Raw genomic sequence first — 115,343 nt, forward strand, 5'->3', positions numbered from 1 at the left:
ATAATATAAACCTCTATCTTCCTTCCTAATAATAAGTGGTGGCAAGCCATTCTCTATCAATGAATAATTCATTACCATTCTTCCAGTTCTACCATTCCCATCAGGCAATACCACATTGAGACCCTGATAGAAATCTATAGTTAATTTCTACTCGTTGCTTTCGTTCTCTACCTATTCCCTCCACTTGATACACATAAATGGAATCAATGAGTTCACAAAGCATAGAACGATTTAATTCAGTAACTGTCTCGTACTTGCGGATAGTCTCCATAAATTTGTTGGTACTTGCTGTTTTCTTTTCTTCGGTATTTACCTTAGATTGCAATTCCTTATACCTTTGAGTTACTTCTTTTTGTTCGGATTCATAGGTCAACGACATCTTGGAAAAGCGTTCATCTGTAACTTTTCCTAATGCATTTTGCTCAAAGAGTTTCATAATGATACGATCAATTTCTTCAATACGCTTTTCCAACGTTACCAGCTCTTGCTTAAATTGATGTATTTTCTTATTTCCACTCATTTCGCTTAGCTCACGCATTTCTTCCACAAACTGATTTCCTAACGCTTCCATGTTCCTTACATGCTTTTGAATATCATTCAGAATAATTTCATATAGTGCTTTATATGACATGGAATGAGTCGTACAAAGGTTAGTGTTTCTTACATACGTTCGACAACGGAATCTAGCTTCTTAGCAAAAGGGGCTCTCTGAAACCGTTTCGTTTTTCGTACCGACAGCCGTACTCAGCAAAAGCAAAAACTGGCACGCTGTCGGCATACAAGTTTAACGGACAAAACCACTTATTTTTCTGTTATATGTAATACCCTCTATTCATTTTACGAATACTGATTTACACAACTAATATAAATCACACTAAGTGAGCCAGCTATTGCTATAGCTCCCCCTCTCGCTCCTGCTTTAACTAGTTTTTTGCACCACTTTTCCATCTTTTACTCAAAATATCATCAATAGCTTGGCTTATTAATGTTGCGCCTGTTATACTTTTCCACTGGCTTTTTACTTTCTTATTTATACAAGTTTATACAAGCTCTTATTTTTGTTACATTTCCAGTAGGGTCTGGGTTGATCATTATACCTACTTCTGTATCGTCATAATCTCCATACACATTTTGAACATCTTCATTCTCAATACTAACATTCGTTGCCGCCGAAGAATTAAGTGGTAGCATGCTAACAAAAAGCGCCAAAACTAAAACAAATACAAAAACTTTTTTCATATTAAATATTCCCCTCCAGTTTATTTTTTAGTTAATTTAAAACTATTATATTATCTAGCATTATACCGACTCGTTCACAATACTACTGTTATAGGATTCTCCAATACAAAAAGGACTACATTTTTTCTTTATAGCATTAACCGTTCACTAATATAATTACATATTCAAAATGAAAAAGACTACCAACCGCGCAAGAAGGTAGCCTTTTTCATGGTGTGTTGCCATCTAATAATTATTGAGGACGTACACCAAACGCCCGAGATGGCTTTCTTTTTTTATTGTATCATAGTTCCTGATAAACAGAATAGCTAAAGTAGCAGACAAAAACACTTAATAATTTACTAGAAAAAAAAGAGCGAATTAAAAGTAAATACAGCACTAGAGAAAAAATATCAAGATACTTCCAGATACAAAAAAATCTTATATTCTAAAAAGTATTTCTATCTTTAAAACTCACCACCAATCATTATTTACTTCTCCTCTTGCTTGTTTTTTTTGTTTATTTTTTCTGTCATAAAAAAACAATAGAACTGATGTAACTAATAAGATTATAGGGTAAATGAAAAGCCAAGAAAACCTAGGGGTCGCTGATAAATATAATATATAAGGTAATGATAAAAAAAAGCTTGTTAACATAAACTGCCAAGAGAATACAAGTAATGAAAGGACTACTCCTATTGTAGAAGCTATTAAGGATGCATAAAAAATAAATGTATATATCATTATTTTCCTCCTTCCGCTATATTATATCTAATATTTCTATTATTCTGTAATTATATGTTGTACAATCAATAATACAAATAATTACAGAAAAGGTGATTAAATGTATAAATTAAAAGTTCTTTTTGGCCCATTATTAATATTGCTAAGCTTAAGTGTATTTGCTCCAACAGGTTTTGCTTCAGAAAAGGTTTTTTTAGACGCCACCAGCACTAGTGTGAAGGAATTCTAAGAAATTTATGTAGAGAAGTTTGTAGATTACGAAGGAGAAGAAGGATATGAAGTGACAATAGAAGATGGAGTAGATGAAGACGGGATAAAGGGTTATTCAATCGTAATTGATATTGAAAAAGGAACCTATGAAACTAGTCAATTAAGTCAAGAAGAGATTATTAGAGATTACCAAGAAGATATGATAGAAAACGATGATGAACCTATTGATGTTGAGGAAGAAAAACTATTTCTTCATGATTACCAAACTAATAATAAATCAGCATCTACAGGTATACTAACTGCATTTGAGGTTAAAGCATTTACTAGAGACCCCCCCTAATGCAAATTTAAACAGAACAACGAATAAATTAACATGGAGAGTAGGCAGTTGTGCCGGATTTGATCTTACTATTTAACAGCAAAAAGCAGTAGGTAAAGAACTTTCATTAGCTTCCCTCATTCAATTTATATCATCATATATTTTTTAAAAAAATATATATTAAACAAATTAGTAATTTTCGACCTAAAAATAGGGATTTTCTTCCCTGTACTTAAATAGGACATCCCCGTTCTCATCAAAAAAGGTTATACTAGTTTGTATACTGAATAACTAATGAACGGGGTGATAAATGCTACGAAAAATGAATTTGGATACTTCTCAAAAGATGTCGCAATTGAGTTAGAAATCACCACATCAACACTAAGAAGATGGTCTATTGAATTAGAAAAAGAAGGCTATAATTTTAATAGAAATGAGAAAGAACAACTCATTTATTATGAACGCGATTTTAAGGCGTTAAGAGAATTAAAAAAATTACTTTCAAACAATGTACCCTTTTCAGACGCTATAAAAGCAATTGCTTCAACGGATTTTGAAAACAAAAACGCTAAACAAACGCCAAGCGTTTATATCAGATACAATACGTTTATCAAAACGTGAACTACAAGAAATTATAAAAAGCGCAATCGAGGAAGAAAGAGAAATAATATTGAATGCCTTCCAGGAGAAATTAAACGATACAATTGAAAAGCTTGATCGGCTATTAACACAACAACAACTAAAAAACTCATTTGAACAAAATAAAAAATTAATTGAATCTACTAAAGAAGAAAAATCAAAATCTTGGTGGCAAAAATTATTTAAAGGTTAAGGTTTTCTTGTCATCCCTTTTATAAATAAATGACATTGCCTTTAAGGCAACTGTATAGAATTTAGACAAATGTTAGAGAAAAAGTTGGTTCTGAAAAATGCCACGACTGGATTCATCTTCGAAATTCTGGACTCCCTCTTTTCGGGATTCCTTGTTATGACTGGCTGGATACTTCTCTTCATTTTTTTGTCTTTACAATGGAACACTACGATTCCGCCAAAGATGTGCCGATTCCGCCAAAGATGTGCCGATTTCAACCAAGGATGTGCCGATTCAACCAAGGATGTGCCGATTTCGCCAAAGATGTGCCGATCCCGCCAAAGATGTGCCGATTTCGCCAAAGATGTGCCGATTCCGCCAAAGATGTGCCGTTTCAACCAAAGATGTGCCGATTCCGCCAAAGATGTGCCGATTCCGCCAAAGATGTGCCGATTCCGCCAAAGATGTGCCGATTTCGTCAAAGATGTGCCGTTTCAACCAAAGATGTGCCGATTTCGTCAAAGATGTGCCGTTTCAACCAAAGATGTGCCGATTTCGTCAAAGATGTGCCGTTTCAACCAAAGATGTGCCGATTCCAACCAAGGATGTGCCGTTTCAACCAAGGATGTGCCGTTTCAACCAAGGATGTGCCGATCCCGACAAAGATGTGCCGTTTTCACCAAAGATGTTGCAGGAACGTTTGCTCATGTAGCTAAATTCATAATTCCGCTGCTCGAAACTACGCCGCTTCGAACCCTTTCTATCCTCATTAAATTAAGTAAAGAATTTTTTGTATATTTATCAATTATCATTTAAGCGACATAAATTCTTATTGAACTAATGAAACATCTCCACTATCAGTAATAATCGAAAGAGTCGGGCTATTCGCTTTAGGCTTTCCAATCGTTCCTTTTAATACGTTTTCATCACCGTTTTCTGATTTGACAACTGAAAAATCAGAATGTATCTCTCCGAAATTCGTTTTAAGATCAAGAGAGAGTCCTTCAGGTTCCCTCGGTAGTTTTATTTTCACATCTCCAAACTTGGCATTGATTTGGTTCTGACCTTTCAGTTCAGCAGTAGGAGAGATATTTACATTTCCCTCATCCGATTTGAGATTAACCGAAGCATCAAGTTGTTGAAGTGTAATATTTCCAAAATTAATGGTACCTTTAATAAGTTCACCATGATACCCATTTAGAACTACATCCCCTTCATCAGCACTGACATTTATTCTTTTGGCTAATAGCTCTTTTTCTGACATGATATCCCCAAAGCTTGTCTTCAGAGTCAATGCTTCATACGTTTTATCTGGGATATACACATTTAATTCAGGAATCAGTTCAGACGAATCATAAGAAATTGGGAATTTTTGATCCTGAGAAAATTTGATGGTTGCCGATTCTCCACTGGTATCAGCTTGAAAGTCGGCAACCAAGTTTTTGCTGACACTTCCCGTTACTTCTGCTTTAATCTTATTTTGATTATGCGTATGAATGTGTATTTCTACCAATTCGCCATCAATTGTAATTTCATTAATCCCTTCAGCATCGAGTGACTTTTTCATATCTATTTTTTCGGACTTATTCCCAAAAAAGTTACCAAAACATCCTGATACCGATACCGAAAATATACCAATGACTACAACAGTTAGAGATATTCTTATAAACCTTTTCATTGTATTATCTCCTCGTATAATATATTTAAAATCAAAAAATGTTCCTTAAAAATTGAATATGTGTTGAAAATTCTTGATTGACTTGATCAGGTTCTCAACTGACTCTCTTTAACGCTCTGAGCCACAGCTTGCTGCTTGCCATTTACTGTAGCGCCCGATTCTTAGTAGGCGATGGAAAGGGTACGGAGCCCCAGCCAGCGAATACTTAGAATCGGTTGTCCGTGTTACCATTGATTGCAGGTGAGCCTCTAGGCTTTATTTTGACCGAGCCTGCGTTCAAAACACAACACGGACAAAAGCAAAGTCAATGGTGGCGGTTAAAAGCACATGAGCCAGCATTTAAATGGTATGCAATATTTACCTACACTCTTTTACAAGATTTCTTGCTTGGATATTGCGTGATGTCCTTAGATAATAAAATTGGAATGGATCCAACTGGGATTATGCCTTTTCCTCCTGCAGTTCAACTACGATTTAAGACTGTGACCCAGACAATTGTTGTACTGCAAACCACACAAGCTGTATCGGTGCATCCCTAAACCAATATTAATAGGTATTGGGTAGCTTTTAGGGGTGTGCCACGGAATACTCATAAGCGAGGCTGTTGTCATACAATTGTTTCTAGGGATATCCCGCAGTATCCAAGCTTATTCCAAAATCAACTGAAAGGAGATCCTTTCCGTGAAATTATTCGTAGGTATTGACGTTAGCTCGAAAAAACTTGATGTATGTTTCCTTGATAGCGAGGATAACCGCTTGAAAGAAACCACATTTCTAAATGATATACAGGGTGCCAAACAGATTATGGAACTGTTTACCGATTCTTTTCATTGGATGATATTGCCAATATGGAGTTGGAAGAACTAGCACTTTTCTTACAAAAGAAGGGTAAAGGTCGATTTAGTGATCCTGAACAATTGGTAAAAAACATTCAAAAAGCAACCCGTGATTCCTATCGTCTAGGAAAAGTAATGCAGGAATCGGTTTTATACTGTCCTGGCGACATATGCTCGATTAATCCAAACTTTAAAAAATCAAATTAAGGAACTGGAAAAAGGAATTAAAGCCTTGTTTGAAATTATACCGGAAGTCCAATGTTTAAAAAGCATTCCAGGCATTGGCGATGTTTATGCAGCAGGCATTACTGTCGAGCTCGCACAAATTGATCGCTTTGATGATCAAACCAAAATAGCCAAGTATGCCGGACTGTATTGGAAGAAATTGCAATCCGGTGAGTTTGAATCGGAACGTACACCACAGGTAAGAACGGGAAATCAGTATCTTCGTTATTACTTAGTTGAAGCTGCCAACTCTGTGCAACGAAATGAACCTGTTTACCGTGAATTTCACCTGAAAAAATACAATGAGGTTCCGGAATACAAGCATAAAAGAGCACTCGTTATGACTGCGAGAAAACTTGTGCGTTTGGTGGATGTGCTGCTACGCAATCACCAACTCTACACGCCAGAAAGGAGCGTATAAATCAAAAGTAAAAAATACTTTTGAATCCTAACAAGAAAACCAAAACAATTATTCCTGTTTTGGCGCGGGTTTAGTTAAGTGCGCTCTTTTTCAAAAAATTACCGGTTTAAATCTTTAGCTTTTATCATTTTTCCCTTGACTTATTACCACAAGTCTTTATTTTGAAATTAACTTGAAAGTGATTTGATCAATTGTTGAGAAAATCATCTGTGAATTTGTCGCTTTCTCCCAATCATTGCCGCTATGGCTAAACCAGCTGTCAATAATAGATAGGCGTAAGTGAGGTGGTTTCCTTGAATTCCCGTAAAGTCCAAATAGGGTGCATTTTGCACTGGTCCCATGATCCACCAAACTACAAATATCGCCTCATAAAGCTTCCGTGTCCCTGCCCATATACCGGCTGCTAATGCTAAAGTGGGAGAAAACAAGACAGCTGTTATCCAAGCGCTTAACCAACCCCAATCACCTCCCACTATCATTTGAACTGTCCCACCACTTGTTATTAGGAACGAAATGAATACTCCTGAAAGCCAGACAGCAAATAATTGCATATAGGGAGGAACATTGGAAAACAACAGTTGCTCCGTTCGATACATTTTTTCTTTCGCTCCTATAGGAGCCAACAATGGGATCAACCATAACCAAATAAAGTATAGAAATATTTTCGTTGAACTTAGTGGAACAAACATGGTAAGCAGTAACAAAATCATCCCTACGCCATACCACCAAATAGGGACATCTCTAAACATAAGCCTCAGTTCAGAACGAACGATGTAATAAAATGAATATTTCCTTACTCCCTCGACTGGTTGTAAATGGATAGCTTCTATTCCTTCAGGCTGATGCCTTATCCGGTCCTGTGCAAGACCAGCATTCGTTTTCCGGGCAGATATTCTATTTTCCAAAGGTAAAAGAGAGTCTCTCTGGAAAATCAGTACCGAGATCAGAAATAAGAAGGTACCAATCAACAACCAAAATAGTCGTGCTGTGACGTGGTCTTTTGTCCATGTAATCCCTGTCCAATCAAAAATTAAAAGAGATTGTGCTGTTTGATATCCGAAATTCATGTTAGTTGCGCTTAATGTAGGAAATTCCTGTTGTACTCCATTTAAAATTTCAATAAAAATGAATTGGGAACCAAAAATATCTATTGTTCCAACCCCTGAAAAACTCAAAGCACTAATCGCTGTCCACATACTGAAAAAAACGATATTGCCAATGACACCTTTCATAAAAGGGATAATATCAAACAAAATCGTAAGTGTAGCCAAAACACATAGTGAGGGAAGAACGATCCATACATAAGGTAAAAGGTAATCACTTAACACAAATTGTGTTTCTTCCCACCGAATATACTGCATAGCAATAAAAGCCAACTCTAATACACCGGCCATGACAGCAAGCGTTAAAAAGTTACTGATCATTTTTGAAAGCAAATAATGGAAGTTGTTCATCGGACTGGATGCCAAAATCGAACCGACACCTCGCTCTCTGTCTTCGGAAATCTTACCCCTTAAAAGGTAAAAACCAAAAGGCCAAAGAAACAGGGAGCTACTAAGTGCCGCAACAGCACCTATCCATGCAGAATTGTAAATGCTGCGTGCCTCACCCACATACATGGTTTGGTAACCTGCATCAGCAGGAGGGACAAGGAAATACCCAAGAGTAATTACTATTCCAAGCATGATGAGGAATCCATAAGTTCTCGTTATTCGGATAAGATTATAATGGGTAGTTGTCATACAACGATTGATGACACTAATCATTCCTCGTCCCCTCCGTTCTCGGTTCTCACGGAGATATAGTAAAGATAGGCATCTTCTAACGTTGGTGCGATCATTTCCGCATCGGGGAACGGGCGACGATTAGAAATGATTCGCACATGCATGCCATCACTACGTTGAAATGCCCGGCTGACCACATGGGATTGTTGAAGTTCTGGCAGTTTCCTGCTTGGAACCGTGCACTCCCATACTTTTCCCTCCATTTCAACGAGAAGATCCTCAGGTAGAGTATGTTGCAACAATCTGCCTTCAGACATAATAGCAATTTGAGAAGCAAGGGATTCAATGTCAGACACGATATGTGTGGACAGGATAATAATTCGCCCAGATGCCATATTCGCTAGGAGGTTGCGGAATCGAATACGTTCTTCGGGATCAAGGCCGACAGTCGGTTCATCGACAATGAGAACTTTGGGATCATTCAAAAGGGCCTGCGCGATACCAACACGCTGTTTCATACCTCCCGAATAACCACCTATCTTCCGTTTGGCGTCCTGAGCAAGGTTCAACGCTTCCAGAAGATCTTGAATGCGTAGTTTTGCTAACTTCATAGGCAAGCCTTTAACAGCAGCCATATATTCTAAAAATTCAATCGCATTCAAATTCGGGTAAACCCCAAAGTCTTGAGGTAAATAACCAAGGTTCTTTCTTAATTCTTTGGGATTATTTACAATGTTAATTCCATCTAGAGTAACCTTACCTTCCGTTGGGTGCATTAATGTGGCAAGAATTTTCATAAGTGTAGATTTTCCCGCACCATTGGGTCCAAGTAAACCTAGGACACCCGAGCCCAAACGCAAGCTAAAATCACCCAGTGCCTGCTTACTCCCGTATTTTTTACTTACTTGATCAATCAACAGTTCCATTACAATCATTCTCTCCTTCCACTCAATTACATATGTGGCTTTAAGAGTATTGTAATCAATGAAAGTAAAATCTAGGTAAACAGCAAGCAAAATCGATATTATTTCGGCAGTGGCATCAAAATTTGCATTGTGGTTCCTTCATTAACACGGCTATTTACGTAGATGTGTCCATTATGGGCAGAAATTAACTGTTGAGCAACAGCCATTCCTAGACCGGTTCCTTCCGATATTGCATCTGTAGATGTCCCCCGATAATATTTTTGAAATAAATGTTCAACTGTTTCCTCGTCCATTCCTTTTCCGTTATCCTCGATGGTGATTTTGACATCTGTAAATTTTTGAAGAGTTACCCGGATTCGTGTCCCTTTAGGATTATGAGTAACCGAATTGACCAGTAAATTTCGAAGAGCCCGTTGAAAAAGTATGGAATCCATACGCATATTAAGATGAGAATCAACCGTTTCAAGAGAAAGGTGATAGCCATTTGCCCACGGGGCACTGGCTACATCGGCAACTGTACGGCGAACAAGTTCAACCACATCCGTGTTTTCCATTTTCAAAGGAAAGTTTGACCCTTCCAGTCGGAATGACAAATTTAAATCTTGAATGAGTTCATTCATATGTTCAGATTTTCCTTGGATTTCCAACAAGAATTCCTTTTGCTTTTCTTCACTCCATTGAAACCGGCTAGTCAATAGCATTGTTGAATACCCTGTGATGTAGGTGAGTGGGGTTTTTAAGTCATGAGAAACGCCGGCCATCCATTCTTTTCTCATTCGATCCATCTTTTCCCGTTCTCTGTGGTTGTTTTCTAAAGTTTGTGTTAAGGTCTCCAGGTGATCGATCAGTTCTTTATATACTCGATAAGAGCCCTTTAATTTATGCGTTTTCTGGGAGTAGATTTCATTGCGTTGAACAGGTGGATGATAGTCACCGTTGGCTAAATGATGAATCCATCGAATCATATAGTATACAGGTTTTCCTACGTACCACCCATAAGCAATAAGAGATATGAAATACATAGAACCTAAAATCACGAGAGGCGTAACACCCTTTTCCATCATTTCCGGCAAAAGTATACTTACTGCTGCAAGAACGACACTAGTAAAAATAAACATTAACACAAAAGTCATAATTAAATAAACCACGATACGAAACATTACTTTCATAGTCATCAACCTTTACATGGAGGAACGAATTTATAGCCGATCCCTCTAATATTAACAAGAATACAAGAATTGGAGGGGTTCTTCTCGATCTTTTTTCGAAGTTTAGAGATATGAATGACCACTGTTTTTTCGTCACCTTGAAGCGGGGATCCCCAAACCTGTTCATATAATTGTTGAGCCGTATAAATTCGATTCGGACGCTCACATAAAAAAACAAGAAGTTCAAACTCTTTAGCCGTGCAATGTGTATCAATGCCATTCACAATCAATTGTCCCGCGCTTTTATGAACTGCAAAAATACCAAAATCGAGAATTTCCTCCTGCCTTATATTGGAGGACTTAATCAAGTTCTGTCTCCGAAGTTGGGCTCGTATTCTTGCTGCCACCTCAAGAGGATTAAATGGTTTGGTGATATAATCATCACCACCGATTCCAAGCCCCATTAATATGTCAAGATCTCCCGTGCGTGCTGTTAAAAACAAGATTGGCACCGAGGTTATTTTTCTAATTTGTTGGCACAACTCAAATCCATCTATATCCGGCAGCATAACATCAAGAACAATTAAATCAAAAGCCACAGTCTCAACCAAATTTAAGGCTTCATTCCCGGATGATGCCGTTGAGATTTGAGTATAGCCCTCCTGATGCAAAAGATTTTTCAGCATCTTCAATATTCCTTTTTCATCATCTACTAATAATAACTTTTCATCCAAAACATGCTCCTCCTTCGACAAGGCGGATTCGACCTTAGTCGGTGTAGAAAAGTCTGCACCAGAGATTTCTCCATACACCCATACATAGCCAGTTTATAACTATCTGGTAATGCAGAATGCAGAAGCTCAAGTTTAAATAAACTTTCTCGTTTGTCTTCCACACGATAATCCTATTACCCTTTTTAATTAGCTTTACGAACCTTCATAAATCCAGCAACAATATTCCAAATTAAGCTATCCACAATAGTGCCCTTAATGGACAATGTTTCTTATTATAATATTAATATACCAAATTGCATTCCCTAGTTACACGGATTTCTGTGTACATATAACAAATTCATTTTAAAATTACTCCCAAACACTAGAACTAAAATTATGCTTACATCATTTCCAATATTAATAAATCTCGATATGGTTCTATCATGCATTTCCTCTCCCTTCGCAACTGCAAAGGTGGGAGATGATTTCCCCTTTCATAACCTTCAACAAGAATGTTTATGAAATGCCAATATATAAACAAAATTTTTATAAAATATTTATAGGACACAAAAAAACCCAACTAAAATAAGTAGGGTATGACGATCAATATAGGTATAAGATATTTAATATTGTGTATGAATAAATAACAGTAAAATAATTTCATAACACTTTAATTTTATTGTCTTGCCAAGCTGTATCTAATTAACCAAAATAATACGCAATTTCGGTTATTTTCAACGGTGACTTTAATATATACCGTTATGTCACGTAAGGGTCAAGGCATTTATAGCATTTAAAATGAATAAAGGAGGGCAATCCAATTTCAGGATTATCACATATATCTAAAGAGAAATTCTTTTCGATTTCTCAATATAAAATGAGAGTAAATGAGCGTACCTTATTCAATAATGCCAGCTAATAAGAGGTCAAACTTTTATGCGACATGACAACCAGCCTTCTTTGTGGGAAGGCTGATTAACCATTACAGACATAACCCTTTGTTAACAACGCCTAAGTAGTCTAAAGCATCGAATAACATAATAGATGTTAGCTTTGATCATTTTCTTGTGCTATTTCAACATCCCTTACATTGGTTGATATATCTGAAGGATCGCTCCTTTTTCATATGCTTTTGTGCTTAACAGTTTTAGGTTGATCGCATCGGGCAAGTCTTTAAATAAAGGAACTCCATTTCCAAACACAATAGGATTAACAATTAATCGATATTCATCAATAAGACCTAACCTTGAAAGGGATTGCGCAAACCTCCCACCTCCATGTGCCATGATATCCTTGCCTGGTTGTTGTTTCAAATGATAAATTTCTTCAGCTATATCACCTTCCACCACCTGTGAATTATTCCAATTGGTTTCCTTTAGTGTTTTGGAGAATATAACTTTGGGTATTTCGTTCATAGGAGGGGCTAATTTAGCAGTCGAAAATGGCCAATGCTCTGCCATTTCGTGATAAGTCACCCTTCCCATAATATGGATTCCCACTTGCCAAAACTGATTGACAGTATCCATTTCCAACTCTTCATCAAAACTGCGAAAGACCCAGTCATGCGCACCACTTGCTGGCGCGACAAATCCATCAAGAGAGATGTTCATTCTTAAAACTACTTTTCTCATATGCTGTTACCTCCTTTGTATTTACCAAATGCTTACTGTCCGGTTGAGCTTTTAGCGGGTTCGTAGGTTATCAAGAGGGATCCATCCGTAAGTGTTTTGACGTCCAGAAGTTGGAAGTCCTTCCGCTCCTTAAGATTGTCAAATAAATGCTCGCCTACGTTGACCACCACCGGGTGCACTAGGACCTGATATTCGTCAATAAGATTTGCGTTTGCAAGTGATCGTACGAGCGTTGGACTACCAAAAATAACAATATCGCCACCGTCTCCATTTTTTAGATCCTTAATTTGCTCCTCTATATTACTACCGGTCAATTGTTTTGGAGCTTTAAATTCCCCCCATTTTAGCTCGTCGAGCGGACGGTCCCCAGTTACAACTAGTTTGTGGGCGTTGTTTATCTTATCACCTAGGCGTGAATCTACATCGCTGGCGTTTGGCCAATCATTAACAAACGGCCACTTTCTAGAGAGGTCTTCATAGGTTCCTCTGCCAAGTAAAATAGTATCAACTGTATCGAACCTATTTAATAAATACTCAGAACCTTCCCCCTTCGTGCTGACGTCAGTTGTCCAGACCGAGAAGTTGGTTTTGTCTTCACATGGATCGTCAGTGACAACTCCATTAAAAGTACTGTGAATGAATAGTATTTTTACGCATTCACTACACCCTTTCAATTTGAATGCTTAACCCTTCCTTACTATGACAACGAACGGAGAACTCTATAATCGACAAAGCGTCGATAAAAGTTTCTTCGATGCCTTCAGGGCTCACATTCTTTTGCCCGCTTTAGTAAAAACTCCTTCTCACGGTCATTCCGGCTCATCGACGCTGCAAGTTTAAATTCTGTACGGGCTTCATCGAACCGTCCCAGCTTGACCAGAAGATCACCGCGAACGCTAGGCAGTAAATGGTATCCCTTTAGAGAAGATTCTTCACTTAGCTTATCGACAATCTGTAGTGCGTAAGAGGGCCCAAATGCCATGGATACAGCAACTGCCCGGTTGAGTTCGACAATCGGTGATGGTGTTACTCTAGAAAGTGCTTCGTAAAGGGCAGCGATACGAATCCAATCGGTCTGGGCTGCAGTGAGAGCTTCAGCATGACAGGCAGAAATCGCAGCCTGTAACGTGTATGGACCGAGAGTGTTTTCAAGCTTCTGACTACGATTAAGCGCTGCTTGCCCACGACGGATTAACAATCTATCCCAATTGCCCCTATTTTGCTCCAACAGTACTATGGGTTCACCCGTAGCACTAACCCGAGTTTTTAGCCGGGAAGCTTGAAACTCCATAAGCGAAACTAGCCCGTGAACTTCCGCTTCATAAGGGACAATCTCGGCAAGTATACGTCCCAATCTTAGTCCTTCCTGACACAGTAAAGGACGGATCCAGTCTTTACCGCTTGTTGCCGAATAGCCTTCATTGAACAGCAGATAAATCACCTCAAGTACAGCAGACAGGCGATCTTTGAGTGCTTTCCCTGTTGGAACTTCAAAGGGGACATTTTTGCTCCTAAGGGTTCTTTTAGCACGTACGATTCGCTGGGCAATCGTTGATTTGGAAGTTAGGAAAGAGCGTGAGATTTCATCTGTAGTAAGTCCGCATAACAGGCGAAGTGTTAGGGCAACTCTGGATTCTTGTGATAAAACTGGATGGCAGGTCATAAAAATCAAACGAAGTAGGTCGTCACCAATCTCACCCTCTAAAGTAGGATCTGCATCATTCATTTTATACAAATCAATACCATGCGCAATTTCTTCATACTTCTGATCACGTAGCTTTCTCCTACGAATAAGGTCAATTGCACGCCGTTTCGCCGTTGTCATCAGCCAAGCACCTGGATTGTCTGGAATACCAATTTCCGGCCATCGTTCAAGGGCAATTACCAAAGCATCATGGGCAAGATCCTCTGCAATATCCACATCCCGCATCATTCCGGTTAAAGTTGCAATGAGCTTTGCAGACTCCATCCTCCATATTGCATCAATAGTCCGATGTGCATCGATTAAGCTCACGTTTTTTTCTGTTCCCTTACCCACTTGTCCAAATCGGTATCTTTTATCAGCAATTCTGGATTAATCTTAAGATCCTCCACCTCATATAATGGCCTAAGCTCAATCTCCCCTTGTCCAAATCCATGGGGATCCGGATAACGATGTGCCCATTCAATCGCTTCTTCTTTTGATTTGACCTCTATTAGCGTATATCCCGCAATTAATTCCTTAGCCTCGGTAAATGGTCCATCAATGACTTTAGGTTTTCCTCCAGGTTCCGAATAGGAAATCCGGATTCCACTTGAACTTGGCTGTAGCCCGGACCTATCGAGCAAAACGCCAGCTTTCGCCAATTCTTCATGATACCTTTGCATGGCAGTATAAAGCTCCTCACTAGGCATTATCCCCTCTTCTGAATCTGTTGTAGCTTTGACAATGATCATGAATCGCATATAAGTTTACCTCCCTTTAGTAATGAAAGCCTTTCTTTCGAACACTTAGTTTATCATTGAAGCTACCCTGTATACTATCCCATGAGTAGCTGTATTTGGAAGGATACACCTTCCAAAAGATCTCGAAAATCTGGAAATGCTCCCTATGACCGTGCAGCGTTTTTATACATCCATCTCATGATTACTCCTCCTTTCTCAACGACAGGCTCCAAACATTCCTTCACCTGAAGATTGTCTGTTTTTAAAAACGATTGGGATAATTTCGCTTCTATCTATACGACGAACTAATCTTAACTGGTTCGACAATAAGCATAAAAATTTTCTATCTACTAATACTTTCGTCGTCTGGAAATGAAATTCCTTCCATCTAATAGGAAATCAGACGGAGCCAATTATGCCTGCGAAATTGGTTAAGTACAATAAAAATTGTTGGGGCGAGCTTGGTGAACCATTTGAAAAAATAGTCCAACTGTCGATTTATTTTATTGGTTATTTTTCCGAAGTTTTCCTTAATAACAATAATTAACTACCCAATCTGGCTTTTGTTTATGAAGGATATCGGCTGACAGTTACTAAAAGCTGACCTTACGAATAAATAGCAAATAGTAATCGCGTCTTTATTGTCACAAGGCTAATTACCTCACTATTTCCGTATTGCAGTGGTGTTAAACTTACACTTATATGCTTTCTGTAACCCCACAAGTTAGATTTTTTTCATTTTAAACGTCTCTTGAATAACATGCACAACTTGTTCAGTTGATCCACTTAACATCAACTCGTCCTATTCTTTTAGCTTAATCTTCCATGAATCTCCACCCTTAACTTTCAAAAAAACGGCGATTTAACTCAATAAATTTATGCTCTTCTTCCGGGACATCCTCTTCAAAATATATGGCATCTACAGGACATACCATTGCGCAAGCTTCACAATCAATGCATATGTCAGGATCAATGTAATACATATCTTTTCCTTCTTTAATGCAATCTACCGGGCAAACTTCCACACAGTCTGCTGACTTTTCACCTATACACGGTGAAGTAATGATAAAAGCCAAGATAACACTCCTTTCATTTTCATAAAATATTGACTAAACCCATATTTTCTCCATAAGCTTTGTACTATGCACAGATTGCAGTCTTGACTTGGGGTCTATGTGTACTTTGGCGTTACTAACCGCTATTGGTGCTTCTCCAAATCCTGTTGCAATCAACTTTACTTTTCCTGGATACGTACAAATATCCCCTACTGCATAGATACCATCGATATTTGTTTCCATTTTGGAGTTTACAAGAATATTATTCTTTTTAATGCCAATTCCCCAATTACGAATACTTCCAAGTTCAGACACAACGCCATAATTTACAATCACATCATCTACCTCTATGATTTTTTTCTCGCCAGTTTTAATATCTTCAATAACGACATGTTCTATTTGCTCCTCCCCTATCAAAGTTTGCGCTTTAAATGGTGTCATTACAGCAACACTTGATTTTTTGAGTTTTTCAACACTATATTCATGTGCTCTGAAAGCATTCCGCCTGTGTATGATCGTTACTTTTTTAGCAATTTTTTCAAGCATTAAAGCCCAGTCCACCGCTGAATCTCCTCCACCAAACAAAAGAACATTCTTTTTGGTAAATTCATTTAAATCTTTGACAAAGTAATGAAGATTTTTATGTTGAAACTGTTCCTCTCTCTCAACATGTAACATCCTTGGCTTAAAAGCACCATTTCCCGCTGTAATAATCATCGTTTTCGTATAAAAAATCCCTTTCGTCGTCATCAACTTGAAAATACCATCTTCAGTCTTTTCTACCTTTTCTAGTGTTTGATTTAGCGTAATAACTGGTTTAAATAATTCCATTTGTTGCTGTAAATTCGAAATCAATTCTTTTGCTTTAATTTTAGGAAAGCCGGCTATATCATATATATTTTTTTCTGGGTAGAGAGAAGTAAGTTGACCACCAAGCTCTGGGAGACTTTCAATTAAACGAACCGACATATTTCTCATTCCAGCATAGAAAGCTGTAAATAATCCTACTGGTCCTCCTCCAACAATCGTTACGTCAAATAAATGGTTGTTTCCTAAATAATTCGAATCCACTTTAATGATCCACCTTTCTGTTTTATGAGCTCTTTCTTAGCCTTTGATCGGATTTTCTTTTTCCTTTAGGTTTCAAATAAGAAATAACAACTAAAAAAATTAAAATGCAGAGACAAACTATAATCCCACCAAACATCATGAATCGATTATCTAGATATGCCTGATTTTCCAGCGGATGCAAATCAACGGAAAAAAGCCTCGGAAAGGTATTATGAATTCTTAGACCAATAATAGTAGAACCTAGCAAAATAGCCAATATATTTCCGACCCATTTCATAATGATCCAATAATAATTTGCGAATCCCCAATTTGTTCGTACTGCAATCCATACTCCAGTAATGAGACAGCCAAACCCGCCTGGTATAATGAGAAAATTATCAAAAAACAGGATAAATGTATGGGCAGCATAAATTTGTTCATCACTAAATGACTGAGTAGTACCTATAGCCATCATTAATTCGCCTAACAATCCTGCAAAATATAAAATGACAAAGAAAACATGAGCAATAATCCACCATTTCTTTTCATTGAACTTTAACTTTCCTTCCTTTTTTGTACCGAAAAAAACAAGAAGAAAGACTAAAGCTATAATTGTAAAAGTAATGGCTCCAATAATTATGATTTCTATCATATTTTTTACTCCTTTAACATTCTTGCTTTCAACTTGTTAATTCATTAGTTAACCATTCCAGCCATTCTAATTCCATTTCATAATAAGAGTGCAAAAATTTCACATTCGCCCTTCGTCCAATATATATGTCAGCATCATCTATCTCGCTGCTATCGTATTGTTCAATAATCTCTTTTACAAAACTTTTTCTTTTAGCAATCTTCGCAATCACATCATCTTTTGGTAATACTTCAAGCCATCCAATGGTAACTAAATATTCAAAAGTGACAATGTCCTCCGAAGCAAGGCCTTCTGACACCATTTGTCTTAATGCTTCTTCTCCTTCTTTAGTCAATTGGTAATTTTTCCTGTCCGGCATATTTCCTACCTTTTCTATATGAACCGTTACCCATCCTTTCTTCTCTATTCTTTTTAACGCTTGATAAATCGTTGCTCGATTCGTTTTCGTCCATAATCTTATATTCATTTCCTCCATTGTTTTGTCAATCTCATGTCCATATTCTGCACCAGAATGGATTAATCCTAATACAAGACATTCAGCATATGAAAAAGCCATCGATAATACCTCCATTAAATATTGTACATATTAGTATTTACAATACTAATATAGCAGATATCATTTAATTGTCAATAGGTTTTTTCACTTCTTAAGTATTATGATTATTTATATACAGAAAAATTATCCTCGCAGGAAATTGAATCAATGGTTTGTCTATAGGGGGGAATAGAGTGTAATAAATTAATTGTTATGAGTAAACACAATCTTATTTCTGTTACAGATTCCTACTTATTAGAGATATCCTCTGAGGTTTTGCTTTTCATCCCAACACAACTAGGACATAAAAATACTCCCCTTCAATAGCCGGAAGGTTGATTTTTAATCTGGCCATTAATGAGGAGAAGTTCATCCATAATTTAATAAATAGGAAATAGTGTAGAGATTCAGATTTTCGCTTTGCCACACCACTCCCGAAAGCTTCATTTTATTATCAAACTTTTTTCAAAACTCGTTCCACCTTCGTAATATGTAAACAATAATTTTGAATAACAAGGTTTAATTCACAATTCACTTTCACAGCTGCATTACCTGTCATGACACTTTTTAGCTTGGAAATATAAATAAAGACAACTTGCAGTATATCCTGAAACAGCTAAAATGCTGCATTTATTATCACACCAAATAGTAATAGCGACCTCGCAGCATTGAATGATAGTGTAACTGACATCTATATTTTTTTAAATAAAACATAGTATAAATTTCTGATTATCTTTTGAAATTTTCTTAAATGCTCGTATAACCTTATCCTATGGCGTTTCGAGCATTTTTTCTGTCGGTAGATACTTCATGTTTTTTTGTATATTTCCTTATGGCTTAGCTGTCAAAAGTGGTAAAGAAGTAGTAAATTCATTTGTTACTACTAAGAAGCAATTTGTGCCTGTTGCTTTCCTTTTTCCAAGCGTTTCACTTCTGCCATTGCGGAATCGAATGTAGCGTGTGCGTAATAGTTCAATGTCATGGTTATATTTGCGTGTCCCATGATGTACTGTAATGCTTTCGGGTTCATGCCTTCATTTGCATAGTTGGTACAGAATGTATGTCGCAAAATATGTGGCGTGATGTGTGGTAACTTATGCTCGTTATACTTGTTGTACTTCTTCACAAGATTTTTCAACATAGAGTAATAATCACTTGATGTTTTAGGATAATCCTTTCTATTAAGGAAAAGGAAGTCACTATATCCATCAATCACCACACGTTTACCATTTTTACGCTTTGCTAACACTCGCTGAAATGCTTGATAGACTTCCTCAACCATAGGAACTTGACGCTCACCATTTTTGGTTTTCGGTATTTCAATGTAGTACCCAATTTCTGTATCTCTCAATAGCTGATGGTCTACATGAATAAGACGATTTTCAAAATCTAAATCGGAAAGTGTCAAGCCACCAAACTCTGAAACACGAAGTCCTGTTTTTAAGAGTATCAGAATTTCATCATGATTTTTGCTATAGGTCTTATCAGCTTTCGCAAAGGCTAACAGTTTTTCTTCTTGTTCCTTTGTTAAGGTAATTTTAGGAACCGTATCATCATCAATAACTGTGTTCAGTTGAAAATCAAATGGATTCTTCCGAACATAATCATCTTGTATAGCAATATAGAACGAAGCCTTCAAAGAACGCTTATAGTTATTGATGGTGGAATAAGCAAATCCATTTTCACTCATTCTAATTGCCCATTCCTTAGCGTCAGATGGTTTGATACTGTCAATGCTTCTGACACCTAATTTGTCTTTCTCCAAAATATCCATCAGATATTTACGCCCAGTTTGAGTGGTTTTTCTAACTTTTGGTCTTTGAGCATTCTGTTTAGCATAAAGTTGGCAAAGTGTCATTTTCTTACCCACAACATCAATACCATCATGAATATCTTTCTGTATCTCTGCTATTTTCTCTCGAAGTGAAATACAATCACGTTTTCCTGCTGGTATTCTATCCGTAGGTACAAGTTTCCATGAGTAAACAAATTGTGGCTCTCCGAAGGTATCTACATACTTGTATAAATATCTTCCGTCTTTCCGTTGGCTCTCTCCAGTTTTTAAGATTCGACCTTTGTTGTCCCGTCTTTTTTCTGACATGACAATTGCTCCTTTCCTTATATGGAAAGAGCCTTGATACGACTTAAGACGATCATATCATATACAAGACTCTTAAACGACTAAATAACATCTAATTTATCGATCACTTTTTCAAATTGTTTCCGCTTAATTTGCACACGATTACCATTCATGATGAGCCAGCTTGCATGTTTGTTTTCCTCTGCAAATCGACGCAATTTGTTTTCACCTATCCGAAAATACTTTGCAGCTTCTTCTATCGTTAGGGTATAACGTTCCCAAATGGGTACATCTATTTGTTTCATAGAATCCTCCTTTCCAATTATTTGTAAGACATTGTTTTACAAGCAATCAAACAGCTCTAGCAAAGCTCACGGGAATTTCACCCCTACATGGTTCTCATGTAGCCATACCCATTGCCTGCGACGTTTCTATCACGCTCGGACTGTGGCTGTATGGGAGTATCATTATCACGATAAGAAAGTCATAGCAGTAACCGTTCTAAAGATTACTTACGAAGCACTAACAGGTATCGCTCGCTATCGTTCAAGGTCATGGCGTATTAGTTCGTCGGCTCTTTCCTTATCGAAACGTATTTAATTGCTTTATTCAGTTGTCAAAGAACAGTGGCTTATTCGCCTGTCCAAACATACTGAAAAGCAGTATGCTTGGATAGATAAACAAACCTATTCGGGAAGCGTGGGAACGATTCAACACGCTTCCACGAAAAGAGTTAGAATTATTTAATTTCAAATGCTAAAATTTTAGTAATAAGTTTGGTTTCCATTCTGCCACGAAGGGTTTCATCTACAATCATGTGCGAATTCCCAAATTCATCTGTCATTCGGCGAAGAGAGCGTTTAGAGAGATAACCTCTGTAATGCTTCACAATCTGGTTAATGGCTTCTGTATCGCCATCTGTCGCTTTTACAATAAGGGAGAAGGGAACCACAGGATATTTTGTTTTCATTCTTCATGCTCCTCCATAAAGTTTTTTATAAAAGCTAGTCCACTTGTTCGGTGACGATAAACGGTAGAGCGGTTTAATTTCAATAATTCTGCAATTTCCATATCGCTCATATCCAAAAAGTAATAAAGCAATATGATGTCACGCTTTTTCTCTGATAAATTTCGTAAGGCTTCACTTAGCAAATCACTTTCCACACGAACACCAAAACCGTTTAACGTAAATAGCTGAAAGTCGCTAGCATACGTATCTACAGTAGCAAACTGATTGACAAGGTAATCGCCTGTATCAGAAAAGGAAACTTCTTTTTTTGAAAGTCTTGACAGATGTTTGAAGTAATCTTTACGTTCATCTTCCATAGTCCGCTTACAGATATAGTCAAACTGGTTTTCTATGGTTTCTTGAAAAGAAGATGGCTTCATCATTTTTCACCCCCTTTCTTGTCATGAAAGGAAGTGAGCCTTGCTCTGTTATCTCCTTTCGTACTAAGTCCCGACACGAAAGGGCTGTTTGTTGCATTTCTAATAAAAAGAGTTGAAAAATATCTTTTCGCACACAAAAAAACACATAAGCAGACAGTCTAATCTGTTTATGTGTTTTATTAATTCGCTGTATATGTCTTAAAAAACCACATTGGTAGGCATATGTATCTAGGGAAGATGGAAGCACTTTTTTAATACAGAGGTTAAAAATAAATAGCGTTGAGAAGTGATGAATTTCATGACGGCTACCTCCTATGAGCCGTCAAATTTCTAAAAATGATTGGAAGAGTAACTTGTAAGTGTCTTAAAAGAAAAACGACGGCTTTTTCAAACCGTCATCAATCGAATAGGGGTTATCATGCTAATTTAAAGCATAGAAAAAGAACTGTTAGATAACGGTTTTTTTTATTACCTTTTAACCTAACAGTATTTTTCCATTGTACTGCATAAATAATAGGTACTAATAAACCTTACTATGTGTTTTTCTATACCTGTTTCTAATGAAATAGGAACAGTAAAATGTATAAAGGTGGTTTATTATGCGTAAAAAAGAAGACAAATACGATTTTAGAGCGTTTGGTCTTGCGATAAAAGAAGCTCGAATGAAACAAGGTTTAACACGTGAACAAGTGGGATCAAAAATTGAAATTGACCCACGTTATCTAACAAATATCGAAAACAAAGGACAACACCCTAGTATACAGGTTCTATACGATCTCGTATCATTACTTAATGTGTCTGTTGATGAGTTTTTCTTACCTAATACAAATAACGTCAAAGGGACTAGGCGTAGATGGATTGAGAAACAAATGGACAGCTTCAATGAAAAAGAGCTAATGTTAATGGAATCCTTAGCAAATGGAATTATAGAATCTCATGAAATGGAGGAATGAAAATTTCTCCGTTTTTATACAACAATCGCAACGAATTGTTGTATAACGATAGCTTTTTTAAATATTAGCTAAAAAGATTAATCCAACGAATACCATAAACGCAATCGTTCCAATCAGTGCTATAATGTTGAAAACTTTATTGACCTTTATATTAGCCTTAAATAATTTGTAGACGATTAGGTAAATAACAAGCCCAATAACTCCCCCTAGTGTATTTCCTATAAAATCGGTAATATCAGCTGCACCTATAGCAAAAGTAAATTGCAATATCTCTATTAATAAACTGGTTAACGCTATAGGTGCTACCTTTTTAATAAAATTCCAATTTGGCTTCAACATAGCTATATAAACTCCAAATGGAATAAAAGCTATGATATTCATATAAATTTCTGATAAATAAACCCTATTATTAATGATGACCGAATCACCAAAAGGAATTAAGTTAATTTCTCTCGTACTATACAAATACGTAAAAGAAAACTCCATTTTGAATAATATAATCCATATTAATACAACTAAATAAATCCCAAACAAAATCATAGTTAACATTCTTTGGTTTTTATTTGATTTTTCTTTTATATTTACCATTATGATTTTCCTTTCCATCTTGGGATATAAGAAGCTTTTGAATTTAAAGTGTACAAAAGGAGTCTTATCAGATGATTTGTTAAATTTCTCTTATAGTGTCATTTAAATCGTCTTTAAATATAGTCTGAATACTACTACGAATTGCGAACAATACACCAAGTAAAGTGATTATAAACACTAATATTATTGGAATGTAATTTATATTTGATAGTAATTCTTTCAATCCAAATCCAAAACCATAATTACTTCGATAAACACGTGCAATTACGATTCCAATGAATACTGCAATATAAGCTATGAATGTTTTCGTAAAAAGGAACCTACTTTCGGATAGAATCATTTTCTTTATTTGCTTTTCTGTCATACCAATAGTAGATAAAAGTTGAAATTCTCTTTTTCTTGCTCTAAGATTCCCATGAAAACTATTATACGCATTGGATAATGCAATAATAAGCATAATAATCTGAATACCTGCATTCAAAAGATGTTCATTTCTTATTTGTTCATTGTTCATAGCTTCTGTTAGTAAAATAGTGCTTGTAGAATAATCTGATTCTGGAATGAATGATGATATAATACGTTCGCTTTCATCTGACACTTTAGCTAAATCCTGATTTGCTTTTAACTGTATGGTATAGTAATTTACAGGATCTCCTTCATCAGTTCCATTCTCTTCAAAAAATTCTTCCAACTTATTCATAGTTGTAAAAATATATACACCACTCTCACCATGCACATCTAATTCATAAGGGAAAGTATCAATATATTCACTAATAGGTATATTCATAGTTTTACCCTCTGCATTATATCTAACAACAATTTCATTATCTTCCTCAGTCAAAGGAATATATTCTCTAAAGGTATAAGGAATGAAGTTACTCTGAGGTGTTTTATTCAAAAGAATATATCCTTCATCATTATCCAAAGAATTCTCTTTAAGTATATTTTTATAATCATTATCTGATAATCCGTATATTCTTACATACATATCATCAGCTCTTTTTTCGCCATCTACCAAAGCATTAGATAATTCGTTAGATATAAATTTTTCATTATCCTCCAAAAAGAATTTAAAATCTTTATGCTGATAGACATGTAGTTCATCAATACCTTCTACATCATTAATTTTACTTACCATTTCATCATCTAATTCAGAATCTGTGTAAATACTTGAAGTAAAGTCATAGGGATTGTTGAAATGATCATATTCCATGTTTAATGCTCTATATGATTGTGAAACAAGCGTACTTGTTATAGCCACAGATGAAATAATCATAGCCAAAATAATTGTCCTATAGGTAGATTTATAAGATCTGAAATAATCTTTGGCTAGAGATGTTTCAATTTTTCCACTAATTTGAGAAGTACCATATCTAGTTTTTTTCTCCTTTATACCATTCAATCCTTCGATGATACGCAACTTTGCACTTTCTCTAGCTGGTATCAATGCTGAAAAATAAACTGTAAGTAAAGATAAACCTATAATTAAAAGTATTGAAGGTACAGATATTCCAATCAAATGAAAATCAGAAGCTTGCATTCTTTCTCCAAATAATTCAGATAGTTTTTGATAACTAAAAGAATTATTCAACCAGAATAAATATAATAGGAGATTGGCAACACCATAAGAGATGATTGTACCACCTAGAATTGGTATCATAGATAGCCTTAAAACTTTTAGTCGTACCATTTTTTTTACTTGTTTTTCTGTCATTCCAACACTTTTAAGTAATGCAAGTTCTTTAACATCTCGACTATTCCACACATTAAATGCACCATAAATCACTACGGCAAAAAGAATTGTTAATAAGAAACAAGCTCCATAGGTTTCAATAGCGTCTACCATTACACTTTTAGGTGGAATAATTCCCGATGGATAAATCATTTTATATTCTAAAATATCAGTATTATAGAATAACCTTCCAGAATTCTTCGCTTCATATTCATTAATCTGAAATTCATTTAGTATTTGTTCCGTGAGCGTATACGTATCTCTTGGAGAGTCATACCACAAATATGCTTGCACACCTACATTATTTTGAAACAAATTTTCTTTTGTCGGATTTTCCAAATAACCTAAGAAAATAGATTCCTCAAAACTATATGAATGATCGTCATATTCACCAACAATAACGTACTTTGTATTATCAATATCTAATTCTGATCCAATCGTATATATGTGATTTTTTGCCAATAAACGTGATGGAACTATCACTTCTCCTTCCTTAGATGGTTTTTTTCCTTGTACTATTTCAAAATCTTGCGTATTCCAGTAATCTGGGCTTTTTTCATAAATAATTTCATCCATATCTGTTTCAATAATTTTATCAAATTCAATATGATCTATTTCTTCATAAGCTGTTAGATAATCATATATTTCTTCATCAACTCCTGAAAATGAAACATGATAATCTCCAATCATGGATTTAATATTATTATAGTTATCTGCTTTTACTGACCCGATAATGAATACAATCGTCCCAAGCAATATCACAGCCATAAGAATAGAGATTCTAGTTGCTAATGTATCTTTTTTATTATTTTTAATTGCAGAGTTTGAAAGTTCATTAATAATTTTCATAGCAATCTCATTCCTCCATCACTTGTAATTTGCCGTCAATCATTTTATAAACTTTATCGCAAGAGGTAGCGACTTTTTCATCATGAGTAATAATCATGATGGTTGACATGAAACGTTTGTTTACAAGTCTAAATAAAGCTGTTATTTCTTCTGAATTTTTTCTATCTAAGTTTCCTGTAGGTTCATCAGCCAAAATGATGGCAGGTCTTGTAATCAGACTTCTAGCAATGGCAACTCGTTGTTGTTCTCCCCCCGAGAGTTGTTTGGGATAACGGTTTAATTTATCCTCTATACCCAATGTAGATATAATTTCATTAAAATAATCTTTGTCTTCTCTTCGGGAATCCAGTAGTAATGGAAGTAGAATATTCTTTCTAACGGAAATATTAGGTATTAGATTGAAAAATTGATAGATAACACCAATATTCCTTCTTCTAAAAACAGTTAAATCTTCTTTGCTTAATTTTGTAATATTTTTATCTTGAATAAAGATATCCCCACTTGTTGGTGTATCTACGCCAGCTAATAAATGAAGAAACGTTGATTTTCCTGAACCGCTATCACCAATAATTGAAATTAATTCCCCTTTTTCCATTTGAAAGTTCACATCAGATAAGACAGTAACACTAACTGTAGAATCATAGGTTTTTGTCAAACTCTTTGCTTTTACAAGGCTCATCATAAAACCCTCCTAAAATTATTTCACTTTAAAAATACCATAGCTATGTGACTGCAAAGTGACTCAATATAAATTCTGGAAGGAAATATGTTAAAAACGTTCAAGTCAAAAAAATGACAGACATAAAGTCTGCCAAATATCAATTTAGTCTAATAGCTATTTTTAACATCAGTAAATTATAGGATTTCTATTTGTAAAATCTTAATTCAAAATAATTTGATTTCCTTTCCCTAAAATATAATAATTCTCCATTTTGTTTTTCCATAATTGATTTTGCCATAGGAAGTCCAATGCCAAATCCCTTCGTTTTAGGGTTCGGTTTATAAAACCTTGTATAGTTTTTCTGTAACCTTTTGTATGAAAGTCCTTCACTGAAATCTCTCACAAGTATACTATGATAAATAGTTGATATTTTAAATTCTACTTCAACACCTTTTTCGCTCGAAGCCTCTAAACCATTTTTAATGATGTTAAACACTGCCTCATATGTCCATTGCCTATCACGAAATAAAGTAAAATCATCACCTTTTATAATAATTGGTAAATCCTCTTTTGCAAAAAAAGATTCTAAACTTGTTTTAACATCGACAATCAATTCTTTTACACTAAAATTTTCGTTCTTCATTGGTACGATACCAGAATCCAAAGACGCCATTTTAAGAAGAATATCTGTTAATTGATATAATCTATTCACATCATTTCTTATATATAGTGCATATTCTTTTACATTAGCTGGTTCTCCATCTATTAAATCCAACATAAGCAATATTCCTGTAAGGGGTGTTTTGATTTGATGAGCAATATCCTCTGTGTATGTCTTTAAGATATCTCTATTTTTTGTTGCTTCTGTAGCTGATTGTCTTTTTTCAAGAACGGTTTTTATAATTTCATCTCTTAATCGCCCAAATTCATCATCAACAATTTCATAGTTATTTATATCTGAGTCTAGTGTATTTATTAATTCGAAAACACTGTGAATTTTTTTATTTATCATTTGTTTCTGCTTAATGTCATATAATTTGATTAACAAAAATAAAACTATATTCACAATGAGAAGACCAAACGCAGTGACAACATCGAATCTCGGGCTGATAAAAACAACAAACATAGACAGAATAAAATTAGAAACAACAATTCCTAAAAATATTTTATTATTCTTCATGTATCCTCACTTTCCCACATATATCCAATCCCGCGTACAGTCTTAATCATATCTCCGTAAGCTCCTAATTTGTTTCGTAATCGTTTTATTGTTACTGTCAATGTATTGTCGTTGATCTCATACAGATTATATCCCCATACAGAATCAATAAAATGTTCTCTAGTAATATTGAGTCCTTTATTAAGGAGAAATATTTCAAGTACATCAAACTCTTGCCTATTTAATTCAACATTTTTACTATCAATTCTTGCTGTTTTAGACTCAATATCTAGAACTAGTTCTTTATAGGTAAGATTTTCCCCATTTTGAAACTTCCTCTTAAATATATTATCAATTCTTGCCTTTAAAATTGGTAATGAAAATGGTTTTGTGACATATTCATCAGCCCCATAATCAAATCCCTTTAAGATGTTTTCTTCACTATCTCTAACTGTCAGCATTACAACTGGTATATCATAATATTCTCGTATATATTTAAGAAAATCAAAACCTGAACCATCAGGGAGATTTACATCTAAAATTGCTAAATCATAGTCATGAATGTCTACATTAGAAATTGCTTTTAATGAATCAAAGATATCCGTTATTATTTCAAAGCGTTTCATATAAGATTGAATAGCAAAAGCAATCGTATTGTCATCTTCGAGTATTAATATTTTCACATCTTAACAACTCCTTTATTTTCGTTAAAGTTCATTATTTTTGGTTTTTTCTCAAATCATCTTGTTCTTTTAATCTTGCATCTGTAGGTTTTTCAGCATTTTTTGGTATTGCCCATACACGACTAAAACGCATTACTCCAGGAATTCGATTTTCTTGACATAATTTTTGAACCCGACGCTCAGAAATATTCCATTTTTTTGCTGCTTCTTTTATTGAAATATAGTCCATATAATCTCTCCTTATATATTCTATTATATACGTTTAAACGAATAATATCAAAATAGCTAATAATCTCTTGTTTTACTATGAAAATGATATAATTGATAATAACAGGAGGGATTGTAATGAAAAAAACATTGATTAATTATTTGGGATTATTGAGTGTAGTCAGTTTGATTTCATATACGATGGCAGTTTTATTTGCACCACTTGCTTACCCCGACTATAATTGGCAAGCACAAGCTGTCAGTGACTTAAGTGCCAGTGACGCTCCTTCCTTAACTTTATGGAATCAATTAGCTAGCTTGTATGGTATTTGTGGAGTGGTCAGTATTACATTAGTTTGTGTGTATATGCAAGGAAAATTAAATCGAAAACTACGTATAGGGATTTACCTCTTTGCACTGATGTTATGGATTTCCAATGTTGGTTATACAATGTTTCCACTGTCTTCAAGTGGAAATGCTGGGACAATGCAAGATATTATTCACATCTACGTGATTACAGTAGTCGTTGTCTTATTATCCATTATTTCATTGTTATTTATTATTGTTGGCGGAATTAAAACGAGTAACTATAAACGACTTTCAATGTTTGCTCTACTATCGTTACTGCTAATGTTTATCGGAGCTCTTGGGACAGGTCTTGCTCCTGCTGAATATTTTGGGATTCCAGAAAGATTCAGTGTTTTTTCTGTGACTATTTTTAACGCTATTTTAGGTGTATATCTATATCTAGGTTTTGAATAAATCTATTTAATATAATATTCCTGTGAAACGAATGATTACTAGATAAAAGAGCCAATTCAATACGGAAATAGAAAGGCTTGCCATTATGAACAAGCCTTTTCATTTTTATTTGACAATCTTCCAATTTTCCTGCTTTTCTAATATCAGTTCAAATTGTGATATTTGTGTCGCTTTTGTCTCTTGGTCTAAATATTTCACAGCCACATTCACTATAACTTGGTTATCTTTTCTGGTATAGATAGGGTTCACCAATTCTTCAAAAACATATTCTTTATTAATCACAGGTAACGCATGATTACTTACATAGTAAGTCAATTCTTTTTCTGTGGCAGTAGGGTAGAGCTGGAAGAACGTTTCTAAAAAACTATTAAGTTCATCTGTCATTTCCGTATCAATCATACCGTCGATTTCTAGCTGTTTTGGTTGGTAATCCGATTTTTCTGGTTTCTTACTCATTGTTGGATTTTTGATAATGACCATATTCTCTGTCTCATCTACATGGACAACCACATGGAAGCTGGAAGATACAGTCTCCTTGTCTTTGTCTTCGGTAATAACTTGTTCAACGGAAAACAGTACCTCAAAGTCGTTCTCATTGACTTGGGAAACCTGCCACACTTGTATATCGTTTACACTAGAACTAGTGGGAATATCCTTACGAATCATGTCTTCATTTAACATCTGCAATTCTTCGGTCACATAATGGGTCAATTTTTTATTTCGTTTATCAATAGCTTCTTGGGATTGTTGCCATGAAAAGTAATCTTTCGCAAAGGATTTTACAAAACTTTCCACTTGATTGGTATCCACCATTTGTTGTTCAATGATTTTGGTTTCATGGACAGTGTGGGTGTCAATGGCGGTAAAATTTTTATAGATTCCAAACCCGACACTGCCAAGCAATAGTAGCCATAAGACAAAGGTTAGTTTCTTATGCGTGCCAACTTTAATCGTAGGAATCTTTCGTTGCTTTCTAGTTTTTTTAGACTTTTTAGGTTTCTCTGTTTTTTCTTTTCGTTCAATTTTAATAATCATTTGATTCATTCCTTTCTAGTGATGGATAACACGTCCAGCCCCAATAAGGTGGCTTTGCCAATAGCTGTTATTGAGGTCTGCATAACCAATTGGGTCACCTGCATGGAACATTCGGTTATTGCCGACATAAATTCCAACATGGGTCACATACGTACCTGCATTATAGGTCGAGTGAAAGAAGATAAGGTCGCCTGCTTGGGCTTCCTCCATAGAAATTTCTTGCGTAGCGTCATACTGATCTTGGGCGACACGTGGGAGGGTAATGCCTGCTTTGTCATACACCCATTGTATTAAGCCACTGCAATCAAAGGAGGTAGTAGGTGACGCCCCTCCAAAGACGTATGGAAACCCTTCGTATTTCAAGGCTTCGTCCATGATGACTTGTACCATTTCATCATCAAACTCTGTTGGGGAAGTAGTGGTTAGGTACTGCGAAACCAATTGAACATAAAATTGATTCCCATAGCTGTATCGCCAACCACCATTTACAGGAATGGCTATCGGATTGGGATAGTCTGCTTTTTTGCCACCTGACTTCTCTCTGGAAAACTGTTCAGCTAATTCATAGGTATATGTCTTCCCATGATTCCCCACATAATTTAAAAAGCCCCCGCCGTAATTGTATGATTGGATAACGGAGTCGATATCAACGCCTTGTTGTTCCGCACTGGTTAATAATTCACTGAAATATTTAACCCCTTGTTTGATAGATTCTTCTGTACTCAAACTGTTGGGCGGTAAGCCCAAAGACTCGGAACTTTGCATAACATCTTCTGCTGTACCGCCAGATTCCACTTGTATAATGGCTAAGATATAAGAAACATAGTCTTCTATGCCATATTCCTTACAATATTTTTCAACTAGCGGGCGATGTGCCAATACTTCTTGCGAAACGGTCACACCGCCTTGTGGAATAGAAGAATCATTGTTGCTTCCACCACTGTCCGTATCATCTGCGAAGAAAATGACCATAAACAATAAGAGAAAAAAGAAGAGAGAGAAGACCACACTACAAATCACTGTTATTTTTAGCTTCATGTTTGTTGACCTCTCTTATCCGTTCTTTTATTAAACTTCCTCTGGTTCAATTGGTTTTGTACTGGCTTTTTAGTTGGTGGGGTGGGTGTCTTTTCTTTTTGTTCTTTTTTCAATGGTCGTTGGGTACGTATCACAGGTAGTTGTTGCTGATTTTTCGTTTTCTTTGAAGGATTGGTTTGTTTCAACGGTTGCTGATGAGTTTCACGTTCAGAGTTTTGTGATAAAATAGGCGTGACGATTTGCTGACGTTTATTCAAATTTTGCTGTTTTTTCTGAACAGGAGATGATGGTTTTTCTTTTCCTTTTCGTCTTTTTTCTTTTGCTTTATCCAGTTCCAAACGCTTTTGAGCAATGTTCTTTCGTTTTTGCTCCTGCTGATTCATACGCAGTTGTTTGCGTTGAGCTTTGGTATCTGCCATCGATTGTTTAAAGTCTGTTACATTATGAGTGACATTCTCTTTTCCTTGATGAAGGGCATATCTGACATGGGTTGGTGTCGCCTGTATCTGTTGTTTTGCCTGCTTCCCTTTATCGACAATGCGATTTTTCGTGTCCAATACATGGGCTGTCTTTTCACCTAATCGTTGCCCGATACCGCCTTGTTGCTTTTTCTCATTGGAAAGTGCTATTTCTTTCTTTGGTGTAGTCCGTTCATTTTGACGAGTATGGTTGGCTTTATTGGTTTGATTCTGCTTTGTTGTCATTGTTTTTTGTTTCGTTGACCCTGCTTTTCCACGGAAAATCTTACTCATACTGCGTTGAAATCTTCTGGTTTGCCGATTCATCATTTGACGAGGTCTGCGAAAGACTTGTCTGCCCATGTTTTGAGAATCGTTGCTTTGTAAAGAGAACAGGCTCATTAAATCGCCCAGTTTAAAATAAATCCCTGCAAAGGTCACAATTTGTAAAAACATAATCATGAAGAAGGGAGAACTGGCTGACAGGGAATAAAGCATAGTGGAAATACTAAAGGCAACGGTAATAATCAAGGTAATACCTGCCCTTGTCATAATCACATTAAATAACTTGGTAATGGCTCGCCTACCCATGCCATCAAAGTTAGGCAACATACTTAAAAGAAAGCTAATTGGTAAAAACATAGCGAAAATAATAAACAACACTTGCGAAAAGATCATGATTCCTGTTAAGAGAAAGACAAAAATCGAGATACCAATATTAAACACAAACAAAAAGAAGACTGTTCCTAATCTGGAAATGGTCTTCGGCAAGGTTAAATAGGTATTCTCATAGTCTTCAATTTCTTCAATCACTACATTTTCTCTATCTTCGCCATTGTTGGCGTCTGGGCTAGTAGATAACAGTTTTTCCACTCGGTCTTCCCCTAACGCTTCTACATCCGTTGAACCATATTGAAGCAACAGCCACGGTTGCTTGACTTGAACGGAAAATAAGCTGTCACGAATCATGTCCACACTGTCTTTGCCTTGACTATCCGTGTTGGGAAGTACAATTTTTGTACCAATATCCAAGCTGGCAGTGCTGACGTCTTTAGAAAAATCATTAATTTTCCCAATATAATCGGGAGCATAGGCAATAAAGGAAGCTGATAGGATAAACACCACAACAAAGTTTAAAATAGCTCGTATCGCTTTGGTTGTTTCTCGTTTAATCAGTCCTGTATAAGCAACATAGATTCCAACAATCAGGATAAAAAGAAGCAAGAAGCCCACATAAAATCCTGAACTGGAAAAGCCACTCGGTGTAATGCCTGCAATGGTTTGCATGTTTTCGCCGATAGCTTGGGACGTTTGACTAATGAAATCTAAGGCATAAGCTTCTTTCACCAAATAACCTGTAGCATTGGAGAGATACAGTGAGATTGTCCAAATGAAATTGGTAATGGCATACAGTCCATACATGACCGATTGCCCAATCCCATCACTCCAATTCCACGGAAGCCATCCCCAGCTATTATCCACATAATAATCAAGCTGATAATGATTTAAACTGTACTTGGAGTATTCATTGCTAGTATTAATGGTTTCATCCACTAACCCTGTGGCTTGTACTGCATTGCCAATTATGCCTAACAACAGAAAAATAACGCTCACACAAAGGAGTGTTATCCAACTATAGCGAAGGACTTTCTTTTGTTTCTGTGTCATGCTTCCACCTCATTTCGCACAGGTGGTCTGGTATCAAAGGCATGTAACAATTCCTCGAAAATCGGGTGGAATTGCATAACGCCTACACGACCATAAATATCTGACATTAAGCATTGTCCATTTTCTAATTCACGCAAGCATTTCTGATTGTTTTCATCTTCCTTATCCACACCGAAAAATTCTAATGTCTTTTTGATTTCTACTAAGTCAGTAGAACGAAAGGCAAATTTTAAGCCAATGTTATTCTTCATCTTTTCATCTAGTAAATCGTCGGCGTTTTGGGTAACAAAATAGACTCCTGCATTCATGGCACGTCCAGCACGCACCAGCTTCATAGATAACGTCTTTCCTTGTGCCACTTGCAAAAATAGCGATAGGTAATCCTTTGAAGTTATCTCTAGATTTTCCCCCGCTCCACACCGTACGTGAGACTATTCACCTCATACGGCGCTCCATCATTTATTTATTGAATTCATTTTTCTTAATCTATCATTCGTTAGAAGAATACTATTTGTTCTATTGGTGGTTCTGTTGTTGATATTGGTATTTCATCGTTTTTAACCAATTTACGAAGTTTATTTAATTTCTCCAGTTTTTCACTTGATAAAGAAAGTTGTTTTAATAATCGTTGAATGGTTTCAGGTTTTGTCGCATGAATAAGTGTATGCACTTCTTTTTGAACAAGGACAAGATTCCGATAGGAATCGTTCTGTGTCAGTATCCAAGGTTCTTTATGGTGACAATGGAAGTCATTTAAGAAAAGTTCTTCCCCTGTTATGGCACATCTGCCTTTTTGTGCGACAAATAAAGAAATTCGATTATCATTGTATTCAATACTTGCTCTTTCATTTATAACTGGATGTTGTCGTAACCATTGTACTTTCCATTCTGGAACGGATTGTTGTTTTCGATGAATCGCCAGTCTGCCTTCAGGTGTATATTTGTTATATGCATGTTTCTTTAACATTGGTTTTCTCATCTGAACATAACCTAAGGGTAAGATAGGGTAATCAAGTAAATAGCGCATTTGTTTTGATTTCAAATACTTCTTGATTCCTTTGTCGTGACCTTTGTATTCACCTTTTTTAGTCAATCCATGTTTCCGAAGTAAATTATACATAGTAGTTAATAGTTGATAATTAAGTGGTTCAAAATCTAAGTTTACATGTGTGGCTAGGGAATAGTATTGATGTATTCCAATAATCTTGGAATTATATTTTCTTATTTCCCGTACAACATATCTGCGCTTGTCCATTTTCTTTATTTGCTTTACTTGTGTCTTAAGATCATGTTTAATGCGTTTAAGAGCTTTTGGCGCAACATGTGAATGACAAACTTTCTTGCCACTTTTTGAAACTAACCGCAATGTGAATCCTAGAAATTCACTAGAATCTTTGTCTAAATTGGTTATCTGAGATTTTTCCTCTGAAATTGGAAGCTTTAACCTATCTTTCAACCATAGTTTGACTGCATGGTATATTTTGTGAGCATCTGATTTTGTACGACAAAATATTTTGAAATCATCGCAATACCTCACAATATACATTTCTTTCAAAGACGTAGTCTTTCGTAACTTTCCAAAACTATGCCCTTTATCCAAGTAGCCTTTTTTATTGTAGTGAGGTTTTAATTCCCGACAAGTACGTTCCTCCCATTGATTGGCAATCCACCAATCAAACTCATTCAAATTAATATTTGCAAGTAAGGGACTTAAAATGCCGCCTTGAGGAGTTCCTTTTGTTGGGATTTCAGTCTCACCATTTGGAAGAATAATAGGTGCTTTTAACATCTTTCTTAAAATAACCAATAGTTGTTTATCACGAATCCCCATAGTCCAAATTTGGCGCATAAGTTTTCCGTGATGAACATTATCAAAGAATCCTTTAATATCTACATCAACTACATAGTTTAATCGACTTTGATTCATTCGGTACATACACATAGCTATTGCGTTTTCTGTAGACCGTTGAGGTCTAAAACCATAACTGTGTTTGTAGAATTTACCTTCGCAAATTGGTTCAAGCACTTGTAGAATACATTGTTGCGTAATTCTATCCCACATAGAGGGGATACCTAAAGGTCTCTTTTTTCCGTTTGCTTTAGGAATTTCAACTCTACGCACTTTTCTTGGTGTGTAATATTGAAATCTTTTCTTTACTATTTCCAGAAAAGTATTATAAGGGAGTTTTTCAATATCTTTGATAGAAACTCCGTCCACACCTTCTGTTTTACTCCCGCCATTTCTCTTGATTGTACGATAAGCTAACTGAATATTTTCATCTGATATGATAATATTCATTAGACTTTTAAATGAAGCACCTTGGGTGCTTTTCTCATACAATTCATCGAAAATTTCAGTCATTCCATAGTATTCTGCATAGCGCAATTTGTTATCTTTTAGAACAATTTCTTCTCTAACGGTTTGTTTCATGGTCTATCACTCCTCTCATCAGATTCGTGACCTTTTTAGTCCTACTAGAATCCATGAGTAGTGATTAAGTTTTATTCAATAAATAAATGACTTGTGGCTATTCCTCCGATTCCATTACAGAATCATCTACGGTCATGCCACTACTCTCACTAAAGATTAAGAAAAGTTATGCTTTCCTTTTCAATGCTTCACTGGTTATGCTTACCTCCACGTCTTTAGCTTTCAACGTTCCCTTAACTTTATCAATACAGAGGTTAGGTGCTGACTTTACCCCACAGACTTATCATGTGCCTGTAACACATCAAGGACTTTCATAGGAGCGTATTTTTACTTATCCTCAAGCCTGTCATGCATACATTTCTATATGCTAGTCTTCAGAGCGTACATTCGCCAGTTCGTCAGTTCCTTATGGAACATTCTCACCATATTCTGTTTTTAATGACTCCCGGCATATCAACCACATATCCTACCTCTAGGACACTTTCGTTAAATGACGAGCCATTTAATTCGGTAGTTTTCTGCCGACTTCACCGAGCTTCATACAGTGTTCTTTGCACAAGACAACTGCATGTCGGAGGATTAGAGGAAGCGTTTCAGGGCGTTACTCCTTCATTCCACTTCTCAAGTTAAGAGTTCTCCATTCTTCTTTTTGATTAACTGCTTTTAAGCAGCTATCTTCGAGAATGTGCGCAATCTTTTCAATTGCGAACGTTTCGCACAGCTCCAAGCCTCATCCAAATCAACAATTTTAAAGATGGAGCGGTCAGAGTGGATAAAGTCTAAAGCAAAGGTGCTAATGACAATCAGCATAGCCACACTTAATAACTCCATTGTCGTATATTCTTCAAAAGAACTATTGGAATCAGGTAACACCAAATCTGCCACCTGAATAATATTGAGTTGTTTTTCCAAGCTAATAGATTGTGAGACATGTCCATCACTAAATAAAAGATGGGCAAAATCATAATCGACAAAACTTTCGATATGGTCAGCAATGCTATTACTGATTGGCGTATTTTCTTTTCGTAATTCCTCTATGACTAATAACAATCCTCGTTGTTCATTTTGGGTCACACTCCGAATCGCTTTACGGAGAACAGGGAATTTTTCGCTATCACGACTCGAAATCCCTGTTAAGAAGGTGAGAATATCAATAGCCAGACTTTCTGAATCTTTGGCTCGTTTTAAGATAACGTAAGGGTCAAGTAGTCCTTTGTTTTCTTCCTCACTGCTCAGATTAACGATATTGATTTCATGAGCAATTTCTGGCAAGGTTTCTTTCCATTTTCCACGTTCAGCTTTTGGATCAACAATGACTGCCTGTCCGCCAAAGAGTACCGCATAATAAACTAACATATTGTTAGCGAATGATTTTCCTCCACCTAATGAACCGATAAAGGCAGACGCTAACGCATTCGTTACAGAACCTTTCACGCCTTGACTGGCAAGGCTCGGTTTGAGATAAATATTTCTGCCAGTATCGAGATTATAACCAACATAAATGCCCGAATGTTCGCCAAGCATTTGCGTTGCTCCAAAACCCAATCCAGCCAAAAAGTCCGACGTGACATATTGAATGTAGTCATTGATATATCGCTTGCTGGAAGGGATAAATTCATTATGCAAGCCTAGCATATCACCAAAAGGTCGTACTAATTTGATAGACAGATCGTCATAAAAATCTTTTACTTCATCACAACGTTGTTTCAGCTCGTCCAAGTTCTTTGCTGATACCCGTACCACATAGCTTAGTTTGTACATGGATTCTTTGGTTTGGTCTAAGTTGGTTTCTAATTCATCAACAGATTCTAAAGCGTCTACCACATTGGTACTGGTTTCGTTGTCGCTTTCCCATGCGTGGCTATCTAAATCTTTCAATTCTTTCTTTTTATTGCGAACGGTAGACAAGGCTTTTTTATTGGCGACAATTTCAACATTCATACTGGTATCAATGGGGAAAGTAAATTGCTGTTGCTGATAGTAGAAAATTTCACTGTTAGGAAAATCTAATTCGCCGACAATAGAATTAATTGTAAAGTAGGCAACGTAGGTCGTATGTTCTTCCTGTTCAATCCGCAAGTAGCGTTGATTTTCTTCTATCAAGCAACGTGTGGGTTTGAGAATATCATACTTTTTTAGCAAAACGTTTTTGCCTTCATATCGTTTGGGCAAATGATACGTATATTCTTCATAAGGTATTCCTGCCTGCCCATAAAGGTGTTCAAGAATATAGCCAAAATCGTGTGGATTCAATTTGCGAATTTGAAAGCGTCTGGATAATTTACTTTCCAATAGCTGTTCCATTTTAGAAAAACGTTCGATTTCTGCCATAGGCATAGAAACAAAATCACCCATCAATTTGTGATTCACGCCATGAAAGAATTCTGCAAAAGCTTTTTGAATTTCTTTCCCAACATTTTTAACCGATACTTCCTGTTCATTCAGCAAGAGTTTAAAACCAATAAAAAAGCGATAGTCTACTTGATTGTCGCCAATCATAGAAACTAACGCTTCGGTTTGTTCATCTATTTTTTGGTAAGCCACCTCTTTTAATCGTCCTGTGACTTCTTTTTTGGATTGTTCTTGGGTGGCTCGAATACTAGATTCCGTTGCCAGTTGCAGAGCATGAATCTTGCCATCCCGATTTTGGGCAATCAGTTGGCGAAAATTATCATGGACTTGTCCTTTTTCTTCTGAACTTAAAAAACTGTAATTATAGGGGATTAATTCATAATAGGCGAATACTTCGCCATCATGATTAAATACGAGATTATCTTCTATATATTTAATGGGATATGCCATTGAATCGTTCACTCCTTACCATCGTAATAGATTCATTGAGCGTTTCTTTTTGCAAACGCACTTGTTTACCAGCATAGGTGACTTTTGGGCGTAGGACATAGGTAATCAAGGACTTTAAAAATCCATAAGGTTTCTTTCCATCAAAAGTTTTTTGGCACATAAACCAAGTTAGAGCAACAGGAATCCCCACATATTTGAGTAAAGCACCGTCAATCAAAGAAAGAGGTGGCAGATTACCAAAGAGAATGACGACAAACAGAGAGACAATAAACCATGTCATTTGCGTAAAGGTAATGGGGAAAGGGAGTTGTAAATCATTAATCGCATAAATGACTTTCTCTACCGACCAAATGCTGGTGTAACTTCTTATTTTTTTCATGACTTCACGTCCTTTCTGTAAAAATAGAAAAGAGCAATCATCTAAAAAAGTGGATTGCTCTTTACATGGATGGATTCACTCATTTATTAGACATACTCAAAGACGCCATGAGAGGTGACAAGAAAATTCCCCTCGATTTCCATATCACGTCCTAGAGCTTGATAGTCAATATAATTTTGTAAGTTAGAAGGAACTTCTCCGAGCTGTCCTGTTTCTTCCACATAGTGACGTGCGACATCTTCCATCGAATTACAATCGCTATAACAGTGAATATCATCTACATTTTCCAGCAATTCTTCTAAGCTACTAAACCACATGCTTTGAATTTCTTTGAGTTCATCATAAATAGGTGTTCCCTCAATTTCTTGAATCGCTTCACATAAACGGTTAATTTCACTAATGGGCGTGTACTCGTCCACATCAAAAGGAAGTTCATAATCGTGTATGGCGTATTCTTCGTAGTTCTCATTTAAACCGATTCGTTCTGCCATTTCTTCCTCATCAATAGGTGGTGTAAACCATGCAGCAACCAATTCGCCTTCATTATAGCGTCCTAAATTTGCCACATAGACTTTCATTTCCAACGTTCATCATGTCCCTTCTTTGTAAAAGTTCAAAAATCCTACCGCACTTCGTTTGGTGCACCATTCTTTTGCAAAAGATAAGAAATTCACTTATCTTTCACAAAAGAACGGTATAATTTTTTAAGCCCCAATAATTCGATTGAATAAGTTTAATAACACGTCTTTCACGCCAGCAGCATTGAACACAAGACCAACAGCGATTAAAGCAATAATCAAAAAGCCAATCAGTTTTGAAAATTCTCGTTTAAAGCCTAAAAATAGCCCAATGACGACAATCGCTAACAGTACCAACGATTGGGCGTTATTTAAAAACCAGTTGTACAAATTCTGCCCAAAATTCATGTGGTTGTCCTCCTTTGCTTTAGATATTTTTCTCGATAATAGATATAATTCTTTACACGTTTTAACAATTGAAAGGGGGTTAAATGCTCCCCATAAATGGTTACTCGATTGGTATAATTCGGATAAAACGTCACTTTGTAAAAATCATAGGTATAGATGGCTTGACCAGCCTGTCTGTTTCCTTCAATAATGAGTGACGTATATTTACCTGTATCTTGCGTGTACACTTGAAACTCAATGCCACAATGAAACCCTAATTTCTTTAATTCTTCTGTTAAAAGGCTCATGTAATCAGTTCCTTCATTGCCAGATGTTGTTGTTCAATTAATTTCTCATGCTTCTCCGTCAACTCGGCTTCATGAATCATGGTGGAAATAATCGTTGTTCCGTTTAAAGCGTCTAAAATATTGACGACTTTTAACGTAGGGGCGACTTGATGGTGTAACCAGTTCAATGTCCGTTCAAAAGAGTACGGTTCTGGCTTTGTCGTTAGGCGTAAAGCTCCTCGATTCTTGCCGATAAACCATTCCCAGCGTTCATTGGTTTTCCATTGACTACGACGTTTTGTTTCGTCTTTATCTGCAAAGCGGATATAGCGATTAATAATCTCAAAGGCTGTCTTTTCCGCATGTTGATGTTCCAATAAATCTTTCATGGCTTGGGTGGCTCGGTCATTTTTCAACCGAATTTCAAACCGATTCTTTACTTCTGCGTCTTCTAAGGGAACATCATTTTTCACGTATTGCTCGTAATCTTTCTCATATATACAGAAATAGACTTCACTTTTTAGTGAGCCAATATAAAGGGTGTTTCCCATGTCTGGTTTTTCCTCACGGTGAACCAATTCGCCACTGCGGTAATTTTTAAAGCTGCGAAAGACGGAAATACATTCTTCCTGTTTACATTTCTTTGCCAACTCTGGAATATCCAAAATCCCTGTTTTATCGTTGATGGCTAAATCCAAGCGTTTGAAAATACCTTTATGTTCCATGCAATCTTGAAAGAAGTCATACCAGCTACGGTGTTGAGCCAATAGAAAGTTTTCAAACTGCCGACAGCCTTTTCCTTTCAGTTCCAATAAAACACCTTTACTTAAATCGTGAGAGACCATGACGATAATGTCACCGAAACGATAATGCTCTGGGTAAGAATAGTAGCCAAAGTCTTCATGTAGCATATAGTCCATATTCAAACGTAAAACTGTACCGATAATATGAGCTACATCATTGGTAGGAAATCGAATCCGAACATAGTCAAATAACATTTCCAATGGGTTATCGGGATTGAAGCGTTCCAAAGCGTTGAACAAATCTTCTTTAAGCTGTTGGGTAGGTACGGCTTTACCTGTTTCAATATCCGATAAATAAGGTCTGGTAATATGAGCAGCGACCGCCAATTTATTTTGAGAAACGCCATAAGCCAATCGCTTTTCTTTCAATTCCTCCATCCAAGTCTTTTCCTTTTTCACTCGCAACCCTCCAATCAAAAAAGATGTAAACTAGGAAGCCCCAGTTTACATCTGTCTCATTTTCTACAATCCCTTGTGCCATCAACATTTGTTGATAAGAATTGTCTGTTTCCAGTTGTATTTGTGCCCCCCTGTTAGAAACGGGGGGTTAATACGGGGCAGGGCAAGCCCTGCCCGACAAAGACGGAACTTACGGTTGGAGACCGTAAAACCCGTCTTTGTCGTCTGCTTTTGATCCCCCTTGTATTCCAATATAAATAACTACAAAATCAACCTCTGGCTCTAAATGCTCATGGACAATCACTTCAGATAGAATATCGCTTTTGAGTGAGTCTCTATCAAAAAGTTGAAATTGGTAATAAATATTACTATTAGTAATACTGTGGCGGCTATCTAAACGCATTCTAAATTGGAAAGGCGGCTTTTTTACTTCACGAATAATCTCATCAATCAGCTTATCTATTTTTGAGTAAAATCGTGCTTTGGGATTGACAGTAAAGTCTTTGTATCGGTCAATAATATATTGGTCACAATCTATTGTGAATTGATCTGTATGCAAACAAAGGCAAAGGGTACACTTTTCCGTTGGTGTATGACAGACTTCCAATTTCTTAATATCCATTCTTCTTATTTCTCCATTTCTTTTTCTTATGATGATGTTTGTTTTACTTTTGCAAGTGTTTCAATCGTCTGTAAAAAGTCATGTTCTTTTGGTACCAGGGGTGTATAAAATTCAGAAATGACACTATCCCCTTTATCCACATAACCTCGTCCTTTGATGGGCTTTAAGAAAAACTGTTTTTGTACATCTGATCCGAAAACCATGCCAAATCCGAGTTCACTCATGCGTCCTAAAGCAACCCGAAAATTAAAATTATCCCGAATCCCATCCCCAAGATATTTTGCGTCTGGTCGTTGACAGGCAAGGATAAGGAAGAAGCCAGATTGTCTGCCAAGCATAACAATTTGTTTCAGCTTACTCATGACTTTGACGCTCTCTTTCCCAATCATTTCCATAAACGAGGTATACTCGTCAAAAATTAAAAAGCGAGCAGGCAAGCCTAAATAAGCATAATTTTCTCCTGTCTTATAGTTAGGCATTGTTTTCATTTCTTCATTTCGTGTCATCATGTCCTCATAGAATTGGTCAATACAAGCGGTCATATCTTCCTTTTTATAGTACACATCAGGCATGACAGCAGATAAGTCCGCTAAATCGGCATTTTTAGGATCTAGTATATATAGCTTTGCGTCTGTCTTTAATAGGGCTTCAATCAGTGTAAGAATAAAATAACTTTTTCCGCCACCTGTGCCGCCAGCGATCAGCATATGCGGCAGCTTGTCATATTCCCAATAGAAAGATTCCATGAGTTTTAAGCTACCATCTTGTGCCACCACTTCATCAATGGAAATGCGGTTGGCAATCATGTCATAGAAAAGTACATACTCCACATAAGAATCGTGTAATTCCTTTGAAACCAATTCACAATACAAACCGCTTTCTAACTTTGTTTCCAAGTTTAAGAGCGGTTCTTGAAACTTTCCGAGCGTAATTTCCGCTTGAATATACAACAATCCCTTTTCAAACCGATAATACATTTTGGGAAAATGACTGATTTTCTCTTTTGCTTTATCAGAAGGGATGTCTTTAAAAAAGCTCTCTTTGGCGACTTGTTTTGTTTCATACCAACCGTTTTCCAGTATCATTTTAGAGAGTTTTTGACGGTGAATAATCTGTTTGAGGTGGTCATAGCGATAATGGTAATAGACAAAAGCACAACCGCCTGTCAATACAAGACTGATAAGCAGCGTCATTAATCCATACGTACTAATAAAGTGAGCTTGAAATGTATCAAGCTGCCATTCAGTAGATACCAAAAAGGATAGATGAAAGGGTGTAAATAAGAGAAGCCATGTTCCAAATAACCGAGTAAATACAAATTGAAAAACGAGGGAAGCGTCTTTTTTTTTAATTCGTTTCCCTCGTTTTTTTAAAAGGCTCATATTTATTTATCCTTATCTGGTGGGGTTTTTACGGACTTATCATTAATTGGTGCAGCCTTTCCTTTTAACACCAAATCATCTGCCTTTATGAACCAATCGACATCTGCACCACGAAAAGTGGCGTTTGCAACGGTATCAGCTACAGGATTGACCATTTCGACCTGTGCGTTATAATCAAATTCTTTTAATGGAATAGAAGCTGGGATACTTACTTGAATCATACGCCCTTGTTCTCTGGATTTTAAATCATAGGTACGTTCTTTTACTTCAGTTGATACCGTCCCATCCTCATTTTGAAGAAAGACTTCCCTTCGTAATGCCGAAAACTTCAATATTCCAAAAGTCTTTTCCTTATCAATAATTATGCCTTGTGCTAATCGCATGTGTGAATCCTCCTTATGCCTTGACGATATCGTCAGCATGTAATTTATAGTTTGTAAAACCTCGATCCCCAATTTTATAACCTTCTGCGGTAATACGTGCATTGACTAATTTTACGCTGTCCTCATGTTCAAAGAATTTTTCCCCAGCTTCATTGGGAAGGATGACTTCAATATCATCTGCCCGTTGAACATCTGAATAGAGATTATAACTACGAGATAGAGTGGTCATTCGTCCATTAATCCGTCGCTGTTCGACGTTTCCTTCTCCTGCATATTCTAAGTTACCAAATGTTTTTTCCATGTTCGGGATTACATATTTTAGTTCCATGATACAGACCTCTTTTCTTGTTTTAGTTTTTGATTCATAATTCAAAGTAAGACTTAAAGGGAGCGGGTGGGGAACGAGAGTTAAACATCTGCATGATTCATCACTCCTTATGCGTCTTGAAAACGATAATCTACTCGTCCATAAATCACACACCAAAATACAACCATTGTTTCTCCTTGTTTATCACGTACCAGTTTTCCATGAAGAAAAAACGGATAATCTTCAATTTCTATCTCATTTAATACAAAATTGTCGTCAATCCATTCCATGACCTTATCTTCATATATTTCTTGCTCTTTTAAAGACATCATGGTCATTCTCCTTTTCATTTAGTTTGGTCAAAACAATTGTCTGTTTCTAAACAGTTCGCACAAAAAATAGACACCTCAATTTGAAGTGCCTATCTATTTCATATTTAATTTTCATAATGGAAGTATCTTTTATTGATCTTCACTTTTCTAGGATATATAGTCGTATCAAGACTCATCCAAAAGTAGTAAATTAGTGGTAAAATGGATTACTTAATCCTTTAAACGGATTGATAAATCCAATGTTTATGCGGATAATCTGATTTCTACACTATTTTTAACAGAAAAAAAGTAAAAAATACCACCAATCATCCAAAACGGTTCCCAAAAAAGTAACCTCCACAATACTGCATATAATTCTAAATCAAAATCTAAAATATGAAACTGACTTAATGTAATAGTGGTGAAATTAAGAAATCCATAAAAGAACAGGATAATACCCACTATTTTAGTCACATAAAAAAGTACGCTGCTTATTATTGGCTTCCTCCATTGAAGAAGTAGCAATGACAATAATAGCAAGCCAAACAATTTAATTATCCCTGTAAGCCATAAAATGATGACAAAAGATCTTGGAGGATTTAAAGCCATCTCATAAATTGAGCCGCCAAGGGATCTCGCGCCAATGAGGCCACCCATTGCCCAGTAAAAGCTCATGGCTGCGAAGACAACAGTCCAAACCATACCGAATGTGATCATCCAATAATTTTTCTTCAAAAAAATACTCCTCTGAATCTAATTTGTCATTTATTTTACTATTTTTCAACATGAAATAAATGTTATTAATCTTAATTCAAATGATAGACTATTAGAACAACTTCGTAAGAAAAAGTTCTTGTATCAATCAGCCTCTGTTTTATATCCATAATCAATGGACTACCTCTCTAAACAGATAGCCTAAATTCATCTACAAGCCTTAAGTCGATAAAACCTAAATAAGAGCGCTCGACCTTCTAACCAGATGTCCTTACATGTCAGATTCTAGATCCAAGGCTGATAGATTTTGCTGCTTCTTCTCCAACCTTTTAAGATTTATAGATTAAAATGAAACTGACGTGTTTTAAGAGATTCGCCACCCAATTTCTGATAAAATTGAACGGCATGGGCATCAGCTTCCTCCGCTTGGACAAATAGTTCCTTTATTCCTTTTTGCCTGCAATCCGCTAATAACTCAGAAAACAATCTGCTGCCAATCCCACTTCGCTGATAGATAGTTTGAACTGCTACATCATAAACATACATCACAGATCCAACCTTATCATACGACATGAGCTCATAAGCAGTTATTCCGCCAATTATTACTTCAGATTGACGAATAGCAACAACACATACAAAACTTGGATTGTTCAGCAATTGCCTAATATTCTCCTTATTTACGTCATTTTCAGTCTCAAATACATCATTGAATAATAAGACTAAATCATGAAAATCCTTCTCATTGCCGGACTGTAACTTTTTGTAGGCAACATAATTATTATTCATTTGTTTCTCCTCATCCCTTATTTTTAAATAGAGTTTTGAGAAATTGTACCGATTTTTATAGGGAAATAAAAAAAATATTAATTGATTATTGGAAATATTCTTTTCGTACGTTCAAGATGCAGAACGTTTTCCGTCCATTTTATTTGTATAATAGGTAGTGAATCCAATAATAAGCGGAACAAATACAAGGATTGGGATAACCCATACAACCAAACTTACCGATTCAATCTGAAGAAGTCTCGGTGCACCAAATACAGTAAATGCAGTAACGGTAGCAATACAGCACGTCATCATACCTATAATATGTTCTACTATCCAATGCGATCTTCTAGTCGGTGCTGACAACCAGTATTGTAGTTGAGCTCCTCCCAAAAACACACCTACAATAGGGAAAAATTTCAATAATGGAAAATCAATTTTCCAGCCATATATGCTAATGGCAATACCAGAGACAAGTAATAGTATCGGCAGCAATAGATCAATCACTTTTCTATGTGCTATTCTGCGCGTTTTATAACGAAGAACTCGTAATCCATACCATACAGCCCCACCACTTAAAATAGCAATAAAAATCAGAAACCAAGAAAATGGAACATCCTCTGCATCAAATGATGAATCCCACGCGAGACGATAAACTCCCATATATAATGCTGAAATGGACACAATGCTCATGGCAACCACATATACCCAGCCACTGCGACGATGAATCTTACTTCCCTTTCTCGTAATGATTGGAATCCAAAATACAAATAATGCCAAGAAGCCCCCGATAATATGAGCCCACCGAGCAGCCATAACAATATATTCCACAAGTACCCACCCCCTTGCACAAAGTTTTTTTAAATCTAAAACTGTTCCAATAAGTGATAAGAAAAATTATAAAAAATAACATACCTCCATTTTGCCTCCATTTTGTAGATGTTCTTCATTTCTTTAATGAAATCTTATTCAGAACGAAGATGTAGTATCATTTTAAAAAATTCCCGCTCTCCACTGTGCTCGAGAATTGCTTTATTTGTTTATTGTATCATAAAATAGGCACTGAAATACGTTAGGTTTATTATAACTTTTTCAACCAAAATTCAAAATAAAATTAAGAAAATCGTTCACTTTCTTTTGGGACATACAGAAGATTCCTTCCCATTCAGGTCTTTACATTGGGGCGGCTTAGTACAAAACGACAAAGCGGCAAAATCTCTGCAATACCTTTTAGGAACACAGCAATGCAATGTTGCAGACCACTGTAAAAAGTAATAGTCGATAGTACTGTGCTAATCGACATTACAATTAGTCCAATTTGTATAACTGGTTTCCTTCCCTTTATAGCACTAATTTTTCCCCATACTAGAGCCATAACAGCTGTCATAATGGAGCCGGAAGAAATCAAAATTCCAGAATGAATTTCTTTTAATCCCAATTCCCGTATTAGTGACGGAGTGATTGGGGCAAGCAGCATTACCCCCAACATTGCAACAAAAACACTAATAAAAACTGTGATTTTAACTCTGTTCAATCCTTTCAACTCCCTGCTAATTCATATGTTTTATCGTTATGACAAGCTGTTAAATAGCTTGTGTGGACGAGAACTTTAAATAATGGTTGAGTGAATGAATATAACTAAATTCATTCACTCAACCATAATAAAAACCACGCATCACTTTTGATGGTTGGTTAATCCCTGTATAATAAATTCGATTAAATATTGCATAAGTTGTGGAAAATGTTGAATGCCAATTTCATCCTTATGCGTGTCAATACAGGTTATAGAATCAAAAAAAGCTGGCAGAAGTTCTTCATCAATATCATCCCTTATTTTCCCTTGAGCTTTCCAGTCTTTAAGTAAGTCCAAATAAAAACTGCGAACAGAATCAATAGTCCGGTTGTTACCATCTTTATAATGTTGTTCGAGTTCCTTATAAAAATCTTGATTATGCCATTCTTTCAATATAGGATTTGCATGAATGGCCTCGTAATTTTCTATTAGTAATTGACTAATCAATGTCACAGGCTCTAGAGTCAAATCCAACGATTCAATAAGTTGGTTTTTCAGCTTCTCATTCTCCTGTGCATAAATTTCTATAAATAGTTGTTCTTTAGATTTATAGTAATTATAAAATGTACCAACACCTATACCCGCCATTTCAGCTATTTCTTTAACATTCGTTTTTTTGAATCCTTTTGTACTGAACAAATCTTTACCACATATAAATATATTTGTTTTTATATCCATAAATCCTCAACCTTTTATAATGAATGTTTTTATATTCATTCATATTAAACCACACTATTTAACAAGCTGTCAACTTTACCCCTCTTGTACTAATACCCAGTCCCCTGCTTACCACGGTTTAAAAATCATCGGAAAAAATATAAGTATGATTATCACATTTTTAACCCAATCATGGAGGGTCTTTTGTTTTAATAACTCCATGTACTGCTGTGGAATATCGTCTCCATTATTGTCTCTGTCATATGCAGCATCGTTTTCATTTTACGCTCTGTAGTTAAAGCACTGTATATGGCTAAAACGATAAATAAAACGATTGCCGTCACATACCAAAAAGTGATAAGCAATGCTTTGTATTATCTCAATTCCCCCTATCTAATGTTTATTTTTCAAACATTGTGCTCATCAGCGTCAAAACATGGTGTGAATGAAATAAAATTCATTCACACCATGTTTTGAAGTGACATACAATTACATTTAATAAATATGGTTATCATGTAAAATTTGAGAAACAATCTCTGCTCCTATCCCCATTTGTTTGCCACTATTTATCTTGAAAAAGGAGTAAAATCACGTTTACTCCTTTTCTCCATTTATTTATAATTGTTTTTTCGTTAATACTGTTTTAGCAATTGTCTGATCAAGATTTTCAAAATCATCGTAGGAAATTGTTTCGTACAATTCCTTTCTCGTTTGCATATCCAGAATAGCGTCTTTCTGTGTTCCTGCTGTTTTGATTAGATTAAATACCTGTTCATATGCTTTAGCGGCTACACGTAAAGAAGTAACAGGATAAATGACCATTGCATAACCCAAGCTTTCGAACTGCTTCGCTGTTAAGTAAGGGGTTTGACCGAACTCTGTCATATTAGCCAGTAAAGGAACATTCACATATTTAGAAAAGCGTTTGAATTCTTCATTTGATTCCAATGCCTCAGGGAAAATCGCATCTGCTCCTGCTTCTACGTACATTTGTGCTCGTTCAATTGCTCGTTCAATCCCTTCATTCGCTCGAGCATCGGTACGGGCAACGACGATTAAAGAAGAAGCAACTTCTTTAATCGTTTTTATTTTTTGAACCATTTCCTTTATTGTAACAAGTTGTTTTCCATTCAAATGGCCACATTTCTTTGGCAATTGCTGATCTTCTATTTGAACAGCTGCCACCCTTGCTTCTAGCATTTCCGTTGCAGTACGAGCTACATTTAATACACCACCAAATCCCGTATCAATATCGACAAGTACTGGTAAATCTGTTGCCCGAATTAATTCTCTTGCACGCTCCGCTACTTCTGTGGATGTGAGGATACCTAGATCAGGCAACCCCATACTCGCCGTAAACGCCCCGCCTGATAAATAAAGCGACTTAAACCCTGCTTTTTTGGCAATCAGAGCTGCCATTGCGTCATGTGCACCAGGTATTTGTAAAATTTCTTTTTTAGAAATAAGTGTCTTAAACTGTTCTGCTAACTTTGTCTGTGGTGTTTGGTTATTCACAATCCATGCCATGATTTAGCCTCCTAGTTGCATAAAAGAACAAATTGTTCTGTAACTTACTTATTTAACAAACAGATCCATAAATTCGTTTACAGTCATTTGAGGAAGATCATCCATATTTAGACAAGCTTCTTCAATATTCTCTTTTTGTTTATTCGCAAACTGTGTTGCTATATTTTCCTTAAACTTATCGATGATTAGTGGAAATGCTTCTTCTCGTCGAAAACGATGTCCTAATGGATATTCAAACTCAATTTTCTCCGTCATTGTTCCATCTGTAAAAGTAACTTGAACAGCATTAGCAATAGAACGTTTTTCTGGATCTAAGTAGTCTTTCGTATATTGTTCATCTTCAACAATAGTCATTTTCTCACGTAGTGTATCAATTAGCGGATCTTTTGCTGCTTCATCTTCATAATCTTCGGCAACAATATTTCCTTTCATCAAGGCTATCGCTGTAATATATTGCAGACTATGATCCCGATCAGCCGGGTTATGCAATGGTCCGGTCTTATCGATAATTCTAATTGCAGATTCATGAGTGTTAATTATAATTTCTTTAATTTCATTCAGTTGATCTTTTACTTCTGGATGTAGGACTACGCCCGCTTCTGCAGCTGTTTGAGCATGGAATTCAGCTGGAAAAGATACTTTAAACAATATATTCTTCATGACATACGAATCTAGTGCACGTTGTAAAGTGATTGTTTCCCCCTTAAACATGACATCTTGAAATCCCCATCCTGGCGTTGTTAAAGCACTTGGATAACCCATTTCTCCTTTTATTGCCATTTGAGCTAAAAAGACGGCTCGGCTTGTAGCATCTCCTGCAGCCCATGACTTCCGTGATCCTGTATTGGGCGCATGACGATACGTTCGTAAAGATGCATTATCAACCCAAGCATTAGATAATGCATTATTGATTTCTTCCCGTCCACCACCTAACATTTTCGTGACAACTGCTGTCGATGCAATCTTAACGAAAAAGACATGATCAAGTCCGACACGATTTAAGCTGTTATCCAGAGCTAGAATCCCTTGAATTTCATGTGCTTTAATCATCATTTCTAATACTTCTTTAACTAGTAACGGAGATTTACCATTTGCAATTCGAGTCCGACTCACATAATCTGCTACAGCTAAAATACCACCTAAGTTATCAGATGGATGTCCCCATTCTTTCGCTAACCATGTATCATTAAAGTCTAGCCATCTTACTAAAACCCCTATATCAAATGCACCTTTTACAGGATCAAGTACATTACTTGTCCCTGGTACTTTCACTCCGTTTGGCACAACAGTTCCAGGCACATGAGGCCCGAGAAGTTTCGTACATTCTGGATAATTTAAAGCTAAAATTCCGCAGCCAATTGTATCTAATAAAACATATTTAGCTGTATTATAAGCTTCCTCACTTGTAATTTCTTTATTTAATACATAATTTGTTATTTCTTCAATAATTTCATCTGTCCCAGTTCGTTCATTCATTTTTAACAAATAAAATCTTTCCTTTCTGTGATGTAGTTGTTATAATGACTAATGGAATTACCAATTATAAGGGGAGTAGTCATACAACCTGCCAGTTGCATTACTTGTACTGCTTCCCAATATAATTTACTCTCGGTCTGAAAATACGATTATTATCGTGTTGTTCTATAACATGTGCCGAAAGACCAGCTGTTCTAGAGCAAAAGAAAATTGGTGTATAAAGCGGAATTGGAATATTTAATTTCCAATACACAGGTGCTGCATAATAATCTAAATTAGGGTATAAGCCTTTTTCTTCCCTCATGATTGTTTCTCCAGCCTCACACATTTCCAAAAGTGTGTAATCGCCATCATGACGACAAAGGCTTGCTAGCGATTGCTTCATGATCTCAGCACGAGGATCCATTTTTTTCATATATACACGGTGGCCAAATCCCATTATTTTTTCTTTGTTTTGTAATTTTTTATACAAAATTGTTTCAAAATTCTTTACATCTCCAGCTTCATTTAGCAAATGCATTACCGCTTCATTAGCTCCGCCATGAAGATTTCCTTTTAAAGAGCCAACTGCACCTGTCAAAGAACTATATAAGTCAGAATTAGTTGAAGCGATTACACGGGCTGCAAAAGTTGAATTAGGCATTTCATGTTCGCTATATAACAGTAACGATTTATCAAATATTTTCTCTTCTTCTTCAGATGGAATATTACCAGTAATCATATATAGAAAATTAGCACTGTAAGATAATTCTTTCAAAGGAGAGATAACTTCCTGATTATTTAATATCCGATAACTAGTAGCAGTCAATGTAGGAAGTTGTGCAAGTAATTGATAAGCACGCTGTTTATTTGTTGCTACTGAGTTATCATCCAATTGATCGTCATAATTAGCTAATATAGAAACCCCCGTACGTTGGGCATCCATAGGGTGATAATCTGGCGAGAATATCGAAAAGACTTGTAGTAATTCTTCAGGGATTGATTGTTTCTCTGATAACTCTTTTTGTAATATTAGTCGTTCCGTCTCATTTGGCAATTCTCCTTCAAGCAAAAGATGCACAATGTCCAGATATGAATAGGTAGAGGAAAGCTCAATTAAATCCAACCCTCTAATTACAATTTTTTCTATCTCTGTGTCTAAAAAGGATATTTCTGTTTCGCTTACAACAACATTTTCAAGTCCATGAACAAATGAAACACTCACAATAAAAAACCTCCCTATTTTCTTATAGTCTATTTCAAAAATACAAAATAGCCTCTCTATTTCACTATATGGTTGATTTTAGCTTTTTTGAAGTATATATTAATAATCACTAGACATCGATAAAATCAATGGCTGAAAAAAAGGAGGAAGCGCCGGTGCATATTCGAGACTGGGAATTGTTACATACATTATATGAAACTCAGAATATTACACATGCTTCTGAACAATTATATCTTTCACAATCTACTTTATCTTCTCGATTAAAAAAGTTAGAAGAAGATTTTGGACTGCAAATTGTAATCCGAAAAAGAAGAGGAATTTCCTTCACGCCTGAAGGGATAGTTATCGTAAAACATGCCCAAAAGATGTTAAATGAACAGGAAAAACTGAAGGAAAAATTAAATAATATGAAGAATATGGTAACTGGAACATTGAAAGTAGGAGTATCAAATTTTTTTGCACGATATAAAATGCCAAAACTACTAAGCTTATTCCAGCGCGAACATCCGGGAATTGAATGCAAAGTCGTTACTGGTTGGAGTAGTGAAATGTATCGAATGGTATTAAATCGTGAAGTTCATATAGGATTTATAAAGGGAGACTATCCTTGGAAAGAAAGTAGAGAAATACTTTATGAAGAAAATGTTTGTGTAGCAGCTCCTTGGCCGTTTGAATGGGATCAACTCCCATCTTTGCCTAGAATCGATTATCATACTGACCGCATAATGAAAAACACGATTAATAATTGGTGGTATACACATTATAAAGAAGATCCATATACAAATATTTATGTCAATCAAGTAGAAACATGTAAAGAAATGATATTAAATAAATTAGGATACGGTATTTTAGCACAGTTAGTAGTAGATCCTTATAAGGAACTAACGATAAAGCCATTGTTTGACTCAGCTGGAAAACCTTTAACTCGCAACACATCAATGTATTATTATACAGATGCATTACAACTCAATATTGTAGAGGCTTTTATTTCATTTGTATTAACACTTAATATGAAGCAATTATGAGTATAGCTTATTAGTTTAGAATGAAGATGAAAAGTGTAAAAGAATAAGGAGCTGAGTTCTTTATAAAAGGGCTTCGGCTCTCTTTCTCCTACTCTCACTCCTAATTTGCAGATGACGCCAAAACAATGCTATAGCAACGTTTTCCACACCTTCCTTTTTCCTTGGCGGGGATTCTAGCGGGCGACTGATCAATGACTTGCTTATTATGCCTTCCGAGCCATCGTTAAAAACTATACGTTTTCTGAGCATGTCAATCCTGTTTATCAAGAACAAGATAGTCGGATTAAGGCATGAGCTACGGTGAAGTATTTGGATGGAACGACGAAAGCAACACAGATTTCACAATATATACTCTCGCTAGAAAGAGATACGAACTGGATGATTGTTACATAGTGAGGTGATCTGTCTAATACGGAAATTCCATGATTTAAAAACAAAAATGGAAGGCGGATATTTCCATAAGTTGACTTGACAATAAATATTTCATATACTAAACTTTATACTAAGTAAGCGCTTAGTAAGTATAATTGGTTAGAAATGAGTGAATAAGATGAAACAATCCGATCGATCGGCACAAAGCAAGGAAAAATTAATTGATACAGCTTTAGAGTTGTTTTCCTTAAAAGGATATACTGGTACAACAGTGAAAGACATCGCAAAGGAAGCTGGTGTAACCGATGGGCTAATATATCACTATTTTTCATCAAAAGAGGAACTTTTGCATGCGGTTTTAGCAAAACATAATTTCTTAGAAGATGTGCAGCATATTCTTCAATTTCATGATGAACTCCCAGTCGACCAAACTCTTTATAGACTAGGTAAAAGGTTATTGGAACTCATGGTTAATAAATCTTCATTTGTTATTTTGGTTTTTGGCGAAGCGCAAAGAAACGAAATGATGGCGGGAAAGTTAGAAAAACTCATTAATGAAGGGGTTGTAGCACTTAGCAGATTTTTGGAAAAGAGGGCTCAAAACGGAGAAATTAAGCAGATTGATCAACAATCGCTCTCCAGACATTTCATAGGTTCATTATTCATTTACTTTATGACTTATGGAAAATCACGTACAGAAATAGAACATAAGTTATATTTAGAAACGACTATTCAGGCATTATGTGAAGGTATCAAAACAAGTTGATACTTTTCTTTTCCCATAATACTAAGTAAGTACTTAATAAATTGGAGGTAATATGTATGGTAGCTATTGAAACGAAAGAACTTGAGCAGGCTTATAAAAATAAAGGGGGTACATTTTATGCATTGAAGGATTTGAACCTTAATGTCAGCAAGGGAAAAATATTTTGTTTGTTGGGACCAAATGGTTCGGGCAAGACAACAACTATCAATTTGGTCAATGGGTTAAATCGACCAACTGCTGGAAATATTAAGGTGCTTGGACTCGACCCGGTAAAAGATATGAAAAAGGTTAGGCGTTTGATTTCGGTTGTACCGCAAGAAACAGCTCTCTATAATGATCTTTCTGCTAAGGAAAATTTGTTATTTCATGCCGGGTACTATGGGCTGGAAAAAAGTAAGTGGCATGATTATACAGATAAGGTATTAAATCTTGTAGGGTTGACAAAGCGGCAACATGATCGCGTTGGAACTTATTCCGGTGGCATGCAACGGCGTTTAGCCCTTGCACGTGCTTTAATAACGGAGCCTGAGATTATCCTTCTTGACGAGCCGACCCTTGGTGTTGATGTACAATCCAGAAACTCAATCTGGAACCATATACGTGAATTCGCTTCTGAAGGAAAAACGGTACTTTTGACAACAAATAACATGGAAGAGGCGGAATATCTGGCTGACGAGATTATGATTATTGACCATGGAGAAGAGGTTGTACGTGGAACACCACAGTCACTTAAGGAAAAGATTCACCAAAATCTGTTGATATTTCAATTTGACTCAGAACAATCGGCAGAGAAGGCATACGATTATTTACATTCTCATTATGAAACAAAAGTAGATCAAACGACTGTTCAGGTTTCCATACCTGACAAGGATTCTCATTTTGACATTATGAAAAAAGTTGAACCACTTTCAGATGTAATGGGGAGATTTGAAATGCGAGAGCCGACTTTAAATGATGTATTTTTACACTTTACAGGAAAACAGTTAAGAAATTAGGGGTGATTGATATGTTGACAGCTATCCGATCGATTGTTGAAAAGGACTTGAAAATTTCCTCCCGTAATCCAGCTATGCTTATCCTAAGCATTCTTGTTCCAGTTGTGTTTATTTTCTTGTATTCGCTTGTAGCGCAGCTCTCATTTACCAACCCCGTTGCCATTTCTAAAGGTTCTGACGGTGTATATAGTGATCAGTTCGTTGAGATGATGGAAGAAATGAAGTCGGTTGATGGATCTTATTTTGAAATACTTACGACGGATCCCGAAAAGGCGTCCAAGCAATACAATTCCGGAAAGGTTGCAGGCCTAATAGAAATTCCGCCGTCTTTTGATGAAAGTATCGAAAATGGTGAGGTTCCAAAGTTAACTCTAAGCATTCATAACATGAATGCAGATACGACCAAGAATTTACAACTTCGTTTGTCGCATGCAATATACCTTTTCCAGGAAAAGCTTGCTCCAGACCAAAACATTTCGGTGGATAAAGGTTTTTCAAAATTTGAGCAGGATGTTTCTTTTAAATGGTACACAGGCATTGGATTATTGGTGTTTGCCGTATTATATGCTGCCATGGTAAATACCGGGATGTTATTGGCTAGAGAATGGGAAGATCGAACGGCTAAAGAATTAATTTTGACATCTGTAAGCTTTTCAGCCTTGATTTTAGGCAAGTGGATAACATCATTTATTCAGACGTTCGTATCTACACTGTTAGTTTTGGCTGTTTTATTATTCATACTAGATTTTCCACTAACCCGTATGAATATGACGTTTGTGTTTTGGTTATTTATTTTATTTTTGCTTGGTGCTTCTATCGGTGCTTTAGCAGCATCAACGATTAAAAAAACATTACCGATCGTCACACTGTCTGCCCTTATTGGGATATCTATATATTTGATTTCTGGTAACGAATCTTCTATTCGGGGATTTGCTCATGGAGGAGTGATTGAGTCCATATGGAAGATCGCAATATATATTCCAGTAACTGATATCACAAACCAGCTTCGTTTATTAATTATTACAGGTAGTAGTTCGTTTAATATGATGAGTTTGGTCATGACGACAGGTCTTATTTTAGTGTTTGGTGTAGCATCCGTTTATACGCTGCGTAAAGGGTTACGTCTTTCCGGTGGACAATAAAATTGAAATTGGAGGAATGAAAATGGGAATGAAGGCGTGGCTTTACGCCATGATTGCAGTATATAAAAGAAACTTAAAAATATTAAGACGGCAAAAACAGTTGCTTGTGACGCCATTTATATTGCCAATTGTAGTTTTAATTTTAGTATCCACTATCATGGGTGGAAGTGATAGCTGGCCAATTGGTTTAATTGATAAATCAGATACTGGAGCTTCTCATGAGCTTATAAATAGTCTTGAAAGTGTGCATTCCGAGTTAGCACCTTATTTCAACGTTATAGAAACTGACTCTGAGAAAGCGCAAGATGGTGTCAAAGAAGGACGCCTCCACATGGTCATTACAATACCTGAGGATTTTCAAAATACGAACAAAGTTTATACTGACACCTATAATATCAATACAGATATGATGAAAAACGTTAAACTTAGATTGGAACATGGATTGTTAAAAGAAATGGATCATCGTGGCGATTTACAAATAGAAACAAATCTATTGACAGAAAAACCTTATGCTGTACCACGTTCTGCTTTTTTCGCAGGTAGTGCATTTTTGTTGTCACTAATGTTAAGTGCCACGATCGTTGCTGCCAATTTATTTAGTTTTGATCGAGAAAACAGAACAAGAAAGGAAATTTTGTTAACTCCTGTGGGTATACATGCAGCAGGGTATGGCATTATGCTTGCGTCTGGAACGGTTGCCATACTAGCTTCATTACCAACCTTATTGCTAGGAATCTTTGCCTTTCAACTGGATCTGCATCATCTCATACAGGTTTATTTGATTATGATACCAGTAATGATCATGTGTGCTACCATAGGCATGATTATAGCTCACTTCTTGAAACGATTTCATATTCTTCAGCCGATTATTATCATTACATTTATCGGAACATTTTTTGCTGCAGGAGGGTTCGCAGGTGTATCGATGTTGCCACCGATAGCACGTGGTTTTTCTACCTTCTGGTTGTTTTCCTATATATTTGAATGGTTAAATCCACTTCTCCATGGGTTTAGTACTAATTTGAGTTCAATGCAATACTTGTTATTAACACTTTCAGGTGTGCTAGGAATATTTTTAGTACCATTTATATATAGACGCGAACTACGCGGGGATATCAATGGGGGGCAGTAATTGATTGTGCAAGGAAAAATTCATGAACTAATATCCTAACCTCCCAAAATAGATGGTGGATTGGTAAGTGTTGTGTTTTAAAGAGTATGAGGATTGGACCATTTATACACCAATTGATCCAGTCAGCACAAGCTCATAGATTTATTAAAAATTATTTTGTGAGGAAATGATAGATATTCAACATTCAAAAGAACTTGTTCGTCTATACTGAACAACTGCAAAGGTAGATGATGACTGCCCCTCTCATATTCTTCACAACTTCAACAAGATTTTTAAGAAATGCCAAATACCAAGGGAAAAATTTTTAAAATAAATAAGAAAAACAAAGCCCAACTGAATATAAACCAGTTGGGCGTAATGCGTTTATGCATTTTATTAATTATGTGGATGGCATGAGTATTTTATCATATATTTTGATACAAACTTTACGCAGTTCCGTATATGAAACTAACTTTGTAAAATAACTTACACACGGTTTTTACCCGTGATACCAATTAATAGCGAAACGAAATTCTGCAATGGTAAATTCCCAAAATTACCAGTATAAAGAAAGATGAAACAGTCGTGAACGTTCCACTATTTCTTTTAAAACTATTACAGTGCGTGTTCAAAAATGGAGGATAAAAAGGACCAAGAAGTTCGAGGCGGCGCAGCTCCCGTCAGCGGAATGTATGCATTTAGATACATGAGTAGCGGAGAAACAAGCATTCGTGCGAAATTCACAGTGTCATTTTTACCGGGCTTTTTGAACATCCTCTTACAGTGATATAAAAATTTTTATTAAAATGTTCTATTCTTTAAACACGGATATTGGAATAGAGAAATAAGAAAAAGCAAAACTCCCAAAAGTATAAAGATGAGCGCACTTGGCAGAACAAGAGTTAATCCGGTGAACATTCCACCAATCGCCATACCAAAATAACGGATAAAATTAAACAGTCCTAAGGCAGCTCCTCTATGTTCACAATATTCGTTACTGATAACTGTTGAAAATAGCGGCGGTGCAAACCCAACTGTTATACCGTACGCAAACAGCAAAACCCCTAATCCGATGATTGATTTCGTATGCAGAAAACCAAAAGCTATAATTAACAAAGGCATGAAAAATAAAACAATGATAAACAGCTTCCTCAACGCCAATGTCTTCTGTATCTTTTTAAAGATAACACTGCCCAAAATCATACTAACAGTTAAAGGTAAGTATAATAAACCAATGTTTTGCAATGATATATGATAATGATCGTTGAGTAATATCGGTAAAAATACAAGAATGGCAAAGTAGATAAAAAAGACAAAAAAGCTTACTGTCATCGTAACAAAACCTACACGATTCGAAAAAATAGCACGATAGACTTCAGGCAAGCTACTAGACTTACCTTGACTGTCTTTTCTTTTAATATTGTTAGGAAGTGCATACATAATAAACGTAAGCAATAAAACGGCAACAAGAAAAAGAAATAGAAAAATCCCTTGATAGCCATAATGTTCGCCTACTATTCCTCCTAATATTGGAGAAACCGCTGGGGCAAGGGTAAGTAATATTTGATACGTACCCATTGCGCTCCCTCTTGCCTCTCCTTCAAATAAGTGCGAAATCATATTTATCGTAACCAAGGGAATAATACCAGCACCAATCGCTTGAACAATCCTAAATACCATAAAGAGCATGAAGTTGATTGTGAACGCACAGACGATGCTCGAGAGACTAATTAAAATGAAACTAAAGACTAACAACCGTTTTTGATTCTTAGTATCTATCACCGTTCCTAGAAAGATTTGAACCATCGCTATAATAAAGATAAAACTGCTGACAGTAAAATTCACCCAATTAACAGATACGCTAAAAGAATCTCGAATAAGTGGAATTACCGGTGTATAAATATTTTGATTTAAAGAAGCAAAAAAACTACTTATACTTAATAAATACAACGCAAGTATTTTTGTCTGACTTCGTTGCCGAGACATATCTATTCTCCTTTTACACATTAATGTGACTTAATATTTTCAGTAACAGCGTATAAAAATCGAATAATCGTCTCTAATTCCGTCGTATTAAACTCATCAAAGATACGTAAATAACGTTTTTTTGCCTGCTCATGTAATTGATCGTGGATAAGCGCAAGCATCTCTCCTGATTTAGTTAGAAGATAATATACTTCCTTTTTATTATCTTCTTGTTGTGTTTTTACAAGGACATTATGTTCTAATAGCTTTCTTACTGCTTTTGTAATCGCTGGCTTAGATACATTTAAACTTTCAGAGAGCATGGTGTTATTCGCCTTTCCTTTTTCTTTAATTGTTGCAACGATGTGTAATTGTGTCAATGTCCAATCTGAAATAATTGCATCTTCCTGACTTACTTTCATTCCTTTTCTTCTTCTGTCAGCTGCTTCTCTTTCTTTAATTAATTGTTGCAAAGCTTCTATAGCTTCTACTTTTTTATCCATTTTTTCACCTATGCTTATTGTGATTATATTATAGTTAACCGGTTAACTATTTTTAGTATATAATGTACAGCAATACATGTCAACCTACAACAATATTTTTCAGGATAAATTTTATTTCATTTTTTTAATAGTTAACTAGATAATAATATGGTTGGATTGGCTGAGGATGAGCGTTTATATCCCCACAGCCAGCAACTTAACTAAAGAGAGGGAGGAAAAAGCAAAGTCCGGCGAAAAATATGTTAGATCGCCTTTAGGAATATTGTGCCGCAGCTCTTGGATTTATACGATAACCCACATACCCTATCGACAATAATCAGGCAGAAAGAAACGTGTGTATGGTAAAGGTTCAGCAAAAGACCTCCGGAACGTTCCGGGATTCCAAGGCAGCCGAACGATTCTGCCCAATACGAGGCAATATTTCCACAATGAAAAAGCAATCCCATGCCATTTTGGAAGACTTGCATTCAGTGATAACAGCGGAGCCTATTCTTCCCACAAAAAATTAACCAGATTTTAGATTTAAGGGGTGCCGGTGAGCCCCTTATTTGTGCTGCTTATTTTCTGACAGTTACCATCTTTCAAATTAAATTTGCGTACAAGTCACAGACGTTTTTGAAAAGACATATCAAATCGGAAATGCAACCTTCATTGTTTTTAATCGTGTTATGGCTAAGTAAGCAGAATTTTCAGCTAACTTTTTATATCCTTCTTCGCCTGATAAATACGCTTTAATAACTGATAGTTTATATGCTATATCATATTTGACCATACAAAATACCCCTAAAGTTATATTTTTGGTCTAACTCTAGGGGTGTACATCACACTATTGCTCTTTTTTATCATTATTCTTTTTTCTTCGCTCTATCTCTTCTTTTAACAGCTTAATAAATGCTTTGTCTAACCTTGATTGTATCGCCTTATTGTATGCGTCGATAAGTAATTCATCACTTATTTCAAAAGAGTTATCATTGTATGGCTTCATCTTTATATCAGAAGTCTTTTTTCACCTGTCCGTCAGTTATTTTCTAACTATTCTACCGTTTCAACATTCTTTTAGATCGCCCAAAAATTTTTAATGTCCTACACATTAAAAACTATAAACTTATTACAAACAACGCTCTACCCTTTCAACTTGCATAAACTCCCCCTCCCCCTCACATTAGACTCTATTTTTAATAAAAGTTCTGACTCACCTTGCATTTATTTCTAGCGATTCTAATTACATACCATATTATGATTATTATTACTATTTGTCAAGATAATTATAACTATTAGTTCTAAAACAATAATATTTTATGCGTTTAATTTTAATAAGGATAGACTAGTATATAAGAACAAATAACGTTAAAGGGGTCTATGTGATGGATAACAATATTGGTGCAAAGTTAAGAATTCTACGAAAAGCAAAGGGACTCACAACCCAAGAAGTCGCCAATAAGGTAAATGTTTCACAGTCCTATATTAGTAGATTTGAAAATGGACGTGCTATTCCCGATATAGATATGTTAGAAAAAGTATTGACCGCACTTGAAACAAATCTAGCAACCTTTTTTTCAGAAGACTTCGATGATCCTTCAGAAGACTTTATTCAATTAATGGATACCGTTAAAACATTAAGCCCAAAGGCAAGAATTAAATTAAATGAGTTTTTAAAACTGATGAAGGATGAAAGTGTTTGAATGTTAGCACTTTACAATGTTCGTAACTATTATTGTATTAATAACAATGCTTTTTGCTATAAACCCAAAATAACCTTGCGAATAGGCCTTTACCCTATGTGCAAGGTTATTGAATATGGGATCACTATAGATGTTCACCGAGATTAGATAGGGGGTGGCACTAGACTATCCTAATCTTAGATATAATCGTTTTATACTTAACTTTAACTTTTTCTGAGCTCTGCCTAGTTGGTGGTGGAGCGCTGCGGACAATTGAAAAAGTGTAAGAAGAGGAACACAGCCAATATCAACCAACAGTTAGTTGCAATTTAGCCATATTGTACAAAACAACCTTATCATTACCAAGATTATCAAGGTAATAACTTGAAAAATTTCCCATCTTATCTGAGTATATGTTTGACCCCATTTTTTGGTGCGAAAGTTGAGGTAATACTATAAAAACGCCAAAGCTTGACTTATTTCATAAAAATTTATTGTTGTAAACTTCGATGTAAAAAAAGTTTTGTTCGCTCTTTTTTTGGATGTAATAAGACATCATGTGGAGAACCAGACTCGATAATTTTCCCTTCATCCATAAATAAAACATGATCTGCTACATCTCTGGCAAAAGCCATTTCATGTGTCACAATAATCATCGTCATATCATCTTCGGCAAGCTGCTTCATGACTGCCAATACTTCTTCCGTGAGTTCAGGATCCAGTGCCGAAGTCGGTTCATCAAATAATAATAATTTCGGATTCAGCATAAGCGCCCGGGCGATTGCTACCCTTTGCTTCTGCCCACCAGACAATCTGGAAGGTAAATCATTGACTTTTGATTCTAAACCAACTTTTTCCAATAAGCTTTTCGTCTGCTTTTCAATTTCTATATTTATATCCTTCTTCAGCATCCGTGGTGCCAGCTCTAAATTTTGTTTTACTGTTAAATGTGGAAACAAATTAAAATGTTGGAACACCATTCCCATTTTAGCAGTAATTTTCTTTATTTCATGTTGTTTAGCATACACACCTTCCTGCACTAAATAAGCTCCATCAACAGCAATGCTTCCACCATTGATTTCTTCAAGATAAATCAAACTACGTAGCATCGTACTTTTCCCAGAACCGGAAGGGCCAATAACGGCGACTACATCATTTTTATTCATTGAAAAAGAAAAATCCGTTAACACTTCTACGTCTCTAAAGGATTTTTTCAAATGTTTTACTTCTAAAATTGACATGTAAGTCATCCCTTCTTATTCATAACTAAATCGTCGTTCTAAGTACTTAAAGAATACCGTTAAGACGAGTGTCATACATAAATAAATAACCCCTGCGAAGAAAAATGGTACAATGGTAAAATCACGGTTTACAGCTGTTTGAGCAAAATGCAGTAGTTCAGGAACGGCTACAGCGTACAGTAATGCCGTGTCTTTTACTAAAGTTACAGACTCGTTCGCTACAGCTGGTAATGCGGTTCGAATCATTTGTGGTAAAATGACACGAGTCGTCGTTTGAAATTTATTTAATCCTAATACTTGAGCCGCTTCATACTGTCCTTTATCAATCGCAATTAAACCCCCACGAAAAATTTCCGCAAAATAGGCGGTATAATTAAAAATAAATGCTAAACTAGCTGCAACGAAACGGTCAAGCACTAAGTACTCCCCGATTACAGGTAGTAATGGTAAGCCAAATACAAAAAACAATAATTGGAGTAGTAATGGAGTCCCACGCATCAAATAAATAAAAATATTCGCCAGCCAAGAGACCATTTTAAATCTGCTGCGAACGGCTAATGTTACTAAAAAACCGAGGGGAATGGATAAGAGAATCGCGATAAAAAACAAAAGAATTGTCGCTTGTGCTCCTTCAAGCATCGGCTTTAAAATAGAAACTAAATATTCTGCTGACATAGTGGCCTCCTTCTAAAAAAAATTGGTACTCACGAAAAAACATGCCGCTTCATGGAGGATACTGATTGATAGCATAACGCCTTCTCTTAGTTGAGCTGCCATATCGGACAAGTTGACAGATGCTCACAGAGGTATTATTGCACTTTTATCAAATCTTTACGCAAATACCTTAGTTACACTTGTGCAGAGGGGCTGTCTAATAAGGATAGAATCCGTCATTCTAATAACTGTTATTCCTTACTTTAATAGGACAGTTCCTATCTGCCAATAGAAAAAGTGAGCTCATTGACACCCCAATTGTTTGACGATAGCCCTACTCAACTAAATTGTTTATTTTTCGTTTAAACCTAATTCTCAACTAATTGCTTTCTCTTACTTTAATACTTTATCCTCACCAAACCATTGTGTCGAAATTTCTGCTGCTCTTCCATCTTCATTCATTTCATCTAATGCCGCTTGCAGCTTATTCAATAACTCTTCGTTTCCTTTTTTCACACCGACACCATATTGCTCTGGTGCAAGGGATTCTTCCACAACTTTAAATACGCCATCTTCTTGCGCCATATAATAATCAATGACAACTTCATCAATAATAACCGCATCGACACGACCTGCCTTTAAATCACTTAAAGCTAGCACATTATCGGCAAATTCCGTCACATTTTTAACTTTTTCAGCAATCGGATTCGAATTTAGCGCATCTGCTGCAGAAGAAAGTGCTTGAAGCCCTACTTCTTTTTCTTCTAAATCTGCTAAGCTAGCAATATCTGAATCAACTAACGTAGCAACAACTTGTGCATTTTCTAAATATGGTTCTGTAAAGAGAACTTTTTCTTTTCGTTCATCTGTAATCGTATACCCATTCCAAATTAAATCGATACGATCACTTGATAATTCAGTTTCTTTCGTTTTCCAATCAATTGGTTGAAATTTCACTTCTACACCCATATACTCTGCTGCCGCCTTCGCATAATCGATATCGAATCCAGTCAATTCATTGTTTTCATCACGAAAACCCATCGGCGCAAATTTATCATCAACTCCAATAACGAGTACTTCCTTCTCACCGTCATGAGCATTCTCTGCTTCTTCCGGATTATTTTCATTATTGCTTTCATTAGAATTTGAACTACCACATGCTGTAAGTACAACAATAATTGCCAGCATTGAAAATAAATATAGTAATCTTTTCATATTTAATATTTCCCCCTCATTCGTCCCGTTTAATGTTCATTTTTTTCAACACTACTAATAATATCATAGAAGTAGAAATTTGTCGCTTTAATGAGTTAGAGTGAAAAACAAATAATTATCTACTTAGTTTTCATTTCATGACTGAAAGCTCTTGTTCGTATCATCACCCTTAAAGCTTACATTTTTTTAAAGAATGCTTGAAGATGTTACGTGAACAACTAATTATGTTAACCATTATATTTTATAGTTGACGTAATAGATCTGTTTCGATTATTCTATTAGTATCACAAAAGAAAGAAGGAGTAACATTGACCTTAAAAGATATGATGTATGTTTCATTATTTGCAGCAATCATGGGTGTATTAGCTTTCTTCCCTCCTATCCCAATTCCATTTATTCCGGTGCCAATTACTACACAAACACTTGGAGTAATGCTAGCGGGGGGAATATTAGGGGCACGTCGAGGTGGACTTAGTTTATTACTTTTTATCATACTCGTTGCGATTGGAGCACCGCTACTTGCTGGTGGACGTGGTGGTCTAGGTGTACTCATTGGACCATCAGGCGGGTATATTTTAGCATGGCCTATTGCAGCTTGGCTCATTGGCTATTTGACGGAAAAAAATATCCGCACACTTCATTTTTGGAAAGTCGCTCTTTTTAATATCATCGGCGGAATTTTAGTCGTTTATGTAATCGGAGTGACGTATTTATCAATTCTTTCGGATCTTCCATGGTGGCCAACTGCAATCTCAGGGCTCGTCTTTTTACCGGGGGATCTAGTGAAAGTATTTATTGCAAGTTTTATCATTGTGAAAATCCACTGCGCTTATCCAATGATTGATAAAACACGAGAAGCGGCGTAAAATAGTGAGCTGTATTATGAAAAAGGTAGGTGAACTAGATGAGCATCGGACAATATTTAGAAAAATACGCTCAAGAGCAGCCTGAAAAAATTGCTATTTATTTTGCTGAAAGATCAATTACCTATCGTGAATTTTATTACAATATAACAATGTATCAGCATAAATTACGACAATATAGTAACAATAATCAACCTCAAAAAGTAGCACTTCTTATCGGCAATGAACCAGCATTTTTAGAGATGTTTTTTGCAACAATAACATTAGGCTGGATTGCCATTCCATTTAACCCAAAATGGAGCAAACGAGAAAGTATGAAAGTAGTAGAAATGGCAAATCCAGACATCGTTGTCACGAGCGAACAATTTAAAAAAGAAGCAAGCTATACATTTAAAGCAACATTTAGTGTAGAAAATATTGCAGTGCCTAAACTTTCAAATATAAATGTTCATGTTCAAGCAGATACACCTTTCTATCTCGGTTTTACCTCTGGTTCGACCGGAGATCCGAAAGGGTTTATCCGTAATCACCGTTCATGGTTAGCAAGTTTTACCGCTGGAGAAGAAGTATTTCATTACGGGAAAGATGATATAATCATGGCACCAGGTCCATTATGCCATTCGTTATCATTGTTTGGTGCAGTTCACGCACTTCATATCGGCGCAACTTTTTATTTAACGTCATCCTTTTCAGCAAAGATGATTTTTAACACCATTAAAGCGCAGCAAGCGACTGTCGTCTTTGCTGTACCGACAATGTTACATAACTTAGCAAAATTACCTGAGTCCATTCAGACAAATGTTACATTTTTATCATCCGGTGCAAAATTACAGCCACAAATAAAACAGGACTTAAAACAAGTTTTTCCAAATAACAATATATATGAATACTACGGAGCCTCTGAATTGAGTTATGTAACCTATATAGATGAAACAATGTCAACACATTATCCAAACAGTGTCGGCACACCTTTTCCAGCTGTTGATATTTCAATCCGAAATAACGCCGGAAATGTCCTGACACAAGGTGAGATTGGACATATTTATATTAAAAGCAACTTTTTATTTACCGGATATGTCAATGAGGAAGCTGCTACAAAAAGCGTATTAACAAAGCATGGAGCAACAATAGGTGATATCGGATTTATCAATGAAGCTGGACTGCTCACAATCGTTGGACGTAAAAATAATATGATCATTAGTGGTGCACATAATATTTATCCCGAAGAAATTGAAAAAATAATGAAAGATGTTCCTTTTGTAAAAGAAGCAGTAGTTATTGGCGTTTCAGATGCACGTTGGGGACAAAAAGTAATTGCTTTAATTCAATGGAAAGAAAACGGACAACATAATTTATCATTATTAAAAGCACATTGTCGTAAAAATCTCGCCATCTATAAACGTCCACGAAAATATTATATTGCCGAAACATTTCCGTACACGACAACAGGAAAAATAGCTCGTAATGAAATCGAAGCAAATATATCGAGGTGGATGATATGAATAAAGCCGTCATTGTGCTAGCAAAAAGAACTGCCATTGGAAAAGTAGGTGGAATATTTAAAAGTACTCCTCCAGAAAAACTGGCCGCACACGTCATTCAAACTCTTGTACACGAAACCAAAATCAACCCGAAGCAAATCGATGAAGTCATTTTAGGAAACGCAATTGGACCAGGTGGAAATATCGCACGGCTCTCTGCCTTAACAGTGGGATTACCTATGGAAGTTCCCGCTGTTACTGTTGACCGTCAATGTGGCTCAGGTCTTGAAGCGATTAATATCGCCTGTCGCAATATTCAAGCTGGAGCAGGTGATATTTATATTGCTGGTGGCGTCGAAAGCAGTAGTCTTGCACCTTGGAAATTAGAAAAACCAACGACCCTTTACGGAACACCGACACTTTTTACACGTGCCCGTTTTTCACCAGAAAAAATTGGTGATCCAGATATGGGAGTTGCTGCCGATAATGTCGCAAAAGCATTTGGTATTTCACGTGAGCAACAAGATGAATTTGCTTACGAAAGTCATCAAAAAGCAGTCCATGCGCAACGAGAAGGAAGATTTTCCGACGAAATTGCTGTTTTTCAAAATCAAGGAATGGATGAAGAACCACGCAATACTTTATCCATGCGAACATTAAAACGATTACAACCTGCATTTACAGAAAAAGGTACTGTGACAGCTGGAAATGCATGTACTATTAATGATGGTGCGGCAGCAGTACTCATTATGTCGGAAGCAAAATGTCATCAATTAGGACTTACACCTATCATGACATTTACAGATGCAACAAGTGCTGGAGTCAATCCCAATCTCCTCGGTATCGGGCCAATTCCAGCAGTAAAAAAACTGTTGCATCGAACGAAGATAACGATTGATGAAATTGATATTTTTGAATTTAATGAAGCTTTTGCCTCACAAGTATTAGCATCTGTAACCGAACTAGGCATCCCACAAGATCGACTTAATCTCGGTGGAGGTGCAATCGCCTTCGGTCATCCTTATGGTGCATCAGGAGCAATTCTTGTCACAAGACTTGTGACGGAAATGCAATGGAGCAAAGCAAAATTCGCAGTTGCTACACTTGGAATTGGTGGCGGGTTAGGGTTAGCGACTTTATTTCAGAGGTATGACAAATGATTGATACAACATTAATTGGTGCAGAGACGGAAATCGTGTCCATTACAATTACACGTGAGGAAGTTCAGAAATATTGTCGTGTCATTTCTGAAGAAAATCCTATTTATCATCAAGTGCAAGCTGCTCGAAAAGCAGGGTATAAAGATATTCCGATTCCACCGACTTTTCCGACATTATTTTGGCAAGCGCTAAAGACTCCGTGGCTTGATAGTGATGCTGTTGTCATCCATAGTGAACAAACTTTTTCATATGAAGTTCCTTTAATTTCGAACATGACATATCAATGTAAAATTATCTTAGGAAATATACGCACCCGGGGAAATAAGCAATTTTTAAAGCATCGTTTACTTATTTTCGATAATAATATAGAAATAGCAACAAGTGAGACAACACTTGTCCTTATTTTTCATCAGGAGTGATTCAATGGAGTCTTTCCCCAAAACAATGGAAATCGTAATAACGAATAAAATGATCCGCCAATATGCAGCCATTTCTGGTGATGTCAATCCGATTCACTTTTCCAAAACAGCGGCAAAGAAAGCTGGTTTCCCCAACCAAGTAGCTCATGGCATGTTAACGATGGCACTTAGTACAATCTTCATTTCACCCTTGTTACAACGTCAATGGCGAGTAGTGTATTTTCGTATAAAGTTCTCCTCTCCCCTTTTCATCGACGATCGTTTAACAATCCAAGCAACTATGATGAATCATTCAGAAGAGGAATTATCGTTTAAGATAAGTGGAAATAACCAACACAATGCCCCTATCATACAGGGACAGATTAAATTGAAAAAATGCACTGAATCAAAACCACCAGTGTGAACTGGTGATTTGCTCTGCGGCTGAAAGCTGATCGCTCATATAGTCATCTTTAAGCTGATTTCGTATATATTCATGAAATTGATTTTTATTTCTTCCTAAAGTATCTACAAAGTAGCCTCGACACCAAAATTTACGATTGCCATATTTATACTTTAAAAATAAATGAATATCTGACTCTGGCTTTGTTATTAATCCTTTCGTTTCCTTTACATTATAATCATATAAATGATTACCTACCGTATCATAGAACGAGCACTCCCTATCCGCCGATTTAGATACGTACACCAAACAGTAGCCATATACAGCATTTATACATTCCTCGGTTCTTTCGCTAATTCTGGCAACGGTGGAACCATGAAATATACAATATGCTTTAGTCATTTCAACTCTCTCATTACCGATTAATCCGTCTTACCAATTCAAAGCACACTTTTTATACTAAAAAAGTAATGCCTCTAAATCATCTACCGCCTCGGAAGCACTTTTTCCAGCGATACGATATTGATAGTTTGACCGATTATATGTTCTTCCGAAGTATTCTATATCAAGAGATATTTCTTTTAAATAATACCTTTCTCTTTCTTTGGATAGTTCCACTTCAATTGGATTTGAATTATCATCATAAAACCTTGTACGCTGCAATATGTTTTTTGCCCTGTCTTTTAAAACGACCGTTAACAAACTGTCATCCTGCTTAATAATCCTCCAATAAAAATCCATCAATCCGCTTGGTGGCATGGCTACAATAAAGTTATCTTCATTCTCTTCAAGAATTTTGGATAGAACAACTCTTACCTCCTTTCTATAGCTATATTCTGTTAAAAATTCTCTTTTTAGAAATGAAATTGAAATCGGTCGGTTAAAATAATTCTCAATTTCATAATCAAAATCAAAAAACGTATAGCCCACTTTGTTGGCAAGCATTTTTCCTATAGTCGATTTTCCTACACAGGATACACCAGTAAGCACAATTTTCATCCACTTTTACCTCCAGACAATTCTTGATACCGTTATTTGCTTAAAGAAGATGTTCAAAGAGTCACCAAATGATAAGCTTCGAATCTCTTCGTTGGCTTGTTTCTGCGATACTCATGTATGTAAAAGCATACATTCCGGCAATTTTTGAACACATACTTAAAGAAGAAAAATATCATAGTACGAGTCCAGTTTACATTTGTTGATTTTTTGAACTCTTTAGTAACAATTTTATTTTTGGTTAATCTGCAAGACTATGAATCTCACTCATTCTGATATCACCGAAATAACGTTTCAAAAGATCACATTGAAAGCCATACATCTTTAAAGTAAGAGGAGAATAACCTTCAATTTTTTTATCGGATTGGTACTTTTCCCACGCTTCCGACAACAACATATTTCCACACTCCCATACTTTGAATCAATTAATTTGATTTCAGCGTGGGCATATTACACAACCTTTATTCAACAATTGAAATGTATAATAAAATACTCTCCTTTTGTAATAGCGAAAATACGGATAAGGCACCTATCCTTATTCGGTATAAGCGCCCGTTTGTTGAAAGTCCTTGTATGCTTTCAACATTTGCTTACGACTAGCGTTTTTTTCAGTTGCTTGTTTTAATTTGATGAGAGGGAACTAATACATTATCAACAAATATTTTACAGTGAATACTAAAATACCGCCAATTGTCACCTTTATGTTTTTAGATTCATTACTGTCATTTCTTAATTTTCCAGCTAAAGTAGCTCTTAAAGCCAGGCCAAGATTTTCATCCTGCAATTCACCATTTACATATAATTTTTCACCAGCAAACCATCTATTCTCCACTAGTATTTGATGACCGTCATAGGTAGCTTCAAATATCTTCTTCATATCACCACTCCCTCCGCAAGTTTAGCCCTGCCGCTTTTATTAATTGAAAGACACAAAAGTATCATAATGTTCCCACTACTAGAGCTACGTTTCAGAGTACAAAAAATTCGAAATACTTATCCAACAATCTAACCCGTTTGTTCAATATTGGTGTAATCATTTATTCCACAATCGCACCTGATTGCTGAAAGCATTTTTAAGCTATAAATCTTATTCCGTTAAATAGCCTTATTGCGGCACATATTAAGCAATCGCGACCTATTGCGATAAAATTATTTATTAGCGATGGCTTCAAATGTGATTGTCTGGGTTGAATTTGTGGGATAGCTTCCGTGTTTGTAATCCGCTGAGATAATTATATCTTCAAAACCAATCTGTTCAAGAATCGTTTTAAATTCTTCAACCCCATACCAACGAAGTGGAAATCGTTCTAACTCTGTCTGTGTTAATTGGCCATTATTCCATTTTTCATATCGATTATAGGTTATTGTATATTGATTAATAAAGTCAACTTCAACTATTTTACTTTCTAAAGTGATAATCCCATCATTCTGAGATTCCCAAGTTCTTGTCAGTGCATTACCAACCGTTAGATCAGTTTGCAAAAAGATATCTAAAATAAGTTTGCCTCCATCGGAAAGATGGTTATAGAATAATCTTCTTGAAGTTGCATCATACAAATAGTTACCCGAATTTTGGTAAAATAGAAATTAGTAATATCCATTTTACTCTTGACGACTGCTTCGGTGTTACACTCTATTTTGTATATCAATGAACGTAAAAAGAGCTGAGAAAATCAACCCTTTTTACGTTTTTATCTTTTGCGGACACTCCTTATAATTTTTTGTATCACTTTATAAGCTTTGAGGTTTTATGCCTCTTATTATTTCTCTACAGTCATTATATTTTGCCTCTAAAGAAGAATACAAGTACTGAATTGCTAACTTTGGTTGGACATGCCTGCCGCATGTGTATATATCAATGCTTGCATATCCCTGTTCTGGAAAGCTGTGTACACTTAAATGAGACTCTGCTAAGATAACAATTCCACTAATCCCTTGTGGTGAGAACTCGTGAAAAAACACTCCGCATATCGTAGCTCCAGATTTTTCTGCTGCAATCATAAGTTCATTTTCCAAGAGCTTTTTATCTGTAAGTTTGTATACGTTACATCCCCATAAGTCAGATATGATATGGCAACCAAATGTATCCATTCTATCCCTCTTTTCTATAACTTCTGTTTTTTGATTAAGCAAAATTTATTTTGATTGCAATCCGGGCACCCTTGATTTTTCAACACTTCGATCGTAGGATAGTCTCCCTGAATGCCAACAAGGATTGATCTATTGCACGATTTACACTGGTAAGTACGAATTGTTTGCTTTACCTCACCTGTATAGAGCACATCTTCGAATCGATCCGTAATATTAGGCTTTGTTAACTCTGTTGTTTGAAGGACGATCATTTGCCCTTTATTTCCAATCATTTGCGCCCCTTCGTATTCATTAAAATGTAAAATAATCTCTTTAAGTGAGAGATTCATTTGTATTAGCTCACGCTGTAATGCCAGCATAAAGTCAGGTGATTTATGGGCAAATGACAAAAAGATTGGCAATCCTTTTTCGTTCTTCATAGCGCTTATTCCGCGAGAAAGGAACAAGGACATTCCTTGCAGTGTATAAGGTGGGTCTGTGAAAAAGCAATCATATTGTCCGAGAAAATACTCTGGTAGTGATTGCCGTAAATCTATATGAAGGTCATATATAAATAGTCCTTCTCGTTCCTTTATTACACGAATATACTGTAAGAATCGGTCATCATTATCTATGACGGTAATCATGGTTTTTTTACTCCTTTTATTCGGAAATAATCGGTTAAGGAGAAGACCGAGTGACACACTGACAAGATCGTCATCACCAACACACAAGATTTTTTTTCCGATTAACGCATGCTCCCTTAGGCAAAGGATTGCCCGATGTAAACTTGTTTCGGGTGTACATTTTGATTGATCAATTTGCACATTAACTTGTGGTCGTAATTGAAACAACCTTGTAAGTAACGATAATATATCTGCAAGTTCTATCTTCCAATCTGTCTCGTTGGTCATAAGTCTTTGGTATAAGGCTTTATCTAATCCACCATATCCTAATTCATTTTCGATATATGAAATTCCTTTACAGGTACAACGCACCCCACGATCCTGCATTAAAGCACCTGCCTTTATAAGTTCTTTCTTTACTGCAGTAGCCACCGGAACAGGCAGTAGGACTTTTCGTGCTAGTTCTTTTGTGGAAATTCCAGGATGTATAAAACATTCAACCAAAAGTTGCTCGATTACCAAAGAACCCTCTTGAATACGTACGTTTGCATTTACTTGTTCAATATAATTTTTCATGGAATCACTCTCTCTTATCAACGATATTTTTAATGTGCTATTTTCTTTATGGAAAAGCACACACGTCATCCAAACAGTTACTTAATCCCAAATAAAAAAGGACAGAAAATGAACATATAGTCCATCATCTGTCCTTATTAGGACATTGACTAACTTATGACTTCTGCCAGAATAATACAGGTCAAAAAAACCTAATTCTAACATGGGCATAAAAAAATAGAACCGTGCATAAGAGCATGGCTGTTTGCAGTCAATTATATACTAAGGATGGCCGTTGTGTTCTTAACCGATATTGATTCATCTATTTTTGTTCACGTCAAACAAACCACTTCAAAAAGTGGATTGTTGCCAATGTAATAGAATGAACCATATAAAATTGATTAATTAGTTAAGAACAAATACCGACATCAAGACAACCCCTATTTTTAAAGATATATTCAATTGTAACTTGGATATATTAAATAAGCAAGAAAATGGTTATTCCTTTTCTCACTGCATAAGTAGCTTTTCTGTTGTAATAAATTTAATTAATCGCTACCGGGAGGCTTTAAGATGCAGATATAATTGAAATTGAAGAAATGGATATGTGGAATCCCTTCCCCCATTATTATAAGTTAATTCAGCTATCAGCTAACCAACATTATGGTATTTAAACAAGATGATTTTACACATGTTACAATAAGTATAGATTTAGATTTTGTTGAGGATCATTGGTTAGAAAGGGGACTATAAAGCTATGACTAATTGGGATACATTTAACATTCAAATACACGATAAAGTAATAGAAAGAAAAATACGTTATAATACGACAATAGTGGAACATAGCTGTATGCTGCTAGAAGCAAAAAATCAGAACATCGTCCTTTTTCATAAAATAGCTACTTCATTTACGATGATAACAGACCAAAATAAACTAACTATTCCTGAAGGGAGTTATACATTGGCGTATTACTGGAAGGATCAACCATTTAATTTATATATTTGGAGAGATAAAAATGGAAATTATTTAGGATCCTATTTTAATATCGTTAAAAATACATGTTTAGCAGATAATTTGCTCTCCTTTGAGGATCTGATTATTGATGTTGTCGTTTTTCCTAATGGGGACTATTTTATATTAGATGAAGATGAATTACCTAAACCATTAGCTCAATTTGAGAACGGCTTTGTCCTACAATCGTTAAACTCATTAATTGATATTATTGATTCTTTTCTTCCTCAAACTATTTCAGAAGCTAGTACGACCTTTAAACATGAGAAAATACTTCCTTGGTTGGAACCATGTAAAGATTAAGAAACGGGGTTAGTATGAGTACAATGTTTGTAAGGGAAAAAATACCGTTCACCGAAAAGAGTTATAGGCTGAAAAACACACTTTTTCCTGTAAAACAGCAACTTTAATAGAAGGTTCATTATTTAGCCACATGCCTTTGTATTTTTCACTACAACCTTCCACGCATTTTCTATTTATATATGCTGACTGATTAGATTATAAACTACATATAGTAAACTGAGGATTGGCTAATATAAATCATATAGTCCCTACTAGCCAATACGAATGGGGATCTGGAAACCTGGTAAGGTTCAAGTATATTATGGAATTATTTTTCGTTAAAAATAACCAATTTATTCTTCAGACTTTCCCATAACTCCTTACTAACCACTCTTGAACCAGTCCAAGAAAGACGCCATCTTATTCAAGATAAGCACCCTTTAACGGAAGCCCCTTTTAGAGGATGTTCAAAAAGTCCGGTAAAAATGACACTGCGAATTTCGCACGAATGCTTGTTTCTCCGCTACTCATGTATCTAAATGCATACATTCCGTTGCTCGAAACTGCGCCGCCTCGAACTTCTTGGTCCTTTTTATCCTCTTTTTTGAACACGCACTTTTAGTTATTTTAATACTGCTGATAAATTAAAAATTATGATTATATTCCTCTAATCTTTTTCCATTTTCTAATTTTAGTTCTAAACGTTTTAAATGGTGCTACTGTATTTATATGAATCCATTTCCAAATTGGCCATTTAGAAGGTGTTGAAGTCGCCCATTGTCTGCCACCTTGTTCAAATATTTCTTTATCATTATAGCTTTCTACTAATTGAATTATTTTATTAACATCATGATTAAACATCTCAATCAATGTGTCAAGCGAATACGCTGCATACTTATTATAAAAACTCTGATAAAGCCCACCAAGATTATTCCATTTATAATCTGGCGTTGGTGTTATTACATTTTTTCCATCTTTATTATCTTGTTCCCATGATAATATTAAATTTAACCACCCTAATTGGTAAGCAATCATCTGGGATGGCGTTCTATCAACTTCATTTACAAAGACATCTTTATCAAGATCATTGACAGATTGGAATTCATCAATAAATAACTTTGCTCTCTTAGTAATTTCATCAATCAAGGCTTGTTTATTAGCATATTCTTGCAATCATAATCATCCTCTCCAAAAAATTTGACTTATATATTCTAATTCATTCTCACCATATCTGTTCAACCCAAGCACCATGATTTACACCTCCCCATCGGGTAGGCTTTCGTCAGCCGGACTGTTATGGTAAATTCTCACGCCTATTAGCCGAGATTATAACACACAATTTCTTACTAAACAGTGAGCTATTCGACGCAGGTAGAGCCTTTCAGAGCGTTACCTCTTCATTCACCCTTCGATATAACCTCTCAGTAAAAATAAATAAAACTGCCTGACCTTTACCGAGATTATGTTACAACATTTCATTTGAGTCAGGAACATTTCGCATTGCAATATGGCCCGCTTGTTTTGTCAAAGTCCAGCAAATCGGTCATAATGGGTTCTACAGTTTTAAAAACAGATGGAATTTTTAAATATTTGATCATTCTAAAGCCTTGATTTATTAATCAATATATTTATCTTTTAACTGATCCGAACCAATACCACCAATTATCATTAAAGCTAACGGTAAAAAATTAGATATGACTTTTGGTACACCTTCTGGAATCATAATACTTGTACTTACAAAATGGTGTAAACCGAAGAGAATTAGTTTAATCACTAATAGAAAAACCCCTAATAAAAACACACTATCAAAAAATGCTTTCCATTTCGGGTGCGCCAGTTGCTTGCTATCTCGAATTACTTTTTCTTTCAATTCTTTGTCACTCCTTAACAATTCATCTACCGTGATACCGAATAGATCACTTAAATCGATAATTACTTCGATACTGGGATAGTTCTTGCCAGTTTCCCATTTTGAAACTGATTGACGGCTAACATGAATTTTTTCAGCGAGATCGGTTTGTGACCAACCTCTTTTTTCTCGTTCCTTTTTTAATCGTTCACTAAAAATCACGTTCGTCATCACCTTTCCTAATTTCCATTATTGTTCGAGTGTATAGATGAAGTAAAGATAGTTGTAGGTGCATCAAGGCGCAACCTATTGTTGCGAGTCAAAAAACCACCATAATAAATCAATCGTTTTTTATCCATACCTTCTTCCAAGTCATCCACTCGTCTCAGATTTTTTTTCATCGTCTGCCATTCTATTCTTATCATTGTAGTTGTTTTACTGGCGTGCGGCACCAAAATAAGATATTTCGGTTAAGCTTTTTTCAAAACATTGCAACTTTATTTTAAATAACAATTACTTAGTCAACCCTTAATATCTTTATTTGTTTACATTATTATTTTCTATATATTAACAAGTAAGGTGATTTTATTAAACGAACCTGCCCGTTAGTTTAAGTACATACTCACAAATTTCGTATATTTTCTTTCAATTATTTCTATAAATTCAGTTTACATTGAACTACATAATTAAGTAAGTCCTTTTACAATAAAACACCCCTTTAGATAAAAATCCAAAGAGGTAAAACAGTGTAACTTTTTTATAAACGGTATAACTTTATTTTAAATGACATCTTTCTTGTGGACGGTACGACTTTAATTGTAATCCACAGCACGTGTTGTTTGATGATCGAAATAGGCCTATAAAGCCTGATTCAATAAGAGAGCCACATTTTAAAAAAATGCGGCTTTATTTCATCCACATTATCCCCTACAGCTCATTTTGCGTATAAGGCTACTTACTTAAAGTATTTCTTCATAGATTTATCCCCTCGTAATCTTTCAATGAAATCATTTAAAGCCTCATTTTCATCCATATATAATTTTTCACCTATTTTTGTCGCTCTTTCATTATTCGTAAACACCTTCCACCCATCACCTTCCTTTGTTATAACTACTTCTTCTTCACTGGAAGTATCGTTACAAAATAAACAATATCCTTCAAGATTTTCTTCCTCAATAATTCGTTTTGCATCCACAAGATTCATTTTTTCTCCTCCGCCCTACAGACCCTTTCCTTTTTAAAGTATAACAGTTTTCATAAGGTGGGTTAGCCTCATGTATGAATGAATTAGGAAATAATGATTCATGCATTTTTCTTAGCTCTTGTTTTTGTTTATCAATAGTTGATTCATCGATAATATTTTCTTCAATTTATATAGTTCCTTTCCATCATGGGAACCTCATTTAAGTAATAAATAATTTTATTTCAAATTGATCCAAATTGATTGGGAGGGTTCCTATAATTTGAATGAATTAAATCTTTTAACTGGATTCTTACGACTATGGAAACTATCAAATCTATGGTAAACACATTGTGACTACGACGTACTACTTTCTCAATATTTTTTCATCATTATACGCGACCAACCCAGTTTATTCCATTACAGGCGCCAAGCCAGCTGTCACAATCACTAAAACATCTTGCACCATCATTTCCGTCGTTCGATTTTGAGGACTCCGACTCCACTGCACCGCTGACCCAAATATACCCCAACTCATGACAAGAGCCGTGGTTTCTACCATTTCCTGTGAGACAGAAGTATTCGATTCCCCACTTAACCATTTGAACAGAAGTTGATAAAGTTCTTTTTGCATTGCAATTTCAAATAGCGGTTCAAACTTACTATTCCCTGGATTAGCCATGTACTGTCGAAAACGAGCAAGAAAATCGAAAACAGCTTGAATGACGGTTCGTAAGTCACTCACATTGGATATTGACGAATCAGGCAATTTATCCTTTAATATCCTCTGAAACTTTTCCCCCATCCAACTTTCGAGAAAAGCAAATTTATCCTCGAAATGCGCATAAAATGTGGAGCGATTGACTGTCGCTCGATCCGTTATTTCTTGTACGGAAATGGAGTAAACATCCTCCCTCTCCTCAACGAGTTCCATAAAAGACTGCATTAACAACTGATGCGTTCGTTTCACTCGGGGATCGTTTGTATTCACGGGCATGTCCACCTCGATTCTTCATTATAGAAATAACTGGGCTCCCACATACTAATGATTCAAAAACAACAAATCTGCTCAAATGTTGTCTATACAACGGTAGAGCCCATTTGCTGGTTGCCTGGATCGATCAAATCACTTATCATTATAAACTGTAGTATACACGAAAATGACGTTTAAACAACACTGTCGCATTTTAGTGCTTTTCAGTTACGTAATTGAATGTCGACAAATATTTCTTGGAGGTGGTCTTCATGATCGTCGTTACTACTCCTACTGGCCAGATCGGCCATCAGGTTCTTAATAATATTCTTGACAGTGGTGAGGAAATCCGCGTGATTGCACGTGATCCTTCCCGTCTGTCCCCTCACGTTCGTGAGCGCGTGGAGGTCGTGCAGGGATCACATGGCGACATCGATGTTGTTACCGAGGCGTTCGCAGGTGCTGACTGCGTATTCTGGCTAGTGCCTCCGAACCCCCACGTCGACAACATTAAGAGCTACTATCTGGACTTAACCCGACCAATGTGCGAGACAATCAAAAGCCAGGGCGTCAAGCGTGTCGTCGATGTCACAACACTGGGTCACGGGTATGTGAAGGAAGCAGGACATTTATCAGCAGGATTCGCCGTGGACGACCTAATCGAGAGCACTGGCGTGAACTACCGTGCGCTACGAATGCCGTTCTTCATGGATAATCTGCTCCAGCAGGTTGAGACGATCAAGAGCCAAGGTATGTTCTTCCTGCCGAACTTTGCTGATCGCACGCTAGCCACCGTCGCCACCTCTGATATTGCCACGGTTGCTGCGAAATTTCTGCTTGATGACTCATGGAGCGGGCAAGAAAGCGTCCCTGTAATTGGCCCCGACAATCTGACCCCAACCGACATGGCGCAGATCATGTCCAAGGTGCTTCAGCGGCCAATTTGCTTCCATCAGGTATCCTACGCAGACTACAAAGCAACGATGCTGCAGTATGGAGTGTCTAATGCCTGGGCTCAGGGTCTGATCGACATGGCAGCTGCCCAGAATGACGGCATCTATGACGCCGAACAGCGCGCCACACAGTCTACCACTCCCACCAGCTTTCGGCAATGGTGTGAGAACGTACTCAGGCCAGCTGTCCTAGCCTGAAAACGATCATTTGGAGAAAGAATGCCGTTTTGATGGAATTTTATATCATGAAATGACACTATAAATACAAACACCCCGGCTTAAAGCTTAAGCCGGGGGTAATTATCATCAATTTTTCTACAAAATAGGGGCAAAATTTTTTTTCGGTTTATTATAGTGATAGGTAAGCATTTAAAGTTATCACCGACTTTTCCCCCACTTCACATCGTACAGGCGTTTCCCCACATACGGCGTTCCAACTAATCCAACTCAATTTAATCATTGGCACTTATGCGCCTCAATTCTTCCGTTTCAATAAGTCGGTGCTCCCATAGGAGGTGGACCTCTTTTAGTCTTACAAGACCCTTATTGCCTGATAAAGACTTGCTTTACTTACATCAATTCTTCATTAGTCTAGTGGCTATCCCTCACGTTCATTACACGTTTTTTCGACGGTACTGTCCCATCACTTTCACTAATATGAAGAAAAATTATACAGCCGCTATTCTCACGACTATTTTCCTTTCCAACGCTTCATCGAGAGTAAGCTCTCCGCATTATCAAGCTTACAACCAAGAGTTATCCACTGCAAAAAAATGGATAACTTTACATTGAATACTGTAAAGTCATCCATTATGATGGTTAAGATACCGCGTTTTGGCGATACCCTAGTCTTACTCATGGCCCAAACTGATTTTAAATACGTCCCCTACATTACCACCAAAAACGATCAACCCATCTTCTGGCAGTACTACTGAATTGTCATCGCTTGCCTTTGAGAAATTTACAATCGTTCCCTCTTTGTCGTAAACAGCAAAGCCTCCACTTGCTGGAACATCGACCGTCATGATCTGATTAGCTGATTTTGCATCAATTTTATACCATCTAGCATGGCCATCAGGTTTTATTGTCGAAGTCGATGTCTTCTCCCCGGAGATTGGTTTTATCGCATCTTCGCTAATGTAGGAAAAGCCATCAATTTCTAAATACTCCTCCCGTTCTAAATTGTAAAAATTCAAATCAAATACATCTCTTCCGGCCATAATTGGAATTTCGACCGCATTTACTGCTTTATTCTCATCCATAATTTTAGTGCCGTTTGCATACCCATGATCAAGATCAACCGAAATATTCTTTATTAAGATCGATGGATCTAGATAGAAAATGGAAGTGATTTTCTCATCCAGAGCATAGTACTTTTTCCCGTTTCTTTTTTTCCATACTTCTTTAGTTGTATCATTTAAAGGATTGGTATCCAGCTTTTGGTATTCGTAGGTTACCATAGCCATCTGGCCTATTCCTGGAAAATCCGTATATGCGTGAAGCTTTAAATAGGTTTTACCATTTGTTTGGTTGTCAAAGCTTACTACCGCACTGCCATCGCTGCTTGTAAATTCTCCATTGCCGGTATACACATATTGCTGCGCTGGTATAAGTCCTCCAAGCTCAGGTAAATTAAGCTCTCCATTATTAATCTCAATATCTATTGTTGAATCCATTGTTCCATATAATCCAGCATAAGACAGCAAATCGGAGGGCATTTCTACCTGTGTAGGAGGCTCAAATGTTTTGTCAGGCAGAATATCTTTAATAATCCCTTTATCCTTTAAGTATTCTAATAACACATTAGAGGCAAATATCGTATTGTAGATCGAGCTACCGCCGGATGAGAGCACTGCTATAGAGATATCATATTCTGGTATGGCAATCAAGTCAGCATGATACAGAATTGTATCTCCACCTTTAGATAATGCAGTGATTCCATATTCATTAAACGGTGCTAAGTTAACGGCGTCCCAACCAAGACCATAATTCGTGCTATTGGTCTCGTCAGAAACCCACACTCCTTTTTTATATTCAGGACTTTGCATGGACTTTGCTGATTTTTCAGATAAAATTTCTGTGTGTTTGCCTGTTAATACTTCTGAAAACTTACTTAATTCTTCTGCAGTCGAATATAACCCTCCTGCCCCAATGACATTGGCATTCTCAACAGGTAAAGCCTTATCTATCGTAGGAAAGTAAGTTTTTGCCAGCCTTTGTCTATCAAAATTGTCGAGTGGTGTTTTGGTAGAGTTTAAATTTAATGGGTTGCGAATATAGGTTTCAAGAAAATCCGTATAACTTAAACCACTCACTCGTTCAACCAATATTTCAAGTAGTTGGAACCCGTCATTACAATACACAGAATACTCACCTGGTTTGGATTTTAAACGACTTGTTTGTAATTTTTCTAATAATTGATCATGATTTTGGGTATCATTGTCATCAAATAACATACTGTTTCCGTAATGAGTACCGTAAAGTCCTGATGAATGATTCATTAGCATGCGTGGTGTAATTTCTTTATATCTTTCATCTGACATTGAAAAGTCTTTGATATATGTTGTAAGTGGTTTATCCAGATCGACTTTATGAGAATCAACCAGCATCATCGTTGCAGCCGTTACATACATCTTGCTTACCGAGCCGATACCAAACATCGTCTCTTTGGTTATTGGAGCCTTAGTCGCTTTATCATAGACCCCAGCACTATCTGATAAGGTAATGGAACCATTATCGTTGATTGCGTACTGTATACCACTTACATCATACTTAGATACGATCTCCGAAGCCATATTATGAGCCGTTTTTTTGATTTGATCCTTATGATCCTTATGATCTTTATTACCTAGAACATGGGTTATCGGTATTACTAAAAGCATAGAAACAATGATCACAGAAGCAATAATTACAGAAACTCTTCTCTTCATTATTAAATCCCCCCGTATATTATGATTACTAAATGAACTCATACAATCGAGTTCATTCAGTCAGCATTGTTAAAAAACACTGGCTAAATTAACCTTTTTATCATTAATGTCGACTTTCCTGCGCCGTCCGGTTCGAGAAATCCGTATATTTCACCACGTTGAACATTCATATTGACGCTAGACACAACCTCCTCTGTCCCGTAATTTTTACTAAGTAATCGTGTTCGGATCACATTTGTCATTTTCTTCACTCACGACATGTTTTTGATGCTCTTTTAGAATATCGAAGGATTCTTTCTTTTAAATGACGAAAATCTTACTTATTTCTTAAGTTGTCAGTTTCATCTTTTTGATAGAACCCAGATTCGCTGCCCATCTTTCAGCAAATTGCACAAATTATAAGAAATGACATTGTTGAAGGACAATTAATAGAAGGGAAAAGGGTTCCATCTGAAAATGAACTTTCCAACTTTTATAACATCAATAGAGCCATGGTAAGGAAAGGACTGCAAACTTTGGTAGATGAAGAAATCATATACAAAAAGCGTGGAATTGGAATGTTTGTTATCGAAGGAGCCAAAGAAAAATTGTTAAATGAAATATATCTGGCCACTACTAGAAGAAGGAAAGCGGTTGGGATGAGTGTTGATAAAGTAATAGAATTAATAAAAGAGGATAAGAAATGATTCGAGTGGAGAAGATTACCTATGGTTACGGAAACACATCAGTACTTGAGGATATTTTGAAATAAAGTTTTCCTTTTGCAAACGATTCAGTAATAAGGATCAGTGCCTCATTTCATTTTAGGGCAAGAGAGTTGAATAAGAATAAAGTATGGACTAATAGTGCTGTACTTCTTGTGTATGATTGCCACAATCTTTAACAAAAAATGTTAAGAATTGTTGATAGATTTCACCTTAGATCTCCTGTATATTTAAAAATATAAGGAGATGAAAATATGATTCGTATGAACATTCGTCTTTTGCGTAAAAAGAACAAACTTAGTCAGGAACAATTAGCTGAAAAGGTAAACGTATCAAGACAGACCGTAGCAAAGTGGGAAAACGGGGAATCCTTGCCCGATATTTATAAATGCAAGATACTTGCTAATATTTTTCAAATAACGTTGGATCAATTATCCCATAATATGAGTGAAGAAGAGACAAACCAGTTCACTCCTAAGGGAAAGCATTTTTTTGGTGTTTCAAAGGTAGGTGAACGAGGCCAGATTGTGATTCCCAAAAAGGCACGGGAAATGTATCAGATTCATGCTGGTGACAAGCTGGTTATTTTAGGGGAAGATGAGACAAAAGGAATTGCTGTTTTAAAAAGTGAGAGTTTCCTGGAATTAGCAGAGCTAATCAAAAAATCCGATCTAACGGAGGTTGATTCAGAATGAGTAAAATGGTATTTTTTTCGATACCTGCACATGGGCATACCAATCCGACTATTCCGGTGGTAACCGAGTTAATAAACAGAGGTCATCATGTTTGGTATTATTCTTTTCTAGAATTTCAGGAAAAAATAGAAGCCGCTGGTGCCACATTTATTGCTTGTGATGAATTCCTGCCTAAAGTTTCACAAAAAGAATTGGATCGTAAGGTTGGTAAAGATTTTGCAGCATTGATTGAAATGGTTGCCGATACTACCATTGCTTTGGATGAAAAGGTATGTAAGGAATTAAGGCAAATTCAGCCGGATTGCATTGTATCAGACTCTGTATGCTTTTGGGGGGAATTATTTGCCAAGAAACTAGGAATCCCATATATTTGTTCGACTACTACCTTTGCTTTTAATCAGCATACAGCAAAACTGATGAAGCGGAGTATTGTGGAAATATGGAAAATGATTGTGGGCATGCCTCGAATTAACAAAAAAATTCGCTTACTAAGGGGGCATGGCTATGAGGTAGAGAATTTTGTATCAATTGTTCAAAATGATAATGAAACGGACACCATTGTTTACACTTCGAAAGCATTCCAGCCGATGGCGGATACCTTTTCTGAGCGATATGCCTTTGTTGGCCCATCCATCAGACAGTTGCCACCACCACAGAATGACAAAAAGGATAGAAAAGTAGTCTATATTTCCCTTGGAACTGTACTTAATAAAAATCGTGATTTTTACCAAAACTGTATCAAAGCATTTGCACAGAAGGACTATGACGTTGTAATGTCCGTTGGTGAAAAAACTAAGATTTCGTCTCTTGGTAACATACCAGAGGGTTTCACCGTGAAAAACTCTGTAGATCAGATATCGGTATTACAGACAGCAGATGTATTTATTACTCATAGTGGCATGAATAGTGTTAGTGAAAGCCTGTATTTTGGAGTGCCAATGGTTTTATTTCCACAGCATAGTGAACAAAGAATGGTTGCTGATCGGGTTGCTGTATTGGGTGCAGGAGTAAAACTAAAAGGGAATAAGTCACAATATTTAGTAACATCGGTAGCGGAGGTGCTTTCGAATCAGACGTACAAGCAGGGGGCACAGAAGCTGTCAGAAACTCTTAGGAATGCTGGCGGTGGGGTAGAAGCGGCAAATGTGATTCTGACTAAAATTGGAGAGAAATCTTAACGGCTATGCAATTCTGAACCATTTTGGGCTTATCTATAGCAAGAAATAAACATTGTACCCTTGCAGAGAACAGTCAAAATAGGCCAATATTGTGACATTGAGGAACTTTATGGCTTTCTGGTCGGTTAAAAAAGGACAGAATAAAATAGTTGTTTAAAAAGTTTATATACAGATAGGTAAGGGTTTGACGTTATCGCTCGCACTGTACACCATTTGTAACATGAGAATTACGGCCGTCCAGAACCTTAGTGAATAATTCGATCATGATCGTTATTAAATTACAGGAATACCAACTAGTTCTAGTTCAGAGATGAATTGTTCAATTGATATAAACTTATAACGGATATCCCGACCGCATGCTTGGCAAATTTCCTCTGTCACTTCTGTAAAACTAATTGCTCTAGGGCCAGATAGCTTGTAGAGCTGAATGATTTTGGAAAGATGAATAGAATCGTATATTGATAATACCTTGGAAAAACATATCCCCCCCAGCTATTATTAAATGTTATTCTGGGAGCAGTCTTGTTTTTAGCGGGAATAATTTTTTAGTATGGAATGTAAAGAAGAAGAACAGGATATTCAAAATAGTTGGTATCATATGTCTTGGATTGGGCTTCTTTCAATCATCAGTGCATTCCTGCAGCTTCAAAAGGCTCTAGCTGATAATAAATGTTTGGCTTATTATCAGCTTTCGTTTTTCAAGTATACTTCCGTCTCTAGAGCATTCAAGTATCTTTTATCAGGCATTAGAAAATAACGCTTAATATAGCTCCCCTTTTGTCAATATAATTGCTTTCCACCTACTATAACTCTTCGATTATTTTTATTCATTAACTTTATAGTGATGTTAGAAGACCGACCCATACTGTGGTCTTGAACGAACGAGTAACGTTGATTACATTCATTTATTACATGATTATTTAAGAGGTAATATGTTAAAGCGGCTTTCGAGTGGAATAAGGATTACGGAAATGATCAATCTTTTTTCAAAATGGATTCTTTTTGTTAATCACAGAATATGTATTTGTAAGAAGTATTTGATCAAACATTCTTCCAAAGCTACATTTAGGTGTTGTAAAAAGAAAGATATTGGACAAAATGTCCTACCCACTCTAATTAGTGGTTTTGTCCGATATACTAGAAAAACCGAAAGACGATAAAATTTTATTTTTTGCTGAGTACGGCTTTAAAAAGTGACTAATTGTCATAAAAATACAAAATACGACAAAAAAGGACAAATTAATGTTTTAGAATATCTCGTATATCAAAAAATGGTATACGAGATTACATTCAGACGTCTTTTTTTTATTTTTCTTTGTCACAATAGTTTTTATCTATTTCTTGGTAGCTTTCCACAATAATGATAGGAGGGTTGGATTCAAGTATTTGGGTATATCTTAATCTATAACTCTTACCATCAATGAGTTCGTTAATATCGATGGTACTTGAATTCACCAGCATTTCATCATGATTATTAATTAAAAATATAGTTTCTCCACTCTTTTGAATACAACCCTCTTTTGAAGCTGTACCTAGTTTATAATCATTTACGTTATTGTTTATTTCATCATCTATATTTGATTTACAACTAATTAAAGTTAAAAAGGTAATAACTAAGATTAATATTATTCTCATATTAACTCTCCTTTTTTTTTGACAATATAGTAAAAAAAAATGGTTGTCTTATTTTGGGGAATGTCAGGTAATTTACTAGGTCAAAGCGATACTATAGCTTATTATGATATGGATACCTATTATGGACAATCGGGTTCAGCGATTTTGAATAATTCAAATGAGATTGTAGCTGTTCATTCAAGTGGATTTATGTTTGGTGATCATAGTCTTGGAAATGGTTGGACGACCTAAAACGATAAGATCGGTTGTGAATTTCATAAATAATAATGGGAACTAAATGAACATATTTCGTTAAATCTTGCAAGTAGCACTAAAGGTACGAGATTAAATTCTCGTGTCTTTTTTTATTTCAGTGTTTTTGTCCGATACACTAGAAAACCGAAAGACGAAAAGATTTATTTTTTACTGAGTACGGCTTTCGGTGATGAAGCTTAATCGGACAAAATGAAAATTAGCAAGGGTTCAAGGTACCAAAAAGTGGACAAAAGTTACTACTTTTACTTTCTCCATTTCTGTATGTGTTCGTTTAATAAGTTCGGATATTTTTTTGAATTACTGGTTTGGAATAATCGGCCGATGCACTATAGGAGAAGACAGTACAACCAATGTTGTCGATTCACTATATTGACCTAAATCATTAATGGTAATCTCTAAACCCTCAAGTGAGGTGGCAATAATCTTGACTAAAAAATTATATTGCCCACTAATCCGATGAATTTATAATTCTTTTTTTAAAAAAGTTAAGACTGGCCTCCTGTTATTCTCAGCAGTGTCTCTTAATGGAGGAATATCATAAAAGTCGATTATTTTTGCTTCTATCTCAGGAAATTTTTGGATACTATATACCTCATCAACGAGCTTAGGATTTATAATATCAATTTTTCTAATCACAGTTACTCCCCCCTACATTTGTTAAGAGGATTTATTCAATGTATTAATCTTTATATTGCAAATGGGGTTGCTTAAGAATAGCCTCCTTTAATGGAAAAACTGTGATAGAGTCCCAGCAGAAAATCGATCATTGTCCTTCCACTAATGGTGCTTTACCTTAAGTGCAATCTTTCGCAGGATTTGATATATACCATCAGTGTCAATTATTCCACTCCTATTAAAAAAATGGGAGCAGGGCTTATAATAGACGCCTATGTTCAAACAAGTTTAAATTAGCCCAAATCATTAAAATTTTCCAAATTTTCTTGGATCGTCTATATAAAGCGAACTTCACGAACAAAAAAAGCCAACTATTAGAGTCAGCTGTTTTGGAAATTACTTTTAAGCCTAATAGAGGTTGTTCAAAAAGTCCGGTGAAAATGACACATCGAGAGGGGAACTTCGACTAGATACCGACATTCCTTTACCTTTACTTTCCCAGTGGGACAACGAGTGGGGTGTGCGAAATTGGATCATCGATAATGGTGCATTTCATTCCAAAAACCTTTTCCACTAACTGTTCTGTGACAATGTCTGAAGGATTTCCTTGAGCAACGATTTGCCCCTCTTTCATCGCAATCATATGATTGGCATATCTTGCTGCATGATTCAAATCATGCAAAACGGCTACCATAGTATTTCCTTGCGCATTAAGATTTTTAAAAAGCTCCAGTAACTCAATTTGATGTGCAATATCCAAGTATGTCGTCGGTTCATCTAGAAGGAGAATAGGAGTTTGCTGTGCAAGAACCATTGCAATCCAAACTCTTTGTCTTTGTCCGCCTGATAATTCATCTACAAAACGGTCTGAGAGTTCACTCGTATTCGTCACTTCCATTGCAGATAAAACCGCTGCCTCATCTTCACTCGTCCATTGGCTTACAAGGGTTTGATAAGGATATCGGCCATGAGCTATCAAATTTGCAACAGTAATTCCGTTAGGAGCAGTTGATGATTGTGGCAAGAATCCAAGCTTACGTGCCACTTCCTTTGACTTATATTTCATAATATCTTTGCCGTCTAATAATACGTGACCAGCAGATGGGGTAATGAGCTTTGAAAGTGCACGCAATAAGGTAGATTTCCCACATGCATTAGGGCCAACAATTACCGTAAACGATTTATTTGGAATTTTTACAGATAAATTTTGAGAGATGACACGATTATTACCATATTTAATTGTAATATTTTCTGTCCAAAGCTTTGAATCCGGTGAAAAATCCGGTGAAGGCTCTAGTTCATTCATTGGAATGGCAGTTATTTTCGTGTTCATCACATTTTACCTCTTTCAATTGAAATATCGACTAACAGGAGAATGATGGATCCATATAACATAGTTTATTTATTTTTAGCCTTAAAAAGCAGAACGCGCTTGATGGTATAATAACCATACGAGATACAGTCCACCAATAGATAATGTTATGACACCAACCGGCAAAATGATATCTGGAACGATTTGTTGTGCCAAAACATCGGCTGCCAATAATAAAAGAGCACCCATTGCAGCCGATGGAATAAGGCTCTCAGCTGTCTTTGCGAATCTTAGGACGATTTGGGGAGCAGCAAGCGCAACAAAACTAACAGGTCCCATTACCGCTGTTGGAGCAGCAATTAATGCAACAGCAATTAAAATTAAAATGATTTGTGAACGTTCGATTCGTACACCATGGGACTTTGAAACATCATAACCTAGCTCCATTTCACGTAAAGGGCGAGTCATGACCCAAGCACAAAAAAGTAACAAAACAACAAAAATCATAGCAGGAATAATATGTTTCCAACCGATACCATTAAGTGATCCAATCCCCCAAGAGGCTGCGGTTAACGCCACTTCCGCTTCATTCTTAATAAGAAGCATGTTGTTAAAACTTCCCAAAATCGTTGATATGGCAATCCCCACAATAATAAGTCTAAACCCTTGGGTTCCTTGACGAAAGGCAAATAAATAAATGAGGATTGCAGTAATAAATCCTCCCGCCAAAGCACCCGCAGCAACTCCCAAATAAGATACTGGTCCAGTACCAAGCATAACAAGTAATGCCCCTGTATAAGAGCCTGAGCTAAATCCAATAATGTCAGGGGATCCTAATGGATTTCGCGTAATCGATTGGAAGATCGCACCACTTACCGCAAGTCCAGCACCAAAGATGATCGCAGCTACTACTCGGGGTAAACGCCATTCAACTACAATTGTTTTCGTCATCCCTGTAGCCTTCCCGGTTAAAGCACTTAACACATCTTGTCCACTTACATCCAATGATCCCATCATTAATGCCAATGCTCCAATCACCATTGTGATGACAAAAAGAATCGACGTTACAACAAGGCTGCGTATATCAATTCGCCATTTGAATGGTTTCTTTATTCGGATATAGCGCCTTCCAAAATCAATGTGACTCATTCTTTTCACCTCTTTTTCCATTTACAACGATGCTCATAGACCACTTGCCTTTTTTCTCCGAACGAGTATTAATAAAATTGGGGCACCGACAAACCCGGTAATGATACCAACTGGGATTTCAGAAGGAAACATAACAATTCTCCCAATAATATCCGAAAGAATGAGTAATCCAGGGGCTACAGCTAGGGAGTAAAGAAAGATCCAAGGCTGATCTGGACCAACAAACCAACGGACACAATGCGGCACCATTAAGCCGATAAAACCGATTGGGCCAGCTATTGCAGTTGCCCCGCCAGCCAAAAGCGTGATCGCGATTAAACTAATAATGCGGACGATATTAACATTCACGCCTAAAGATAATGCCCGGTCATCCCCAAATGAAATTGCGTTTAGTGGCCGTGCAATAGCTAATGTTAATAAAATACCAACGATGAGAAATGGTAAAATAAGCCACAAATCATCTGTCCCTCTTTTCGCCAAGGAACCAACTGTCCAGTTCAACATACTTGCAAAAGCTCTGCTGTTCATTAATGTGAGTGCCGTAGTGATTCCACTTAATGCGGCGCCAAGTGCCACACCTGCAAGTGTAATTTGTACAGGGGTAGGAGACGTTTTTCCAGCCCCTCCACTAATAATATAGACACCAATTGTTACGATTAACGCACCTGCAAAAGCAAGCCAAATATATCCAGACATCGACGTAATGGAAAATAGTCCAACACCGATAGCGACAGCAAAAGATGCCCCCGCATTGACACCTAATATTCCAGGATCTGCAAGGGGATTTCTCGTTAAAGCCTGAATGAGCGCCCCCGCAAGCCCAAAGGCAGGCCCAACTGCAAGAGCCAAAAGTGTACGGGGCAATCGGGTCTCTTGAACAATGGTATGATCATAACTGTCAGTTGGGGAAAATAAGGCATCCCAAACAGTGTTCAGTGACAGGGGTTTAGCTCCAATCATTAAACTGAGACAGCATATACAAAGCAAAATAAATATCGCTACAATCAATCCGATTATTCGTTGTTTTCGTGAATGTTTAATGATCTTCTTTTTCCTATCAACTGCTTGATTGATTGGCCGCTTTAGCACTGCCAACGTTTTCACTCCTTAATTTTCCAGTAGTTCAGCAAACTTTGGTGTTATATTTTCAATTGCCCATAATAAGGAAGGTATAGAACCAGTTGAAAATGCATTGGCAGAATCTAAATCAAGCACAATGGATCTTCCATCAGCAACAGAGTCGATCTTCTGAAACATTTCATTATTCGTTATTTCACTTTCATCGACCCAAATCGGGAAAACGACAGTGAGATCAGCATCTAATAGTTCTAACTGTTCATCCGCAATCTCAACATAGAAATTCCCATCAGCTAATTCCTCTATCTCTTGTTTCGTCTCAAATCCAAGTCTTTTCACAAAATCGATTCGTGAGTCACCATCCACGTATGCACCAAATCCGTTGGAACTATATGCAGCAACGGCAATCGTTTTTTCAGCAAACTCCGGATTTTCTTCGGCAGTTTGTTCAAAAGCAGCATTGAGTTCTTCAAGTAATTTTTTGCCTTCTTCTTCTTTGTTCAATGCTTTTGCAATCATTTGAACTTGTTCCTCTGTAGAAGTGAGATAATTATCTCCACCTTCAGGAACACCTATTGTCGTTGCAATATCTGAAAGGCGCTCATAACGTTCCTTATCTCCAGATGATTTTACATCAAGTATCAGGTCTGGCGCAAGTGAAGCAATCTGTTCATAGTCTGGTTCCAATGTCCCGATAAGGGTTGGGGACTCCTCATAAGCACCTTCTAGCCATGGTCCAACACCATCTCCACCAAAATCAAGCCAGTCACTGGCACCAACAGGTTCAACTCCTAAGCTAAGAGCCGTTTCTGCATCCCCCCAACCTAGTGCGACAACACGAACTGGTTCTTCGGTAATTTCGACCTCCCCAAACTTCGTATCAATTGTTGTAACATCCGAATTATCGGATGTCGTTGCCTCTGAATTTTCAGTCGAATTCTCTGTTGAGTCTTCACTCTCACCCGAATCTGATGAACAGCCACTAAGGGCAGCTATAAAAAAAACAGAAATAATGACAATTAATACTCTAGAAAACAAATGATGATTCCATATTTTCATATTTTTCTTCCTCTCTTTTTACCGTTCATAATAATGATAATGATTATCAATTTCAATGTCAAATATATTCAGGATGATTTTTTGTGTGGATCTTGCTTCCCTATCGAAGAGAAAAATATGAAGCTATCCGAAAACTAATCCTAATAAACATCACTTACGGTATCTGACTTAGGAAACTTTGCCGTTCGAACGGACTGACAATAATCTGATGCACTTTTATAAATGACCTTTGACACCAAATAGACAAATTTTTTAGCCTAAGCCAAAGAAAAACCCTTTTACGTTTTATCATTCGATTTTCCAAACAAAGAGCAAATACACACTCTGTTATTTAGCAAGCTTCATAGGTTGAAACTCGCCATATGTACATGAACGCCAGACCCACTCTAGTGGGCCAAAACGGAAATGTTTTAACCAAAAGAAACTTAGTACCATTTGTAATGGAAAAACAATAAAACTTATCATAATACCTAAGCCTATATTCGCTTCTCCAAACATCCCCAGCCCAGTAAACAGTCCAACCCCTACTAATGTTTGAATAATATAATTTGTTAATGCCATTCTTCCAACATAACTAAAAGGATGAAGAATTCTCTTCCATTTCTTTCTTTCTAACAACAATAAAATCGTTGATATATAAAAGAAAGAAAGACTCAATCCGCTTATAATCAAAAGGGATTGTATCATTTGTTCATTTAAAATACCAAAATCAAATATGTTTACATGTAATAAAATAATGCCAACGCTAAATGGAATGCTACATAATAAACTAATCAGCCAGACACGCTGTACAAATTGCTTATGAGAAGAAAAGTCCCTAAAAATCCCCCGTTTTATTGCGTATAAGCCTATTAAGAACATAAATAAAGCAGTGAGTATATCAGAGGGAATATTCATTAAAATAGGGATTACTTCATTTGAAAAACGATAAGATAACCATTCAAAGTAACTACCATTTTGATAGACATCAATCGCTTCCTCTACTTTTGGTTCTCCCTCTTTCTGTAAGCTGTTTATTTGTTGTTCGATTGAGTCAGTCGAACCCAAAAAACTTAAGGATAGAAGTCCAATCAGCGCAATCGAAAATGCCATCAACCAAAGAAGAATCGTTTTTCCCTTTCTTTTATAAAAGAAAATTAAAAAAAATCCAGCAAGAGCATAGCCTAACAGAATGTCACCATACCAGAAAAAGCAAAGATGCAAGAACCCAAATATGGCTAATACGATTAACCTGCGCGAATACAAAAGATAGAAGTGTTCTGTTTTATTTTCTGCACGCTCCATAAAAATATAAAAACCGACGCCGAACAAAAAGGAAAATATCGTAAAGAATTTTGCTTCTACCAAAACATCAAGCAACATTCGTAAAAACTGATCATTTGGGCTTAATTCAGGCGACATCATATACAAATCTTTAATGAGTTTAGGAGACTGAAACAATGGCATATTCACGAACAAAATCCCAAACAACGCAAATCCTCTAATGATGTCTAACGATTCAATACGTTCCTTAGTCGAAATTGGAGATGACTTCTGTATCCTATTTTTCAAATTATCCCTCCTCGTTTCCCAAACATGACTAGTCGAATCGATATCTAAGATAGCTATTTTAAAAGATTCGTACAGTCCTATTAAGTGTAGCACTTCACTACTTTTAATAAAACTTCCGGGAAAACTGATTTCACTTTCAGCATGTGAAGCACAAAAAAAGCCGAGAGACCATTAGTAATTGACATCCCAGCTTTGAAGGAAGTAATCATTTTTCTCATTCTCATGATAAAATGCTACCATCGATTCCTTTTTTCTTCAAAAAATAACTCTTAAAAAAATGCAAATGACAAGTAAAAAAATCGCTAATCTTTACTATCAACAAATTGAAATGATGTTTATTGCACTTAAGGGTATCTTCAATAAACTGAATATCTTTCTGTTCCTTTGAAGTGTAAGGTATTTTGATCTCCTTCCTCAAAGTCAAAACCGCTGTCCATCCCGAAATATTCAGAAGCAACTCACGATCTCCCAACACAACTTGAAAACTCATTTTATATCCCCTCCAATTATATTACCAACCGCCCATGGAATATTTAACCAGTAACTCGATTAGAAAAGTCACATAGAAGATAATTCCTTTCGGGATAAATACGACGATGTTCCAAATATTAAGCACGGTGAAGTATTTGGATGAAGCTGTCAAAAGCAACACAGCTTTCACAGTATAAACTTACCTTGGAAATAGATACAAGTTGGAAGATTGTGGAATAAGAAAGTTTTCTGAGTTTGAGATTATAAAACATTATCACTTGATTTACTGGTATTGAACAAGTGATAATGTTTCTACTACTTTTGTACATATATTTTTATTATTAGAAATGGAACCTCCGTACAATTTCATTCTTCATCGTATTTTCTGAAAATAGTATCATCCCAATCAGCGTTAGGAGAGCATATAAGGCGGTTGCAGCACTTGGCCATAACACCGTTGACCAGGAGCTGAAAAAAAGAATGACGGGAAGAAACCCTAAAATAACCATTGTTGTCATATATCCGATGTATTCCCGCCATTTCATTGGTTTTCGCAGTACAATAATGGTTACAAACAGTGTAGCAAGCGTAACGAGAAATGGAATAACGTAATGGATCGACCATTTTGAACTTCCAGATGCAGCATCCAGGATAAACAACATAATAGAAAGTGCAATAACTTGAAAAATGACTTTGGAACCAGTGTGTGCTCTAGAAAGTATTGTATGATTAATCAATAGTAAAGCATATAGTACGGGACCTAACACATACAAGAACCATAGATGATTCGGTTCAGTTAATATATTAATTAATAAGCTTGTACTAATAACGAAAGTCGCAATAAATAAGACGAGTCGCTGTGCAAAACGACGCCGCTGGACTTTGGTTTCATAGACAGGATAATACACGTTATCTTCCAATTTCTCAGATAGCTTGTGTTTACATAACGGACAATATGGTTGTTTTGTATAGATATTGCAATTTGAGCAATAATGTTGCATTGTTTTCACCTGCTATCATTGGAGTATACTTCTATCTCCAAATTATATGTCTTGGAAAGCTCTCTGAAGAAAGTACGGATAATATCCGCTTCTTGTATCATTCTTGCAAATGTGATTACGAGTTCATCTCCCACAGCGATCATCCCTCCGTTGATTGGGCTTTTCTTTGTCGGGTACATAACCATTTCCATATGGGAAATATGTGATTCCATGGAGTCAGGAAGTCGTACTTTCCCCATATTTGTCAAGGTCATCGCTTTGGTACGCTCACTAAAACTCCTGTACCCATAACGAATTGCACGATATTTAAGCGGGAGCGGAATAAATCGTGCTGCCAGTCTCATTTGCCATTTTACACGATCATTAATACTTTGCTGCAAGTTTTCCTTTTGTACTTTCTTACGCAGTTGCTTCGATGTTTCTGTGATGATTTCTTCCAATGTCGTTGTCTCCGTAACAGACATGCCAATATTTACTACACCGAAAAAATTGCGCAGTGTATTGGATGGAAAAAGACTTCGCAAATTGACCGGAACAGCAATTTTTATTTCTTCTTTATATGCCCGGTATTGTAGTCGTTCTTTATAAATAGCTGCAATTAAAATTGCGGTGACAAAAGCGGTAATCGTTGTTCCATGCTCCTTGGCAAGCTGATGCACCTTTTCTGCACTCATTTTTCCATGGACTGCAATGGTTTGATCAATTGGTATACCTCGGATTTGATAGGAAGAAGTTTCTTTGAATTTCTCTGTTTTTTCATCCGTTACATAGTTTTGATAACTATCATCTCGTTCATAATAGCTTGGTTGATTATGAATATCGATTAGTGCACTTTCATAAGCCACGTCTTCTTCAAGATAAGATAGATAATAAAAAATTAGCGCTTTAATAAATTCTAAAGCACCTGTTCCATCTGTCACAGAATGGAAAAATTCCACAGCAATACGCTTTTTATAATAAGTAACACGCAATAAGAATCCATTAGTTTCTAACGGATCAATTGGTGCACATGGATATTGGCTTTCAGGCTGAACAAAAAGCTTTTCGTTATTCTCCACAAGAAAGTCCCAAAAAACACCTTTACGAAGCTTCACTGCAAACATAGGAAGACGTTTGAGAACATCGTCCAGCGCCTGTTGAAGTTTATCCGGCTGTACTATTTTCTTCATAACTGCAGCAATCCGGAAGACCGAAGAATTTGTTTGTTCCGATACGGCGTGAAACATTTTTCCTGCGTTATCTAATTTGTACCATTCATCCATCTGTTGAACACCTCTATACATGCTGATTTTGCCTAAACCTTATTTTACCTTATATTTGGTTTCGATTCATCGTTAAGTCACTAGTTTTACTTTAACAAATAATAAGACTTTATTTTAACTTTCAAGAAGAGGTTATCAATTTACATATTATTTATGATATTTACGATTTTCTCAGTCGCTTTTTTTGCCTCTGGAATAGGGTAAACCATAAAGATATGATTCATTTTCGGATATTCAAAATAATTAATTTTAACTCCCTGTGATGTAACCATATCTCTGAACTTTCTAGCATCAGGTAATAAAACTTCATGTGTTCCTATGAATAAAGTAATTTCCCCCAATCCATTTATCTTTCCATTTATTGGACTGAGTAAATAATTATTTAAATCAGTGTCTCCTGCATATGCTTTCCCCATTTGAATCAAACCATAAATTCCTAACATTGGATCTTTATGCTCCAATGCATGAGCATCTGAATTTTTCATCGTAATATCAAGCCAAGGTGAAAGTAAAATGATTTTTCGGGGTTGTGGTAACCCCTTTTCCAATAACAATTGTGCTAACGCTAATGCAAATCCTCCTCCAGCAGAGTCACCCATCAAGATAATATTTTCCTTATTCGAGGTTTCTAAGATCCATTCATATATTGGAAGAACTTTGTCAAAAGACTCTTTATATTGATGATTAGGTGCTTTAGGATAAATTGGAACGTATATTTTAACATTGGTTTCTTTGGCTACTTTCCAAAGAAAATTCCAGTGGTATACCGATGGTTGTTTTATATATCCTCCTCCATGCAAATAGAGTATTGATTTTTCTGAAGTATTTTTTTCTTGATTAAAGATATAACAATCCATTCCATCAAAATGCTGTTTTTCAATGTCAAATTTTCTCTGAATATATTTTGGTAATATATAAGGTTTTCTATTTTCAATTTGTTTTTCTTTTAAAAATTCAGCGTATAATTTTTCATCGGTAAAGCTATCTTTATTACTCAGTCGTTTGAGTAAACGTTCTACAATCCAGCTTCGAATACTTCTCATTTTAATTTCCCCCTTGTCATTAGCATTTTTTATGTACAGTGACTAACATACCTCCAAAAATAATTAGAATAGTACCATCTTTATAAAGTTTTTTAAGGAGAAAATAAATATCCACAGGCTTCATCTATTGGTTGCTCTATACATATACTAGCAGTAATCATTTTACTTTGTACAAATTTTCACTGGCGTTGTATTAAAGTTCCACACGGACACCCTAGCGTTAGGCTAACTGTTCCTTCTGCCTTCACAGCTTGGGACCGGCGCCCCATAGATTACACCCATGCCAGGCGCATTAGAAAATTGGACTTATCGCCAAGCCTTTATGGCGAGAACTAAAGTTGCACCTATGACAGTCAAGAAAGGATTTATACTTTCTAATCTGCCTCAAAAGAGAGAGAATGCTTTTACACAATATCCATCTTTCTCTCGTTTCTTCTGGCGGAATTTTTCCAAGAACCTATTCATAATTATTTGTTTTATCCATTATCGTACCATCAAAATGCCGTCAAAGAATTTGACGAAGCTTGTTACACCCGCCGATGTTTTTAGATAGTTCCTATTTTTGATACGAAAATTTAAAGATATGCTTTTAGAAGGTCGGATGTCGAATTTTTTATCAGAGCTGGATTATCAATCTGAAGAAGATTTGGTATTTGATTCTAGATGATGAGAATAAACGTGAAAAAGAAATATTTAATCAAAGAATCCACATAGGTTTATTGTAGTTAAGAGCTTAATGATCAAGGAAATAAATCGTGATCACATTTAATCCAACGCTTTGGTATTTACCAAAAAATCATAAGCTAAAAACTAATGATTTTTGCTGCGATCAATACAATGAGTATTAAAGCGATAATAAACAGAATCCAATAACCTTTATAGAAGAACCATTCTCTTCCTTACCACCGATTTGGAAAAATTCAGTTCCATTACCCAGATTAGTCAAAGTACTAAAATACCTTTTGATAACGTATAACCATGGGAATTTTTAGAACATATATTTATATAATAGAATAGAATACTCCAGTTAATTTGTTTTTCAGGCCAAATGAACTGGAGTAAGTCGGTTTATATATAGAAAGTTAAAACAAAAGCTTAATCGCATTATTTTGCTTTTACTTGATTAGTTTTCTTTAATAAATATAGGAGATATGGAGCTCCAATTAAGGAAATAATCATTCCAGCAGGTACTTCTTTTGGAGCCAAAATAAACCTACCAAAAAAATCAGCGCTGATTAACAGAATTCCACCAATGAAAATGGTTGCAGGCAAAAGGCGTACCATCTTGGGACCAACCATTTGTCGAGCAATGTGTGGAGCTAATAAACCAATAAAACCAATTGCTCCTACAATTGCAACGCTAATAGAGGATAAAGTAACTGCTAACAAAATCATTCCTAAGCGCATTTTAGAAGCATTCACTCCTAGCCCAATAGATACTTCATCACCAAACGATAATATATCAAATGTATGTAAATAATATACAATGATTGGAAACAAAATCGCAATTGGAAGAAGTGATAAGATTAAATCTGACCAACTTGTCCCATATGTGCTTCCAGCTAACCAAGCTAAAGCTTGACCTGCATATGTATTGGAACGCACAATTAATATTTGAATAATGGCAGAACCAACTGCGGAAAATGCAACACCCATTAAAACTAAGATTATGGGTTGATATCCACTTTTCGCACTAAAAAAAAGTACAATTCCCATTGTAACAAAACCACCAACTAGAGCTCCAATTGGGACAAAGATATGTGGTGCTTGAGGAATTGCTAAAATGGCAATCATTGCACATACACTTGCTCCAGATGTTACACCTAGTACGGATGCATCTGCTAAGGGATTACGCAATACAGTTTGCATGAGTAATCCACTTACTCCCATCATCATTCCGATTAAAATTGCTACAAAAGTTCTTGGAACACGAAAGTCCCATACAAAACGATTATGCATTAACTCTTGTGGTAATTCTATTAATGAAGTAAAACTGGTCCCTCCAAAGCTTAAACTTAAAACGGTAAGTGCGAAAACAATGGCAATAACAGATAGAATAAAACGAGATAGTTTTTGAATTCGCACTTCACCATCTATCACTCCTGCAGTTGTTTTGGTTGTTCTCCCCATTTTAAAAGCTAGGTAAACTAACCATGGTCCTCCGATAATCGCTGTCATTGCACCTACAGGAAGTTCAGATTTTAGTGATACAAATCGCACTAAAATATCAGCGCCTATTAATAATGCGGCTCCTGTTATAAAATTTGCTATAATCATAGAACGATGCAGATGGAAACCCATTAATCTCACCAAATGCGGAGCAATTATACCTATAAATCCGATGGGTCCAACTACAGTGACTGTTACGGAAGCTAATGTTATCGCTATTGTCCAACCTAAGATTTTACTAATGATTACATTTTGACCTAGACCAATTGCAGTTTCTTCCCCAAGTAATAATAAGTCAAATCTTCTTCCTAAAACAATTGCAATAATGATTGTGGTAATAATCCATGGCCAAGCAAACTGTACTCCACTCCAATCAAGCTGCAGTAGTGTACCAGAGCCCCAGAGAAACAATCCAGATGTCTCGTTTTCAAACAAAAGTTGTAGCGCAGCAGTGAATGATGAGAATAACATTGTAATGATCAAGCCAGTTAATGCAATTCTCACTGGATCAAGAGATTTACCTACTAGAAACGTAACAGTTAATGCTGCAATAATTCCACCTATCATTGTTAATGCAATAGGATAAGAACCAGCGATTGATGGAAAAAATATAGTACAAAAAACAACGAAGAAATAAGCACCTGCATGAATCCCTAAAGTACTCGCACTTGCTAAAGGGTTTTTTGTCATTGATTGTAAAAGCATTCCAGCAATGGCTAATGCAGCACCTGCAAGACAACCAATCACAAAACGAGGTAATCTTGTGTGCAAAAAGAAATTCATTTGCTGTTCATCTTCCCATACAGTTGTCCAAAAAGAAAAAATGCCATCCGATGCTTGACCTTGGCTTAAATGAACAAATCCTAAAACGACAAAAAGCAGTATATAACTAAGTAACTGGAAGCTTTTCTTCATAATGTCACTTCTCTATCACATTTGTCACATGATTAATCAGAGTCTCCATCGAATAAATACTTCCAAATGTCCATACTCCACCACCGATGCCATAGATATCATTATTTTTAACAAATTGAAGTCCATTCCATGCTACATTATCTTTTAAATTGTCAAATAGCGGATCGTCTTCTTGTACCGTATGAATGAATAGGGCATCTTGATATTTCACTAACCCTTCTACATTTGATTCAATAAAGCCTGAAGTAGCCTGTGGATCATCCAAAACTTTATTTTTTAGTCCAATTTTTTCTAACACGTGACTAACAGCTGAATTTGTAGTAAATATACGGAATGTAGGTGCTTGGTTCACCGAGTATGCCTGTGTGAATACAAATTCATTTGAATTTAAATCTAATTGTTCAATGTTATCTTTTGTTTCATTTAGTTTATTTTCAAAATTACTGATTTCAGTTTCTACGTCATCTCCTTTACCGACAATCCTTGCTGTATCTCTTAACGTTTTTAATGTGTATGCATATTGGTCTTCAACTGCAGATGGATCTAAATTATCATATAAAACAACTGGAGCAATCTTTTCTAATTCAGATAAGATTTCTTCTTGATATTTCATACCAATAATAACATCTGGTTGAAGTTTTGCAATTACTTCAATATTTGGTTCTACTCGATTACCAACATCTGCAACTGTATTATCTAATTTGGCATCAATTTTTACCCACTTTTCAAACCCTTCAATATCTGCTATGCCTACTGGTTGTACGCCGGAAATTAACAATTCTTCAACGATACTCCATTCTAATGCAACCACCTTTTCCTTTGGTTTATCAAATGAACTTGTTCCGATAACACCTTCTAATTCAATTTGCGTTTTTGCATTTTCATTGTCATTAGATTTTTCTGATGATTCATCATTTTTTTCCATACATCCAGTTAATCCAACTAGTAAAACAAGTGATAATGCGATTACTTTTTTCATTATGTCAATTCTCCTTATATGAATTGTCTACTTAATTAAGTTGAAATACAAAAAACATACGTCCCAATAAATAACTTGGGACGTAATGAAAAACGATATTCTTCCCTAAGCTTATTTAAATGATGACAGTACTTGATCAAGCAAGGTCTCCATTGATTGTACACTTCCAAATGTCCAAACTCCTCCACCAACATCATACATCTCGTTATTCTTCACAAAATATAATCCATTCCAAGCTTCGTTGTTTTTTAAATTGTCAAATAATGGATCATCTTCTTGGACTGTATGAATTAGCATTGCTTCTTGGTAATTTACTAATCCTTCAACGTTTGTTTCAATAAATCCTGAAGAAGAGTCTGGATCGTCTACAACTTTATTCGTTAATCCGATATTCTCTAACACGTGGCTAACAATTGAATTTGTTGTAAAAATACGGAATGTGGGTGCTTGATTCACAGAATATGCTTGTGTAAATATGAAATCTTTTGTTTCTAAGTTCAATTCTTCTAATTGCTTATTTGCTTCTTTAAATTTAGTTTCTAATGATTGAATTGCTGTTTCAACAGCCTCTTCTTTACCAACCAGTTTTCCAGTTTCCCTTAGTGTTTGAAGCGCATGGTCATACTGATTGCTAATTGCATCATCGCTCAAATTATCATACATTACAACTGGCGCAATCTTTTCTAATTCACTTTTAATCGCTTCATGGCGTCCTTTAATAGCAAGGATTACATCTGGTTTCAATTTTCCAATTTCCTCCATATTCGGCTCTAATCGATCACCTACATCAACTACAGAATCATCTAATTCCGCTTCAATTGTAACCCATTTATTGAAGTTTTCAATATCTGCAACACCTACAGGTTGTACACCTGCAATTAGCAATTCCTCCACTAAACTCCATTCTAAAGCAACCACTCTCTCTTGTGGTCCATCAAATGTTTTCACACCATCTGCATCTTGAATTTCAATTTTTTGTGAAGTTGAAGTTTCATTCTCTTTACTGTTGTTTTCTTTTGAATTTTCCTTCTTCTCCATGCATCCTACTAATAGAATTAATGCAGCTAATATTACAATCCAAAACTTTTTCATTTTTTTCTCTCATCCTATCACTAAATGATTATATAATTCTTTATTTTTATCTTTTAATAAATCGTTGTGTGAAGAAACCATAGCCATTTGATCAGCTTCTGGTTCAATAAACTGCTTTGCTTGATTTACAGCGTGAACCGCGTCTTGGAAAGCTCCCGCTATGAGATGAAGCTTCCCTTCATAATTTAAACTATCTCCTGCTGCAAAAATACCAGGTTCAGAAGTCACACCAAATGGATTTCCTCTTAAACCGTACTTTTCGTGAAGTTTTAAATGTACTTTTGATTGTTCAAATAATGTATTGTCTTTATCATATCCATGATTAATAATCACTTCATCTACATGAATGAATTGTTTTTTTCCTGTTTCAACATGTTCTAAAACTACTTTTTCAATACATGTTACACCTTCAAAACCAACAATATTTGTATAGTAAATGATATCAGCAGAACTGTTTTTTAATTTTGAAATTTCTGCTTCGTGCCCAATAAATTCACCTTTTCTATACGTTACAATAACCTTTTTAGCAATTGGCTCAAGAGTATTTGCCCAATCTACGGCTGAATGACCTCCACCAGAAATAAGTACTGTTTTATTTTTAAAATTCTTTAGGGAATCCACCATATAATGAAGATTTGTGTGAATATATTTTTCTTCATCTTTCAAACCGATTTTTTTAGGTGCTAATATACCACTACCTACTGCCAAAATAAGTGTTTTAGAAAAATGATTTTCACCATCATTTGTTTGAAGAAGGAAAAGCCCGTCTGTTAATTTTTCAATATTTATGACTTTCCTTCTTAAAATAACAGTTGGCTCAAAAGTTGTAGCTTGTTCTGCTAGCTGTTCCATTAATTTTTCCCCTAAAACTGGTGTCAATCCACCGACATCCCAAATCATTTTTTCTGGATATGCGTGTATTTTCCCACCTAACGTATTTTGATTATCTATAATCTTGGTCTTCATTTCTCGAAGTCCACTATAAAAACTTGAGAATAAACCAGCTGGTCCAGCACCAACAATTGTAACATCATATATTTCGCTCATTGTGTATTCTCCTTAGCTTTTCCATAAGATAAACAAATCGGATGGTTACTGAACGGGCAAGTTGTCAGTAAAGGCTCTATTTGAAATATCTTCTGTAAATTTGGTTGAGTCATCACTTCCGTTGGATGACCAGAAGTAATGATGTTCCCATCTCGCATTGCAATTAAATAATGAGAAAACCGTGAAGCATGATTTAAATCATGTAATACCATAATAATAGTTTTATGATGTTTTTGATTTAAATCTTCTAACAATTGTAATACATCTAATTGATGTGACATATCTAAATATGTAGTTGGCTCATCTAAAATAATGACTTCTGTATCTTGGGCTAAAGCCATTGCTATCCATACTCTTTGTCTCTGTCCTCCAGATAAAGCTTCTATTGATCGGTCTTGAAAGGCTGATAATAGAGTTGCCTCAATTGCCCAGTCAATTGCTTCCAAATCTTCTTTTTTTAATCTTCCAAATCTCGATTGATGTGGGAACCTTCCGTAAGTAATCAGTTCCCTCACTGTCAATCCAGCAGGTGCTTCCGCTGTCTGTGGAAGAATTGCCATTTTGCTTGCAATTTCTCTAGAACTGGTTTCGTGTAATATCTTTTTATCTAAATAAACAACGCCCTTTTTCGTTTTTAAAATACGAGCTATTGTTTTTAATAATGTTGATTTTCCACATCCATTTGGTCCTACGATAGTTGTTATTTTTTCTTTTCGTATTTGGACGCTTAATCCGTTAATGACGATTTGATTATCATATCCAACCTGTATATCTTTTACTACAATCATTATCACACCTCCTGAGATTGATAATCGTTATCAATTATACGATAACAGCAACAAGCGATATTTTCAACGTTTATTATTAATTATTTGTGAACTTTTCTACATAATTTATCTTTAAATGTAATAATGAAAAAATAAACTAGGTTCAATTCAATGTTGATAGTCTTATGTAGATTACTTAATCTTTATCAGATAAAATTTGGAGCACAGAATTTTAGGACGATACATTTGATGTAAAGGGAATCATCATTCCTGATGGGAAGTGAACTAAATGAAAAGCAAGATGGTAGTATCGACACACTGAGATAGATATATTAGTAGATATTTGGTATAAATAATTTCTTTAAAAGCACCTTTTTTATTGTTGAAATATATTGGAAATCTCAAATCAAGAAGATGAAAGAAAAATATACTCCAATGTCAGAAACATATGTAATAACTATTGATTCAAAAATTATAGGTTTATTTCAATGCTAGATAATTATTTAGAAGCACTTTTTATTAATATACTTAAGTTTCGCACCTTGATAATTCAATAAAAAAAGCCTCTTTAAAAGAGGAAAATGTAAAAGAAATCGAAAACGTATTTCAATTACATGGCGCAACATATCCCTGTTCCATAATTCTCCTGTTGTTTCATGTCCGTACATATTATTAGTCATAGCAGATTTCTCCTTTTAAGTGATTCCCCTTGGTTAGAAGATGTTTATATTTCCTCGTTATTAACCAACCATCAGATGGGTCAACCATTCCCATCACCTCCTTTCAATCACCCGCGGTAAAAATCCTTAAAGCCTTATAACCTTACCTAATTAAAAAATATTAGCATACAATCACCAAATAAATAAAAAAACACCCCTCTAAAGAAGGATGTTCAGCGTATGAAAATAAAGTGAATAAACCACCTTAAGTCGATGGTTCATGTTGACCCATTGGAGTCTCTCGACATTTCTGGCAGCAGCGTGCCTCCACATAGGAGCCTCACCTAGTGAAAACTCCATATGAGATTATCTTTACTAGTGTAGTAGTCATATCTAATTAGTGTATCTTTCTTCTAGGATGATCATGGAAGATATTATGATCCCAGTTAAACCAACATTTTGAAATTTGCCAAAATAACCATAAGCTAAAAACTAATGATATTGGCAGCAATTAATACAACCAGTACTAAAGCAATAATAAATTGAATCCAATAACTTTTTGTAGAAGGGCCGCTCTCCTTTCTTACCACCGATTTGGAAAGAATTAGTTCCATTATCCAGATAAGCCATAGTGCTAAAATACCTTTAATAACATACAACCATGGGAACTTGAGCATAATTAACATTCCCAGCCCAGAAATAATCATGATTACATAAAACAGACGTAATATCATTTGAGTTATTTTTTTACCCTTAGGTTTTCCCATTTTCAATAAGATAAATGAAATGAAAAAAAGCAAGATAGTGATTTCCCACAAACCTGAATGTGATTGAAATAGCATATTAAACATCTTTATCATCCTCCTCAATGTACTTATAACTATTTAAAATTAGTTTTTGCAATATATACAACCTGCTTTAATAAGCATCATGCCATAAACAAAACATATCAATAACGATAATCATTCTCAATAAAAGAAAATACTATGTGAAATACCTCTTGCACTGATTATTTAAATTAATAAGCTTGCCAGATTTAAATTCTACCTTATCAAACTAGCAATATCCTATATCAAAAATGTAACTAATACAGGTGATATGATCCCTTAAAAAGTAGTAACTTAGCTTTTCGGGTTTTAATCGAAATGCATACTACTAATATGTCAATTGCATGATTAAAGATGTGTGATGTTAACCATTGGGGGAGCTAATACGGAATTAGAGTATCCATCGTCTCCCTTAAGCTCCAGCACCTCTACAATACGTTCCTGCGGATCAATTCCAAATGGCTTACATTGTTCCCGATCATAAATCCATTCCGGAATGCTGCGAAGCACTTGCCACTGTTTGGATTCAGCCAACAATTGAAAATTCTGAACCAAACAACTTATCGCTGCGAAATCCTCTTCCCGCTTGTGAAAATCAGCTTCTTCTTTTGCAACAACTAAAAGGAACGGCACCGAAATATCCCTATTTAACGTTTGAAGTTTCCCTTTTGTCTTACCGTTTGTTACATATATAAAGCGCCATGGTTGTCGTAGTCCGTGGTTCGGTGCCCAGATGGCTTGATTCAGCATGTCAAGAACACTTTGTGAAGTAACCTGAAGTGTATCTGAATGTTTCCAATCATTCTCACCAATTACAGTCCACTTCTGTTCTGCCGGTATTCTTCTCCTTCTTCCTCTTGGCATTTTATCAAAGTATCCTATATTTAAAATTCCTGCAAACCTTTCTCCTTCTTGCAAACCAATTTCCTTAAAAAATGATTTACCTTGAATGATTGGATCCGTATACCACAACATCCCCAAACCTTGTTCCCAACCTAACAGTTGAAAATTTTGCATGATACTACATACTGAAGCGTAATTTTCATCACTTTGCCGCTGATTTTCGGCGGATTCTGCAATGAAAACCAAGTGAACAGGAGTTTCTGCTACTTTTTTCGTTAAAAAATCAATCATTTTATTGAGTACGAGTTTTCCAAGTTTGCTTTCCTTCAATTTAGCTGTAATGCTCACAGCTAGTCGTTGACGTGATTCATACGTGCCATAGTAAATACAACGCCACTGTGGTGTTCCCTCAGTTACATATAAACTAGCTGCCTTATACAGTAAAGAAACGATTAGTTCTTGTTCTACCGGAGTTCCATTGTATTTCCTGATGGATCTGCGTTCTATTATCGTCTTGGATAAATTCAATATAATCCCTCCAATTCTTTAGCAGATTAGTCTAGTTCTTGAAGTTAAACATATTTTCGGGTGTAATTATAGAATTGGTTCAATCTCATAATACCCATTAATTAAAGCAAAGAGTGATTTAGAAGGCGTTAAAAATTATAACCCAAACTCATCTTTAAAATAGTCATCATGAACTCGCATCTCCTGTTTTTTTGTCAGTGATTTCTCCAAAGCGAGCACAACCATCGCCAATACAACAGTAATGGCTGCAAGAATGAAAGCATTGCTGTATGAAGGATCAGCAGACCCGTTTAATATATTCCATTGCTTGCTGTTGAGTTCAAGAAAACGACTAAACAATGCAGAGCCAAATGCAGCGCCTAAAAAAATCATAAAGGTGAATAATCCTGTACCAGTACCAGTTTCATTGGACGGCAATACTTCCGATATGCGGTTTGTGAGAGCCGATTGGTTCGCAGTGAAGGCCAAGCATACAAAAATCAGTAACACTGAAATCCAAATAGGAGAGGCTCCGACGATTGTGGATAGAGCCAGAAAGGCAATGGCCATGATTGTAAAACTAAATTGATTCATGAACCGATTTCCGCGATTGGCAATTATTATTCCAATCTGTGACCCTAATATGATTGGCATCAATCCACCTGGAAACAAAACAAGACCAATTAAACTGGTTGACATCTCATTCACTTTTGAAAGCATTAAAGGAATAATGAAAATCATCGCCATATAAGCTATAGAGTTTAATAAACCCATGAAAAGAACTAGACTAAATGGGATGTTTTTCAAAATATCAATTTTAATAAACGGTTCGTTAGCATTCTGAGCTTGCCAAACGAAAAGGACAAAAAAGATCACTGCAATTATAAATAACCAAGCTGTCACATTAATTCCCATCAGCAACGACGTAATGGCCAGCATGAATAAAATGGCTCCCACCATATCAAAACGACTGCCAGTCTTAACTTCCTCTTCTTTCGGTGCATATTTAAGATAAAACGGAAGAGTAATTATACTTAAAAACGATATCAAAAATAAACTCCTCCACCCGAATGAATCGGTTAAAAACCCGCCCATTATCGGACCAATTGCACTACCAAGCGCAACCATGGAAAACACCATACCAAGCGCATAACCACGTTGTTTTTCAGGAAAATATCGTGCGGCAGCTACAAGACTTAACGTGGGAAGAGTACCTCCCCCAATTCCTTGAAGGATACGAGCTATGATAATGACTGAATAGTTTGGGCTCATGAATCCAATTAAGGAACCCACCATAAACATAGCCATTCCAATAACAAACAATCGACGGACGGGAAACCTATCGGATAATTTTCCAATGGCAACAGCTGCAATACCGTTGAATAAGCTGAAAATGGCTGTTATCCAACTTACTTCGGAAGGCGTTAAAATAAATACCTTCCTGAATTCCGGAATCGCTACATTCATCATTGTTACGTTCATTGCATTAAACAACACCATATAACACATGGAATAAAGTAATAACTTTTGTTTTCTTGTCATTTTAAAACTCCCACATCTACCTTTTTTTAATGATTCTTTTTTTTCGGATATACGATATGGATTAGGCCTTTTAAAGGTAATATATCCATCATTGAGGATTATTTTATAAATCGTTATCCTATCCTTATTCTGTTCAATATAAAACCCCCATTCGTTTAGGTTATGAATATAATTTTTCTACGAGGAAAACTTTATGGATTAGGGAAACATAAAAGCATGGAAAGATACTAATATAAATCAATTTCAAGTATTGACATGTTATCTACTAGCTCATTGACGAAAAAATATCTTGATTTTGAATGTACACCGAATAAAAAACTTATGTTCGAGTTTCAGGTTATTTGAAGCACTCAACAATCCACTTGTCAAAGGCTTTTTTTCAGCGTCAATTTAAAGTTTTGCGATTTCCACGTTGCCACATTTATTATTGTTAACATATAAATAAATTTGAGTACAATAATATATTGAATTTTCCTCTTATATCCATATTTTTTTGTTTACAAGTAAACTATATAATATATAAATAAAGTTTGTCAATTTTTTTGGTGTCATATTAAAGTATGAGCAAAGTTAGCAAAATGACTGACAAAATGAGTATAATTATGAATGTAGACCATGAAGTAAACTATAATATTCAAAGATTGATTGTCTATAAAGAATATGATATGTTAGTTTACAAGTAAACAATATCCGAAATAGGAAGTACTTTGTAGCTGAAAAGGTTTAACAACAGTTCGTGATGGGTGACTCGGCTTAGGATGGAGCCTATTATTTAGATTGCCCTGTTCTATATCCAGATTAGATATTCTACCCCCTTAAATTGCACTCAACTTTAATTTTAGGTTTATTACAGTAGTAGTCAGTATAAAATGAAATTTTTACAGAAAAGGGATGATAAGTATAATGAATCCAACAGAGGGACTTAAGCGATTGCTATACGAACACTTCCTCCATTTTACGCATTTATTTGAACAAATTTTCGTTAATGAGATTGATGAGTTTGTTCATCTTGCACAAATGCAAGGAATTACCTCATGGCCAAACAATATGACGAGTGTTCACGTCATTGATTGCATCGGCAACAACGAGCCAATAAACAACAGGTCTATTGCGGAAAAAATGAATTTGTCCAAGGCAAGTATTTCAAAAATTAGCTCCAATCTGATTAAGGATGGCTATATAAAACGAAGCCAGATGAACGATAACAAAAAAGAAGTATATTTCTCCCTTTCTCCTAGAGGTAGACAAATCTATGAGGTGCACACCATGATGCATGAAAAGATAGAGCATAGATTTATTAATGTATTTGATTCATTTTCGGAATCAGAGCTACAGGCAATACTAAAATTCTTTCAAACAATGATTGATCAAAGAGACAACATTATCAAAGGGGACGAGAGGGATTGATGGGGTTACAACTCTAAACGTAGTCAAAAACGGAAGGTTCAATATCCTGTGGGGAACTATGACTATGTTCTTTTGTGTGTTTAGACCACTGAGTAAATGCAAAGTAAAAATGATGTAGGATACCTTTCCCCCAATTAGAGTATGTTTAGCTTAAATTATTAAATAAAAAATAAAACTGTGTCCAGAAATTGTGATTTTAAATTTTATTTATGTATTTACCTATGTTAACTGGTCACCGTTTAAAGCAGCATTTAATTCAGTCGGTCGATTAACCCATTTCAATGATGCGTTAATCGATCGCTTCTTTTTAGCTCAATTATTTTCAATAAGGAGAGCCCACCTAGAAAAACAAGTATAGGATTCTTACATAAGCCCTCCTATTCAGAAGATTTGTAACTTTATTCTTTATCATATTTACTTCGGTATTCAAGAGGACTAATTTTATACATTTCTTTAAAAGCGGCTCCAAATTTACTCTGGCTTTTATAACCTATTGTCGAAGCAATTTCCCCAATGCTTTCTTGAGTCTGAAGTAACATAGAAGCCGCTTTCCTAATCCGATACTCTTTCATATATGCCCCGATGGAAACCCCGTATACACCTTTAAAAGTTGCCTTTAAGGCAGTAGGACTGATACAATATTGTCTCGCTAGTTCATCAATCGTAAACCTCTGTTCAAATTGTTCCGTTATCTTCTTTTTAATCTGTTTAATAATTTCAACTTGTTGCTGGGCATAAAATTTCTTCTGTTGCTCTTTAGTTGTATCAAAATAATGAAGGTATATCAAAATTTCCAGAACTTTCAGCCGGTAATAAGTTTCTCTAGCCTCAACAGGAATCGAATACATACCACTGAAAATATGTTGAATACCTTTCTTCGCCTGTATAAAAAAACATTCATCGTTTGAAAAATAACGGTTAACAAGATCTGGAATATCAATTGGAATATCAGGGATATATTCTGATAGTTTATCTGTAAACTTATCTAAATCTATCGTAATGTTTATACCTTTGTAGTACCCTAATGGAAATTCAATACGGTCACTATGGTTGCTCATCATATTCATGAACAAATCACCTTCTCCTATATATTGCAAGCATCCATCCTTCATTTTACATTCAGCCCGCCCTTTAAAGCAGTGATTCAATTCCAAAATGTTGAGGTTTGGATGGAGCGTTGGCATATAGTGGTTCGCCTGAAAGTTAAAGATGATCACCTCAACACCAGGAAGTACAGAATAGACAGATGCTGTACCTTGCCCCTCATTTGGATTCAGGCGATAAACAACATGGTGATTATTTCGCACTAAGTTCATGCTTTTATTAATATGTGAAAGATAGAATCCCTTCATATTATCCTTCCTCCCTTGATACGGATACCGATTTTTCCTCTTATATAGACTTCTAGCTCCAATCAGATGAAGCAATGATTACCTTCTGTATGAATGAAATTTGTTCCAATCAGCCAAACTTTTAGTCCGATCGGTCTCACTTTCCAGATTTTATTGAAAATGACATACAGAGGCAATATACTTGAAATGAAGTAAAATCAAATGATCATTTGATTGTATGATAGTTTGATTATATAGATAATAATAGAAAGGAGCAATCGTTTTATGAAAAAGACCTATAAGTTACATGATGTGGATTGTGGAAGTTGCGCAGCAAAGATCGAACATGGCATTCGTAAGCTGGATGATGTTACCGATGTGAAGGTAAATTTTATGGCTCAACGAATGATTCTTGAGGCTCCGGATGATAAATTCGATGCCGTACTTAAACAAAGTAAGAAGATTATAAAAAGAATTGATCCAGATGCATCGCTAGAGGCTTAACCTAATAGATACATTTTTACGTCGAACCGGTTCATAACGAATAGGCAAAATTAGCCACATGTAAATTTATTATTTGAGTCAGTAGTGGTTGTGGTGTTACAGCCGTTGCTGACTCGAATATGAGGAGGATACAAACATGTCAAAGAAAGAACAAAAACGCTTACTACGTATCCTTATTGCAGCTGTAGGATTTGTAGTAACGTTCTTTTTAAAGTTAGATGGATTTGCTGAATTCCTGATGTATCTTGTCCCGTATCTCATCGTTGGAGGAGACATCCTGTGGAAAGCAGCAAGAAACATTACACGAGGACAAGTCTTCGACGAGAATTTCCTAATGTCAGTAGCCACGATTGGCGCTTTCTGCCTTGGAGTGTATTCGGAAGGTATTGCTGTTATGCTCTTTTTTCAAGTTGGTGAGCTGTTTCAATCCTATGCCGTTTCAAAGTCTCGCAAGTCCATATCCGAACTGATGGATATCCGTCCCGACTATGCCAATGTGATAAGAAATGGTGAATTGCTACAGGTTGATCCAGAAGAAGTACAAATTAATGAAATTGTTGTGGTAAGGCCTGGCGAACGAATCCCTCTCGATGGAATAGTTACTGACGGCTTCTCTGCAATTGATACCTCGGCTCTAACAGGTGAATCCGTACCAAGAGAGGTACAGGCAGGAGAAGATGTGATTAGCGGTTGTGTCAACCAAACCGGTAAATTAACCATTCAAGTGAATAAAGAATACGGTCAATCTACGGTAGCGAAGATCTTAGAATTAGTTGAAAATTCATCAGATAAAAAGAGTAAAAGTGAAAACTTTATTACTAAATTTTCCCGATACTATACACCATTTGTTGTTTTAGCTGCGGTCATTTTAGCCATTGTCCCACCTCTCATCATGGGTCAACCATTTGTTATGTGGGTTGAAAGAGCACTGATTTTTCTAGTTATTTCTTGTCCTTGTGCTTTGGTTATCTCGGTACCGCTCAGCTTCTTTGGAGGAATCGGTGGGGCATCCAAATCTGGTGTTTTAGTGAAAGGAAGCAACTATCTAGAAGCTTTGGCCAACACAGAGATGGTCGTGTTTGATAAAACTGGTACGCTAACCAAAGGGAGCTTTATGATCAGTGAGATAAATTCTGATAAAATGCCTGATCATAAGTTGTTGGAATTGGCAGCATATGCGGAGGATTACTCTAATCATCCCATCGCACAGAGTATCAAGAAGGCATATGGAAGAAAAGTTGATTCCTCCCGTATTAAAGATATAGAAGAAATTGCAGGACATGGTGTGAAAGCCGTGATTGACGGCAGTGTTGTTTTGGCGGGCAACACTAAACTTATGAAACGTGAACGCATATCCTATCATGATAGGAGTCTTGTAGGTACTGTAGTTCATTTGGCTGTAAACAATGAGTACATGGGCTATATCCTTATTGAGGACGAAATTAAAAAGGACGCATCACATGCTATTACGGCTTTAAAATCGTTAGGAATCAGACAGACCGTCATGTTGACTGGTGACGCCGATGCAGTAGGGAAAAAGGTTGCCGATACGCTCAAGTTAGACAAAGCATATACGGAACTATTGCCTGCGGACAAGGTGGAACACATGGAAGAATTAATGCGACAAAAAAATGCAAAAGGGAAACGGGCCTTTGTTAGTGATAGTATCAATAACGCCCCAGTCCTTGAACGAGCTTATAAAGGAAAACTGGCGTTTGTCGGTGATGGCATCAATGATGCTCCGGTTCTTGCCCGAGCGGATATTGGAATTGCTATGGGTGGTATGGGTTCAGATGCCGCAATTGAAGCTGCAGATGTTGTAATCATGACTGATGAGCCATCCAAAATCGCTACAGTGATGAAGATTAGTAAAAAGACACTCCGTATCGCTAAACAAAACATTATTTTTGCATTGGGTGTCAAAGGAATTGTGCTTATTCTAGGAGCAATTGGCATGACAACGATGTGGGGAGCTGTATTTGCTGATGTTGGGGTATCTGTCATAGCAATTCTCAACGCAATAAGGGCACTCAACGTTAAAAAATTCAACATACCGATACAAGAAGCTCAAGAACAAGGGAAAGGAAGTCGCCAAGGGGCAGTGGCATAATGTTTTTGGGGGGTGTTAGCAGGAAGCTCTGTAAGTAATACTCCTCCCCCCTTTTATTGATTAATCTAAAGTCCTTTCAACGGACAACTCATTTTAAAAAAATCATCTACCATTTGATGAACCAGACGAGCTTTTTCGCTGTCAGCAAGTGAATAGTAAACTTCTTTTCCAACACGTCTGCTTTTGATTAATTCATGTAACTTTAACAATTTTAAGTGATGAGAAACGGATGCAGGACTCATGTCAAGAGCAGCTGAAATATTGTGTCCACACTCTTCGCAATGACAGAGTAACCAGAGAATTTGAAGACGCGAGCCATCACTTAGCTGTTGGAAAACAGCAGATCCATCCAGAAAAAATTGGACATCAGGCATGTGCTTCAAAACATAGCTTAAATTTTGATCGTGATCGTGAAGCATTTCCTTGTTTTTTATCGTCGCCACTCCTTTGATAAAACATTCATTTGATTAAACAATTATTATACTATAGTCTATGCATTACCTAGTGTCTTGTCAAGGGCATACTTTCGGACATTTAACTTTCGTTAAAGAATAAAGCTAATCTTTAATAATCAATCCGATCAAGGAAGCGTTAGCCTGGGATAAATAATCCGCTGTGATATCCTTGAACAAAGAGCAGATATCTAGTGGCTCCGGATGCAGTGTTTGCTCCAAGGAAGACATCTGGTCGTATGAAAGAAACATGACTGTCGAATAAAAAACATTCATTGAGCTATATATAGTTGAG

At 36.0% G+C, this 115,343-nt stretch carries 117 protein-coding genes and 6 pseudogenes; 30 read left to right on the top strand and 93 right to left on the bottom strand.

Annotated elements, in window-relative coordinates:
• Positions 1-100 precede the first annotated feature (100 nt).
• The 3 genes from SPD89_RS03460 to SPD89_RS03470 form a co-directional block, all read right to left on the bottom strand.
• Positions 101-571, bottom strand: coding sequence for a DUF4368 domain-containing protein (locus SPD89_RS03460; protein WP_336260568.1), 471 nt, complete (start codon positions 569-571; stop codon positions 101-103).
• A gap of 455 nt (positions 572-1,026) precedes the next feature.
• Positions 1,027-1,239, bottom strand: coding sequence for a hypothetical protein (locus SPD89_RS03465; RefSeq protein ID WP_336260569.1), 213 nt, complete (start codon positions 1,237-1,239; stop codon positions 1,027-1,029).
• A gap of 453 nt (positions 1,240-1,692) precedes the next feature.
• The gene (locus SPD89_RS03470; RefSeq protein WP_336260570.1) at positions 1,693-1,962 is read right to left on the bottom strand and encodes a hypothetical protein; all 270 of its coding nucleotides are present in this window, start codon (positions 1,960-1,962) and stop codon (positions 1,693-1,695) included.
• A gap of 280 nt (positions 1,963-2,242) precedes the next feature.
• Here SPD89_RS03470 and SPD89_RS03475 point away from each other — a divergent pair, with 280 nt between their 5' ends.
• The 4 genes from SPD89_RS03475 (at position 2,243) to SPD89_RS03490 (ending at position 4,118) form a co-directional block, all read left to right on the top strand.
• On the top strand, positions 2,243-2,512 hold the full coding sequence (locus SPD89_RS03475; RefSeq protein WP_336260571.1) for a hypothetical protein: 270 nt from the start codon (positions 2,243-2,245) through the stop codon (positions 2,510-2,512).
• Between the two features lie 282 nt (positions 2,513-2,794).
• The gene (locus tag SPD89_RS03480) at positions 2,795-3,112 is read left to right on the top strand and encodes a MerR family transcriptional regulator (RefSeq protein WP_336260572.1); all 318 of its coding nucleotides are present in this window, start codon (positions 2,795-2,797) and stop codon (positions 3,110-3,112) included.
• Between the two features lie 49 nt (positions 3,113-3,161).
• A complete protein-coding gene (locus SPD89_RS03485; RefSeq protein WP_336260573.1) occupies positions 3,162-3,323 on the top strand; it encodes a hypothetical protein in 162 nt (53 codons plus the stop codon).
• Between the two features lie 156 nt (positions 3,324-3,479).
• Positions 3,480-4,118 (top strand): hypothetical protein, encoded by a 639-nt coding sequence (locus SPD89_RS03490; RefSeq protein ID WP_336260574.1) that lies wholly within the window; start codon positions 3,480-3,482, stop codon positions 4,116-4,118.
• Positions 4,119-4,131: 13 nt separating this feature from the next.
• On the opposite strand, the gene SPD89_RS03495 is transcribed toward SPD89_RS03490, so the two are convergent.
• Positions 4,132-4,980, bottom strand: coding sequence for a DUF4097 family beta strand repeat-containing protein (locus SPD89_RS03495; RefSeq protein WP_336260575.1), 849 nt, complete (start codon positions 4,978-4,980; stop codon positions 4,132-4,134).
• Between the two features lie 230 nt (positions 4,981-5,210).
• On the opposite strand from SPD89_RS03495, the gene SPD89_RS03500 reads away from it, so the two are divergent.
• Positions 5,211-5,519 (top strand): hypothetical protein, encoded by a 309-nt coding sequence (locus SPD89_RS03500; RefSeq protein ID WP_336260576.1) that lies wholly within the window; start codon positions 5,211-5,213, stop codon positions 5,517-5,519.
• Between the two features lie 285 nt (positions 5,520-5,804).
• A pseudogene (locus tag SPD89_RS03505) lies at positions 5,805-6,462 on the top strand (transposase); the annotation flags it as partial.
• A 203-nt stretch (positions 6,463-6,665) separates the two neighbouring features.
• On the opposite strand, the gene SPD89_RS03510 reads toward SPD89_RS03505, so the two are convergent.
• The 16 genes from SPD89_RS03510 to SPD89_RS03585 form a co-directional block, all read right to left on the bottom strand.
• Positions 6,666-8,228, bottom strand: coding sequence for a hypothetical protein (locus SPD89_RS03510; protein WP_336260577.1), 1,563 nt, complete (start codon positions 8,226-8,228; stop codon positions 6,666-6,668).
• The gene (locus SPD89_RS03515; RefSeq protein WP_336260704.1) at positions 8,225-9,112 is read right to left on the bottom strand and encodes an ABC transporter ATP-binding protein; all 888 of its coding nucleotides are present in this window, start codon (positions 9,110-9,112) and stop codon (positions 8,225-8,227) included. The genes SPD89_RS03510 and SPD89_RS03515 overlap by 4 nt, the downstream gene beginning before the upstream one ends.
• Positions 9,113-9,210: 98 nt before the next feature.
• Entirely contained in the window at positions 9,211-10,281 is a 1,071-nt protein-coding gene (locus tag SPD89_RS03520) for a sensor histidine kinase (RefSeq protein ID WP_336260578.1), read from the bottom strand.
• A 5-nt stretch (positions 10,282-10,286) separates the two neighbouring features.
• Complete coding sequence (locus SPD89_RS03525; protein ID WP_336260579.1) at positions 10,287-10,994, bottom strand: response regulator transcription factor; 708 nt, start codon at positions 10,992-10,994, stop codon at positions 10,287-10,289.
• A gap of 1,064 nt (positions 10,995-12,058) precedes the next feature.
• Positions 12,059-12,604 carry a dihydrofolate reductase family protein gene (locus SPD89_RS03530; RefSeq protein WP_336260580.1) on the bottom strand — a complete coding sequence of 182 codons (546 nt, stop codon included), beginning with the start codon at positions 12,602-12,604 and terminating at the stop codon, positions 12,059-12,061.
• Positions 12,605-12,636: 32 nt separating this feature from the next.
• Positions 12,637-13,278, bottom strand: coding sequence for a dihydrofolate reductase family protein (locus SPD89_RS03535; protein WP_336260581.1), 642 nt, complete (start codon positions 13,276-13,278; stop codon positions 12,637-12,639).
• A gap of 86 nt (positions 13,279-13,364) precedes the next feature.
• Positions 13,365-14,573 carry an RNA polymerase sigma factor gene (locus tag SPD89_RS03540; RefSeq protein WP_442961034.1) on the bottom strand — a complete coding sequence of 403 codons (1,209 nt, stop codon included), beginning with the start codon at positions 14,571-14,573 and terminating at the stop codon, positions 13,365-13,367.
• 41 nt (positions 14,574-14,614) lie between these two features.
• On the bottom strand, positions 14,615-15,049 hold the full coding sequence (locus SPD89_RS03545) for a YciI family protein (RefSeq protein WP_336260582.1): 435 nt from the start codon (positions 15,047-15,049) through the stop codon (positions 14,615-14,617).
• A gap of 818 nt (positions 15,050-15,867) precedes the next feature.
• Positions 15,868-16,104: an indolepyruvate ferredoxin oxidoreductase subunit alpha gene (locus SPD89_RS03550; RefSeq protein WP_336260583.1), complete on the bottom strand. Its 237-nt coding sequence runs from the start codon at positions 16,102-16,104 to the stop codon at positions 15,868-15,870.
• A 33-nt stretch (positions 16,105-16,137) separates the two neighbouring features.
• Positions 16,138-17,154, bottom strand: coding sequence for an NAD(P)/FAD-dependent oxidoreductase (locus SPD89_RS03555; protein WP_336260584.1), 1,017 nt, complete (start codon positions 17,152-17,154; stop codon positions 16,138-16,140).
• A gap of 22 nt (positions 17,155-17,176) precedes the next feature.
• On the bottom strand, positions 17,177-17,785 hold the full coding sequence (locus SPD89_RS03560; protein WP_336260585.1) for a DUF2269 domain-containing protein: 609 nt from the start codon (positions 17,783-17,785) through the stop codon (positions 17,177-17,179).
• 28 nt (positions 17,786-17,813) lie between these two features.
• The gene (locus SPD89_RS03565) at positions 17,814-18,341 is read right to left on the bottom strand and encodes a PadR family transcriptional regulator (RefSeq protein ID WP_336260586.1); all 528 of its coding nucleotides are present in this window, start codon (positions 18,339-18,341) and stop codon (positions 17,814-17,816) included.
• 862 nt (positions 18,342-19,203) lie between these two features.
• Complete coding sequence (locus SPD89_RS03570; RefSeq protein WP_336260587.1) at positions 19,204-20,421, bottom strand: tyrosine-type recombinase/integrase; 1,218 nt, start codon at positions 20,419-20,421, stop codon at positions 19,204-19,206.
• Between the two features lie 80 nt (positions 20,422-20,501).
• Positions 20,502-20,705, bottom strand: a complete 204-nt coding sequence (locus SPD89_RS03575; protein WP_336260588.1) for an excisionase — start codon at positions 20,703-20,705, stop codon at positions 20,502-20,504.
• A gap of 434 nt (positions 20,706-21,139) precedes the next feature.
• On the bottom strand, positions 21,140-21,370 hold the full coding sequence (locus tag SPD89_RS03580; protein WP_336260589.1) for a helix-turn-helix domain-containing protein: 231 nt from the start codon (positions 21,368-21,370) through the stop codon (positions 21,140-21,142).
• On the bottom strand, positions 21,367-21,789 hold the full coding sequence (locus SPD89_RS03585; RefSeq protein WP_336260706.1) for an RNA polymerase sigma factor: 423 nt from the start codon (positions 21,787-21,789) through the stop codon (positions 21,367-21,369). The genes SPD89_RS03580 and SPD89_RS03585 overlap by 4 nt, the downstream gene beginning before the upstream one ends.
• A 599-nt stretch (positions 21,790-22,388) precedes the next feature.
• Here SPD89_RS03585 and SPD89_RS03590 point away from each other — a divergent pair.
• Positions 22,389-22,742 (top strand): helix-turn-helix domain-containing protein, encoded by a 354-nt coding sequence (locus tag SPD89_RS03590; protein ID WP_336260590.1) that lies wholly within the window; start codon positions 22,389-22,391, stop codon positions 22,740-22,742.
• A gap of 57 nt (positions 22,743-22,799) precedes the next feature.
• Here SPD89_RS03590 and SPD89_RS03595 read toward each other — a convergent pair whose 3' ends face one another.
• From SPD89_RS03595 to SPD89_RS03620, 6 genes are all read right to left on the bottom strand, one after another.
• Positions 22,800-23,330, bottom strand: a complete 531-nt coding sequence (locus SPD89_RS03595) for a VanZ family protein (protein ID WP_336260591.1) — start codon at positions 23,328-23,330, stop codon at positions 22,800-22,802.
• A gap of 79 nt (positions 23,331-23,409) precedes the next feature.
• Positions 23,410-25,911, bottom strand: coding sequence for an ABC transporter permease (locus tag SPD89_RS03600; RefSeq protein ID WP_336260592.1), 2,502 nt, complete (start codon positions 25,909-25,911; stop codon positions 23,410-23,412).
• A 7-nt stretch (positions 25,912-25,918) separates the two neighbouring features.
• Positions 25,919-26,590 (bottom strand): ABC transporter ATP-binding protein, encoded by a 672-nt coding sequence (locus SPD89_RS03605; protein ID WP_336260593.1) that lies wholly within the window; start codon positions 26,588-26,590, stop codon positions 25,919-25,921.
• Between the two features lie 187 nt (positions 26,591-26,777).
• Positions 26,778-27,752, bottom strand: a complete 975-nt coding sequence (locus SPD89_RS03610; protein ID WP_336260594.1) for a sensor histidine kinase — start codon at positions 27,750-27,752, stop codon at positions 26,778-26,780.
• On the bottom strand, positions 27,749-28,414 hold the full coding sequence (locus SPD89_RS03615; protein WP_336260595.1) for a response regulator transcription factor: 666 nt from the start codon (positions 28,412-28,414) through the stop codon (positions 27,749-27,751). Before SPD89_RS03615 ends, SPD89_RS03610 begins: the two co-directional genes overlap by 4 nt.
• A 34-nt stretch (positions 28,415-28,448) precedes the next feature.
• A complete protein-coding gene (locus tag SPD89_RS03620; RefSeq protein ID WP_336260596.1) occupies positions 28,449-28,643 on the bottom strand; it encodes a helix-turn-helix domain-containing protein in 195 nt (64 codons plus the stop codon).
• Positions 28,644-28,759: 116 nt separating this feature from the next.
• Between SPD89_RS03620 and SPD89_RS03625 the strand changes: the two genes are divergently transcribed.
• Positions 28,760-29,383 (top strand): DUF998 domain-containing protein, encoded by a 624-nt coding sequence (locus tag SPD89_RS03625; protein WP_336260597.1) that lies wholly within the window; start codon positions 28,760-28,762, stop codon positions 29,381-29,383.
• A 105-nt stretch (positions 29,384-29,488) separates the two neighbouring features.
• On the opposite strand, the gene SPD89_RS03630 is transcribed toward SPD89_RS03625, so the two are convergent.
• The 25 genes and pseudogenes from SPD89_RS03630 to mmgD all read right to left on the bottom strand — a co-directional run bounded on the left by SPD89_RS03630 (position 29,489) and on the right by mmgD (position 52,509).
• The gene (locus tag SPD89_RS03630; protein WP_336260598.1) at positions 29,489-30,418 is read right to left on the bottom strand and encodes a conjugal transfer protein; all 930 of its coding nucleotides are present in this window, start codon (positions 30,416-30,418) and stop codon (positions 29,489-29,491) included.
• Positions 30,419-30,433: 15 nt separating this feature from the next.
• The gene (locus SPD89_RS03635; protein ID WP_336260599.1) at positions 30,434-31,456 is read right to left on the bottom strand and encodes a bifunctional lytic transglycosylase/C40 family peptidase; all 1,023 of its coding nucleotides are present in this window, start codon (positions 31,454-31,456) and stop codon (positions 30,434-30,436) included.
• Entirely contained in the window at positions 31,453-33,582 is a 2,130-nt protein-coding gene (locus tag SPD89_RS03640; protein ID WP_336260600.1) for a CD3337/EF1877 family mobilome membrane protein, read from the bottom strand. The genes SPD89_RS03635 and SPD89_RS03640 overlap by 4 nt, the downstream gene beginning before the upstream one ends.
• Positions 33,579-33,956, bottom strand: a pseudogene (locus tag SPD89_RS03645) (ATP-binding protein); the annotation flags it as partial. The pseudogene SPD89_RS03645 and the gene SPD89_RS03640, both read right to left, overlap by 4 nt.
• Before the next feature lie 122 nt (positions 33,957-34,078).
• On the bottom strand, positions 34,079-36,013 hold the full coding sequence (gene ltrA, locus SPD89_RS03650; RefSeq protein WP_336260601.1) for a group II intron reverse transcriptase/maturase: 1,935 nt from the start codon (positions 36,011-36,013) through the stop codon (positions 34,079-34,081).
• A 690-nt stretch (positions 36,014-36,703) separates the two neighbouring features.
• Positions 36,704-38,815 (bottom strand): annotated as a pseudogene (locus SPD89_RS03655) (ATP-binding protein); the annotation flags it as partial.
• A complete protein-coding gene (locus SPD89_RS03660; RefSeq protein WP_336260603.1) occupies positions 38,799-39,194 on the bottom strand; it encodes a conjugal transfer protein in 396 nt (131 codons plus the stop codon). The pseudogene SPD89_RS03655 and the gene SPD89_RS03660, both read right to left, overlap by 17 nt.
• Before the next feature lie 86 nt (positions 39,195-39,280).
• The gene (locus SPD89_RS03665) at positions 39,281-39,778 is read right to left on the bottom strand and encodes an antirestriction protein ArdA (RefSeq protein ID WP_442961035.1); all 498 of its coding nucleotides are present in this window, start codon (positions 39,776-39,778) and stop codon (positions 39,281-39,283) included.
• 120 nt (positions 39,779-39,898) lie between these two features.
• Positions 39,899-40,120 carry a hypothetical protein gene (locus tag SPD89_RS03670; protein ID WP_113844524.1) on the bottom strand — a complete coding sequence of 74 codons (222 nt, stop codon included), beginning with the start codon at positions 40,118-40,120 and terminating at the stop codon, positions 39,899-39,901.
• Positions 40,117-40,407, bottom strand: coding sequence for a hypothetical protein (locus SPD89_RS03675; RefSeq protein WP_336260604.1), 291 nt, complete (start codon positions 40,405-40,407; stop codon positions 40,117-40,119). Before SPD89_RS03675 ends, SPD89_RS03670 begins: the two co-directional genes overlap by 4 nt.
• The gene (gene mobT, locus SPD89_RS03680; protein ID WP_442961041.1) at positions 40,404-41,567 is read right to left on the bottom strand and encodes a MobT family relaxase; all 1,164 of its coding nucleotides are present in this window, start codon (positions 41,565-41,567) and stop codon (positions 40,404-40,406) included. Before mobT ends, SPD89_RS03675 begins: the two co-directional genes overlap by 4 nt.
• Positions 41,568-41,778: 211 nt before the next feature.
• Positions 41,779-42,210 (bottom strand): hypothetical protein, encoded by a 432-nt coding sequence (locus tag SPD89_RS03685; RefSeq protein WP_336260606.1) that lies wholly within the window; start codon positions 42,208-42,210, stop codon positions 41,779-41,781.
• Positions 42,211-42,236: 26 nt separating this feature from the next.
• Positions 42,237-43,592 (bottom strand): FtsK/SpoIIIE domain-containing protein, encoded by a 1,356-nt coding sequence (locus tag SPD89_RS03690; RefSeq protein ID WP_336260607.1) that lies wholly within the window; start codon positions 43,590-43,592, stop codon positions 42,237-42,239.
• Positions 43,593-43,594: 2 nt separating this feature from the next.
• Entirely contained in the window at positions 43,595-43,975 is a 381-nt protein-coding gene (locus tag SPD89_RS03695) for a YdcP family protein (protein WP_336260608.1), read from the bottom strand.
• A gap of 13 nt (positions 43,976-43,988) precedes the next feature.
• Positions 43,989-44,303, bottom strand: coding sequence for a YdcP family protein (locus tag SPD89_RS03700; protein WP_336260609.1), 315 nt, complete (start codon positions 44,301-44,303; stop codon positions 43,989-43,991).
• 107 nt (positions 44,304-44,410) lie between these two features.
• Positions 44,411-44,614 (bottom strand): hypothetical protein, encoded by a 204-nt coding sequence (locus SPD89_RS03705; protein WP_336260610.1) that lies wholly within the window; start codon positions 44,612-44,614, stop codon positions 44,411-44,413.
• 243 nt (positions 44,615-44,857) lie between these two features.
• A complete protein-coding gene (locus SPD89_RS03710) occupies positions 44,858-45,328 on the bottom strand; it encodes a DUF3995 domain-containing protein (RefSeq protein ID WP_336260611.1) in 471 nt (156 codons plus the stop codon).
• A gap of 71 nt (positions 45,329-45,399) precedes the next feature.
• Positions 45,400-45,580: pseudogene (locus tag SPD89_RS03715) on the bottom strand (dihydrofolate reductase family protein); the annotation flags it as partial.
• Between the two features lie 63 nt (positions 45,581-45,643).
• A complete protein-coding gene (locus SPD89_RS03720; protein ID WP_336260612.1) occupies positions 45,644-46,093 on the bottom strand; it encodes a GNAT family N-acetyltransferase in 450 nt (149 codons plus the stop codon).
• 111 nt (positions 46,094-46,204) lie between these two features.
• The gene (locus tag SPD89_RS03725; protein ID WP_442961042.1) at positions 46,205-46,888 is read right to left on the bottom strand and encodes a DUF2306 domain-containing protein; all 684 of its coding nucleotides are present in this window, start codon (positions 46,886-46,888) and stop codon (positions 46,205-46,207) included.
• Between the two features lie 349 nt (positions 46,889-47,237).
• On the bottom strand, positions 47,238-47,606 hold the full coding sequence (locus tag SPD89_RS03730) for an MFS transporter (RefSeq protein WP_336260614.1): 369 nt from the start codon (positions 47,604-47,606) through the stop codon (positions 47,238-47,240).
• 141 nt (positions 47,607-47,747) lie between these two features.
• Entirely contained in the window at positions 47,748-48,323 is a 576-nt protein-coding gene (locus SPD89_RS03735) for a TetR/AcrR family transcriptional regulator (protein ID WP_336260615.1), read from the bottom strand.
• Between the two features lie 594 nt (positions 48,324-48,917).
• On the bottom strand, positions 48,918-49,829 hold the full coding sequence (prpB, locus tag SPD89_RS03740) for a methylisocitrate lyase (protein WP_336260616.1): 912 nt from the start codon (positions 49,827-49,829) through the stop codon (positions 48,918-48,920).
• 48 nt (positions 49,830-49,877) lie between these two features.
• The gene (locus tag SPD89_RS03745; RefSeq protein WP_336260617.1) at positions 49,878-51,314 is read right to left on the bottom strand and encodes a bifunctional 2-methylcitrate dehydratase/aconitate hydratase; all 1,437 of its coding nucleotides are present in this window, start codon (positions 51,312-51,314) and stop codon (positions 49,878-49,880) included.
• 91 nt (positions 51,315-51,405) lie between these two features.
• Positions 51,406-52,509 carry a citrate synthase gene (gene mmgD / locus SPD89_RS03750; RefSeq protein ID WP_336260618.1) on the bottom strand — a complete coding sequence of 368 codons (1,104 nt, stop codon included), beginning with the start codon at positions 52,507-52,509 and terminating at the stop codon, positions 51,406-51,408.
• A gap of 155 nt (positions 52,510-52,664) precedes the next feature.
• Between mmgD and SPD89_RS03755 the strand changes: the two genes are divergently transcribed.
• The 5 genes from SPD89_RS03755 (at position 52,665) to SPD89_RS03775 (ending at position 57,941) form a co-directional block, all read left to right on the top strand.
• The gene (locus tag SPD89_RS03755; protein WP_336260619.1) at positions 52,665-53,534 is read left to right on the top strand and encodes a LysR family transcriptional regulator; all 870 of its coding nucleotides are present in this window, start codon (positions 52,665-52,667) and stop codon (positions 53,532-53,534) included.
• Between the two features lie 550 nt (positions 53,535-54,084).
• Entirely contained in the window at positions 54,085-54,672 is a 588-nt protein-coding gene (locus tag SPD89_RS03760; RefSeq protein WP_336260620.1) for a TetR/AcrR family transcriptional regulator, read from the top strand.
• 56 nt (positions 54,673-54,728) lie between these two features.
• The gene (locus SPD89_RS03765) at positions 54,729-55,667 is read left to right on the top strand and encodes an ABC transporter ATP-binding protein (RefSeq protein WP_336260621.1); all 939 of its coding nucleotides are present in this window, start codon (positions 54,729-54,731) and stop codon (positions 55,665-55,667) included.
• An 11-nt stretch (positions 55,668-55,678) separates the two neighbouring features.
• Entirely contained in the window at positions 55,679-56,809 is a 1,131-nt protein-coding gene (locus SPD89_RS03770) for an ABC transporter permease (protein ID WP_336260622.1), read from the top strand.
• Complete coding sequence (locus SPD89_RS03775) at positions 56,799-57,941, top strand: ABC transporter permease (RefSeq protein ID WP_336260623.1); 1,143 nt, start codon at positions 56,799-56,801, stop codon at positions 57,939-57,941. The genes SPD89_RS03770 and SPD89_RS03775 overlap by 11 nt, the downstream gene beginning before the upstream one ends.
• A 780-nt stretch (positions 57,942-58,721) precedes the next feature.
• On the opposite strand, the gene SPD89_RS03780 is transcribed toward SPD89_RS03775, so the two are convergent.
• Both SPD89_RS03780 and SPD89_RS03785 read right to left on the bottom strand, forming a co-directional pair.
• The gene (locus SPD89_RS03780; protein ID WP_336260624.1) at positions 58,722-59,906 is read right to left on the bottom strand and encodes an MFS transporter; all 1,185 of its coding nucleotides are present in this window, start codon (positions 59,904-59,906) and stop codon (positions 58,722-58,724) included.
• 20 nt (positions 59,907-59,926) lie between these two features.
• Complete coding sequence (locus SPD89_RS03785; RefSeq protein ID WP_336260625.1) at positions 59,927-60,388, bottom strand: MarR family transcriptional regulator; 462 nt, start codon at positions 60,386-60,388, stop codon at positions 59,927-59,929.
• Positions 60,389-60,693: 305 nt separating this feature from the next.
• On the opposite strand from SPD89_RS03785, the gene SPD89_RS22855 reads away from it, so the two are divergent.
• Positions 60,694-60,897: a hypothetical protein gene (locus SPD89_RS22855; protein WP_442961043.1), complete on the top strand. Its 204-nt coding sequence runs from the start codon at positions 60,694-60,696 to the stop codon at positions 60,895-60,897.
• 119 nt (positions 60,898-61,016) lie between these two features.
• On the opposite strand, the gene SPD89_RS03790 is transcribed toward SPD89_RS22855, so the two are convergent.
• Both SPD89_RS03790 and sda read right to left on the bottom strand, forming a co-directional pair.
• On the bottom strand, positions 61,017-61,160 hold the full coding sequence (locus tag SPD89_RS03790; RefSeq protein ID WP_336260626.1) for a hypothetical protein: 144 nt from the start codon (positions 61,158-61,160) through the stop codon (positions 61,017-61,019).
• Between the two features lie 54 nt (positions 61,161-61,214).
• Positions 61,215-61,373: a sporulation histidine kinase inhibitor Sda gene (gene sda / locus SPD89_RS03795; protein WP_336260627.1), complete on the bottom strand. Its 159-nt coding sequence runs from the start codon at positions 61,371-61,373 to the stop codon at positions 61,215-61,217.
• Positions 61,374-61,752: 379 nt separating this feature from the next.
• Here sda and SPD89_RS03800 point away from each other — a divergent pair, with 379 nt between their 5' ends.
• Positions 61,753-62,070: a helix-turn-helix domain-containing protein gene (locus tag SPD89_RS03800; RefSeq protein WP_336260628.1), complete on the top strand. Its 318-nt coding sequence runs from the start codon at positions 61,753-61,755 to the stop codon at positions 62,068-62,070.
• Positions 62,071-62,540: 470 nt separating this feature from the next.
• On the opposite strand, the gene SPD89_RS03805 is transcribed toward SPD89_RS03800, so the two are convergent.
• From SPD89_RS03805 to SPD89_RS03815, 3 genes are all read right to left on the bottom strand, one after another.
• Positions 62,541-63,290 carry an amino acid ABC transporter ATP-binding protein gene (locus SPD89_RS03805; RefSeq protein ID WP_336260629.1) on the bottom strand — a complete coding sequence of 250 codons (750 nt, stop codon included), beginning with the start codon at positions 63,288-63,290 and terminating at the stop codon, positions 62,541-62,543.
• Between the two features lie 15 nt (positions 63,291-63,305).
• Entirely contained in the window at positions 63,306-63,965 is a 660-nt protein-coding gene (locus SPD89_RS03810; RefSeq protein ID WP_336260630.1) for an amino acid ABC transporter permease, read from the bottom strand.
• Between the two features lie 372 nt (positions 63,966-64,337).
• Positions 64,338-65,159 (bottom strand): amino acid ABC transporter substrate-binding protein, encoded by an 822-nt coding sequence (locus SPD89_RS03815; RefSeq protein ID WP_336260631.1) that lies wholly within the window; start codon positions 65,157-65,159, stop codon positions 64,338-64,340.
• A 308-nt stretch (positions 65,160-65,467) separates the two neighbouring features.
• On the opposite strand from SPD89_RS03815, the gene SPD89_RS03820 reads away from it, so the two are divergent.
• Genes SPD89_RS03820 through SPD89_RS03840 form a run of 5 tightly spaced genes read left to right on the top strand, consistent with a single transcriptional unit; the run spans position 65,468 to position 69,485 of the window.
• Positions 65,468-66,025 (top strand): biotin transporter BioY, encoded by a 558-nt coding sequence (locus tag SPD89_RS03820; RefSeq protein WP_336260632.1) that lies wholly within the window; start codon positions 65,468-65,470, stop codon positions 66,023-66,025.
• A 38-nt stretch (positions 66,026-66,063) separates the two neighbouring features.
• Positions 66,064-67,524 carry an AMP-binding protein gene (locus SPD89_RS03825; protein WP_336260633.1) on the top strand — a complete coding sequence of 487 codons (1,461 nt, stop codon included), beginning with the start codon at positions 66,064-66,066 and terminating at the stop codon, positions 67,522-67,524.
• The gene (locus SPD89_RS03830) at positions 67,521-68,663 is read left to right on the top strand and encodes a thiolase family protein (protein ID WP_336260634.1); all 1,143 of its coding nucleotides are present in this window, start codon (positions 67,521-67,523) and stop codon (positions 68,661-68,663) included. Before SPD89_RS03825 ends, SPD89_RS03830 begins: the two co-directional genes overlap by 4 nt.
• Positions 68,660-69,082: an FAS1-like dehydratase domain-containing protein gene (locus SPD89_RS03835; RefSeq protein ID WP_336260635.1), complete on the top strand. Its 423-nt coding sequence runs from the start codon at positions 68,660-68,662 to the stop codon at positions 69,080-69,082. Before SPD89_RS03830 ends, SPD89_RS03835 begins: the two co-directional genes overlap by 4 nt.
• A gap of 4 nt (positions 69,083-69,086) precedes the next feature.
• Positions 69,087-69,485: a MaoC family dehydratase gene (locus SPD89_RS03840; protein WP_336260636.1), complete on the top strand. Its 399-nt coding sequence runs from the start codon at positions 69,087-69,089 to the stop codon at positions 69,483-69,485.
• Here SPD89_RS03840 and SPD89_RS03845 read toward each other — a convergent pair.
• From SPD89_RS03845 to SPD89_RS03875, 7 genes are all read right to left on the bottom strand, one after another.
• The gene (locus SPD89_RS03845; RefSeq protein ID WP_336260709.1) at positions 69,468-69,773 is read right to left on the bottom strand and encodes a hypothetical protein; all 306 of its coding nucleotides are present in this window, start codon (positions 69,771-69,773) and stop codon (positions 69,468-69,470) included. The genes SPD89_RS03840 and SPD89_RS03845 overlap by 18 nt on opposite strands.
• Positions 69,774-69,923: 150 nt before the next feature.
• The gene (locus tag SPD89_RS03850; protein ID WP_336260637.1) at positions 69,924-70,463 is read right to left on the bottom strand and encodes a shikimate kinase; all 540 of its coding nucleotides are present in this window, start codon (positions 70,461-70,463) and stop codon (positions 69,924-69,926) included.
• Positions 70,464-70,701: 238 nt separating this feature from the next.
• Entirely contained in the window at positions 70,702-70,857 is a 156-nt protein-coding gene (locus tag SPD89_RS03855; RefSeq protein ID WP_336260638.1) for a hypothetical protein, read from the bottom strand.
• A 243-nt stretch (positions 70,858-71,100) separates the two neighbouring features.
• Positions 71,101-71,337 carry a hypothetical protein gene (locus SPD89_RS03860; protein ID WP_336260639.1) on the bottom strand — a complete coding sequence of 79 codons (237 nt, stop codon included), beginning with the start codon at positions 71,335-71,337 and terminating at the stop codon, positions 71,101-71,103.
• Positions 71,338-71,609: 272 nt separating this feature from the next.
• Complete coding sequence (locus SPD89_RS03865) at positions 71,610-72,017, bottom strand: hypothetical protein (RefSeq protein ID WP_336260640.1); 408 nt, start codon at positions 72,015-72,017, stop codon at positions 71,610-71,612.
• Positions 72,018-72,191: 174 nt separating this feature from the next.
• Positions 72,192-72,551 carry an adenosylmethionine decarboxylase gene (gene speD, locus SPD89_RS03870; RefSeq protein WP_336260641.1) on the bottom strand — a complete coding sequence of 120 codons (360 nt, stop codon included), beginning with the start codon at positions 72,549-72,551 and terminating at the stop codon, positions 72,192-72,194.
• A 14-nt stretch (positions 72,552-72,565) separates the two neighbouring features.
• Positions 72,566-73,732 (bottom strand): bis-aminopropyl spermidine synthase family protein, encoded by a 1,167-nt coding sequence (locus SPD89_RS03875; protein ID WP_336260642.1) that lies wholly within the window; start codon positions 73,730-73,732, stop codon positions 72,566-72,568.
• 736 nt (positions 73,733-74,468) lie between these two features.
• Between SPD89_RS03875 and SPD89_RS03880 the strand changes: the two genes are divergently transcribed.
• Positions 74,469-75,026 (top strand): DUF402 domain-containing protein, encoded by a 558-nt coding sequence (locus tag SPD89_RS03880; protein ID WP_336260643.1) that lies wholly within the window; start codon positions 74,469-74,471, stop codon positions 75,024-75,026.
• A gap of 636 nt (positions 75,027-75,662) precedes the next feature.
• On the opposite strand, the gene SPD89_RS03885 is transcribed toward SPD89_RS03880, so the two are convergent.
• From SPD89_RS03885 to SPD89_RS03900, 4 genes are all read right to left on the bottom strand, one after another.
• Complete coding sequence (locus SPD89_RS03885; protein WP_336260644.1) at positions 75,663-76,178, bottom strand: ClbS/DfsB family four-helix bundle protein; 516 nt, start codon at positions 76,176-76,178, stop codon at positions 75,663-75,665.
• A gap of 442 nt (positions 76,179-76,620) precedes the next feature.
• Positions 76,621-77,076, bottom strand: a complete 456-nt coding sequence (locus SPD89_RS03890) for a helix-turn-helix domain-containing protein (protein ID WP_336260645.1) — start codon at positions 77,074-77,076, stop codon at positions 76,621-76,623.
• 733 nt (positions 77,077-77,809) lie between these two features.
• On the bottom strand, positions 77,810-78,058 hold the full coding sequence (locus SPD89_RS03895; RefSeq protein WP_336260646.1) for a hypothetical protein: 249 nt from the start codon (positions 78,056-78,058) through the stop codon (positions 77,810-77,812).
• Between the two features lie 388 nt (positions 78,059-78,446).
• On the bottom strand, positions 78,447-79,031 hold the full coding sequence (locus SPD89_RS03900; RefSeq protein WP_336260647.1) for a TetR/AcrR family transcriptional regulator: 585 nt from the start codon (positions 79,029-79,031) through the stop codon (positions 78,447-78,449).
• Positions 79,032-79,279: 248 nt separating this feature from the next.
• On the opposite strand from SPD89_RS03900, the gene SPD89_RS03905 reads away from it, so the two are divergent.
• A complete protein-coding gene (locus tag SPD89_RS03905) occupies positions 79,280-80,158 on the top strand; it encodes an NmrA family NAD(P)-binding protein (protein WP_336260648.1) in 879 nt (292 codons plus the stop codon).
• A gap of 653 nt (positions 80,159-80,811) precedes the next feature.
• On the opposite strand, the gene SPD89_RS03910 is transcribed toward SPD89_RS03905, so the two are convergent.
• Both SPD89_RS03910 and SPD89_RS03915 read right to left on the bottom strand, forming a co-directional pair.
• On the bottom strand, positions 80,812-82,890 hold the full coding sequence (locus tag SPD89_RS03910; RefSeq protein ID WP_336260649.1) for a serine hydrolase domain-containing protein: 2,079 nt from the start codon (positions 82,888-82,890) through the stop codon (positions 80,812-80,814).
• 83 nt (positions 82,891-82,973) lie between these two features.
• A complete protein-coding gene (locus tag SPD89_RS03915; RefSeq protein ID WP_336260650.1) occupies positions 82,974-83,132 on the bottom strand; it encodes a hypothetical protein in 159 nt (52 codons plus the stop codon).
• 186 nt (positions 83,133-83,318) lie between these two features.
• Here SPD89_RS03915 and SPD89_RS22860 point away from each other — a divergent pair.
• From SPD89_RS22860 to SPD89_RS03930, 4 genes and pseudogenes are all read left to right on the top strand, one after another.
• Positions 83,319-83,396: pseudogene (locus tag SPD89_RS22860) on the top strand (GntR family transcriptional regulator); the annotation flags it as partial.
• 9 nt (positions 83,397-83,405) lie between these two features.
• Complete coding sequence (locus SPD89_RS22865; protein ID WP_442961037.1) at positions 83,406-83,576, top strand: hypothetical protein; 171 nt, start codon at positions 83,406-83,408, stop codon at positions 83,574-83,576.
• A gap of 272 nt (positions 83,577-83,848) precedes the next feature.
• A complete protein-coding gene (locus SPD89_RS03925; RefSeq protein WP_336260651.1) occupies positions 83,849-84,289 on the top strand; it encodes a helix-turn-helix transcriptional regulator in 441 nt (146 codons plus the stop codon).
• Positions 84,286-85,467, top strand: a complete 1,182-nt coding sequence (locus SPD89_RS03930) for a macrolide family glycosyltransferase (RefSeq protein ID WP_336260652.1) — start codon at positions 84,286-84,288, stop codon at positions 85,465-85,467. Before SPD89_RS03925 ends, SPD89_RS03930 begins: the two co-directional genes overlap by 4 nt.
• Before the next feature lie 1,305 nt (positions 85,468-86,772).
• On the opposite strand, the gene SPD89_RS03935 is transcribed toward SPD89_RS03930, so the two are convergent.
• Entirely contained in the window at positions 86,773-87,102 is a 330-nt protein-coding gene (locus tag SPD89_RS03935; RefSeq protein WP_336260653.1) for a hypothetical protein, read from the bottom strand.
• A 60-nt stretch (positions 87,103-87,162) separates the two neighbouring features.
• Here SPD89_RS03935 and SPD89_RS03940 point away from each other — a divergent pair, with 60 nt between their 5' ends.
• The gene (locus SPD89_RS03940) at positions 87,163-87,333 is read left to right on the top strand and encodes a hypothetical protein (RefSeq protein ID WP_336260654.1); all 171 of its coding nucleotides are present in this window, start codon (positions 87,163-87,165) and stop codon (positions 87,331-87,333) included.
• A gap of 321 nt (positions 87,334-87,654) precedes the next feature.
• Here the strand turns inward: SPD89_RS03940 and SPD89_RS22870 are convergent, their stop codons facing one another.
• The 19 genes from SPD89_RS22870 to SPD89_RS04030 form a co-directional block, all read right to left on the bottom strand.
• Positions 87,655-87,819, bottom strand: coding sequence for an Lrp/AsnC ligand binding domain-containing protein (locus tag SPD89_RS22870; RefSeq protein ID WP_442961044.1), 165 nt, complete (start codon positions 87,817-87,819; stop codon positions 87,655-87,657).
• Complete coding sequence (locus SPD89_RS03945; RefSeq protein WP_336260655.1) at positions 87,820-87,993, bottom strand: hypothetical protein; 174 nt, start codon at positions 87,991-87,993, stop codon at positions 87,820-87,822.
• Positions 87,994-88,462: 469 nt separating this feature from the next.
• Positions 88,463-89,278: an ABC transporter ATP-binding protein gene (locus SPD89_RS03950; RefSeq protein WP_336260711.1), complete on the bottom strand. Its 816-nt coding sequence runs from the start codon at positions 89,276-89,278 to the stop codon at positions 88,463-88,465.
• Between the two features lie 108 nt (positions 89,279-89,386).
• A complete protein-coding gene (locus tag SPD89_RS03955) occupies positions 89,387-90,433 on the bottom strand; it encodes a FecCD family ABC transporter permease (protein ID WP_336260656.1) in 1,047 nt (348 codons plus the stop codon).
• Between the two features lie 33 nt (positions 90,434-90,466).
• Complete coding sequence (locus tag SPD89_RS03960; protein WP_336260712.1) at positions 90,467-91,522, bottom strand: FecCD family ABC transporter permease; 1,056 nt, start codon at positions 91,520-91,522, stop codon at positions 90,467-90,469.
• Positions 91,523-91,540: 18 nt separating this feature from the next.
• A complete protein-coding gene (locus tag SPD89_RS03965) occupies positions 91,541-92,569 on the bottom strand; it encodes an ABC transporter substrate-binding protein (protein ID WP_336260657.1) in 1,029 nt (342 codons plus the stop codon).
• A 327-nt stretch (positions 92,570-92,896) separates the two neighbouring features.
• Positions 92,897-94,120: a DUF418 domain-containing protein gene (locus SPD89_RS03970; protein ID WP_336260658.1), complete on the bottom strand. Its 1,224-nt coding sequence runs from the start codon at positions 94,118-94,120 to the stop codon at positions 92,897-92,899.
• Between the two features lie 220 nt (positions 94,121-94,340).
• A complete protein-coding gene (locus SPD89_RS03975; protein WP_336260659.1) occupies positions 94,341-94,610 on the bottom strand; it encodes a hypothetical protein in 270 nt (89 codons plus the stop codon).
• Between the two features lie 322 nt (positions 94,611-94,932).
• Positions 94,933-95,592, bottom strand: coding sequence for a DUF6320 domain-containing protein (locus tag SPD89_RS03980; protein ID WP_336260660.1), 660 nt, complete (start codon positions 95,590-95,592; stop codon positions 94,933-94,935).
• A gap of 5 nt (positions 95,593-95,597) precedes the next feature.
• Positions 95,598-96,854, bottom strand: coding sequence for a phthiocerol/phthiodiolone dimycocerosyl transferase family protein (locus tag SPD89_RS03985; RefSeq protein ID WP_336260661.1), 1,257 nt, complete (start codon positions 96,852-96,854; stop codon positions 95,598-95,600).
• A gap of 140 nt (positions 96,855-96,994) precedes the next feature.
• Positions 96,995-97,897 carry an alpha/beta hydrolase gene (locus SPD89_RS03990; protein ID WP_336260662.1) on the bottom strand — a complete coding sequence of 301 codons (903 nt, stop codon included), beginning with the start codon at positions 97,895-97,897 and terminating at the stop codon, positions 96,995-96,997.
• Positions 97,898-99,001: 1,104 nt separating this feature from the next.
• Complete coding sequence (locus SPD89_RS03995; RefSeq protein WP_336260663.1) at positions 99,002-100,981, bottom strand: iron ABC transporter permease; 1,980 nt, start codon at positions 100,979-100,981, stop codon at positions 99,002-99,004.
• Between the two features lie 4 nt (positions 100,982-100,985).
• Positions 100,986-101,960 carry an ABC transporter substrate-binding protein gene (locus SPD89_RS04000; RefSeq protein WP_336260664.1) on the bottom strand — a complete coding sequence of 325 codons (975 nt, stop codon included), beginning with the start codon at positions 101,958-101,960 and terminating at the stop codon, positions 100,986-100,988.
• Positions 101,961-102,071: 111 nt separating this feature from the next.
• Positions 102,072-103,052 carry an ABC transporter substrate-binding protein gene (locus SPD89_RS04005; RefSeq protein WP_336260665.1) on the bottom strand — a complete coding sequence of 327 codons (981 nt, stop codon included), beginning with the start codon at positions 103,050-103,052 and terminating at the stop codon, positions 102,072-102,074.
• 9 nt (positions 103,053-103,061) lie between these two features.
• Complete coding sequence (locus SPD89_RS04010; protein ID WP_336260666.1) at positions 103,062-104,099, bottom strand: NAD(P)/FAD-dependent oxidoreductase; 1,038 nt, start codon at positions 104,097-104,099, stop codon at positions 103,062-103,064.
• The gene (locus SPD89_RS04015) at positions 104,096-104,893 is read right to left on the bottom strand and encodes an ABC transporter ATP-binding protein (RefSeq protein WP_442961039.1); all 798 of its coding nucleotides are present in this window, start codon (positions 104,891-104,893) and stop codon (positions 104,096-104,098) included. Before SPD89_RS04015 ends, SPD89_RS04010 begins: the two co-directional genes overlap by 4 nt.
• Positions 104,894-106,010: 1,117 nt before the next feature.
• The gene (locus tag SPD89_RS04020; protein ID WP_336260668.1) at positions 106,011-106,376 is read right to left on the bottom strand and encodes a DUF1516 family protein; all 366 of its coding nucleotides are present in this window, start codon (positions 106,374-106,376) and stop codon (positions 106,011-106,013) included.
• Between the two features lie 324 nt (positions 106,377-106,700).
• On the bottom strand, positions 106,701-107,723 hold the full coding sequence (locus SPD89_RS04025) for a nitroreductase family protein (protein WP_336260669.1): 1,023 nt from the start codon (positions 107,721-107,723) through the stop codon (positions 106,701-106,703).
• 135 nt (positions 107,724-107,858) lie between these two features.
• On the bottom strand, positions 107,859-109,244 hold the full coding sequence (locus tag SPD89_RS04030) for an MFS transporter (RefSeq protein WP_336260670.1): 1,386 nt from the start codon (positions 109,242-109,244) through the stop codon (positions 107,859-107,861).
• Between the two features lie 903 nt (positions 109,245-110,147).
• Between SPD89_RS04030 and SPD89_RS04035 the strand changes: the two genes are divergently transcribed.
• On the top strand, positions 110,148-110,651 hold the full coding sequence (locus SPD89_RS04035) for a MarR family transcriptional regulator (RefSeq protein WP_336260671.1): 504 nt from the start codon (positions 110,148-110,150) through the stop codon (positions 110,649-110,651).
• Between the two features lie 398 nt (positions 110,652-111,049).
• Here the strand turns inward: SPD89_RS04035 and SPD89_RS04040 are convergent, their stop codons facing one another.
• The gene (locus SPD89_RS04040) at positions 111,050-112,003 is read right to left on the bottom strand and encodes a helix-turn-helix domain-containing protein (RefSeq protein ID WP_336260672.1); all 954 of its coding nucleotides are present in this window, start codon (positions 112,001-112,003) and stop codon (positions 111,050-111,052) included.
• Positions 112,004-112,267: 264 nt separating this feature from the next.
• On the opposite strand from SPD89_RS04040, the gene SPD89_RS04045 reads away from it, so the two are divergent.
• Positions 112,268-112,486 carry a heavy-metal-associated domain-containing protein gene (locus tag SPD89_RS04045; protein ID WP_336260673.1) on the top strand — a complete coding sequence of 73 codons (219 nt, stop codon included), beginning with the start codon at positions 112,268-112,270 and terminating at the stop codon, positions 112,484-112,486.
• Positions 112,487-112,670: 184 nt separating this feature from the next.
• Positions 112,671-114,527: pseudogene (locus SPD89_RS04050) on the top strand (heavy metal translocating P-type ATPase); the annotation flags it as partial.
• Between the two features lie 134 nt (positions 114,528-114,661).
• Here the strand turns inward: SPD89_RS04050 and SPD89_RS04055 are convergent.
• Positions 114,662-115,039, bottom strand: coding sequence for an ArsR/SmtB family transcription factor (locus SPD89_RS04055; RefSeq protein WP_336260675.1), 378 nt, complete (start codon positions 115,037-115,039; stop codon positions 114,662-114,664).
• Between the last annotated feature and the right edge of the window lie 304 nt (positions 115,040-115,343).

The organism is Pseudogracilibacillus sp. SO30301A, from assembly GCF_037072025.1.
In the GTDB taxonomy this organism is placed as follows: domain Bacteria; phylum Bacillota; class Bacilli; order Bacillales; family Amphibacillaceae; genus Pseudogracilibacillus.

Coding starts and splice junctions, on each gene's coding strand:
- SPD89_RS04035 (WP_336260671.1), top strand. CDS start 110,148: ATGAATCCAACAGAGGGACTTAAGCGATTGCTATACGAACACTTCCTC.
- SPD89_RS03935 (WP_336260653.1), bottom strand. CDS start 87,102: ATGAGAATAATATTAATCTTAGTTATTACCTTTTTAACTTTAATTAGT.
- SPD89_RS03805 (WP_336260629.1), bottom strand. CDS start 63,290: ATGTCAATTTTAGAAGTAAAACATTTGAAAAAATCCTTTAGAGACGTA.
- SPD89_RS03540 (WP_442961034.1), bottom strand. CDS start 14,573: ATGGAGTCTGCAAAGCTCATTGCAACTTTAACCGGAATGATGCGGGAT.
- SPD89_RS03630 (WP_336260598.1), bottom strand. CDS start 30,418: ATGATTATTAAAATTGAACGAAAAGAAAAAACAGAGAAACCTAAAAAG.
- prpB (WP_336260616.1), bottom strand. CDS start 49,829: ATGGCATGGATTGTGAATAACCAAACACCACAGACAAAGTTAGCAGAA.
- SPD89_RS03660 (WP_336260603.1), bottom strand. CDS start 39,194: ATGAAAAAAATAAGAAGTTACACCAGCATTTGGTCGGTAGAGAAAGTC.
- SPD89_RS03675 (WP_336260604.1), bottom strand. CDS start 40,407: ATGAGCCTTTTAACAGAAGAATTAAAGAAATTAGGGTTTCATTGTGGC.
- SPD89_RS03835 (WP_336260635.1), top strand. CDS start 68,660: ATGATTGATACAACATTAATTGGTGCAGAGACGGAAATCGTGTCCATT.
- SPD89_RS03470 (WP_336260570.1), bottom strand. CDS start 1,962: ATGATATATACATTTATTTTTTATGCATCCTTAATAGCTTCTACAATA.
- SPD89_RS04040 (WP_336260672.1), bottom strand. CDS start 112,003: ATGAAGGGATTCTATCTTTCACATATTAATAAAAGCATGAACTTAGTG.
- SPD89_RS04030 (WP_336260670.1), bottom strand. CDS start 109,244: ATGACAAGAAAACAAAAGTTATTACTTTATTCCATGTGTTATATGGTG.
- SPD89_RS03995 (WP_336260663.1), bottom strand. CDS start 100,981: ATGAAGAAAAGCTTCCAGTTACTTAGTTATATACTGCTTTTTGTCGTT.
- SPD89_RS03575 (WP_336260588.1), bottom strand. CDS start 20,705: ATGAAACAAATAGATGTACCCATTTGGGAACGTTATACCCTAACGATA.
- SPD89_RS03985 (WP_336260661.1), bottom strand. CDS start 96,854: ATGGATGAATGGTACAAATTAGATAACGCAGGAAAAATGTTTCACGCC.
- SPD89_RS03940 (WP_336260654.1), top strand. CDS start 87,163: ATGTCAGGTAATTTACTAGGTCAAAGCGATACTATAGCTTATTATGAT.
- SPD89_RS03790 (WP_336260626.1), bottom strand. CDS start 61,160: ATGGTCAAATATGATATAGCATATAAACTATCAGTTATTAAAGCGTAT.
- sda (WP_336260627.1), bottom strand. CDS start 61,373: ATGAAGCCATACAATGATAACTCTTTTGAAATAAGTGATGAATTACTT.
- SPD89_RS03720 (WP_336260612.1), bottom strand. CDS start 46,093: ATGAATAATAATTATGTTGCCTACAAAAAGTTACAGTCCGGCAATGAG.
- SPD89_RS03560 (WP_336260585.1), bottom strand. CDS start 17,785: ATGATAGAAATCATAATTATTGGAGCCATTACTTTTACAATTATAGCT.
- SPD89_RS03585 (WP_336260706.1), bottom strand. CDS start 21,789: ATGAAGCCATCTTCTTTTCAAGAAACCATAGAAAACCAGTTTGACTAT.
- SPD89_RS03625 (WP_336260597.1), top strand. CDS start 28,760: ATGAAAAAAACATTGATTAATTATTTGGGATTATTGAGTGTAGTCAGT.
- SPD89_RS03875 (WP_336260642.1), bottom strand. CDS start 73,732: ATGAAAAATTATATTGAACAAGTAAATGCAAACGTACGTATTCAAGAG.
- SPD89_RS03905 (WP_336260648.1), top strand. CDS start 79,280: ATGATCGTCGTTACTACTCCTACTGGCCAGATCGGCCATCAGGTTCTT.
- SPD89_RS03620 (WP_336260596.1), bottom strand. CDS start 28,643: ATGGACTATATTTCAATAAAAGAAGCAGCAAAAAAATGGAATATTTCT.
- SPD89_RS03495 (WP_336260575.1), bottom strand. CDS start 4,980: ATGAAAAGGTTTATAAGAATATCTCTAACTGTTGTAGTCATTGGTATA.
- mobT (WP_442961041.1), bottom strand. CDS start 41,567: ATGGAGGAATTGAAAGAAAAGCGATTGGCTTATGGCGTTTCTCAAAAT.
- SPD89_RS03780 (WP_336260624.1), bottom strand. CDS start 59,906: ATGTCTCGGCAACGAAGTCAGACAAAAATACTTGCGTTGTATTTATTA.
- SPD89_RS03725 (WP_442961042.1), bottom strand. CDS start 46,888: ATGGCTGCTCGGTGGGCTCATATTATCGGGGGCTTCTTGGCATTATTT.
- SPD89_RS03990 (WP_336260662.1), bottom strand. CDS start 97,897: ATGAGAAGTATTCGAAGCTGGATTGTAGAACGTTTACTCAAACGACTG.
- SPD89_RS03895 (WP_336260646.1), bottom strand. CDS start 78,058: ATGAATCTTGTGGATGCAAAACGAATTATTGAGGAAGAAAATCTTGAA.
- SPD89_RS03460 (WP_336260568.1), bottom strand. CDS start 571: ATGGAAGCGTTAGGAAATCAGTTTGTGGAAGAAATGCGTGAGCTAAGC.
- SPD89_RS03825 (WP_336260633.1), top strand. CDS start 66,064: ATGAGCATCGGACAATATTTAGAAAAATACGCTCAAGAGCAGCCTGAA.
- SPD89_RS03590 (WP_336260590.1), top strand. CDS start 22,389: ATGCGTAAAAAAGAAGACAAATACGATTTTAGAGCGTTTGGTCTTGCG.
- SPD89_RS03980 (WP_336260660.1), bottom strand. CDS start 95,592: ATGCAACATTATTGCTCAAATTGCAATATCTATACAAAACAACCATAT.
- SPD89_RS03465 (WP_336260569.1), bottom strand. CDS start 1,239: ATGAAAAAAGTTTTTGTATTTGTTTTAGTTTTGGCGCTTTTTGTTAGC.
- SPD89_RS03530 (WP_336260580.1), bottom strand. CDS start 12,604: ATGAGAAAAGTAGTTTTAAGAATGAACATCTCTCTTGATGGATTTGTC.
- SPD89_RS03830 (WP_336260634.1), top strand. CDS start 67,521: ATGAATAAAGCCGTCATTGTGCTAGCAAAAAGAACTGCCATTGGAAAA.
- SPD89_RS03950 (WP_336260711.1), bottom strand. CDS start 89,278: ATGAATGAACTAGAGCCTTCACCGGATTTTTCACCGGATTCAAAGCTT.
- SPD89_RS03685 (WP_336260606.1), bottom strand. CDS start 42,210: ATGGATATTAAGAAATTGGAAGTCTGTCATACACCAACGGAAAAGTGT.
- SPD89_RS03880 (WP_336260643.1), top strand. CDS start 74,469: ATGACTAATTGGGATACATTTAACATTCAAATACACGATAAAGTAATA.
- SPD89_RS03760 (WP_336260620.1), top strand. CDS start 54,085: ATGAAACAATCCGATCGATCGGCACAAAGCAAGGAAAAATTAATTGAT.
- SPD89_RS03955 (WP_336260656.1), bottom strand. CDS start 90,433: ATGAGTCACATTGATTTTGGAAGGCGCTATATCCGAATAAAGAAACCA.
- SPD89_RS03965 (WP_336260657.1), bottom strand. CDS start 92,569: ATGAAAATATGGAATCATCATTTGTTTTCTAGAGTATTAATTGTCATT.
- SPD89_RS03670 (WP_113844524.1), bottom strand. CDS start 40,120: ATGAATTTTGGGCAGAATTTGTACAACTGGTTTTTAAATAACGCCCAA.
- SPD89_RS03700 (WP_336260609.1), bottom strand. CDS start 44,303: ATGGAACTAAAATATGTAATCCCGAACATGGAAAAAACATTTGGTAAC.
- SPD89_RS03610 (WP_336260594.1), bottom strand. CDS start 27,752: ATGAAGAATAATAAAATATTTTTAGGAATTGTTGTTTCTAATTTTATT.
- SPD89_RS03490 (WP_336260574.1), top strand. CDS start 3,480: ATGACTGGCTGGATACTTCTCTTCATTTTTTTGTCTTTACAATGGAAC.
- SPD89_RS03860 (WP_336260639.1), bottom strand. CDS start 71,337: ATGAAGAAGATATTTGAAGCTACCTATGACGGTCATCAAATACTAGTG.
- SPD89_RS03855 (WP_336260638.1), bottom strand. CDS start 70,857: ATGTTGTTGTCGGAAGCGTGGGAAAAGTACCAATCCGATAAAAAAATT.
- SPD89_RS03510 (WP_336260577.1), bottom strand. CDS start 8,228: ATGATTAGTGTCATCAATCGTTGTATGACAACTACCCATTATAATCTT.
- SPD89_RS03815 (WP_336260631.1), bottom strand. CDS start 65,159: ATGAAAAGATTACTATATTTATTTTCAATGCTGGCAATTATTGTTGTA.
- SPD89_RS03545 (WP_336260582.1), bottom strand. CDS start 15,049: ATGCGATTCATGATCATTGTCAAAGCTACAACAGATTCAGAAGAGGGG.
- SPD89_RS03635 (WP_336260599.1), bottom strand. CDS start 31,456: ATGAAGCTAAAAATAACAGTGATTTGTAGTGTGGTCTTCTCTCTCTTC.
- SPD89_RS04045 (WP_336260673.1), top strand. CDS start 112,268: ATGAAAAAGACCTATAAGTTACATGATGTGGATTGTGGAAGTTGCGCA.
- SPD89_RS03735 (WP_336260615.1), bottom strand. CDS start 48,323: ATGGATATAAAAACAAATATATTTATATGTGGTAAAGATTTGTTCAGT.
- SPD89_RS03705 (WP_336260610.1), bottom strand. CDS start 44,614: ATGATGTCTTTAAAAGAGCAAGAAATATATGAAGATAAGGTCATGGAA.
- SPD89_RS03900 (WP_336260647.1), bottom strand. CDS start 79,031: ATGCCCGTGAATACAAACGATCCCCGAGTGAAACGAACGCATCAGTTG.
- SPD89_RS03600 (WP_336260592.1), bottom strand. CDS start 25,911: ATGAAAATTATTAATGAACTTTCAAACTCTGCAATTAAAAATAATAAA.
- SPD89_RS03930 (WP_336260652.1), top strand. CDS start 84,286: ATGAGTAAAATGGTATTTTTTTCGATACCTGCACATGGGCATACCAAT.
- SPD89_RS04010 (WP_336260666.1), bottom strand. CDS start 104,099: ATGAGCGAAATATATGATGTTACAATTGTTGGTGCTGGACCAGCTGGT.
- SPD89_RS03975 (WP_336260659.1), bottom strand. CDS start 94,610: ATGAGTTTTCAAGTTGTGTTGGGAGATCGTGAGTTGCTTCTGAATATT.
- SPD89_RS03765 (WP_336260621.1), top strand. CDS start 54,729: ATGGTAGCTATTGAAACGAAAGAACTTGAGCAGGCTTATAAAAATAAA.
- SPD89_RS03770 (WP_336260622.1), top strand. CDS start 55,679: ATGTTGACAGCTATCCGATCGATTGTTGAAAAGGACTTGAAAATTTCC.
- SPD89_RS03915 (WP_336260650.1), bottom strand. CDS start 83,132: ATGACAAATGTGATCCGAACACGATTACTTAGTAAAAATTACGGGACA.
- SPD89_RS03515 (WP_336260704.1), bottom strand. CDS start 9,112: ATGGAACTGTTGATTGATCAAGTAAGTAAAAAATACGGGAGTAAGCAG.
- SPD89_RS03840 (WP_336260636.1), top strand. CDS start 69,087: ATGGAGTCTTTCCCCAAAACAATGGAAATCGTAATAACGAATAAAATG.
- SPD89_RS03785 (WP_336260625.1), bottom strand. CDS start 60,388: ATGGATAAAAAAGTAGAAGCTATAGAAGCTTTGCAACAATTAATTAAA.
- ltrA (WP_336260601.1), bottom strand. CDS start 36,013: ATGAAACAAACCGTTAGAGAAGAAATTGTTCTAAAAGATAACAAATTG.
- SPD89_RS04000 (WP_336260664.1), bottom strand. CDS start 101,960: ATGAAAAAAGTAATCGCATTATCACTTGTTTTACTAGTTGGATTAACT.
- SPD89_RS03810 (WP_336260630.1), bottom strand. CDS start 63,965: ATGTCAGCAGAATATTTAGTTTCTATTTTAAAGCCGATGCTTGAAGGA.
- SPD89_RS04020 (WP_336260668.1), bottom strand. CDS start 106,376: ATGTTTAATATGCTATTTCAATCACATTCAGGTTTGTGGGAAATCACT.
- SPD89_RS03640 (WP_336260600.1), bottom strand. CDS start 33,582: ATGACACAGAAACAAAAGAAAGTCCTTCGCTATAGTTGGATAACACTC.
- SPD89_RS03800 (WP_336260628.1), top strand. CDS start 61,753: ATGGATAACAATATTGGTGCAAAGTTAAGAATTCTACGAAAAGCAAAG.
- SPD89_RS03690 (WP_336260607.1), bottom strand. CDS start 43,592: ATGAGCCTTTTAAAAAAACGAGGGAAACGAATTAAAAAAAAAGACGCT.
- SPD89_RS03910 (WP_336260649.1), bottom strand. CDS start 82,890: ATGAAGAGAAGAGTTTCTGTAATTATTGCTTCTGTGATCATTGTTTCT.
- SPD89_RS03605 (WP_336260593.1), bottom strand. CDS start 26,590: ATGAGCCTTGTAAAAGCAAAGAGTTTGACAAAAACCTATGATTCTACA.
- SPD89_RS03520 (WP_336260578.1), bottom strand. CDS start 10,281: ATGAAAGTAATGTTTCGTATCGTGGTTTATTTAATTATGACTTTTGTG.
- SPD89_RS03570 (WP_336260587.1), bottom strand. CDS start 20,421: ATGTCAGAAAAAAGACGGGACAACAAAGGTCGAATCTTAAAAACTGGA.
- SPD89_RS03595 (WP_336260591.1), bottom strand. CDS start 23,330: ATGGTAAATATAAAAGAAAAATCAAATAAAAACCAAAGAATGTTAACT.
- SPD89_RS03565 (WP_336260586.1), bottom strand. CDS start 18,341: ATGGCTTTTTCATATGCTGAATGTCTTGTATTAGGATTAATCCATTCT.
- SPD89_RS03695 (WP_336260608.1), bottom strand. CDS start 43,975: ATGCGATTAGCACAAGGCATAATTATTGATAAGGAAAAGACTTTTGGA.
- SPD89_RS03850 (WP_336260637.1), bottom strand. CDS start 70,463: ATGAAAATTGTGCTTACTGGTGTATCCTGTGTAGGAAAATCGACTATA.
- speD (WP_336260641.1), bottom strand. CDS start 72,551: ATGGATACATTTGGTTGCCATATCATATCTGACTTATGGGGATGTAAC.
- SPD89_RS04005 (WP_336260665.1), bottom strand. CDS start 103,052: ATGAAAAAGTTTTGGATTGTAATATTAGCTGCATTAATTCTATTAGTA.
- SPD89_RS03580 (WP_336260589.1), bottom strand. CDS start 21,370: ATGAAAACAAAATATCCTGTGGTTCCCTTCTCCCTTATTGTAAAAGCG.
- SPD89_RS03925 (WP_336260651.1), top strand. CDS start 83,849: ATGATTCGTATGAACATTCGTCTTTTGCGTAAAAAGAACAAACTTAGT.